Here is a 112,882-nt window from a genome sequence, read left to right on the forward strand (position 1 = left end):
CCCCCGCCGGCCGCGCGCGATCCCAGATGTCCCAGGCCGCGCGGCTGCGCTTTTCCGCATCCCGCTGCCGCTCCATGTCGGGCGACGCGGCGGTGCGGGGCCGGCGGGCCCAGGGGGCGGAAGCCTTCGCGGCATCGAGGTCGTTCGACAAACCGCATTCGGCGGCGCAGCGCGCCACGGCCTCGGGGAAGGTGCAGCCATCGTGCCGCATGACGAAGCCGACGACGTCACCATGCGCGCCGCAGCCAAAGCAGTGGAAGTTCCGCCGCGCCGGGTGCACCGCGAACGACGGCGACTTTTCCTGGTGGAACGGGCAGAGGCCCGACAGCCACTGGCCGCGACGCTTCAGCGCGACGTGGCGCGAGACGACCTGTTCGATCGGCAGCGCGTGGCGGATCTCCTCGAGGAAGGCTTCCGGCACGCGGCCCGCCTTGGTGCCCGACGCGTTCACCGCAGCGCGTCCTTCAGGACGGCGACCGCCTCAGGCCCGAGCTCCGCGTCGTTCAGCGCGAGCGCGGCGCGGATCGCGGCCTCGAGGCGCTCAGCGCGCGAGAGGATGACCAGGACAGGCGGGCGCTCGATCGCGTCTACCCGCATGATCGCATCCGACAGCGCGGTGCGGGCCGGGTTGTTCGTCGCTTCGTGCTGCGCTTGGCGCAGGGCAAACAGCGCGGCGCGATGCCCGTAGCGCCACCCCTCGACGGCGCGGTCCGCGTCGGTCTCGGCGGCGGACTGCGCAACGGCCGCACTCATGATGCGAGCCCGCGAAGGACACCGCCGGCCACCACGGCGAGGCAGGCAATGGCAGTGAGGAGAATCGCTTGCCCCTCGGTCATACGCGGCGCGCGCCTTCGATCGGCGTCGGCCATTCCTTCACCTGACGCTGGGCTTCGGCCTTCGCGTCCTCGACGTCGGCGAAAGTGGCCCGCCCGACGAGCTGCGGCTCGATATCGCCGGGCAGCATGTCGACTATCCAGGCCCACTGGCCGCGGTAGGGAACGACGCGGACGATGCCCTGCTGTTCCTCGCCGCAGAAGGCGCGCCAGCCATGGGCGTCGGGGCGCCAGGCGAGTGTCATGCCCGACGCTCCGGCGGCTGGTACTCCACGCGCCAGGTCGGGTGCGCGTTCACATCGTGCGCTGCGCCGTCGAATCGCACGCGCAGATAGTGCTGGTGGCTGGTGTGCTGGATCAGGACACCGGGCCTGCCATCCACCTTCACCCGCATTCCCACCTGCGCCGGCACCCCATAGGCGCGGCGGATGTATTCGTAGCTCATGCCCGCCCCGCCGCCGGCATATCCAACAGCGCCGACTTCTCGCGCGCGATGGTCCTGGCGATGGACAGCGAGCTGCCCGTCAGGCACGCCATGAATGCCAGCGCGCGCTGCGGATCCGGCACATGCACGGCGACGATGGAGATGGCCGCCTCCGTCAGGATCAGCACCTGTTCCGCCGGCGTCAGCGCGCGGTGCTTCAGCACGGCGAAGACGTGGTCGGCAATGTCGGACAGGCGGGAGGCATCCTCCGGCGTGTCGCCAATCGCGCCGAGTTCCGGCGGCACCGGTACCATCATGATCTTCCCCCCCCTTCCCGCTCTGCCTGCCGTCACTCGGTTTCGTTGGCGGTGACCAGCACGCCGAGCGCGGCTTCGACCGCGGCGGCGAGCTCGGCGAGTTCCGTGATGATCGCGGCGCGCTCGGCAGCGGTGACGCGCCCATCCTCCGTCGCGCGGGCATAGGCGGCGCCGACGTCCGACGCGCCGGCCAGCACCTGCGCCACGCTGCGGCCCATGCGCCCCTGCGCCGCGACCAGGGAGACGAGGCGGTGCCCCTGCAGGCGGGCGAGTTCCGCCGTGACGCGCGGGGTGCCGCCGACGCGCTCGAGATCCGCGATGACGTCGATCGGTGCGAGCGTCGTATCGAACTGCCGGTCATAGGCGCGGGCGATGTGGGCGCCGCTCACGCGCGTGGCGCTGGCGGCCGCGGCCAGGTCGCCGACGTCCTGGACCAGCAGGCGCGTCGCGGTTTTCAGCGCGGCGATGTCGACAGGCTGCATCATCCGCATGCGGCGGACCTCCGGCGTGACGGGTTCACGGTGCGGTGAAGAACGGGGGCCGGCAGGGTGCCGGCAGAGATGATCACGCCCACGCGACCGCTTCCCTCACCGCGCGCAGATGCGCGATGCTTGTCCCGTTGTTGGGGAGGGGTGGATGGACAATACGGTTGGCTTCGGCCGCCTGATCGGCTGGATCTGCATCGTCTGCGGTGCGGCGAGCATCGCCATCGGCTTCCTGGCCGGCGGCGATCCGAACTATGCCGAGATCGCCCGGTGCGAAGCCGAACGGGCGCTCGGCCGCCGCCTTGCCCCGTGCGACGCACCGCCGAACCGGCTGGTCCTGCTCGCAGCAGGTACGAGCGCCGTCGGATCTGGCATGGCGTTCCTGCTGCTTTCCGGGATCCTGGCAACCCTGGTCGGCATCCGCGCGAACCAGGAGACCGCCGGCCGCAACCAGCAGGTCGAGCGGCGGGCACCGGCCGACGGCGCCGTCGCTGCCAGCACCCCGACGTCGCCGCAACGCTACGCGCACCCGTCGGCGGGCCAGATCGAAGTCCCGGCCTACCTTGCCCGCAGCCTGCCGGATCAGCACGGGTTCACGCTCGGCACCCGGATGTTCGTCGAGATGCAGCAAGCGGCGGCTCGCGGCCTCGAGTTGACCGAGACCCAGGCCAAGGCGCGAGCGGAGGAGTGGCTCAAGGCGAACGGGCACTAGGCCACCTTCGCGGCGGGCGGCCCATCGCTGAGCGCCGCCAACAGCTTGGATGGCTCCACGCCGAGGATATCGGCGAGCGGCAGCACCGCCGACACCGGAACGGCCTGCTTTCGGGCCAGCCACTTACTCACCGTCGCCTCGGATACGCCGAGGCGTGCGGCGATGTCCGCCTGACGGATGCCTTTGTCCCGAAGCTGCTGACGAAAGCCGTTCATGCGCGCAGACTTAACGCTACCGAAAGTTTCGGGTCAAGCAACTCTTTCGGCTGCCTGCATTCCAAGTTCGTTGCACCCGTCGCATCCCTTGCGCATGGCAGATAAGTCACTCAGTGCTGAGGAAATCGAGCGCAACCACCGGTTCGCCGCGCCTCTGCGCGCGTGGATGAAACGCTCGAAGCACAACCAGAAGTATATTGCGGAACAATTAAATGTCTCGGAACCTACCGTGTCCAAGTGGTTATCCGGGAAACAAACAATGTCTGTGCCTACGTTTATGGCGATTGCCGGGCTACTGGGAGCGCGGCCGGAGGAGGCACTGGGAGGCCCGGAATATCGCGAGAGAGCGGCGCGCTATCAAAAGTTGAGCGAGATCGTTGCGCGACTTAGCGACGAACAACTGAAGGCTCTGGAGAACATCGCCGACCAGTTGGCGCCAGCGAGAACGGACGAAATCTAGCGCGGGTTTCCGCATACGAAATTTCGGTTGACTAAAGAATTTCGGCTGCGGCAATTTGCCCCCGTCACGCGACGGAGGCGATGCGCATGCCGGACATCCCCGCCCATTCCGCCGGCCCGTTCGATGGCCGCGGCCTGGGCTATTCAGCACCCGCCGGGTCACCGCCCGGGCCCCCGACCATCGCCGAGCTCTTCGCCCGCATCGAAGACCTGCCGATGGGTCTCTCGGGTCTCGCGCGCAGCCTGCTGAACGCCCCCGGCCTCACCACCGACCACCTGCTGATCTGGGCTGAAGCCGCCGACAATGGCGTCGAGGAACTGCGACTGCTGTTCCCGACGGGGTCGTTCGAAGGGGAGAAGTGGACGGCCTTCGCCGCCATCCTCCGCGATGCCGCCCCGCGCTTTCCGCACCCGCCCCGCCTGCCCGCCTCGGCGCGCGAGCGGGACGATGCGATGCGCGTGTGCGCCGCCGCGGCCGGCCTCGCCACCGCGGCGGGAGTGCCCGGCCGATGACCCGCCACCCGCATGCCATGTCGCGCCCGGCGCGGACCTGGCTCGCCTGGACGCAGGACATCGTCGGCGCCGCCTGCCTGATCGCGATCTTCGGCGTGCTGCTGTTCGCCGGCGTCGCGGTGTGCGGCGCATGAACCGGCCCCCCATACCGTGGCTCGAGCTCTGCGTCGCCGGCCTCGCGCTCTGGGTGCTGATCATCGCCGGCGTCCAGCAACTCGTCCTCGTCCTGCAGATCATGGAGATCTGGCCGTGAACGCCGTGACCATCACCGCCGCAGGCCTGCGCGCGGCCCTCGCCGGACTGCGCGACCGCGCGGCCGATCCCGGCCGCGAGCAGCCTGCGGATTACCTCACCGGGGGGATCGACCTGCTGGTCGCCTTGCTGCCGGAGGAGGACGCGGCGGCGCGGGCGCCCGTCACGCCGGTGTCGCTCGCCGAGCAGGTGCGCGCCGCGTTCGAAGCCGGCGTCGCCGGCGACACGCCTTCGGCCAACGATCTGCGGGACGCGGTGCGCTTCGTTGACGATCACGAGGCATGCCGCATGTGCGGCGTGGTCTATCACCACACCTGCATCCAGAGCTGCAACAGCGGCGAGCCGATCTGCGACCGCTGCCGGCCGGAGCTGATCGCGGAGACGGCGGCGGCCGAGGCGCAGTTTCAGGCTGCCTGCGCCGCGGCCGCGGCCCCGGCAGCCGTGGAAGCGCCGGCGCCGGCGTTCGCGCCCGAACGCTGGGCGCTGCCGACGGGCGACCTCGCCTATGCCACCCTCGATCAGCTGCTGCCGGATGCTGCGCTGCTGACGCCGTACCAGGTGCACGACATCATCGCGCCGGCAGTGCGTTGGGCGCTGCTGATCCCCGTCTGCGACGACATCGAGGATGAAGGCATCACCCTCAGTGGCGAGGCCGAATGGCGGACCTTCGCCACGGAGGCCGACGCGCGCGGCTTCGCGACCGGCCTGCACCTGGCGCCCCCCGACGCCGACGCGCATGTCGAGGCGCCATCCAATCCCCTGCCTTCGGCCGACACTACCGCGGAGCCGACTGCCTCCCTGGCATCCGCACCGGCCGAGGAGGCGCCGCCGACCCCTGAATCGGCGGCGCCTTCGCCCCCTCCGTCCGCGGCCACGGCGGAGGGGGCAACCCCTGTTGCGGCCGAGCCCGACAATGCCCCCCCGGTGACGCCCCCCGCGGCGGAGCTCCTGCCGAAGTCGCTCGCTGACGCGGCGGCGCGGTCAGCCCCCGCCGCTAGCAGTTCCGCCACCGATGAGCGCCTGTCACTGCTGCGGACACTTTGGGTGGATCCGTCCTGCAGCGTGTCGGAGATCTTCCGTCGCTGGAACGCGCTGCCGGGCAAGCCGCTGGTCACCAGCAATGCGCTCTACGGCCACGCCAAGAAGCTCGGCCTTTCGACGCAGCGCCCGGTGACGATGCCCACGCGATCGACCGATGCGCCGGCCGTCGCGCCGCCGCAGGCCGAACCGCGCATGAAGCAGGCCTGGCGCAAGCCGGAGACGCCGCTGCCCGCACCGAATGCGGCCGAGGCATCGCGCAGCTTCGATCCGAAGTCGCTGGACCCCGAGGACAACGGGCTGAAGGAATCGCGCGAGGTAACCACGGCGCGGGGTCTGCTCGGCGAGGGTTACGACGAATCCTACGTCGCTCGCCTCTCGCGCCTGTCGATCGACCAGGTGCGCAAGATCGCAGCGTCTCTGAAGGCCGCAACGGAGGCGGCGCAGGCCAGCCCCCCTTTCGCCGCGGCCGCAGGCGGCGAGGACACGGCGGCATGATCGCGCGCTTCGCCAGCATCGCGCCGCATGCGGACCGCAGCGCCGCCGCGCTGCCGAGCGGTCACCCCGCGATCGCCGGGGCGCGGACCGTGTTCCCCTCGACCGTCGTCGCGCCTGCGAAGTCGCCGCGCGTGCTGGTGTCCGGGCACAACAGCGCGAAGATCGGGAGGCGGGTGCTGAAGGGCCCGTGGCGCGGCCTGCCGATCTTCACGCTGACGCTGGAGGAGCGCGCGACCTGCCCCACCAGCTGCGGCCTGTGGCGCGAATGCTATGGCAACGCCATGCCCTTCGCGCGGCGGCATGCCCACGGGCCGGCGCTGGTGCAGCGCCTGGAGCGCGAGATCGTCGCGCATCTACGCGCCTCGCCAGATGGAATCGTGGTGCGGCTGCATGTGCTCGGCGACTTCTGGAGCGCCGGCTATGTCGCGGCCTGGGCACGCTGGATGGACGCGATGCCGGCGCTGCGGGCTTTCGGCTACACCGCATGGCGGCGCGACAGCGAGATCGGTCGTGCGATCGCGGCGTTGAATGCCGCGCACCCCACGCGCTGGCGCATCCGCTTCAGCGGTGACGGCACCGGCGACCACGCGCTGGCGGCAACAACGATCTGGCGCCAGCCGGAGGATGCATGGGTGCCCGAGGGCCTGGTCTGCCCGGCCCAGACGCACCGCACCGCTGCCTGCGCGACCTGCGGACTGTGCTGGCATCCGGCGATGGACGCGACGCGCATCGTCTTCATCGGGCACGGCATGCGCGGGCGCGGGCGGCCGCCCCGTCCTCACCGGGCCGTGGCGCCCACCACCATTGATCAGCAGGGAGCATCGGCATGACCCCCGACGATCCGGAGAAGACTTGGGTGCCGGCGGACTGGGTCGACGAGATCACACCGCCACCCCGCGCGACGCCTGACGCATGGATCGTTCTGGCGGCCGATGGCGCGCCGATGCTCGCCGGCTGCCACGACGGCCCGCTGGGTGATCGGACGCCCGAGGGAGGCGAAGACACGACGTCGTTCGGCAACCCGCGCCTCCTCCGCGATGGTGACGTCGTGGTTTTCATGTTCACCCGGAACTGGGGCACGGCGGTGCTCACGGTGAACCAGGACGGCACCTGGTCCGTTGATCGCGAGATGCCGCCCGAGGCGACGTCGGTGTGGATCCCGGGCGACCACGAGACAGTCGACGGGGACGTCGCTGCACTCGTCGAGAACTGCTCCCTGCAGCACGAAATCGGCGACCACGAGATCGAATACTTCGAGTGGTCGGATGGCGATCCCTTCGTCTTCGACGCGGCCAATCGTCGCTTCGTCGCGCAGCAGCCCGGCACGCCGTGAAGACGCTCGCCAAGGCGAAGGCGAAGGCCAAGCCCGCGAAGAAGCCGCCGGCGAAGAAGCCTGCCGCGAAGCGCCGCGCTGCGGCCCCGAAGGCGTCGAACCCCGCCCCGCTCAAGGCGTCGCAACCCCGCAAGAAAGGCCCGCCCCCGGTGAACGCCACCCTTCCCGCCGCCGCGCTGCTCATGCTCGCGCTCGACGAGCTCGGCATGAACGGCCCGTACCAGCAGCGCCGCACCCCCGCCGCCGCCGCGGAAGACGCCGGCCTGATCGAGAGCATCCGCGTCATGGGCGTGCTGCAGCCCATCCTGGTCCGCTGGGATGGGGAGGCGCGGCTGCACCAGGTGGTGGACGGGCATCGCCGCGTCACCGCCGCGCGCGCCGTCGGACTCGGCACCATCCGCGCCATCGCGGTGGAATCGGATGAGCGCACCAGCCTCGCCGCCGGCGTCGCCGCCAACCTCCAGCGCGCCGCGCTGGCGCCGGTCGACCAGTGGCGCGCGCTGGTGCACCTGCAGGAGAAGGGCTGGACGCTCGACGGCGCCGCCCTCGCCCTCGGCACGCCGCTGCGTCTCGCAAAGCAGCTCGACAAGCTCGGTCGGCTGCACCCCGACATGCTCGCCGCGATCGAACAGAGCGAGATGCCGAAGGAGGAGGAGCTGGCCGTCATCGCGGCCGCGCCCATCGAGGTCCAGGAAGCGGCGCTGAAGGACCCCGACCACTGGAGCCAGGTCAGCAAGACGAAGCGCGTGCCCCGCTGGCATGCCATGCAGGCTGCCTGCCGGGTCGATCGCATCCCGCAGTCCCGCGCGCTGTTCGACGCCGAGGCCAGCGGCCTGGTGTGGGAGGAGGATCTGTTCGCGCAGCCTGGCGCGAAGGACGCGATCACCACCCGCGACGTCAAGGGCTTCCTCGAGCACCAGCTGGAGGCGCTGCGCGCGCGGGCGCTTCGGGCGAAGAAGCTGCACATGGCGGAGTGGGATAACCGCACCGGCGGCCCGCGCCTGCCTGCCGGCTGGACCCGCACCTTCGAGCAGAAGGCCGTCGGCGCCGAGCGCTATGCGGCGGTGATCCCGATGGGCCCGCGCGCGGGCGAGATCCTGGAGATCTACGCCCTGCCGCCGGCGCAGAAGGTCGGGGCGGCCCCAAAGTCCGATGCGGGGGAAAACTCGTCCACCCCGGAGCCCAGGCCGGAGCTGGCATCCGGCGGTGCAGTGGACGAATCCGGTGACGAGGGCCAGGAACTAGCCCACCCCGGAGAGGACGAACCAGCGCCCTTCGAAGCAGCGCCGGCGGCGCCCCCGAAGGGTCGCGGCCCGCTGACCGAGAAGGGCCGCATCCTGGTCGCGGGGGCGAAGACCACGGCTATCCGCTGCGCTCTGCGCGACCGGCGGGACAACGCCATGGGCGAGATCCTGATGACGCTGGTGCTGGCGATCGCGGGCGACAACGTCACGGTGCACGGCGACCCGGCGACCAAGTACCGCCGCACGGATTTCCGCGACCTGGTGGCGCGCCTGGTGCAGGAGGACGGCACGCCGCAGCCGCTGGCCCTCAGCGAGATCATGATGATCGCGTCCGAGGCCGCCGCGCGCATGATCGTCTGCGCCCCGACCGGCGCCTACGGCAACACCAGCGGCGCGGCTGCGGAGTGGATCGGCATCGCGATCGCGGCGCATCGCGACATGCCGCGGCTCGACACGGAGGAAATCCTGGCGACCGCCAATGGCGACACGCTGCGCGACGCGGCACGCGCCGCCGGCATGCCAGTCGGCGGCAGCAGCAAGGCGCTGCGCGAGCGCCTGGTCGGGAATGTCGAGGGCCTGGCGCTGCCGGGCAGCGCCTTCGCCGCGCAGCGCCTTGCGGAATGGGCTGCGACGGAGAGTGGGTTCGCCTGCTGCCGGGACTGCGAGGAGCCGGAGGACTGCAAGGCGGCGGAGAAGTGCTGGGCCGGGAGCGAGGCGGCGACATGACGACGAAGCCCCTGTCAGAGGAGCAGCGCCGGCAGATATCCGCCGCCCAGAAGGCGCGGTGGCAGGACCCCGAGTATCGGGCAAGGATCAACGCGGCGCGCAATGCTGCGATACACAAGCCCGGCGTTCAGAAGAAGCGGCGGGAGGGCCAGAAGCGCTGGCTCAGCGATCCGGCAGTGCGGGAATTGCTGTCACGCAAGAGCCGCGCGACCTGCGGCACGCCGGAGGCACGCGAAGCCGCCCGCCAGCGGGGCAAGAAAAGGTGGGCGGCGATGACCGCCGCGGAAAAGGCCGTGACGGGAGAGCGGTCCCGGAAGCGGTGGGCTTCGCTGACGGACGCCGAGAAGGCCGTGACGAGAGAGCGGTCCCGGAAGCGGTGGGCTTCGCTGACGGACGCCGAGAAGGCAGCACACATCGAACGATGGCGGCAATCCTTTCGCATCCGGGCCGCCATCCGCGCCCCGATTCACGGCCCCGACGCTGGTTTCGTCATCGTCAGGCGCAAGCGGATTATCGTGCCGGAGTGGGTCAAGAAGGCCGGCCTGGCCGACGACTTTGCCGATGTCACAGCGACGGACGGCGAGGAGGCGGCGGCAGCGTGGTGTCGGTACCTCAAGCGCGAAGCCGAGCGGATCGCAGCATGACACCCATGTTCGCCGTCCTGATCGTCCTCGGTATCGCCGGTGCGCTCTGGATCATCGCGCGCGCCGTCGGCGACTTCCTCGCCGAGCTCGCGCGCTGGCTCGATCGGAGGGATGACCCCCGTGGGCGCTGACACCCTGATCGAATGGGCTGACCACACCTTCAACCCGTGGATCGGCTGCACGAAGGTCTCGCCGGCCTGTGACAACTGCTATGCGGAGACGCTGGCGACAGCGCGGCTCGGCGTGCAGTGGGGGCCGCATGCCGAGCGCCGCCGTACGGCGGAGAGCACCTGGCGCCGGCCCCTCGCGTGGAATCGCAAGGCGCAGCGGGAAGGCCGGCGGTATCGCGTCTTCTGCGCCAGCCTTGCTGATGTGTTTGACAACACGGTGTCGATCGCATGGACGGTCGAATTGCTCGACGTCATCCGCACCACTCAACACCTCGACTGGTTACTGCTGACGAAACGGCCGCAGTTGATCCGTCGTCGCTTCGAGGTGGCGCTCAAGCGCCTCAGCGAAGGCACCGAGCGAGGCGATCTGATCGAGTGGCTCGCCGGTTGGCTGCACGGCCGCGCGCCCGAGAACGTGTGGCTCGGCACGACGGTGGAGAATCAGGCGGAGGCCGATCGGCGCATCCCGCATCTGCTGTCCCTGCCGGCGGTGCAGCGGTTCCTGTCGTGCGAGCCGCTGCTGGGGCCTGTCGATCTGACTGCGCTTCCGAGCCATCTATGCAATGAGGAGAGGCCGCTGCTGCGGCTCGACGCCCTGCGCGGGCAGCACCGGTGCGGCCCGTTGGTAGCAGCAGACTGGAGCCGGATTCACTGGGTCATCGCCGGCGGCGAGAGCGGTCCGAAGGCGCGGCCATCGCACCCCGACTGGTTCCGCAGCCTGCGCGACCAGTGCCAGGCCGCCGGCGTGCCGTTCTTCTTCAAGCAGTGGGGGGAATACCACGGCGCCCGGCCGGTCTACCCCGGCGAGGATCCAACCTGGTCTAAGATCGCCGCAGAGCGCGAGTTTGGTCCGGGCACCGACCCTGAAGCCGTAGACCTCGACGAAGTCGGCGGCATCGAGGACTTCATGCGGGACTTCCCGCAGCTCGGCGTGATGTATCGCGACGGGCACTTCTATGACGGGCAGGAATGGCAACCGCACGTCCGCGCCGGATGCTGGTGGGTGGAGCGCGTCGGCAAGAAGGCCGCCGGCGCAACCCTCGACGGCCGCGAGTGGCGGGAGGTGCCGAGTGGCTGACCTCCCCATCTCCGAGCAGGAGTGGGACGCCATCGGGAATCGCGCCGACACGGCGGCCCGGAAGGCCCTCACCCAGCTGGCGCTGAAGGCCGTCAGGAAGCACGGGTCGAACGAACCCATCGCGCTCGTCGCATGTGGCGGGGCCCGTGCGGTGGGCGAGCTTGGGCGGATCGGCGTGCTTCCCGAACGGATGCACCTGGTCGAGGAAATGCTGGTCGCGTACCTGCGCGGCGCCGTCCGCGGCCTCGACCATCCGGTTCATGAGGACGGCCGCCCCCGGGATGGCGAGGTCGGTCATGCCTGACCTGTCAGTGCAAGACGCCCCGCGCCTCCGGCACATGAAGGCAAATATCGTCCCAGCTCAGCCTCGGCGCATGCTGGCTGCCGACCAGAACGCCGTCCGTGCTCAGCCAGTGTCCGATGTAGGCGATGACGGATGGGTGGCGGCAGATCACGTCGCGGCCGCGCTGCCACCGCTCCGCAATTCCATCGGTCTCCACGTAGCCGTACCGCTCCCCGTCGCAGATCTGGAACAGCCGCCCATCCGGGCCGACCGGCAGCACTTCGATGAAGGCTGGCATGGTGCGCCTCCGTTCTTCTTGTCGGCGCACTTTACAGTTGCGTGTGCTCACAGGGCCACAACTTGTCGCGAGGCTCGGCTATGAACGGCGGCCCACACCGCATCCAGCGCCGCCGCGAGAAAGGCTGGCGCATGCCGGCCGGCGCCGTATACGTCGGCCGCCCCAGCGCGTGGGGCAACCCGTGGAAGGCCGAACTGGTCGACGGCGTCGGCTGGTGCTGCACCGACACGCGCACCAGCACCATCGAGCCGGCCCGCACCGCCGCCGAGGCGCACTCCATGGCCGTCGCGCACTACCGCGCATGGCTGGCCCAGCACCCCGACCTGACGGCCGCGGCCATCCGGGCCGACCTCCGCGGCAAGCCGCTCTGCTGCTGGTGCCCGGAACACCTGCCCTGCCACGCCGACCTTCTGATCACGATCGCCAATGCCGAGGCCCCCGATGCCTGACCGTCCCCTCACAGATCGATTCCTGGCTCTGGCCGAGGTGAAGCAAAAGGTCGGCCTCGGTCACAGCAACATCTATCGCATGATGGCAGACGGCCGCTTTCCCGCCGCCCGCCGCGTCGGGGAGAAGGCTGTGCGCTGGCTGGAATCGGAGCTCGACGCTTGGATGCAGGCCTGCCCAAAGGCGGGTATTGAAGTGGGTATCGAGGGCGAAGACCCGATCTCTGATCACATAAAATCAACGCACTAGCCCGAAATAGGGCCTCCTACTCGGGGAGCCAGAGGCCACTCTTAGCGTGTTGTGTTCGCGGCATTTGTAGGCGTGGGGCTTGCGCCCCCGTCTTCGCTTTCCCGCCGAACAAGAAGTTCCGCCGGCGCTCGCCCGCACCAGACGCAATCATGTGATCGGCCGAACCTTTGCCGGCGTCCCTGGTTTCCTCAGGATGGCACATCCAACCAGATCGTCGCGGCATCTATGGCTCGTCGTCCTCCTCCTGCTGCCGCTGACGGCGGCTGCGTGTAGCGTACAATCCGGTGCGGTTAACCTCCCCCGAGAGGCGTACAATAATTCAAACGGCGGATCGTGACCCCATCGCGGCGCCGCTGTCCCGTGCGCCGAGGGCCAGCGCCTTGGTAGATCCTCCTTTTCCCCAGCATCGCACACAACTTGATACGCTGGACTCGGCCTCGTTCGCGACGCCGGACCGCCTGCAGATTGCGGAGTGATTCTTCCTCGGAGAACCATGCCCTCGCGTGTTTCTCCGATCCCACGCCCGGAGCGTCGGGTTGCGTGCCAACCGCTTCACACCGCCGGGGCGCTGGCCGAATCCTCCCTGCCGCCCTAAGGTCCGGCCCGTGTCGTACCCGTCCAAGCACCTGCTCGCCATCGAGGGGCTCGAGCCGCCGCACATCGCGGATCTGCTCGACCTCGCCGAATCCTATGCCCTGCTCAACCGCAGCGGGAAGACCCAGCGCGACCTGCTCAAGGGTCGCACGCTGATCAACCTGTTCTTCGAGGATTCGACCCGCACCCGCACCAGTTTCGAGCTGGCGGGCAAGCGCCTGGGCGCCGACGTGATCAACATGTCCGTCAGCACCTCCTCGGTGAACAAGGGGGAGACGCTGCTCGACACCGCCTCCACCCTCAACGCCATGCAATGCGACCTTCTGGTGATCCGCCACGCGCAATCGGGCGCGCCGGCGCTGCTGTCTCAGAAGGTCGATGCCGCGGTGATCAATGCCGGCGACGGCACGCATGAACACCCGACCCAGGCGCTGCTCGACGCCCTGACCATCCGCCGCCACAAGGGTCGGCTGGAGGGGCTGGTCGTCGCCATCTGCGGCGACATCACCCATTCCCGCGTCGCGCGGTCGAACATCCACCTGCTGACCACGATGGGCAGCCGCGTGCGCATCGTCGGTCCGCCCACCCTGATCCCGGCCGATGCGGCGCGGCTTGGCGTCGAGGTCTTCACCGACATGAAGGCCGGCCTGGCCGGCGCCGACGTCGTGATGATGCTGCGCCTGCAGCGCGAACGCATGGTCGGCGGGCTGGTCCCCTCGGCCCGCGAGTTCTTCCGCTTCTACGGCCTGGATGCCGACAAGCTCGCCGTCGCCAAGCCGGATTCGATCGTCATGCACCCCGGCCCGATGAATCGCGGCGTCGAGATCGACAGCGCCATCGCCGACCACCCGACCCGCAGCGTGATCGGCGAGCAGGTTGAGATGGGTGTGGCCTGCCGAATGGCGGTGCTCGACATCCTGGCGCGGCGGCTGCCGCGGAACAGGTGAAGGCGCCGCGCCGCGCGACGCCGGGCGACGCCGCCGCGCTGCGCGACCTGGTGCTTGCGGCATATACGCCCTGGGTCGCCATCATCGGCCGCCAACCAGGCCCGATGACCGACGATTACACCGCCCGGATCGCCGCCGGCGAGGCATGGGTTGTCGATGGCGCCGGCGGCCTGCTCGGCGCCATCATCCTTGAGGACACCCCGGACGGACTGCTGATCGACAACGTCGCCGTGGCGCCGGAAGCACAAGGCATCGGCCTCGGCCGCACGCTCATGGCCCTCGCTGAAGCCGAGGCCCGCCGCCGCGGCCACGCGCGCCTCTGGCTCTATACTCATGAGAAGATGACGAGCAACGTCATCCTCTACAACAGGCTCGGCTACGTCGAGACGCACCGCGCCGAGCAGTCCGGCTTCGCGCGCGTCTTCATGGCGAAGGCGCTCGACGCGCCGGAGTGACATCCGCCGCAACATCTCCCGACGCGCCGCGTTCTTCCCTGCAGGCGTCAGGGGAGAAAGCCATTGCCCGCCGGTTCGGCAACGAAACTGCATGACCTGCGGACCGGCGTTCCTATCTGGCTGCCCGATGGCGACCGCAGCGGCCTGGGCGCGATGCCGCGCGAAAGTCTCACCGCCGATGTCGTCATCATCGGAGGCGGCATCTCCGGCGCGTTGCTGGCCGACGCAGCCCTGAACGCCGGCCGGCAGGTCGTGGCCATCGACCGTCGCGGCTTCGGCCTCGGCTCGACCGCAGCCAGCACGGCGCTGCTGCAGTTCGAGCTCGACATGCCGCTGATCCAGCTCACTGAGCGCGTCGGCGCCGAACGTGCCGCGCGCGCCTGGTGGCGTTCCGCCGCCGCACTCGACGTATTGCGGGGGCGCATCGCCGATCTCGGCCTACGCTGCGGCTTTCGCGAGCGCCATACGGCCTACCTCCCCGGGAACATCCTCGACACCGCCGGGCTGAAGGAGGAGGCCGCGGCACGGTCGCGCATCGGCCTACGCTCGCGCTACGTCACGGGCGATGAGCTACGCGACCTGACAGGCATCGAGCGTCGCGGCGCGATCTGGTCAGCCGGCGCGGCGGAACTCGACCCCGTGAAGCTGACGCGCGGCCTGTGGCGCTCGGCACGCGAGCGCGGCGCCGTGCTGCTTTCCCCCGCCGATGTGCAGGACATCTCGCCGACGCAGCGCTCGGTCACGCTCACCCTCCACGGTGGCATCGAGATCAGGGCCCATTCCGCCGCGCTCGCCACCGGCTATGAGTTGCCGAGGATGCTGAAGCCGCGCGGCTATCGCGTGATATCGACCTGGGCGATGGCGACGTGGCCGCAGAGGCGCCGGCTCTGGCCCACCCATTGCCTGATCTGGGAAGCGGCCGATCCCTACCTCTACCTGCGCACCACGCTCGACCATCGCATCCTCATCGGTGGCGAGGACGAGGATTTTGTCGACGAGGACAGCCGCGACGCGCTGATCCCCCGCAAGATCGAGACGCTGCGCCGCAAGCTCGGCCGCCTGTTGCCGGAGGTCGATGACCGCGCCGATTTCGCCTGGACCGGCTGCTTCGGCGCGAGTGCGACCAGCCTGCCAGCCATCGGGCCGGTGCTGGGAGCGCCGCGTTGCTTCGCGGTCCTCGGCTATGGCGGCAACGGCACGACCTTCAGCGTCATCGCCGCGCAGATGTTCCAGCGCTGGCTGCTCGGCCTGTCAGACCCCGACAGGGACATCTTCGGCCTCGACTGATCACAGCCGCTCGGCCGGGATGATGGAGATGGAGCCGTTCGCCTCCAGCACCGCGAGGCCGATATCCTCCATTCGCAGGATGCCCTGGCGCTCGCGGGCAGCCTGGAGCACGTCGGCCGCGTCGATCCGTGCGCGCCGGAGCTGGTCGGGCAGCGGCGTGCCGCGCATCACGATGATGGTCGGCTGGCCTTCCAGCAGACGCTCCAGCCGGCCGGCTTTCCGCTTCAGCAAGGACAGGGCGACGTCGATCGACAGCAGCGTCGCGACCGCCAGCACGGCCGTCGTCAGTGAGTTGTCATTGCCGATCAGGGCGGGCTGCGCGGCCTCACCGATCACCAGCAGCAGCACGAGATCGAAGGTGGTGGTCTGTTGCAGCGACCGCCGTCCGGTGATGCGGAACAGGATCAGCAGCGCGACGTAGAGCGCGATGGCCTTGAAGACGGTTTCCATCGTCAGGGCAGGACCAGGGTACGGAAGCTTGCCGCTGCGCCGCCGGCCGCGACGCTCACGTCGGCGATGCCCGGCCGCTGCGGCTGGACGGTCAGCACGGCCACGCTGCTGTCCTGCAGATGCAGCGTCAGCGCCTGGCCGCGGCGTGCCTGCCCGTCCGGGGCCGGCTCGATGTTCAGCACCTCCAGCCAGGGCAGCGCGTCGGAGGTCAGCGTCACCTGCCGCGCGCCGGGCGGCAGGGTGATCGTCCATCGCGTCGCGCTGTCCTGCCGGGTGACGGCGTCGTGGCTGACCCGCAGCGCCCCGTCAGGCGAAGCGCTCTCACCCCGACTGAACGGCCCGTCCCCCAGCGCGCCGGCCGCCCCCGCCAACACCAGCCCGCCCATCAGGGCCCAGCCGATACGCTGCATGGTCCAGATCCGCCGCTGGAAGGCCGGATCCTCGCCGACCAGATGACGGAATTCGTCGAGGCTGGATTGCGGTGGCACGGCGATTTCCCCCCGGAGCGGCCGAATGCGGCGATCTCGGCCACATGGAACGCGGCGCGGTGTGGCGGGTTGCCCGGCGGGCCATGGCGGGACTCGCCGGGCGGTCTATAACTCGCCCCCGATGCGCGACCTTCTGATCACCAATGCCCGACTGATCGACCCTGCAACCGGCCTCGACGGGCCGGGCGCGCTGCTGGTGCGGGGCGGCGCGATCGCCGATCTCGGCGCCGGCCTGACCGCATCGGAGGATGCCGAGACGCTCGATGCCGGCGGCGCCTGCCTGGCGCCGGGGCTCGTCGACCTGCGCGCCAATCTCGGCGAGCCTGGCGCGGAGCATCGGGAGACCATCGCATCGGCCGCCGCGGCCGCTGCGGCGGGCGGCATCACCACGCTATGCGTCCTGCCGGATACCGATCCGGCGCTGGACGACCCGGCGCTGTTGTCCTTCGTGATCCGGCGCGGCGAGGTGACGGGCTCGGTCTCCCTGTTGCCTTACGGCGCCGCGACGGTGGGCTGCGCGGGCAAGGAACTGGCGGAGCTGGGCCTGTTGCGGGAGGCCGGCGCGATAGCCTTCACCGACGGTGCGCGCGCGATCGGCAATGCGCGGACGATGCGCCTCGCCTTGTCCTACGCCCGGGCCTTCGGTGCCTTCGTGGTTCAGCATCCGGAGGAGCCGACGCTGGCCACCGGCGGCGCGGCAACGGAGGGCGAACTCGCGACCCGGCTTGGTCTACCGGGCATCCCGTCGGCGGCGGAGGCGATGATGGTCGCGCGCGACATCGCCCTGGCGCGCATCACCGGCGGGCATGTGCATTTCGCCCATGTGTCGACGGCTGCGGCGCTGGAACTGATCCGCGCGGCGAAGGTCGAAGGGCTGCGCGTCACGGCCGATACGGCGCCACCCTATTTCGACCTGAACGAGACGGCGATCGGCGATTACCGGACCTATGCGAAGCTGTCGCCGCCGCTGCGGACGGAGGCGGACCGGCAGGCCGTGGTGGCGGCGCTGACGGACGGCACCATTGATGCCGTGGCCTCCGACCACCAGCCGCGCGACGCGGATGACAAGCGCCTGCCCTTCGCCCAGGCCGAGGCCGGCGGGGCGGGTCTGGCCACGCTGCTCGGCGTGACGCTGGCGCGGGTGCATGGCGAGGACCTGACGATGCTGACCGCGATCGGGCTGCTGACGCACCGACCGGCGGTGCTGCTGGGGCTCGACTGCGGGAGGCTCGCGAAGGGCGCGCCGGCCGACCTGGTGCTGTTCCACCCCGACCGGGGCTGGAAGGTCGAGGCCGGGAAACTGCCCGGCAAGGCGCAGAACTCGCCCTTCGACGGGCGAGGGCTGGAAGGTCGCGTGCTGGGCACCTGGAAGGCCGGGCGGCGGGTGTTTGGGGCATGATCACCGACCCGTCGATCGGCTTCGCTGTCGCGCTGGTGGTCGGGTATCTGATTGGGTCGGTGCCCTTCGGGCTGATCCTGACCCGCGCCGCCGGCCTCGGTGACATTCGCGCCATCGGGTCGGGCAATATCGGCGCGACCAATGTGCTGCGGACGGGCAACAAGGGCATTGCTGCCGCGACGCTGCTGCTGGATGGCGCGAAGGGCGCCGTCGCCGTGCTGCTGCTGCGGTGGCTGGCGCCGGACCAGGACCTCGCGAGCGGCACCGCCGCGGTGCTCGGCCACCTGTTCCCGGTCTGGCTGGGGTTCCGCGGCGGCAAGGGCGTTGCCACGGCCCTCGGTGTGTATCTCGCCGCCATGTGGATGGTGGGCGTGGCCTGCTGCGCCATCTGGCTGGTGGTCGCGAAGGTGGCGAAGAGGTCCTCCGCCGCATCCTTGACCGCCTGTGCGGCAGCGCCGGTGCTGGCGTTGCTGCTGTATGGGGCGGAGTACGGGCTGCTTGCCCTGCTGGTCGGCGCGCTGGTGTTCTGGAAGCACGAAGGGAACATCCGGCGGCTTCTGGCGGGGACGGAGCCGCGGATCGGCGAGAAATAAAAGGTACTTTACGACTTTAGGCCTTTATTCCGCGGACCGGTTTCGGACAAATTCCCCGATTGAGGGGTTCGTTTTGGGACCCACGGCGCGGGGGAGCCCCGGCGGATCCCGGCTGCATCGAACTCGGACCCAGCGTGGCTAACGACACGGCTCTGCTCACCGGCAAGGGGTCGCCCGACCACACCTGTGGTCCGGAATGCTTACGGGAGGCAGCAGGGCCGACGCGCAACGGTGGCGCGGGCCATAAAAATGATCGACAGGTGGAAAGAGCGGGAAATAGGAACATATAGAGAACTTTGACGCCGCGCAAGATGCGGGAGAATTTCTATCCTTGGTTGATGAACCGGCCGTCCTGGCGTTTCATCCGCGCCCCTACCCCCGGCATCCTGCGTGCGAACCCTGTTCAAGCTGATCCGCTTCCTTCTCTCCCACCCGCTGGCCGGCCGGCGGCCCGGGCGCACGGCGCTGCGGGTTCTGGGCTGGCAACTGGGCAGTCGGCTGACCGGCATGCCCGCCGTCCTGCCCTTCGTGCCGCCGACTCGACTGCTGGTGCGACCCGGCCTTTCCTCGGCCACTTCCTGCCTCTATGTCGGGCTTACCGACCTCGCCGAGATGGGGTTCACGCTTCATCTGCTACGGCCAGGCGACATGATGGGCGATGTGGGCGCGAATGTCGGCGTCTATACGGTTCTCGCGGCGGGTGTGGCGCAGGCGGATGTCGTTGCGGTCGAGCCCGCCATCGCGACGCTGCCGGCGCTGCATGACAACATCCGGCTGAACGATCTCGCCGATCGGGTGCGCGTGGTTTCGACGGCGCTGGGCGAAGCGGCGGCTGAGCGGCGCGTCTCGACGGGACGCGGCACGACGAACCGGGTGCTGGTCGAGGGCGATGCCGACGATGCGGCGCCGGTGGTCCTCGCCACGGTGGATGAGGTCTTCGCAAACCGGGTGCCGCTGCTGCTGAAGATCGATACGGAAGGCTACGAGCACCGCATTCTGCTCGGCGCGCGCCGCTTGCTGGCGGATGCGGGTCTGCGCGCGATCATCGTCGAGACGGCCGGGCATCTCGGGCGGTATGGCGATGCCATCGAGGCGCTGGACGGACTGTTGCGCGGGTCAGGGTTCAGGCCGTTCGACTATGATCCGGCGAAGCGCGCCCTGACGGAGCGCGCGTCGTGGGGGGCGCCGAACACGATCTATCTGCGCGACCGGGGGTTCATCCAGGATCGCTTGGCGGCGGCGCCAGCGTTTGCGGTGCTGGGGGAGCAGTTCTGAGAAGCAGGGCCGCGTGTATCGGGTCGGCCGTTGCTACGTGTCTTTGCCAGAGCAGTGGCTCTTGTCGGCATGAGCAGCATGAATGTCTCGCATCCCGATGCGCCTGACGCGTCTGTCGATGGGCAGGCCCGGACAGGTCGCTACGACCGCCGAGGCAAGCATGGAGGCGCGTTGAGCCATGACGGTCCGGAACGGCCGCGCGCGCCGGACCTGCTGCTCGAAGGGGCCGCTCGCCTCCTGGCGCGGTCATGCATGATGGCCGGTTCGACGGGTCGCGGCAGTCGGTGCGGTCGTCACGGCGTGAGAGCCGGCGCGCTTATACTCGACAGGCGCGCCCCTGGATCGCCAATAAGTTGAATATCGTTCTAGGGTGCTGCCATGCTTCCAAACATCGCACCAAGTCCCGGCGGGCTCCGGGGTGACACGGTTATCCTGGCGGGCCTGGGGGCCCATGGCAGATGCCCGCATCCGACATGGGAGTCGGCTCGGGGGCGGCGCCCCCGATGCTGCCCGTGACCCTCGCCCGTCTTCGCCTTGCCCGCACCGACGGTATCGGCCCCCTCACCTTCCGCCGCCTGCTCGCCCGGCATCCATCGCCCCAGGCGGCGATCGACGCCGTGCCGGGCCTCAACCCGCGCTGGCAGCTCCCGTCGGAAACCGAGGCGAAGCGGGAAATGGCAGCGCTGGCGAAGCTGGGCGGCCGGTTCGTCTTCCTGGACGACCCGCATTACCCGCCGCTGCTGGCGCTGCTGCCCGATGCGCCGCCGGTGCTGGCGGTGATGGGCGATGCGTCGCTGCTGGCCGCGCCGGCGGTGGCGGTGGTGGGCGCGCGGAATGCGTCTTCCGCCGGGCGGCGCATCGCGGAGGAGCTGGCGGAAGCGCTGGCGGGCAAGGGGCTGACCATCGTCTCCGGCCTTGCCCGCGGCATCGATACGGCAGCGCATGAGGGCGCGTTGCGGGCGGGGGGGACGGTCGCGGTGCTGCCGGGTGGGATCGACGTCGCCTATCCGCCGGAGAATGCCAAGCTGCTCGCGCGGATTGCCGAGCGCGGGGCGGTCGTGGCGGAAAGTCCGCTCGGCACGGCGCCGCAGAACCGGCATTTCCCGCGGCGTAACCGGATCGTCTCCGGCCTGTCGCTGGGGATCGTGGTGGTCGAAGCGGCGCATCGGTCCGGCACGCTGATCACCGCACGGCTTGGGCTGGAGCATGGGCGGGAGGTGTTCGCCGTGCCGGGCAGCCCGCTGGACCCGCGATGCCGGGGGTCGAACGACCTGATCCGGCAGGGCGCGCATCTGGTCGAGACGGCCGAGGATGTGCTGGACCACCTGCCGGAACAGCCGCGACAGGGACCGTTGTTCGACCCGGCGCGGATGACGGACGGACCGGCCGAAGGCGGGGAGGACGAGCCGGACGGGCTGGGGCCGCCGCCGGAAGGTACCGCACAGATCCTTGATTTAATTGGTATGTCACCGGTATCGGTTGACGAGGTGCTGCGGCGCTGCCACCTGACGCCCCCGGAACTCCAGGCGATCCTGACGGAGCTGGAGCTCGACGGCCGGGTGGAACTACTTCCCGGCCACCGCGTCATGCGTAGTCCGAACGGGTGAATCCGACCGAATGTCCGATGTCGTTGTGGTGGAATCGCCGGCCAAGGCCAAGACGATCGAGAAGTATCTCGGCCGTGACTTCACGGTGCTGGCGTCCTTCGGCCATGTCCGCGATCTGGAGGAGAAGGACGGCGCGGTCCTGCCCGACCAGGATTTCGCGATGGTGTGGGGCAAGGATGGGCGCGGCGAAGCGCAGGTCGGCAAGATCGCGCAGGCGCTGAAGGGGGCGAAGCGGCTGTTCCTCGCCACCGACCCGGATCGCGAGGGCGAGGCGATCTCCTGGCATGTGAAGGACATGCTGGGGCAGCGCGGGGCGCTGAAGGGCAAGGATGTCCAGCGCATCACCTTCAACGAGATCACCAAGCGCGCCGTGCAGCATGCGGTGGCGCATCCGCGGCAGCTCGATGTCCCGCTGATCGATGCGTATCTGGCGCGGCGCGCGCTGGACTACCTGGTGGGCTACACGCTGTCGCCGCTGCTGTGGCGGAAGCTGCCGGGGTCGCGCTCGGCTGGGCGTGTGCAGTCGGTCGCATTGCGGCTGATCTGCGAGCGCGAGGCGGAGATCGAGGTCTTCAAGCCGCGCGAATACTGGTCGATCGAGGCGAAGTTCCAGACGCCGGCGGGCGCGCCCTTCACGGCTAGGATGACGCATCTGGACGGGCGGAAGCTGGACCAGTTCGACCTCGGCGAGGCAGGCAGCGCGAACCGGGCGAAGGCCGCGGCGGAGGCCGCGACCTATGCCGTCGCGTCGGTCGAGAAGAAGCGGACGAAGCGCAACCCGCCGCCGCCCTTCATGACGTCCACGTTGCAGATGGAGGCCAGCCGCAAGCTCGGCATGGGCGCGCAGCAGGCGATGCGCACGGCCCAGCAGCTCTACGAGGCCGGGCACATCACCTATATGCGGACCGACGGCGTGACCATGGCCCGCGAGGCGATCGCCGCCATCCGCGACCATGTGAAGGACGCTTTCGGCCCCGACTACATGCCGGTCACGCCGCGCGAGTATCAGTCCAAGGCGAAGAATGCGCAGGAAGCGCATGAGGCGATCCGCCCGACCGATGTGACCCGCACGCCCGAGGCGATGAGCCGCGAGCTGGATGGCGCGCAGATGCGGCTCTACGAGCTGATCTGGAAGCGGGCGGTGGCGTCGCAGATGTCCTCGGCGGAGCTGGACCAGACGGCGGTCGATATCGCGTCCGCGGATGGGAAGATCCGGTTCCGCGCGACCGGGTCCGTCGTCGCCTTCGACGGCTTCCTGAAGCTGTATCGCGAGGATGAGGATGATCGCGCGGCGGATGCGCGCGCGGGCATCGCGACCGCGGCGGCATCGGCCGAGGACGACGACAGCCGCATCCTGCCGCCGATGGCGGAGCGCGATCCGCTGAAGCTCGGCGGCATCACCGCCAGCCAGCACTTCACCCAGCCGCCGCCACGGTATTCCGAGGCCTCGCTGGTGAAGCGGCTGGAGGAGCTGGGGATCGGGCGGCCGTCCACCTACGCGTCGATCCTGCAGCGGCTGCAGGACCTGAAGTATGTGACGCTCGAGAAGCGGCGCTTCGTGGCGCAGGATCTCGGGCGGATGGTGACGACCTTCCTGGTCCGCTTCTTTGAGAAGTATGTCGATACGGGCTTCACCTCGGCGATGGAGGAAAGGCTCGACGAGATCTCCGCCGGCCAGGTGGATTGGCGCGCGGTGATGCGGGCGTTCTGGAGCGAGTTCTCGGCGGCGGTCGAGGCGACGCGCGACCTCAAGATCCGCGACGTGATCGATGCGCTGGACGAAGATCTCGGCCCGCACATGTTCCCTGCGCGGACGGATGGGACCGATCCGCGCGTGTGCCCGACCTGCGGGAATGGGCGGCTGGGGCTGCGGCTGGGGCGGACGGGGGCGTTCATCGGCTGCTCGAACTATCCGGAATGCCGCTACACCCGGCCCTTCGGCGTCGATTCCGGTGAGGGCGAGGGTGCGGCGCCGGCCGAGCAAGAGCTCGGCACCGATCCGGTGACGGGCGAGACCGTGTCGATGAAGCGCGGGCCGTATGGGTTCTATATCCAGCTCGGCGAGCCGGGGACGGATGCGAAGGGCAAGCCGACCAAGCCGAAGCGGACGAGCCTGCCGAACGGGGTGTCGCCGGATTCCGTGACGCTGGACCAGGCGCTGGGGCTGCTGTCCCTGCCGCGCATCGTGGGTCATGACCCCGAGACGGGGGAGGAGATCACGGCGGGGCTCGGGCGCTTCGGGCCGTACGTGCGCTGCGGGTCGGTGTTCAAGTCGCTCGACAAGGATGACGACGTGCTGACCGTCGGCATGAACCGGGCGCTGACGCTGCTGGCGGATGCCAGGTCCCGCGTGCGGGAACTCGGCGTGCATCCGAAGGACAAGGAGCCGGTGCTGGTGCGCAAGGGGCGGTTCGGCCCCTATGCGCAGCACGGCAAGACGGTCGCGAACCTGCCGCGTGATGTCGCGATGGAGGACATGACGCTCGAGGACGCGATCGCGCTGCTCGAGGAGAAGGGCAAGGCGCTGAAGCCGCGCGGGGCGGCGGGGCGGAAGGCCTCGGCCAAGGCGCCGAAGGCGGATGGCGCAGTGGCGAAGCGCGCCAAGGCGCCGGCCAAAGCGAAGGCTCCCGCCAAGGCGGCGGCGAAGAAGGCACCGGCGGCGAAGAAGCCCGCGGCGAAGGCCAAGACGCCGGCTGCGAAGGCCGCGCCGCGCGCCGGCAAGACCGCCCGCTGATGGTCCGGCGCGGGCCGCCCCCCAAGGGCCACAAGGCGCGCGCCCGGACGGGTAAGACGGTCGGCGGCGGGAAGGTGTCGCCGCAGAAGTCGATCGGGCATCGCCGGGTGCCGTCGCATGGCACGCCGCGCGATGAGGACGATGCCGGAGCGCGGCCGCTGGCTAAGGCTGAGCGCGTCGTGCCCGAGATGGCCGGCGAGGCTGGCAAGGCGACAGCGCGCCCACCGCGTGCCGCCAGGACCAAGGCCGCCGGGTCGCGCAGCGGAAGCCGTATCAAGGGGGTGCCCCGCCAGGATGCGCCCGAGCAAGAGGGTGCGACACGGCGTACGCCGGGCAGGACGCGCGCCGCGGCCACTAAGCGTGGCGCGGACGCGGCGCCCGCGCGTGACGTCGATGCTGCGCCGCTGCGTGACGCCGGCCGGGAACGCGCGACCGGTCGCGCGCCGCGTGATCGCCATGACGATGCCGGCCCATCGTCGCGCCCGGGCCGCGACCGGGACGCACGGCAAAACATGACCGGCGTTGGTTGCGCGTCGCGTGCGCGGCATGACGACGCGGATGCGCAGGACACGCCGCCGCGGACCCGCGCGACGCGGCACGGTGCCGATGCGGATGACGGGCGACCGGATTACCGCGCCGGCCGGGATCGTGTCGCGCCGGCTGGCCCGCAATCCAGCGCGCGCCGCCGCGCCGCCGCACGGCCGGACGAGCCCCCGCCCCTGCCCTCCAAGACTGCGCTGCGGCAGTTCCTCGCCGAGGCCGGCGGGCGCGTCACCAAATCCACCATCGCGCGCGCCTTCGGCCTGACCTCCGACCAGCGCCAGTCGCTGCGGATGCTGATGCGGGAGATCGCGGAGGAAGGCGGGTCCACCCAGGCCGGCAAGCGCGGCATCGTCCACCCGTCCCGGCTGCCCGAGATGGCGCCGGTCGAGATCACCGGCACCGACCCGGATGGCGACCCCATCGCGCGACCCGTGCAATGGCAGGGTGAGGGCCGCCCGCCGATCATCTACATGCGCCCCGAACCCAAGGGGCAGCCGGCGCTGACGGCGGGGGAGCGCGTGCTCGCGCGCCTGAAGCCGATCGGGCCGGGCAAGTATGAGGGCCGCACCTTCAAGCGCATTGGCGGCGGGGCGCCGGCGCGTATCCTCGGCGTGTTCGAGGAAGGGCGGATCATCCCGACCGACCGGCGGCAGAAGGGTATCTGGCAGGTCGATCCGGCGGACGCCGCCGGCGCGAAGCAGGGCGAGATCGTGCTGGCGGAACCCCTGCCCTCCACACGGCATTTCGGGCCGCGGCCGGCGCGGATCACGGAAGTGCTGGGGGTGATGGGCGAACCGCGCTCGGTCTCGCTGGTCTGCATCCACGCGCATGGCATTCCGGACGTGTTCCCGGCGGAGGCCGTGCAGCAGGCGGAGAAGGCGCACGGCGTCACGGCGCGCGGCCGCACCGATTTGCGCGACGTTCCACTGGTGACGATCGACGGCGAAGACGCGCGCGATTTCGACGACGCCGTTTTCGCGGAACCCGATGGCAGCGGCTGGCGGGTGCTGGTCGCGATCGCCGACGTCGCGCACTACGTGACCACCGCCTCGGCGCTCGACCGCGAGGCCTGGGCACGCGGCAACTCGGTCTATTTCCCCGACCGCGTCGTGCCGATGCTGCCGGAGGCGCTGTCCAACGGCTGGTGCAGCCTGCGCCCGAACGAGGAGCGGGGCTGCCTGTTCGTCGAGATGCGCTTCGATGCGGAAGGGCGGAAGCAGTCGCATCAGTTCGGACGCGGCATCATGCGGTCGGCGGCGCGGCTGACCTATGAGCAGGTCCAGGAGGCCGCCGATGCGGGCAGCGATCCGGCGTCGCTCGCGCCGGGCCATGTCGGGCGGCTGTACGGCGCCTTTCGCGCGCTGCTCGCTGCGCGGGAGAAGCGCGGCACGCTCGACCTCGACGTGCCGGAGCGGCGCGTGATGCTGGATGCCAAGGGCAACGTTCAGGCGGTGGTGCCGCGCGCGCGGCTCGACGCGCACCGGCTGATCGAGGAATTCATGGTCGCGGCCAATGTCTGCGCGGCGGAGGAGCTGGAACGCCTGGTCCAGCCCTGCATGTACCGCGTGCACGACCGCCCCTCCGACCAGAAGATGGAAGGGCTGCGGCAGTTCCTCGACACTTTCGGCATCACCCTGCCGCAATCCGACCGGCTGCATCCGCGCGACTTCGCGCGCGTGCTGGAGAAGGTGCGCGGCACGCCGGAGGAACGACTGGTCAACGAGGCGGTGCTGCGCGGGCAATCACAGGCGGCCTATTCGCCCGACAACCTCGGTCATTTCGGCCTCGCGCTGCCGCGCTACGCGCATTTCACCTCGCCGATCCGCCGCTATGCCGATCTGCTCGTGCATCGGGCGCTCATCCGCGGCCTCAAGCTCGGCAAGGATGGGTTGACGGAGGATGAGGCTGCTCGCTTTCCCGATACCGCCGAACACATCACGAGCACCGAGCGGCGCGCCGCGGCGGCGGAACGCGATGCCGTCGACCGCTATCTCGCGGCTTTCATGGCACAGCGCGTGGGAGAGTCGTTCGAGGCGCGCATTTCCGGAGTGACTCGCTTCGGCCTCTTCGTCACGTTGGAAGAGAACGGGGCGAGCGGAATCGTCCCGCTCGGTTCTCTGCCGGACGACCGATGGGATTTGGACGAGGCCACGCAATCGCTTGCTGGTCGCAGGACACGACTGATCTTCCGGCTGGGCGACGCCGTCGAAGCCCGCTTGGCGGAGGCGACGCCGCGGACCGGCGGCATGGTGTTCCATCTCATGCAGGGATTGCCGTCGCGTGGCCGCGGGCGTCCCGCGCCCAAGGGCAAGCAGCGCGGCCGTCGCCGCTGACCTCGCGGCGCCACGCCTTCCTGGTCCTGCTGGTGCTGGTGATGCTGCCGTGCCTCGGCGCGGCGCAGGAAGTCTCGCGCACCGGCGCCTATCCGCGGGAGGAAATGCGCCTCGTGCTCGGCGCCGGCTTCGCGGCCATCCTCGAACGGCATCTGGAATCCGCGACGCCGGCCGATCTGCTGGTCTGGTCGCTCGCCGGCATGACCAGCATCGACAGCGCGCTCTCGGTCCAGCGCACCGGCCGTAATGTCCGCCTGTTGCAAGGCGAGCGGCTGCTGCTGTCGCGCAGCCTGCCCGAACGCGCCGAGGGCGAGAGCTTCGCGACCGCCGGCGGCGCAGCGGCTGATCGGCTGACGCTGTTCCAGCAAGCGGGCTGGAACGCCTCGGCGGCGATCCGCGCGGCGGGCGCCTCGGCCCTGATCCGCCACAGCTTCGAGGCGATCTTCAGCCATTTCGACCCGTTCAGCCGCTACATCACGCCGGAGGAAGCGCAGGCGGCGCGCGAACGGCGCACCGGCGAGGCTGGGCTTGGCCTGCGCCTCGCCCCCGGACGCGGCGCCGGCACCGTGGTCGTCGCCGTCGCCGCCGGCAGCCCCGCCGCCGAAGCAGGCCTGCATGTCGGCGACCGCGTCCTCTCCATCGACGGCACGAGGCTGCGCCCGCGCGATGCCGCCGGCGCGGCTGGACTGCTGGAAGGGCCGGCCGGGACCAACGTCCTCCTGCTGATCGAACGCAACCGCCGGCGGCAGGAACTGACGCTGCGCCGAGTGCTGCCCCATGGCAGCCCGGTGACGGCGGAGCGCGTGGACGACGTGCTGATGATCCGCATCCCCGCCTTCTCCGCGCAGACGGAGCGCCAGGTGGCCGCCGCGCTGCTCGCCGCCTTCAGCCAGGGGGCGCCCAAGGCGGTGGTGCTGGACCTGCGTGGCAATCGCGGCGGGTTGCTGTCCCAGGCGGCGGCGGTGGCCGACATCTTTCTCGGCCCCGGCGAGGCGTTCCGCACCGCCGGCCGGCATGCCGAGGCCAGCCGCATCTATGTGACTGCCGGCGGGGACCTTGCGCAGGGCGTGCCGCTGGTCGTGGTCGTGGATGGGCGCACCGCCTCCTCCGCCGAGATCGTCGCCGCAGCCCTCTCGGACCGCGGCCGCGCGGCCGTGATCGGCACCAGCACGACCGGCAAGGGGCTGGTGCAGCTCGTCGTGCCGCTGCCCGATGGCGGGGAGCTGCTGATGAGCTGGTCGCGGCTGATCATGCCGGCAGGCTGGCCATTGCAGGATATCGGCGTGCTGCCGGGCCTGTGCACCACCGGCGGGCCGGCCGCGGCGGCGCGGGCGCTGACCGCCTTGCGCGCCGGCAGCCGGCCGATGGGCGCCGCCCAGGCGCAGCAAGGGGCGATGCGGCATCCGGTGCCGGCCGTGGCGGCCGAGGCGCTGCGCGCGGCATGCCCGCCAGCCGAGGTGCCCAACGAGGACCTGCCGGTAGCGCGGGGCCTCGCGCTGGACACGGCGGCGGCCGGGGCGGCGATGGCGCAGTGAGGCGTGATCGGCCGCGGCGCTACTCGAGAAACCCGATCCAGCGGCCTGCCAGGATGGCGCCCAGCCACACCGCCAGCGAGACCAGGGCCGAGACCCTGACCGAGGGGGCGATGGGTCCGCCGTCCGTCGCCCTGGCCCAGGCCGGGTTGAACCGGAGGATCGCCACGTTGATGAGGCCGAGCCCAAGAAGCGCCAGCTTCGTCAGGAAGGCCGGATTCGCCAGATAGGTTGCCGGCCGCGTGCTGAACAGCAGCGCGCCCGTGACCACGGCGCCCCCCAGCCCGGCCGCCGCGACGCGAATGAGCGCAGGCGCAAGCGCCGCGGCCGATTGGCGGCTGAACAGGCCCAGCAATCGCAGATCCAGCGTCGCGATCGCGCCCAGCAGCAGCGCGATCGAGATGATGTGCAGCGCGTTGACGAGCGGATAGATGACCGCCGAGTCGCGCAGAAGGGCGGCAACCGGGGAAGCCGCGATCGCGTCGAGCAACGGCTGCCGTGCTCAGCTGCGGATGCGTTCGGGGTAGATGTCGTAGGTCCGGCCGCGGACCGTGAGACGCACCGCCTTCAGGCGCTTCTCGCCCTGCTCCCGCGAGCGGTTTCCGAGCGCGACCACGGCATCGCCCGCCGCGGCGGAGGCCGCCGTGAAGCCGGCGCGCTGCGTCTGGCGCGGATTGCCGAGCTCGACGAGCCACTGCCCGTCGGCGGCGTCGACACGCAGGGTCGGGTGCGGCTGGCCGATATAGACCTCGCGGATCGTGCCACGGAGTTCCGTCTGCTCGCCCTCGGCCCACGACCATCCGTGGTGCGCCGTGGCGGCCGAGGCACCGAAGACGGTGCCCGCCATGCCCAGCGTCGCGCGTCGGCCCATGATCATTCCCGGCATCGTGGCCTCCTTGCGGCCAGTGGATCCGATAGAGATTGGGCGCGCGGAGCCGGTTGTCGATGGCCGCGGTCGTTGCGAGGGGGCACAAATCATTCCCCCGCGCAGGTCCTGCTTGACGCCGCCGCCCTGGTCGCTAGGTTGCGCGCTCTCGCGCCCGGGGCCCCGTCGCCCGCGGGCCATGGAGTTGTGTCATGGCTAAGTCGAACACCATCCTGATCCGTCTCGTGAGCAGCGCCGACACGGGCTACTTCTACGTCACGAAGAAGAACACCCGGACGATGACCTCCAAGATGGAGAAGAAGAAGTACGATCCGGTGGCGCGGAAGCACGTCGTCTTCCGCGAAGCCAAGATCAAGTGATCCGCGGGCGGGGAATCCCCGCCCTGGCATTGCCGGCAATCTGACGGGCGCGCCCCTCCGGGCGGCGCCCGTTTGTCGTTGCGTGGCTAAGCATATCCATGGACGGGTGCAACCGCCCAGAGCAGGCGATTCTAGTCCGCCTGCGCGGCCCAGTCCTCGGCGGTCGCGGTGACCACGCGGTTGCGGCCGGTTTCCTTGGCCCGGTACAGCGCCTTGTCCGCAACGGCGATCAGGCTATCCGCGGCCGCCTGGCCGCGCGCGACAGCGAGGCCGAGGCTGATCGTCACCGGTACAGGACGCGTGCCGACGGTCACCGGGAAGTCGGCGACGGCGGCGCGCAGCCGCTCGGCGACGACCGCGGCCTCCTCGTCGCCGGCCGCCGCCATGACGGCCAGGAATTCCTCTCCGCCGTATCGGGCGAGCACGTCGACGGCCCGCAGGTGCTCGCGCAGCCGCGCGGCGACCTCCTTCAGCGCAACGTCGCCGGCGGCATGGCCGAGCTGGTCGTTGAGCTGCTTGAAGCGGTCCACGTCGATCAGCAGCACCGTCGCGGTCGCGCCGGTTCGGAGCAGCGATTCGAGGTGCCGCTGCACATAGCGTCGGTTGCGCAGCCCGGTCAGCGAATCGGTGACGGCCAGTTCCAGCGAGCGGTCCAGGCTCTCGCGCAGCAGATCCTGGTAGCGTCGGCGACGGAGCTGGTTGCGCACCCGCGCGCGGAGCTCGGGCGCATCGATGGGGCGCATGACGTGGTCCGACGCGCCGAGGTCGAAGGCACGCAGCACCGCATGGCGCTGGTCCTCGCTGGCCAGCAGCACGAGCGGCAGGTCGCGCATCTCGCTGCTGGCGCGCAGGCGGGAGGCGAGGCGCAGCGCATCCCCGCTCGGCAGCGGCAGGCAGAGCAGCACGAGGTCGTGCGCAGCCTGCTCGAGCCGCGCCCAGGCCGTCACCTCATCCGGCACGTGCTCGACCGTCATGCCGTCGGCGGCGAGTGCCTCGACCACGGCGCGGACTTCCGCGGGCTGGCCGCCGGCGAGCAGCAGATGCGCGCCGGTGAAGTCTTCCGCGGGCGGGCCGGGCGGCTCGAATCCCAGATCGCGCGCCGTCTCGGCCCGCACGCGCCAGGCGTCCAATACCTGCTTCATGCGCAGCAGCGCGCGCAGACGGGCGAACAGCAGGGCCGTGTCGACAGGCTTCGAGATGAAGTCGTCGGCGCCGGCTTCGAGGCCGCGCACGCGCTCGGACTGCTCGGTCAGTGCGGTGACCATCAGCACCGGGATATGCGCGGTCGCCGGCTGCGACTTCAGCCGGCGGCAGACCTCGTAGCCGTCCATGCCGGGCATCATGACGTCGAGCAGGACGACATCGGGCGTCCAGGCGGAGGTCAGCGCCAGCGCCTCCGGGCCAGAGGCGGCGAGCGCCACCTCGAAATACTCCGCCCGCAGCTTCGCCTCGAGAAGGCGGAGATTTGCGGGGATATCGTCCACAACCAGTACGCGCGCGGTCACGCTAAATTCCCCTGTGCCGTGCCATCCAACCGTAACTGGCCAGCTTCTGCAACGAGACCTATCAGGGCTTGGGTGACAAGCCCTTGAATCGTCACGTTGCAGTCATGGAGAAGCGCATGTCGGGGATCACCGCCGGCGACCGTCAGTCCGGGGCGCAGGAGGGCGGCTTCGGCCTGTTCCTTCGTCGCTGGGCCGCCAATCCGCTGCAGATGGGCTCGGTCGTGCCGTCCTCACGCGCGCTCGGGCGGCGCATCGCCGCGCTGGTGGAGCGCAGCGGGGACGAGGTGGTGGTGGAACTCGGCGCCGGTACCGGGGCCGTCACGCGGGCCCTGCTGGATGGCGGCGTGCCGCCGGACCGGCTGGTGGTGGTCGAGATCGTGCCGGACATGGCGCGCCACCTGGCCCGCACCCTGCCCGGCGTGACGGTGATCGAGGGCGACGCCTTCGCGCTGTCCGATGCGCTGCCCGAAGCGATGCATGGGCGGGTCGGCACGGCGATCTGCGGCATCCCGCTGGTGCTGCTGCCGACCGAGCAGCAGCGCCGCTTCGTGGACGCGGTGGAGGCGGTGGCACCGGGGCGCGGCTTCCTGCTGTACAGCTACTGCATCACCTCGCCCCTGCCCTACCGCACGCTCGGCCTGTCGGCGAAGCGCGAGGCCTGGACGCCGCTGAACGTCCCGCCGGCCAGCGTGTGGCGCTACCGGCCCGCCGGTTGAGCGTCGCTTCCCCTTCCCGGCCGCCGGTGCGGCCGGGCGGGTCTGCGTCACGCGCTGGTCAACGTGACCTCCCGCCCGTCCTTGTGGCGCAGATGGGCGATCAGCCGCGACTGCGGGCTGTGGCGGATCTTCACCGCCTCGGTCAGCCCGCGCGCGTTCAGCGCGGCGTGCAGCGCCTGGGTGTCGGGGTGTTCCGCGTCGAGCGAGACGAGCCGCCAGCCGGAATCCTTGATGCGCTTCGCCGCGCGCTCGCCATCCCACTGGATCAGCGGCGGGATCAGGTTGTCCATGTCCTGGCGCTGCGGCGGGAAGGCCATGCGCCAGGTGAGATCGCCACGCGCCATGGCCCGGATCTGCCCGGTATGGGATGGGCCGAGCCGCGCGACCATGGGCTCCAGCGCGGGGGTGGAGGCGACGTAGGCGATCAGCCGCGGCTCCGCTTCGAGCATGTTCCGCAGCGACGGGTCGTCGAGGTCGAAGGGTCGCGCATGGCCCGGTTCCGGCTGCCCCGGGTCGGGGGCGATGATCTCGATGTAGCAGGCGGCGCCAAGGCCGAGCAGCATGTTGTGCGTGCCCACCCCAGGATGCGTGCCACCCTTCACGGGCTTCACGCCGAGGGTTTCCTCGAGGTAGCGGGCACCGTCCTCGAGGGTCAGCGCTCCGATGACGATGTGGTCGATCTCGGCCATGCGAATCCTGGACGTTGTTGGCCCGGGTGCACGCACCCGGGCTGGGTCTTGCCGGACATGATGCCACCGTCCGGCGTCGGTCTTCGTGCCGGCGCAGTCCGCTCGCATGCTGGGCAAGGCCGACGTTGCGCCGCCCTGCGCCGCGAATCCAGGGAAAGGTGCTGACGCCGGCAGCGCGGCTTGCCGCTTGCTGCCGCAGGGCGGACCGCGAGAGTACATATGCCGCTACCAGGGAGCCCAGCCGATGGACCATGCCGTACCACGGCCGAAGATCGCCGAGACCGTCATTCATCCGAGCGTGAGGCTGCGGGAGAGTTCGGTCGGCGCACGCTGCGAATTGCTGGAGCGTTGCGCGGTCGAGTATTCGACGATCGGCGATGCCTCATATCTCGGGCATGACTGCCAGGTGGCGGATGCGACGATCGGGAAGTACTGCGCCATCGCGGCGAATGTGCGCATCGGGCCGCCGAACCACCCGATGGCCCGGCCCTCGCTGCACCGCTTCACCTATTGCCCGGAATACTACGATGCGACGAAGCGGCGCGACGCGGCGTTCTTCGCGGCGCGGCGCGCGGCGCGGACGACCATCGGCAACGACGTATGGATCGGACACGGCGTGACGGTGCTGGCGGGCGTGACGGTCGGGGATGGCGCGGTGCTGGCGGCCGGCGCGGTGGTCGCGAAGGACGTGGCACCCTACGCGATCGTCGGCGGCGTGCCGGCGCGGCGAATCCGTGACCGGTTTCCACCGGAGCTCGCCGCCCGGCTTCAGCGCATCGCCTGGTGGGACTGGCCGTTCGAGGTGGTGATGGAACGGCTCGCGGATTTCCAGTCGGACGACGTGGGCGCGTTCTGCGATCGGTGGGGCTGACCGGCACCACCGGAAGCAGCCGGCAAGGACCGGCTGCCTCCTTGTCCCGCTGCTATTGCCGTTTGGCACCATCGGTGCGCGCCCGCTCGGCGGCGCGCGCCGCTACCTGTTGCCCGATGCGCTCGCCCGCCGTCACGTCGCTCCAGTAGTGAACGCCGGCCGCGATGCGCGCCTGGCCTGCCTGGCGGGCCAGGGCCTCCAGGATTGCCGCGTCGGCCGGAAAGAACCCTGCCAGCGTCTGCGTCGCGGCGACCGAGAAGCAGGAATGCGCCGAGGGGTAGCTCGGGTGATTGGGCACCGTGAACAGCGGCCGGAACGCCGGGTCGAGCTGGTGCGGCCGGATGGTCCAGTAGGTGTATTTCGCATCCCAGCAGGCAACGCCCGCATCGTGCATCGCGGCCTGGACCAGCGCGTAGGTGCGCGCGGCCCGCGGGGCATTTCGCGCCTGCCCGGATTCGAACAGCAGCCGCCCGATATGCGCGCCCCAATAGTCGAAGTTGCGCTGCCCGCCCGCCCCGTATTCCCAGAAGAAGGCGTCGCCGCTGGTCTTCGGTGTGCGGACGAAGGCGCGAAGGTCCGTCATCTCGGCGGCCCGTTCCGCCGAGTCATGGGCGGCGGGCGGCGGTGGTCGGATTTCGCTCGGCGAGGCGAGCAGCCATGTTGTCCAGGTGGCGGCCTGCGGCGCGATCGGATTGGTGCCGCTCCATAGCCCCGGCCCTGTCGGGACGGTGCCCGTCCAGGCCTGCGCCGACCCGTCCCGTGCCGCACGCTCGAGCGCTACCGCCGCGACGCTGCGGCCGAGGGCCACGCCCGCCGCCACGTCGCTCGGGTAGGCGGCGCCCGCGAGCAGGCGCAGGCGGCTGGCTTCGGCGGCGAGTGCTTCGAACTCCCCCTGGCGGCGGGGAAAGATGGTGCCGAGGATGGCGGCCGCGACCGTACCCGCCACGGCATGCTCATCCGGATAGGAGGGCGTCGCAGCGGCGCCGTTCGCCATCGGGCCGGCGCGGTTGTGGGCATACTTGCTGTCCCAGGCGGCGATCATGCCGTCGGCCAGCGCGGTGTGCAGCACGGCGAGGTGCCGCATGGCGAAGTTGGCACGGAGATCGGCCGCCAGCAGCGCCTCGATGGCGATCTGGTTCCAGCGATACGATGGCGCGGCTGCATTCCACCACGCCATGCGCGCCAGGGCCGCAGCATCGGCGTCCATCGACATGGCCCGCAATTGCTCGGCTTCAGCGCGCGTCGCGTCGGCGCCGGGCGGCGGGGGCAGGCGGAACTGATCGCCGGAGGCCAGCACCCAGGTTCGCCAGGTGCCGACGGAACTGTCGACGGGCTGCGCTGCCGCCGGCGATGCGCCGATACCGAGAAGGATGCATGAGCCGGCCAGGACCGCCGAACGCGCTCGGCGGCGGAGAGGTTGCTTCAGCATGAGCTTCTTCCCACTTCGAGACCGCCGCACGGTGCGGGCGGGCTGAGTGGATGCTGCGCGGCGCCCCGGACCCGTCGCTATCCGCCTTTGGCCAGTGGTATCCGATTGCGGCCGGATTCCGGTTCTGCCCCCGGCACCGCCGTGGCAATCTGGCCCCCATTTGGTTCGCCGTTTGCGAGGTGCCGGATGGCCACGCGAGAACAGGACGGACACGACACGGGCCCGCTGCCGGGCACCATTCTGCGCGCCATCGCGCATATGCGCGCGGACCTGTCCCGGGCGACCAGCGGGGCTGAGCTGGCCCGGACTGCCGGCCTGCCGCAGCGCACCTTGCGGGCGCATTTCCGGCGGTTCCTTGGCACGTCGCCGCTGTCATGGCTGCAACAGGCGCGGCTGGCAGCAGTGCGGGAGGCACTGCTGGCGGCCCGGCCAGGCGACAATGTGACCGAGGCTGCGGCACGCCACGGCATCACGCATCTCGCCCGGTTCTCCGCGCAGTACCGGCGCCGCTTCGGCGAATTGCCGTCGGCGACGCTGGAGCGCGGGCGGGCGGCACGTGCCCGTGCCTGCGTGACCCTTCCCGCCGCCCCCCGGCACAGACCGCCGGTCCTGGTGCAGCCGATCGCCTGCGCGGCCGGTCGCACGCGGCATGAAGACTGCGACTTCGCCGAAAGCCTGGCCGAGCAACTGACGACGGAGATCGGCCGCATGCGTTCCGGCCCGGTGCGCCGGCTGCATGCGGGCGAGCGGCCCGATGCCGCAGCGGGCCTGTCCTGCTACGCCCTGACAGGACGGCTGGTCCGATCGGGCGAGCGGTTGCGGGTGGTGCTGCGGCTGTCCGACACGGCGGAGCGCATCCACCTGTGGGGCGACGCCTTCGATGGCACCGCCGGGCATGCCCTGGCCCTGCAGGATGACATCCTGGCCATCGCCGTGACCGCGATCCATCGACGGATCGAGGATGCGGAGACGGAGCGGGCATGGCGGCAGCCGCCGGACTGCGTCACGGCCCATGATCTCGTCATGCGCGCCGTCACGCTGATTCGCGCCGGCGACCCCGACAGCAACGAAGGCGCGCTGGACCTGGCGCTGCGGGCGGCGACGCTCGATCCGACGGATGCGGCGGCCGCGGCGCTCATCGGTGCGTGCCATGCACGGCGCGTCGGCCTCGGATTCTCCTGCGACTGGGCGGGGGACCGCGGCTCAGCGCTGCACTTCGATACCCGCGCCGCCATGCTTGATCCCTCCGAGCCGCTGTCGCTCGTTGCGCGCAGCATCATCGCATCGCAGATGAACGACCGCGCCGGTGCGGAGGCGATGACGGCCCGGGCGCTGGCGATCAGCCCTGGCCTGGCCTGGGCCTGGGAACGCAGCGGCTATGTCCATGTCCTCTCGGGCAATGCCGTGCTGGGGGTGGAACACCTCCGCCGCGCGATGGCGCTGAGCGGTCCGCGGGCGCCCGTGATGACGTGCCTCAACGGAATCGCGCAGGCACGGCTATGGGAAGGACGGCCGGAGGAGGCGGCCAGCCTCTCGCTGCAGGTCCTGGCGCTGAATCCGCGCGACACGTCGGCGCGCCGCGTGCTGCCGCCCTGCTACGCGCTGATGGGGCTGGATATGCAGGCGCGCCGTGCCATCGATCACCTTCGGGCCACGACGCCAGAGATCAATCAGCGCTGGTTTGCGAGGAGCAACCCCGCGCTCGCCTGGTCGGACGTTCGCGCGGCTTTCATGGCGCGCATGCAGGACCGGTTGGTCGGGCTGGGCATGCCGCGCTGAACCGACGGTCAGGCGAGCACGTCCCGCGCGATGCTCGTCCATTCGTCCGGGAGGCTCGTCGCCGGCGGGGCCCGTCCCGCCCTGCGGTACCAGTACGCTGCATTCGAGAGGTCGCCTTCCTTGCGGTGCAGATAGGCGTGGACCCAGGCGCTGTCGGCGTCCTCTCCGGCCTGCGCGGCCTCATGCGCGCGATTCCAGTCGCCCTTGGCATCCCACCAGAGGGCTTCGAGAGGCTTTGGCAGCGGCGTGGGCGGGGCTGGCTGCGTCACGCTGCCGCGAAACTCATCCAAGGTCATCGCACCATTTCCCTTCGATCAGCCGCAGCGGCGCAGACGCTGCGGCCCCGACAGAAAAGGGAGGGGGATTCGGGGGAGGTCTCCTCCCCCGACCTTCCTTCTCAGGCGTTCCCCGCCAGGTAGTCCATCGCCGCCTGCACGCCGCCTGCCTTGTGCGGCACGCCGGCCGTGCGCAGCCCCATCTCGACCCCGCCGAGCGTACCGATCAGCGACAGATCCCCGAAATCCCCGAGATGCCCGATGCGGAAGACGCGGTCGTTGAGCTGCCCCAGCCCGTTGCCGAGCGACATGTTGAACTTGTCGAGGATCGTCGCGCGGAGGGCGTTCGCCGAATGGCCTTCGGGCAGCCGCACGGCGGTGAGGCTGGACGAATAGTGGCGCGGCTCGGCGCATTGCGTCTCGAAGCCCCAATGGCGCACGGCGCGGCGGGTGGCTTCCGCGTGGCGGTCATGGCGGGCGAAGACGTTGTCGAGGCCTTCTTCCATCAGCATGTCGACGGCGGCGTCGAGGCCGTAGAGCAGGTTGGTGGCGGGCGTGTAGGGGAAGTAGCCCGTGGCGTTGGCCGCGAGCATCGGCTTCCAGTCCCAGAAGGAGCGCGGCAGCTTCGCGGTCTCGGACGCCTTCAGCGCCTTCTCGCTGATCGCGTTGAAGGACAGGCCGGGCGGCAGCATCAGGCCCTTCTGCGAGCCGGCGACGGTGACGTCGACGCCCCATTCGTCGTGGCGGTAGTCGATGGAACCGAGGGAGGAGATGGTGTCGACCAGCAGCAGCGCGGGGTGGCCGGCGGCGTCAATGGCGCGGCGGACCTCATCGATGCGGGAGGTGGCGCCGGTGCTCGTCTCGTTGTGCACGACGCAGACGGCCTTGATGGCGTGGGCCTTGTCCTCGCGGAGGCGAGCCTCGATCTGCGCGACGTCGGCGCCGCGGCGCCAGTCGGTCTTGACCAGGTCGGTGACGATGCCGAGGCGGCCGGACATCTCCTGCCACAGATGCGCGAACCAGCCGGTCTCGCACATCAGCACGCGATCGCCGGGGGACAGCGTGTTGGTGAGCGCGGCTTCCCAGGCGCCGGTGCCGGAGGCCGGGTAGATCACGACATGCGACTGCGTCTTGAAGACGTGGCGGACCTTTTCCAGCAACTGCTTGCCGAGCCGGCCGAAATCCGGGCCGCGATGGTCCATGGTGGGGTTGTCCATGGCGCGCAGCACGCGGTCCGGCACGTTGGTCGGGCCGGGAATCTGCAGGAAATGGCGGCCGGCGCCGGGCTTGGTCTGGACATAGGCCATGGGGCGTCTCCTTCTCTCGGCGCCTTTCATGCGCCAGGTGCGGCGGGTCGCCAAATGAGTTCGGCTTGTCCCGGCGATGAGGATTATGGATTCGGCGGGTCCGCGCGGCGGGGCTAGGGTCGCGCCGGACTGACGGAGGGGACATCATGCCGAGGGCGATCATGCTCCGCGAGCACGGCGGGCCGCAGGTGCTGCGGGCGGAGACGATCGAGGTCGGCGCCCCTGGCGCAGGCGAGTTGCTGGTCCGGCAGACCGCGATCGGGGTGAATTTCCACGATTGCTATGTTCGATCCGGGCTGTATCGCACGCTGCCCCTGCCGGGCATTCCGGGCATCGAGGGCGCGGGCGTCGTCGAGGCGGTCGGGGCCGGGGTGACGGGGTTCGCGCCGGGCGATCGCGTCGGCTACGTGACCGGGCGCTACGGCGGGTATGCCTCCCATCGCCTGCTGCCGGCGGCGGTCGCGCTGAAGCTGCCGGAAGGGATGAGCGAGGCGCTGGCGGCAAGCGTGCTGCTCAAGGGCCTCACGGTGGACATGCTGATCCGGCGCGTGCATCGCGTCGAGGCCGGGCAGACCATCTTGGTGCATGCGGCGGCGGGTGGCGTCGGGCGGCTGCTGTGCCAGTGGGCGTCCGCCCTCGGCGCGACGGTGATCGGCACGGTCGGGTCGGCCGCGAAGGCCGCCATCGCGCGGGAGGCCGGCTGCGCGCATGTGGTACTGTATCGCGACCAGGATTTCGTCGCCGAGGTGCAGCGCATCACCGGCGGGCGCGGCGTCGATGCGGCGTATGATTCGGTCGGGCGCGATACCTTCGACGGATCGCTCGACTGCCTCGCGCGCTGCGGGCATCTGGTGAATTTCGGGCAGGCGTCGGGGCCGGTGCCGGCCTTCGAGGTGCAGCGGCTGGCGGCGAAGTCGAACAGCGTGACGCGGCCGATCGTGTTCCATTACCTCGCCGAGCGCCCGGCGCTGGAAGCGATGGCGGCGTCCTTGTTCGATGCGCTGTCCTCCGGCGTGCTGCGGGCGCAGCCGGGCGCGTCGCTGCCGATGGATGACGCGGCGCGGGCGCATGAATTGCTGGAATCGCGGCAGGCCGATGCGCCACTGATCCTGCTGCCGTAGGAACGAGCTTCGATGAATGTGACCACACGCCCCACCCTTGGCGACAGCCGACTGGCCGACCGGCTGCGGCGCGAGACGCGCGCTGAGGTGCTGTTCGGCGCGGCGGATCGCGGGCGCTATGCGACCGATGCCAGCATCTACCAGATCGAGCCCTATGGCGTGATCGTGCCGCGCTCCATCGAGGACGTGCAGGCGGCGATGGCGCTGTGCCGGGAGGAAGGCATCCCGGTGCTGCCGCGCGGCGGCGGGACCAGCCAATGCGGCCAGACGGTGAACCGCGCGCTGGTGATGGATTGCACGAAGTATCTGCGTGGCGTGGTGGAGGTGGATGCGGATGCGCGCATGGCGCGGGTGCAGCCGGGGATCACGCTCGGCGCGCTGAACGATGCGCTGAAGAAGCATGGGCTGTTCTTCCCGGTCGATCCGTCCACTTGGCAGCGCTGCACCATCGGCGGCATGGCGGCGAACAATTCCTGCGGGTCGAAGTCCATCCGGTATGGCCTGATGGCGGACAACGTGACGGCGATCGACGCGCTGCTGGCGGATGGGTCGCGCTTCACCTTCGGGGATCTGCCGGACAATCTCGGTGGTGGCGTGCCGGCGCCGATGGCGGATCTGATCCAGCGGCTGCGCGCGCTCGGTGCGCGGGAGGCGGAGGAGATCGCCGCACGCTTCCCGCATCAGCTACGCCGTGTCGGCGGCTACAACATCGAGGCGCTGACGCCGGCCGCGCGGATGGAAGGGCGCGGGAACTTGGCGCGGCTGCTCGTCGGGTCGGAGGGGACGCTGGCGTTCTCCGCGGCGCTCGATCTCAGGCTGTGGCCGATCAAGCCTCGGAAGATGCTCGGCATCTGCCAGTTCCCGACGTTCCGCGCGGCGATGGCGGCGTCGCAGCACCTCGTCACGCTGAATCCCGAGGCGGTGGAACTGGTGGACCGGACGATGATCGACCTCGGCCGGTCGATCCCGATCTACCGCGCGACCATCGACAAGATGGTGAAGGGGGAACCGGACTCCCTGCTGATCGTCGAGTTCCATGGCGACGAGGATGCGCCGCTGCTGCGCGACCTGGATCGGCTCGAGGAGATGATGGGCGACCTCGGCTATCCGGATGCGGTGGTGCGCGCGACGGATGCGGGCTTCCAGGCGGCGATCGCGGAGGTGCGCGAGGCGGGCCTCAACATCATGATGTCGATGAAGGGGGACGGGAAGCCGGTGTCCTTCATCGAGGATTGCGCGGTCGGGTTGGAAGACCTGGCCGACTATACCGAGCGGCTGAACGACGTGTTCGCGAAGCACGGCACGAAGGGCACCTGGTATGCCCATGCCTCCGTGGGCTGCCTGCATGTCCGCCCCGTGCTGAACATGAAGGATGGCGAGGACGTCGCGAAGATGCGCGCGATCGCCGAGGAATGCTTCTCCCTGGTGCGCGAGTACAAGGGCAGCCATTCCGGCGAGCATGGCGACGGCATCGTGCGGTCGGAATTCAACGAGCCGATGTTCGGATCCCGCATCGCCCGCGCCTTCGAGGAGGTGAAGGACAGCTTCGACCCCAATGCGCTGCTGAATCCCGGCCGCGTGGTGCGCGCGCCGAAGATGGATGACCGCACGCTGTTCCGCTACGCGCCGGGCTACGAGGCCGATGCGGCAATCACGCCGGTGCTCGACTGGTCGGAGTATCCGGGGCCGCTCGGCGGGCTGCTGAGCGCCGTCGAGATGTGCAACAACAACGGCACATGCCGGAAGTTCGACGCCAACGTCATGTGCCCGTCCTATCGCGCGACGCGGGATGAGCAGCATCTGACGCGCGGGCGGGCGAACACGCTGCGCCTGGCGCTGACGCGACAGATCCCGGGCGCGCTGGCGTCGGATGAGGTCGCGGAGGCGGTGAAGCTCTGCGTGTCCTGCAAGGGCTGCAAGCGCGAATGCCCGACCGGCGTCGACATGGCGCGGATGAAGATCGAGGTGCTGGCGGCGCGGGCGAAGACGCACGGCGTGGCACTGCGGGAACGGATGATCGCGACGATGCCGCGCTGGGCGCGCTGGGCGTCACTGTTCCCGCCGGTGGTGAATGCGCGGAACTGGATCCCAGGTCTGGCGCGGCTGACGGAGGGCTTTACGGGCATCGCGGCGGAACGGTCCCTGCCCCGCATCGTGTGGTCGTCCTTCCACGATGACGAGCTGCGCGCGCCGGATGGGCGGGATGGCGAGGTCATCCTGCTGCCCGATGCCTTCAACCGGTATTTCGAGCCGGAGAATCTGCGCGCGGCGGTGACGGTGCTGCGTGCAGCGGGCTATGACCCGGCAATCGCGCGGCCGGCGCGGGGCAATCGGCCTCTGGATGAGGGACGGACGCTGCTCGCCGCGGGCATGGTGGAGGAAGCGCGGGCGGAGGCGCGGCGGACGCTGGAGGCGCTGTCGACGTACGCATCGCCGGTCGTCGGCATCGAGCCCTCCTCGCTGACGACGTTGCGGGACGAGTTCCTGGCGCTGCTGCCGGGGGATGAAGCGCGCGCGCTCGCGGCGCGGGCCTTCCTGCTCAGCGAGTTCCTGGAACGCGAAAAGGCGGTGCTTCCACTGAAGCCGCTGGCCGGCGAGGCGCATATCCATGGCCATTGTCACCAGAAGGCGTTCGGCGCCTTTCCGCCCGCCGTCGCGCTGCTGAAGCGCATCCCGGGCCTTGCCGTGACGCCCATCGCGTCATCCTGTTGCGGCATGGCGGGCGCCTTCGGCTACCAGTCGGAGACGATCGCTACCTCGAAGGCGATGGCCGAGCTGTCGCTGCTGCCGGCGGTGCGTGCGGCATCTCCCGCAAGCTTCATCGTGGCCGACGGTACCTCCTGTCGCCATCAGATCGCCGATCTGGCAGGGAGGGAGGCGCTGCACTCCGTCCGGCTGCTGGAAAGGGCCCTTGCGTGACGACACCGCTCGACGTTCTCGCCTTCTGGTTCTCCGACGGGCCTGACACCTATCGCGACGCATGGTTCAAACGGGACGACGCCTTCGACACCGAGATCCGGGACCGCTTCAGCGTCCTGGCGGCGTCCGCGCGGACCGATGCGCTGGCGTCCTGGCGTGACCAGGCGGCGGGCGTGCTGGCGCTCAGCCTGCTGCTCGACCAGTTTCCGCGCAATATCCATCGCGGCAGCGCCGAGGCCTTCGCGGGCGACGCGCTGATGCGCGACATTGCGCGGGATGCCGTGCTGACGCGACGGATCGACGTCGGTCTGACGCCGGTCCAACGAATGTTCCTCTACCTGCCCTTCGAGCACTCCGAGGCGATGGCGGATCAGGACCTGTCGGTCACGCTGTTCGAGGGACTTCGGGACGATCCGCGCATGGCAGCCGCCGGCGGGGCTATCGACTATGCGTGGCGGCACCGGGTGGTGATTCAGCGCTTTGGGCGGTTCCCGCATCGGAATGCCGCGCTGGGCCGAGCGAGTACGGCGGCGGAGCGAACCTGGCTCGACGCCGGCGGAGGCTTCTGACCCTGCCGGGTATGTTGCCGCGGCGCCACATATGCCGCATTCGGCGGCACAGTATGACAGCTATGCTGCGATATTTGTTGCAACGCACAAAATCCGAGCCTATCTCTCCGGCATAACAATCCTTCGGGTCACGAAGGCGTTCGGGAAGGACAGCACCCCCCAACACGGCCCCTACAGGAGGGTTCCGATGTCGCGTCTGTCCCGACGCCTGTTCGTCGCCGCGGGCCTCGCCGCCCCGGCCCTGATCACCGCCCGCAGCGTCCGCGCTTCGACCGAGGTCGATGTCGAGCTGGTCCTGGCGGTCGATGTGTCCCGCTCCGTCGACACCGAGGAGATGGAGATGCAGATGCGCGGCTATGCCGAGGCCTTCCGCGATCCGCGCCTGGCCGAAGGCATCGCCGGCGGGCCGCTCGGCGCCATCGCCGTCACGCTGTTCGTGTGGTCGGACTGGAACATCCAGCACACGCTGGTTCCCTGGATGCGGCTCGACGGCCCGGCAAGCTGCGAGGGCTTCGCCCGCGCACTCGATGGCGCGTCGCGCGAGACCTACCTCTACACCTCCATCTCCGGCGCAATGGATTATGCCGCGAAGCAGTTCGGCCAGCGCTTCGAGGGGCTGCGGCGCGTGATCGACATTTCCGGCGACGGGGTGAACAACTCCGGCCGGCCGCTCGCGCCCGCCCGGACCGAGACGCTGGAGCAGGGGGTCGTCATCAACGGGTTGGCCGTGCTCGACCGCACGCCGCAGCCGAGCGCGCTGCTCGCCGGCCTGCCGCCGGTCGATGAATACTACCGCGATGAAGTGATCGGCGGCCCCGGCGCCTTCCTGATGGTGGCGGAGGGCTACGAATCCTTTGCCGGCGCGGTGCGGCGCAAGATCATCCGGGAGATCGCCGCGGTCCCCGCGCCGGGCCCGCTGGTGGAACGGGAATTCGCCTGACGCGCCATCCGGCGCGTTTCGTCTAGTCCTGCTGCCGAAGCATGACGGGCTCTGCCACGACAGGAACCGGTTCAACGGCAGGTCGGGCAATACCCGCGACAGCATCGTCCGGCTGATCCGGGTCTAGGACGCGCCGCAGGCCCCGCTTGCGCCGCGCCGGGAAGGCGCCATACCGGCACGGATGATCCAGAGAATCACCACCGGCGATCCCGCCGGCGCGATGCTCGACGCCGCGCTGGCGCGGGCCTTCGACGCTCTGCGGGCCGGCGTCGCGGACCACCGGAGCACCTTTCGCACGCCGGTGCTCGCGACCATCGGGATGGGCGGTGCCCCGGCGCTGAGGACAGTCGTGCTGCGCGGCTTCGACCCGGCCGCCCGGTGCCTGCACATCCATACCGATCGTCGCAGCCCCAAATTCGCGCAGCTCGCCGCCGATGGACGCGCTGCCCTGCATGGCTACGATCCACAGAGCCGGTTGCAGCTTTGCCTGCATGGCCATGCGGTGCTGCATGTCGGCGATGCCGCAGCCGATGCGGCCTGGACCGCGAGCCGGGAGACCAGCCGCATGACCTATGCGGGCACGCACCCGCCCGGCACGCCGCTGCGCGCGCCGCCCGTGGCGCCGACGGATGCCGCGGCGGGCCGCGCGCAGTTTGGGCTCGTGTCCTTCACCTTCGATGCATTGGATTGGCTGATGCTGGACCCCGCAGGGAACCGCCGCGCATGCTTCGCCTGGGCGGCCGACGGCACGCTGACCGCGACCTGGATTGCACCATGAGCGAACCCGCCATCCGCGAGGCCATCCTCGCCACGACCACGGCCGCCGGGCCGGCGCGCAGCGTCTCCACCGAGGATGTCGCGCGCTCGATGGCCACGGAGAACTGGCAATCCCTGCTGACCCGCATCCGGCGTGAGGCGACGCTGCTGGCGCAGGAAGGTCGCATCGACATCCTGCGCAAGGGCAAGCCCGTCGATCCCGGCACCGACATTCGTGGCGTGATCCGCCTGCGCATCCACCCCTGACACAGCACGACGACACCGACGACCGGCCGCGCCGCGGCCGAAGGAGAATTCCGCATGCGACGGCTCGGCCCCTTCCTGCGCGACGCCTGGGCGCTCGCCCGCCCTTATTGGTCCAGCGAGGACCGATGGAAGGCGCGCGGGCTGCTCGCCGTGGTGGTCGCGCTGAATCTCTCGCTGGTGGGCATGACCGTGCTGCTCACCTACTGGCAGCGGGCCTTCTACAACGCGCTGGAAGCCAAGGACCAGGAAGCCTTCGTCGCGCTGCTGTTCACCTGGCACCGCACGGAGGATGAGGTTTTCCTGCCCTCCTTCGCCCTCGTCGCCGCGGCCTACATCCTGATCGCGGTGTATCAGCTCTATCTGCGGCAGGCGCTGCAGATCCGCTGGCGGCGCTGGCTGACCGAGGTGTACCTGGCCCAGTGGCTGGAGCAGCGCGCCTATTACCGGATGGCGCTGACCGACCCCGAGACCGACAACCCCGACCAGCGCATCGCCGAGGATGCGCGGCTGTTCGTCGACTACACGCTGACGCTCGGGCTGGGGCTGATGAACTCGGTCGTCACGCTGTTCTCCTTCATCATCGTGTTGTGGTCACTGTCGGGGCCGCTGGTGGTCCTCGGTATCGACATCCCCGGCTATATGGTCTGGGTCGCGCTGATCTATGCCGCACTCGGCACCTGGCTCGCGCATCTGATCGGCCGGCCGCTGATCGCGCTGAACTTTACCCAGCAGAAGGTCGAGGCGGATTTCCGCTACGCGCTCGTGCGCTTCCGCGAGAATGTCGAGGGCATCGCGCTGCATGGCGGCGAGGCCGATGAGAAGCGCGGCCTGACCCAGCGCTTCCGCGCGCTGATGGAGAATTGGTGGGGCATCATGACCGCCACCAAGCGGCTGACCTTCTTCACAGCAGGCTACACCCAGGTGGCGATCGTCTTCCCGATCGTCGTCGCGGCGCCGGGTTACTTCGCGGGGCGCTTCCCGCTCGGCGGGCTGATCCAGACATCGAGCGCCTTCGGCCAGGTGCAGGGGGCGCTGTCCTGGTTCGTCGACAATTATCGCGAGCTGACGGAATGGCGCGCGACGGTCGAACGGCTGACCGGATTCAGCCGCGCCGTCGCCGCGGCGCATCGCGCCGAGGGTGGCCCCACGACGGCGGCCGGCAGCACCGCGAGCCTCAGCATCCGCGACGTCACGCTCGGCCTGCCGGATGGGCGCCTGCTGATCGAGCACGGGAATGCCGAGGTGGCGCCGGGGGAATCCGTGGTGATCACCGGCGCCTCGGGCTCGGGGAAGTCGACGCTGTTCCGTGCCATCGCCGACATCTGGCCCTTCGGGTCCGGGCGGATCGAGTTGCCCACGACGGGGCGCGTGCTGTTCCTGCCGCAACGGCCCTACATTCCGCTCGGCAGCCTGAAGCGCGCCGTCTGCTACCCCGAGAACGAGGCGGACTTCAGTGACGAGGCCGTGGTCGAGGCGTTGGAGGCGGCGGAGCTCGGCCATGTCGTGCCTCGGCTCCATGAAGCCGATGCCTGGGACCGCCGGCTATCTGGTGGCGAGCAGCAGCGGCTCGCCCTCGCACGCGCGCTGCTGCTGAAGCCGGACTGGCTGTTCCTCGACGAGGCCACGGCGAGCCTGGATCCCGGCGCGGAGGAGCGGCTTTATGCGCGGCTGAAGGAGAGGCTGCCGGGGACGGCGCTGGTGTCCATCGCGCACCGGCCCGCGGTCGCGCAGTTCCATGACCGCGGCCTGCGCGTGGCGGAACGGTCGCTGCGGCCCGCCTGACTGGTCGGAGAGGGGCGAGGCCCCTCTCCGGAAGCCCCTCAGTCCACCGTGGCGCCCGATGCGCGGACGACCTCAGCCCAGCGCGCGACGTCCGCCGCCATGGTCTGGCGGAACTGTTCCGGCGTGTTGGGCGGCGCGGGCGGGGTGATCGCCTGGTTCTGCACCAGCCACTCACGGAAGTCGGGCGCGGAGATGATGCGGTTCACCTCGGTGTTCATGCGGTTCACGATCGCCGCCGGCAGGTTCGCCGGGCCGAACAGCCCGTACCAGGTCGAGGTGTCCATCGGCGGCAGGCCGCAGGCCTCCGCGACGGTGGGCACATCCGGCAAGGCCGGCAGGCGCTCGCGCGACATCACGACGATCGGCCGCACCTGGCCCTGGCGGATCGGCCCCATCGAGGCACCGGACTGGTTGAAGAACAGGTCGGTGTCGCCGGTGAGCAGCGCCGTCATCGCCCCCGGCTGGCCGCGATAGGGCACATGCAGCAGATCCAGCCGCGCGGCCGTGGCGAAGGCGGCGCCGGCCAGGTGCGTCGAGGCGCCGTTGCCGGTGGAGCCGTAGGACACGGCCTGTGGCCGCGCCCGCGCCGCCGTCAGCACATCCTGGCAGGTGCGGAGGTTGGGGCGCTTCTCGGGGCTGACGATCAGCACGTTCGGCACGTCGCCGAGCAGCACGATGGGCGTGAAGTCGCGGATCACGTCGAAAGGCAGGCGCCGGTACAGCGCGGCGTTGATCGCATGCGTTCCCGCCGTGCCGAGCAGGAAGGTGTAGCCATCGGCCGCCTGCCGCGCGACGTATTCGGAGCCGATGTTGCCGCCGGCACCGGAGCGGTTGTCCACCACCACGGGCACGCCGAGAGCGCGCGTCAGCGGCTCGGCGAGACGGCGGGCATAAATGTCTGTGCCGGCACCGTTCGGGAAGCCGCCCATGATGGTGATCGGCCGGTTCGGCCAGGGAGCGTCCTGGGCCAGAACGGGTGCCGCGGTGGCGGCGGCGAGTGCCGCGGCAAGCAGGGTGCGACGGATCATGGTCCGGTTCTCCTCAAGGGCTGAAAGCGGGGGTGGGCCGGCCGGGCACGAGTGGTAGCCTAGACGGCCATGAACCCTCCCCTTCCCGCTACCAGCCTCGCCCGGATCGCGCGCGGCGCAAAGCCCGTCCAGGGCATCCCACTCGGCATCATCATGCTGGAAACGCGCTTTCCGCGAATCCCCGGCGATATCGGCAACGGCATGACCTGGCCCTTCTCGGTGCTGTATCGCGTGGTGCCCGGCGCGACGCCCGAACGGGTGGTGCTGCAGGGCGCGCGCGGGCTTCTGCCCGACTTCATCGCCGCGGCGCAGGAACTGGTGGCGATGGGGGCGGAGGCCATCACTACCTCCTGCGGGTTCCTCTGCATCTTCCAGAAGGAGATCGCGGCAGCGGTGGGCGTGCCAGTCGCGACCTCATCCCTGCTGCAAGTGCCCTGGGTGGAAGCGCTGCTGCCGCCGGGACAGCGGGTCGGCGTCATTACTGTCAGCCCGGCCTCGCTGACGCCGGCGCACTACATTGCCGCCGGCATGGCGGCGGACACGCCGGTGATGGGCGTCGAGAACGGGCGGGAGCTGTTCCGCGTGCTGGTACGGCAGGACAAGCCTGAGCTGGATGTCGCGGCTGCCGAGCAGGACATTCTCGATGCCGGGCGCGCGCTGGTGGCGGCGCATCCCGAGGTCGGCGCGATCGTGCTGGAATGCACGAACATGCCCCCGTACGCCGCGGCGCTGCAGGCGGCGCTGGGACTGCCGGTGCATGACGTGGTGTCGCTCGCCCACTACCTGCACGCCGGGCTGCGGCCACGGCGGTACGGCTGAGGCACTGACGGCGGTCTTCGGCCCGTCCGCTGCCAGATCGGCAGCGCCGGACGGCTTGGGCGCGTGCGCGCCGGTGCGATGCACCGGGCCGAACGCGAGCGGGCTTAGCCCTGGAACAGGCTGAGCAGCGACTGCGGGGCCTGGTTGGCGATGGACAGCGATTGCGTGCCGAGTTGCTGGCGGATCTGCAATGCCTGCAGGCGCGCCGATTCCTTGGCGAGGTCAGCATCGATCAGCGCGCCGAGCCCGCCGTCCAGCGCGTCGAGCTTATCGCGGTTGTAGGCGATCTGCGCGTCGATGTAGCGGGAGTCCGAGCCGTACTGGTTCAGCGCGTTGGCGATGACGGTATTGATGTTGCCCCAGTCACCGCCTGCCGCGAGGGCGGCCTGCGCCGTTGCCGCGTCCGTCGGCGCGGCGGCGACGATCAGGGTGCCGGCACCGTCCACCGCGGTGAGCGCGTAGGTCGTGCCGGACTCGTTGCGGGTCGTGGTGATGTCGCCGCCGCCGTTGCCGGCATTCGTGTCGAGCAAGGTGCGGCCGTTGTAGGTGGCGTCGGCGATGAAGTTGGTGATCTGCGTGCGCAGCGCCTCGTACTGCGCCTCGTACTGCGCCCGCTGGTCGGTATTCAGTGTGTCGTCGGCGAGGCGCACCAGCGTCTCGCGCACCTTCAGCATCGTCTCCGAGACCTTGTTGAGGCCCGACAGCGCCGTGTCGAGAATGCCTTTGACGCCGCCGAGCTGTTCATTGGCGGCGGTGAGGCCGGCGACGTCCGCGCGCACTGACTGCGCGACGGCAAATGCCGCGCCGTCATCCTTCGCGTCGGAAACGCGATAGCCCGTCGAGACGCGCTTCTGAGTGGTGTTCAGCGCTTCATTGGTACGGTTCAGCGACTGCAGCGCGACCATGGCGCCGACATTGGTGTTCACCGAGTTCAAGCTCATCGGGATCTTCCCTTCACCAAAGACGGGATATTCCCGCCGCGCCCTGACTGTGGCGCGCAGAGGTGAACAGAAGGCTAAGGCGCGGCGGATTCTTGAGATCGCATGAAAAAGGCCCCGCGCCTTGCGGCGACGGGGCCTTCCCGCGAACGGCCGCCCTTGGCGATCGCCGCAGCTCAGTCCTTCATGTTCACGGCCTGGCGGCCGCGCTGACCGTCACGGACCTCGAGATTGACCTTCTCGCCCTGCTGCACGTCCTGCTTGCCGGCGCGCTGGAGGACCGAGGAATGCAGGAACACGTCCTGGCCGCCATCGTCCGGGGTCACGAAGCCGAAGCCACGCACCTGGTCGAACCACTTCACCGTGCCGTTGACGTCGTAGGTCGGCCCGCCTTCGTCGCGGCCACCGAAATCGCGGCGGGGCGGACGGTCGCCGAAGGCGCGCGGCGCACGATCGCCGAAGCCACCGCCACCACCGCCGAAGTCACGACGCGGCGGACGGTCGCCGAAGCCACCACCACCGAAGCCGCCGCCGCCACCGAAGTCGCGACGCGGCGGACGGTCGCCGAAGCCGCCACCACCGCCGCCGAAGTCACGGCGCGGCGGGCGATCACCGAAGCCACCGCCACCACCGAAGTCGCGGCGCGGCGGACGATCGCCGAAGCCGCCACCGCCGAAATCGCGACGCGGCGGGCGCGCACCGGCCCCGCCGCCTTCGCCGCGCTTCAGCTCGACGATGCGGGTGACGAGACGGCGGCCCTGTCGGTCCGTTCCGATCTCGCAGACCAGCTTGTCACCAGTGTCCGGCGGCTCGATCCCGGCCTCGGTCAGGGCCGAGGCGTGGAAGAAGACGTCAGTGCCGTCCGGGCCAAGGACGAAGCCGAAGCCCTTGCGGCTGTTGTACCATTTCACCTCGGCCTCGATCGGGCCGGTGCCACCCTGGTTGTCGAATTCAGACACGTTCCTGCAGGTCCACAACATCAGGCACCCCTGCGGGATGCAGAGGCGCTACGAATCAGGATGGCACCGACTCAGGCCGAAAGCGAGTGAAATCCGAACCGGCACGTTACGCGAATCGGCGGGGATCGAAGGCTTCGATCGGAATCTCGGCGGGCCGGCCGGCAAGCAGATCCGCCACGATCCGCCCTGTCCGCGCGCCGGCCACCAGCCCCGTATGGCCATGGCCGAAGGCATGGATCACGTCCGGCGTCGCGCTGGACAGGCCAAGGCAGGGCATGCCGTCCGGCATCGACGGCCGATGACCCATCCAGACCTTCACCCGTTCAGTCGGCAGGTCGCGGGGCAGCCCGGGGAAGCAACTGACGAGGTGGTTGCGGAGGATCTCGGCGCGCTTCCAGTTCGGCGCGGCGGCAAGGCCGGCGATCTCGACCTGCCCCGCGCAGCGCAGGCCGTTCGCCGTGCGCATCACCGACATCTTGCCATCCGACGGCATCAGCCCGTGGCGCGGCGAGACTTCCGGGTCGACGATCTCGGCGTGGTAGCCGCGCTCGGTCTCCAGCGGGACGCGGTTGCCCGCCGCCGCGGCAAGCGGCTTCGCATGGGCGCCGGCGGCGATGACCGCCGCATCGGCCGGGATGTCGCCCTGGTCGGTACGCACGGCGCGCAGCCGGCCGCCGGCGATGTCGAAGCCTGTGGCGGCCGCGCGTCGCAGTTCCGCCCCCTGGCCCACGGCATGGGCGACGAGGGCCGCCGTGTAGGCGCCCGGATCGGTGCAGTGACCGCCTTCCTCGACCAGCACGCCGAAGGTGTAGCGGCGGTCGAGGTCGGGTTCGCGCTGGCGCAGCATGTCGGCGTCGAGCTCGATCCAGCGCACGCCGACGCGGTGGCGGATCTCCCAGGCCATGGCCTCGGCCGCAAAGGCTGTGCGGTCGGGGTAGATGTAGATCAGGCCGCGGCGCTCGATGAGGTGGCTGACGCCCGCTTCCTCCGCCAGGCGGTGATGCAGCGCCGGTGCATCGACCACCAGCGGACGCAGCGCACGGGCGGCGCGCTCCACCCGGTCCCAGGTCCAGCCGGCGCGCAGGTAGCGGAGCAGCCAGGGGGCGACGGCGGGGAAGTAGGACCAGCGGATGGCCAGCGGGCCGAGCGGATCCATCAGGAACTTCGGCACCTTCTTCCACAGGCCAGGGAAGGCCGGGGGGATCACCGACATCGGGCTCAGCCAGCAGCCGTTGCCGTACGAAGCAGCCTGCTCGCCGCCCGGATCGGCCGGGTCGATGATGGTTACGCGGTGGCCGCGGCGGATCGCCTCGACGGCCGAACAGGCGCCGACGATGCCGGCTCCGATGATCGCAACGTGTCGTGTCATGCCGCCCGTGTCTTGCCGATGCTCGTCGACGGGCCGGACTGCACCGGTTTGCCCGCCAGGTAGTCGTCCAGGAAGAACAGCCGGTCCTGGCCCCAGATCCAAAGATCGCCACAGAAGAAGGTCGGCGCGCCGAACACGCCGCGCTTCAGCGCGTCTTGGCTGTTGCGGTCCCACTCGGCATCGACCGAGGAACTGGACTCCTCGCGCAGGAGGGCTTCGCCGGGCAGGCCTTCCTCCTCGGCGATGGCGACGCGGCTGCGCGGGTCGGCGATGTCGCGGTCCTCCACCCAAAGGGCGCGCAGGATGGCGTGGGACAGGCCCATCGCATCGAGCCCGCGTGCCTGCGCGGCCATCACCATGCGCCCGGCATTCGTCTGGTCGGTCGGCGGGTAGTGCCTCGGCTTGAGCTTCAGCGGGATGCCGAGATGGCGGGACCAGCGGTCGAGTTCCAGCGCGTGGTAGTCCTGCCGCGGCTCGGGCCTGGTGCGCAGCGGGATGCCGCCTGTCTGCTTGACGACCAGGCGGAAATCATAGGGGCGCAGCGTCAGCGTCGCGCCGTGCCGCTTCAGGATCTGCGTCAGCTGCGGCCCAGCGAGGTACATCCAGGGGCTGGAGAGTGTGTAGAAGCACTCGACGGTCTGGCCCATGACGGTCACCCCTTCTGTGTGCGGCCGGGATCGCTGCCGGCAAGCAGCGAGACATGCGCCGAGACGACGCGCCAGCCATGGTCGGGCAAGCGCGCCATGATCTTGGTCTCGCGCCCGACCAGCCCGGTGTCTGTCCGCTCGTACTCCAGATGCGTGCAGGCGACGTCCCGGCCGAAGCTGGTGATGTGGACCTTGCGCACGGCGCGCGGCGCATAGGACTTCACCGTCGCACGGAAGGCGCGGATGGCGTCGATGCCATACAGGATCTCGGTGACGCCGAACCGCACCGTGCGCGGGTCCGGCCAGAAGGAGGCGTCGAGCACATCCGTGTCGTTGGCGGCGATCGCGGCTTCATAGCGGTCGAAGACCGCGCGGGCCTCGGCGATCACCTCCGGATTGTCGATCTCCATATGCGTGGCTCCCCCAGGCTGCCGACAACCATGCCGTGCGGCGGAGGGATTGACGAGAGGCACGGGCCGGCCGCCGAAGATGCACCCTGCGGAGCGCGGTCGCGGGGCGGTATGCGTGATGCTGTCTCGTCCGTCTTATTTTCGGCTCAAAGCTGCCATAATGGCATAGCTAATCGCTTTACTCACCCCTTGCCATGCATAAAATTCCTGATAATCGATTAATTGAGATGATAATCGCGTCTTGACGCGCATCATCCTTTTCCAACCGGCCTGCTCCGGCCGCCCAAAGCAGGGATAATGCCAGTGACGAATCCCCCTACCGCCGGCCGTCGTACGATGCGCGCCATTCCCGCCTTCGCCGCGCTGCTCGTCCTCGCGGGGTGCGGGACGTATCACCAGCGCGCGGACAGCACGGCGCTGAATGGCGAGGCGACGCCGGCCGCCTGGACCGGCTCCATCACCATCGCTTCCTCCCCCGCCGGCGCCGCCTGCACGGTGACGCGCGATGGCGCGCAGGTCGCGCAGATCACCGCACCGGCGCCGGTCACGCTTGCGCGCGGCAACACGCCCGCCGAGGTTCGCTGCACGGCGCCGGGCCATCTCGCCACGACCACGGCGCTTCGCCCGCTCCGCGACTTCGCCGTGAAGCTTAACCAAGCGACCGGACCGGTGGGTGCGCAGCTGCACGCCGAGGACGTTCGTACCGGCCGCGTTCGCCGCTTCTTCGACGTGACGGTTACGCTGCCGCCCGCGACCTTCGCGACCGCCGCCGAACGCGACACTTGGTTTGCCGCGCGTGCCGAGGCGATCCGCGCCGCCTGGGCGGTGCAGATCGGCCGTGCCGAGCGGTCCCAGGATGCGATGATCGACAGCGCGGCGACGCTGCGCGGCTACATGGACGCCGACCTCGCAACGCTGGAGCAGCAGAAGGCTGCCACGACGATCGCCCGCCCGGCGCGTCGCCGCTAAAACCCGTCCGGAGAGGGGCCGAGGCCCCTCTCCTTTCGCCTCAGCCGGCGGCGGCTACGGCGCGCTTCGCCATGACGGTGACGAGGTGCGCGCGATATTCCGCGCTGCCGTGAATGTCGCCGTTCAGGTCCGTGGCGTCCTGCTTGATGCCCCCGACCGCTTCCGCCGACCAGTTGGCGCCGAGCGCCGCTTCCATCTCGCCTTGCCGGAACACGCAGGGGGCCGCGCCATTCACCGCGACGCGCACCTCGCCGCCGGTCTTCGCCACGAAGACCCCCGCCATGACGTAGCGCGACGCCGGATTGCGCATCTTCGCGTAGCCCGCCTTCTCCGGCACCGGGAAGGAGATGGCGATGACGAGTTCATCCGGTTCCAGCGCCGTGGTGAACATGCCCTGGAAGAACTCGTCGGCCGTGATGCGGCGCTTCGAGGTGATGACCGTGGCGTTCAGCGCAACGACCGCCGCCGGATAGTCCGCCGCCGGGTCGTTGTTCGAGATGGAGCCGCCCATCGTGCCCCGGTTGCGCACCTGGGTGTCCCCGATATGCGCGGCCATGTCGGCCAGCGCCGGGATCGCAGCCTTCACCTCGGCACTGCCGGCGACGTCGTCATGGCGGCTCAGCGCGCCGATGACGATGGCGTTGCCCTCGCGCCTGATGCCCTTCATCTCCGCGATGCCGGAAAGGTCCACCACGGCGGTCGGACGGTTCAGCCGGTGCTTCAGCGCCGGGATCAGCGTCTGGCCGCCCGAGATCGCCTTGGCGTCCGGATCGGCCAGCAGCTTCACGGCATCGGCGACGGAAGCGGGCTTGTGATACTGGAAATCATACATCGTCGAAGGTCCCCTACTCCGCCGCCATGGCGCGGCCGCCATTGATGATGCCCCAGATCTTGGCCGGGGTCGCCGGCATGTCCAGGGTCCGAACCTTGAAGTCGCGCAGCGCATCGACCACCGCGTTGATGACGGCGGGCGGCGAGCCGATCGCCCCGACCTCCCCGCAGCCCTTCACACCGAGCGGATTGTGCGTGCAGAGCGTGGTGTGCGTCGCGACGGATACCGGCGCGAGGTCGTCCGCGCGCGGCATGGTGTAGTCCATCATCGATCCCGACAGCAGCTGGCCATCGGCGTCATAGACGCAGGTCTCAAGCAGTGCCTGACCGATGCCCTGGGCGATGCCGCCCTGGACCTGCCCTTCCACGATCATCGGGTTGATGACGCGGCCGACATCGTCGACGGCCGTGAAGTTCACCATGCTGACCTTGCCCGTCTCCGGATCGATCTCGACCTCGGCGATGTGGCATCCGCCGGGATAGGTGAAGTTCTTGGGGTCGTAGAAGGCGGTCTCTTCCAGGCCGGGCTCGATCTCGTCGATCGGGTAGTTGTGCGGGACGTAGGCGGCGACCGAGATATCCACCAGCGCCTTGGTCTTGTCGGTGCCGGCGACGCGGAAGGTGCCGCGTTCGAACTCGATGTCGTCGACGCTCGCTTCCATCAGATGGGCGGCGATGCGCTTGCCCTTGGCGATGACCTTGTCCATCGCCTTCATCATGGCCGAACCGCCGACAGCCAGCGACCGCGAGCCATAGGTGCCCATGCCGAAGGGCACCTTGGCCGTGTCGCCATGGACGATGTCCACCTGCGCGACCGGGACGCCGAGCTTGTCGGCGACGAGCTGCGCGAAGGTCGTCTCATGCCCCTGCCCGTGGCTGTGCGCGCCGGTGAGTACCGTCACGCTTCCGGTCGGGTGCACGCGGATGGTGCCGACCTCATAGAGCCCGGCGCGCGCGCCGAGCGAGCCGACCACCGCGGACGGTGCGATGCCGCAGGCTTCGAGATAGGTGGAGCAGCCGATGCCGCGCAGCTTGCCGCGCTTCGCGGCCTCGGCGCGCCGTGATTCGAAGCCGGCCCAATCGGCGGCGGCCAGCGCCTGGTCCAGCGTCGCCTGGTAGTTGCCGGAATCGTACTGGAGCGCGACCGGCGTCTGGTAGGGGAACTGGTCGGGCTGAATGAAGTTCCGCCGGCGCAGCTCGACACGGTCGATGCCCGATTCCAGCGCGGCGACATCCATCAGCCGCTCCAGCAGGAAGGTCGCCTCCGGGCGACCGGCGCCGCGATACGCATCCACCGGCACGGTGTTGGTGAAGACGGCCTTCACCTCGGCATAGATGACCGGCGTGATGTAGGTGCCGGCCAGCAGCGTCGCGTAGAGGTAGGTCGGCACGCAGGGCGCGAAGGTCGAGAGATATGCGCCCATATTGGCGTAGGTGTGCACCTTCAGGCCGAGGATGGTGCCGTTTGCGTCGAGCGCGAGGTCGGCCTTCGACACATGGTCCCGCCCATGCGCGTCCGACATGAAGGATTCGGTACGGTCCGCCGTCCACTTCACCGGCCGGCCGAGCTTGCCGGCCGACCACGTGACGATCGCTTCCTCGGCGTAGTGGTAGATCTTCGAGCCGAAGCCGCCGCCGACATCGGGTGCCACGACGCGGAGCTTCGATTCCGGGATGTGCAGGACGTTCGCACCCATCAGCAGCCGGATGACATGCGGGTTCTGGCTGGTGGTGTGCAGCGTGTAGTCGCCGGTCGTCGGGTCGTACTCGCCGAGTGCCGCACGCGGTTCCATCGCATTTGGGATCAGGCGGTTGTTCACCAGATCCAGCGAGACGATCTTGTGCGCCTTGGCGAAGGCGGCATCGAGCACCGTCTTGTCGCCGATGTGCCAGTCATAGCAGAGGTTGCCGGCGACGCCGCCATGGACTTCCGGTGCGCCGGGCTTCAGCGCGGCTTCCAAGGTCGCGGCCGCGGGCAGCACGTCGTAATCCACGACGATCGCCTCGGCGGCATCGCGCGCCTGGTCGCGAGTGGCAGCGATGGCGACGGCGACCGGGTCCCCGACGTGGCGCACCTTGTCATGCGCGATGACGGCATGCGGTGGCTCGGCCATCGGCGAGCCGTCCTTGTTGTGGATCTGCCAGCCGCAGGGCAACCCGCCGAGATTGTCCTTCGCCATGTCGGCGCCGGTGAACACGGTGACCACGCCGGGCATCCCCGTGGTCGCTGCGACATCCACGGACCGGATGCGCGCATGGGCGTGCGGGCTGCGCAGGATCCAGGCGTGAAGCTGGCCCTGCCGGTTGAAATCCGCGGTGTAGGCGCCGCGGCCGCGAAGGAAGCGGAAATCCTCCTTCCGCCGCACGCTGGCGCCGATGCCCTCGAACGGAACCACGTCGTTCATGTCCGATCCCCTCCCCGGGGTTCCTGATCGGCCCGGGGGTTGGCCCCCGTGGCCGGATTTCTGCATGGATGGGCGCGCGCGGGGCGCGCCGGGCTACTCGGCGGCGCGCGCGATCTCGGCCCGCTTGCCGTGCATGACCTCGGCGGCGGCGGCGATGGCCTTGACGATGTTGTGGTAGCCCGTACAGCGGCAGAGATTGCCTTCGAGGCCCTCGCGGATCTGCTGCTCGGTCAGCCCGTCGGGGTGCTTCTTCACCAGGTCGATCGCCGACATGACCATGCCGGGGGTGCAGAAGCCGCACTGCAAGGCGTGGTACTCGCGGAAGGCTTCCTGCATCGGGTGCAGCGTGCCGTCGGCGGCAGCGAGGCCCTCGATCGTCGTGACGTTCGACCCGTTCGCCATGACCGCGAGCGTCGTGCAGGCCTTCACGCTCTCCCCGTCGATATGCACGACGCAGGCGCCGCACTGGCTGGTGTCGCAGCCGACATGCGTGCCGGTGAGGCGGAGTGTCTCCCGCAGGAGTTCCACGAGGAGGGTGCGGCCCTCCACCTCCGCCGTGTGGGTCTGGCCGTTCACGGTCAGCGTGACCTGCGGCATCTGGTGTCTCCCTGAGGCATGCGATGGATGGCCGGGCATAGGCGGCCCGGCCGTCTCACCGCAAGCCTCGCGCTCCGGAGCCCGTGACGTCAAGCATCGGGCGCTGAAAAGCGCGGTAATCCGCGGGTTGCGAATGACTCGCAACGGCTGCGCGGCCCTGCCGAGCCGGTGCTGCGGCACCGGTCCGGCGGGCGTCGCGTCAGTGCGCGATCACCGCCGCGCCGCGCGCACCGGCCAGCGGGTTCTGCGCATCCGGCAGATCATGCAGGTGGCAGGCGGCGAAATGCCCGTCCTCGGTCTGGCGCAGTTCCGGCTCATCCTTCCTGCACCGGTCGAAGGCGTAGGGGCAACGGGTGTGGAAGCGGCAGCCCGGCGGCGGGCGGATCGGGGATGGCACGTCGCCCTTGAGGATGATGCGTTCGCGCGCCGCGCCCGGTTCGGGCACCGGTACCGCGGAGAGCAGCGCCTCGGTGTAAGGGTGCTTCGGCGCGGCGAACAGGCTGCGCTTCGGCGCCACTTCCACGATCTTGCCGAGGTACATGACCGCGACGCGGTGCGTCATATGCTCGACGATCGCGAGGTCGTGGCTGATGAACAGCATCGCGAGGCCGAGTTCCTTCTGCAGGTCCTGCAGCAGGTTCACGATCTGCGCCTTCACCGATACGTCGAGGGCGGAGACCGCCTCGTCGCAGATGATCAGGTCGGGTTCGCCCGCGAGCGCGCGCGCGATGCAGATGCGCTGGCGCTGTCCGCCGGAGAATTCATGCGGCCAGCGGTTCACCGCGTCGCGCGGCAGGCGCACGCGGTCCATCAGCTCGGCGATGCGCCGGTCGAGATCGGTCCCGTCCTTCGCGAGGCCGAAATTGCGGATCGGCTCGGCCAGGATGTCGCGGACGCGCATGCGCGGATTGAGGCTGCTGAACGGGTCCTGGAAGACCACCTGCATGCGGCGACGCATCGGACGAAGCGAGCCATAGGCCATGTCGTCGATGCGCTGCCCGTCCAGCACCACCTGCCCCGCGGTGATGTCGAACAGCTTCAGGATCGCCTTGCCGACGGTGGACTTGCCGCAGCCGGACTCGCCGACCAGCGACAGCGTCTCCCCCTTCTGGATCGAGAAGGACACGCCATCCACCGCATAGACATGCCCGGTCGTGCCGCCGAAGAAGCCGCCGCGGATCGGAAAGTGCTTCTTGAGGTCGTTGACCTCGAGGATCGGGGTGCTCATGCGGCGACGGCTTCCTTGGGCGCGTAGTGGCAGGCGGCGACGTGGCCGTCGTCCTTCTCCTCCAGCGCCGGGGCGACGGCCCGGCACAGGTCGGTCGTGTAGGGGCAGCGGCTGGCGAAGACGCAGCCATCGAGCTTGCGCTTGAGGCTCGGCACCAGGCCCGGGATCTCCTGCAGCCGCGTCTCGTCGCCGGTGAGCGATGAGCCGAGCTTCGGCATCGAGCCGAGCAGCCCCTGCGTGTAGGGGTGGCGCGGGGTGCGGAACAGCTTGCCGACCGAGGCTTCCTCGACCTTGCGGCCGGCATACATGACGATGACGCGCTCCGCGACTTCGGCCACCACGCCGAGATCGTGGGTGATGATGACGATGGCGGCACCGACGGTGCGCTTCAGGTCGCGCATCAGGTCGAGAATCTGCGCCTGGATCGTCACGTCGAGCGCGGTCGTCGGCTCATCCGCGATCAGCAGCTTCGGATTGCAGGCGAGCGCGATGGCGATCATCACGCGCTGTCTCATGCCGCCCGAAAGCTGGTGAGGATATTCCTTCACCCGCCGCTGCGGCTCTGGGATTCCGACGAGCTTCAGCATCTCGACTGCGCGGGCCTCGGCCTGGGCGGCGGACATGCCCTGGTGCAGGCGCAGCGTCTCGCCGATCTGCTTGCCCACGGTCAGCACCGGGTTCAGCGAGGTCATCGGCTCCTGGAAGATCATGCTGATCTCGTTGCCGCGGATCGAGCGCATCTCCTTGTCCGACAGCTTCAGCAGGTCGCGCCCGTTGAAGCGGATGGAACCGGCGATCTTGCCCGGCGGCTCGGGGATCAGCCGCAGGATGGACATCGCGGTGACGGACTTGCCGCAGCCGGATTCACCGACGATCGCGACCGTCTCCCCCGCATTCACGTGGAAGGTCACGCCGTCGACGGCGCGGTTCACGCCGTCCTGGGCCCGGAAATGGGTCTGAAGGTTCTCGACTTCGAGCAATGCCATGCGGGTCAGAGCCTTTTCGCCATGCGCGGGTCGAGCGCGTCGCGCAGGCCGTCACCCAGCAGGTTCACGGCGAGCACGGTGATGGAGAGGAAGAGCGCGGGGAAGAAGACGATGTATGGCTTCACCTGCCACAGCGCCCTGCCCTCCGCCATGATGTTCCCCCAGGAGGGGATGATCGGCGGCGTCCCGGCGCCGATGAAGGATAGGATCGATTCCACGATCATCGCTGAGGCGCAGACATAGGTCGCCTGCACCGTCATCGGCGCAATGGTGTTGGGCAGGATGTGCCGCCAGATGATGATCGGGGTGCGCGTGCCGGCGGCGACTGCGGCATCGACATAGGGCTGTTCGCGCAGCGACAGCACGACGCCGCGCACCAGTCGCGAGACGCGCGGAATCTCGGCGACGGTGATCGCCAGGATGACGTTGCCGACCGAACCCCGCGTCAGCGCCATCAGCGCAATGGCGAGCAGGATGGACGGGATCGACATCAGCCCGTCCATGATGCGCATGATGATGCCGTCGGCCCAGCGCACGAAGCCCGAGACGACACCGATGGCAAGGCCGACGATCGAGGCGCAGATCGCGACCGCGAAGCCGACGAAGAGGGAGACGCGCGCACCGTAGATGACGCGCGAATAGACGTCGCGCCCCAGCATGTCGGTGCCGAACCAATACTGCGCCGAGGGTTCGCGCGTGCGCCGCGCCGGGGCGAGCGCCGTCGGGTCGGTGGTGCCGAGATACGGCGCGAAGATCGCCATCAGCACCATCAGCAGCAGGATGGTGCCGCCGACGGCGATGGTGGGGTTGCGATACATGAAGCCCCAGAAGCCCTTACGAGCCTTCACCGGGGGCATGATGTCCGGCATCGGCGCGGCAGCCGCGACCTTCGTCGGATCGATGGCAGGAGCGGACATCAGTAACGGATCCTCGGATCGAACAGGGTGTAGAGGAGGTCGATCGCCAGATTGACCAGCACGTAGACGAAGGAGAACAGCAGCACGACGCCCTGGATGACGGGGTAATCACGCCGCAGGATGGCATCGACGGTCAGGCGGCCGAGGCCCGGAATCGCGAAGACGCTTTCGGTGACCACCGCGCCGCCGATCAGCAGCGCAATGCCGATGCCGATGACGGTGACGATCGGCACCGCCGCGTTCTTCAGCGCATGGAGGAACAGGATCGAGCGCTGCCCTGCGCCCTTGGCGCGCGCGGTGCGGATGTAGTCCTGCTGCAGCACTTCCAGCATCGTCGCGCGCGTGATGCGCGCGATCAGCGCGATATAGACCGACCCGAGTGCCACCGCGGGCAGGATCAGGTTCTGGATCCATGGCCCGAAGCCGTTGCTGAAGGGGGTGTAGCCCTGCACCGGCAACCAATCGAGTTCGAGCGCGAAGATGTAAGCGAGCAGGTAGCCCACGACGAAGACCGGCACCGAGAAGCTCAGCACGGCGAAGCTCATCACCGCATTGTCGATCCAGGTACCGGCCTTCCAGGCCGCCACCACGCCCATCGGCACCGCGATCGTCACCGCGAGCAGCAGCGTCACGACCATCAGCGACAACGTCGGTTCGATGCGTTGCTGGATCATCAGCGACACCGGCAGGTTGGTGAAGATCGACACGCCGAGGTCGCCGCGCAGGATGCGGAACACCCACTCCCCGAAGCGCACGAGGTACGGCCGGTCGAGGCCGAGCGACTGGCGTATCCGCTCGACATCCTCGGGCGTTGCCTGGTCACCCGCGATCACCGCCGCCGGATCGCCCGGCGCGATATAGAGCAGCGAGAAGACGAAGAGCGCAACGATGGCCATCACCGGAATGGTGGCCAGCACGCGCCTGACGATATAAGCGAACATGATCGCGGGTATCCGTTCAGTGACTCAGGACTTGGACACGCCCCAGGCGAAGGGAATCGGCCCCTTCACGATGCCGGAGACGTTCCGGCGCCATGCCTGGTAGCCGAGGAAGAAGCCGGTCGGGCAATAGACCACGTTCTCGACCGCGGCGCGGTTGAGCCGGCCGATCGCCTCCCGTTCCTGCTCGAGATTCGTCGCGGCTAGCCAGTTCGGCACCTCGGCCTCGACCGACGGCACGTTCGGCCAGCCGAACCAGGCGCCGTCGCCGTTGGCGCGCACGGCGTTGTAGATCATCGGGTTGGTGGCGTCCGCGCCGGCGTGCCAGGTGTGGAACATCGACCATCCGCCCTGGTTGGGCGGATTCTTCATCGCGCGGCGCTGGCCGACCGTGCCCCAATCCGTCGCGACGAAATCGACGTTCATGCCAAGCCGCTTCAGCAGATCGGCCGTCACGTCGCCCTGCGCCTTGGTGATCGGCTGGTCCTGAGCGACGACGCAGATCACCGGCTCGTTGTTGTAGCCGGATTCGCGCAGCATCTGCCGGCCACGCTCCAGGTTCGCGGCCTTCATCATCGCGCCGCCTTCCTCGGAGTAGAGCGGCGTGCCGGGAGTGAAGAAGCCGCCCATCACCTTCCACAAATCGGCATCGTCGCCGACGAGGGCGCGCATATAGTCTTCCTGGCTCAGCGCCGTCATCACCGCCTGGCGCACCTTCAGATTGTTGAAGGGCGGGTGCAGGTGGTTCATGCGGAAGGAACCGATATTGCCCAGCGGATCGGCGATATCGACAGCGATGTTGCGGTTGCGGCGCAGGATGGGAACAAGGTCGGTGATCGGATTCTCCCACCAGTCGACCTCGCCGTTCTGCAGCGCGGCCGAGGCCGTCGCCGGATCGGGCATCACCACCCATTCCACGCGGTCGATCAGCGCACGCTTGCCGCCGGCGAGCCAGCTCGCCGGCTCGCTACGCGGCACGTACTGATCGAACTTCGCGAAGACCGCCCTCGCACCCGGCACCCACTCATTGCGCACGAAGCGGAACGGGCCTGAGCCGACATACTCGCTGATCTGGCTGAACGGGTCGGTCTTGGCGATCCGTTCCGGCATGATGAACGCCATCGGCGTCGCATTCTTGCCAAGCGCCATCTTCATCTTGGTGAAAGGCTGCTTCAGCCGCCAGCGGAAGGTGCGGTCGTCGACCGCGACCAGTTCCTCGTTCAAGGTCCGCAGCAACTGACCCATCGGGTCGCGCGGCATCCAGCGCGTCAGGGAGGCGACGACATCGACCGAGCGCACGGGCTCGCCGTCGTGGAACTTCAGCCCCTCACGCAGCCTGAACGTCCAGGTCTTGCCGTCCTGCGAGACCTCCTCGCCTTCGACCATCTGGCGCTGGGGTTCGAGCTTGTCGTCGAAGCCGTACAGCGTGTCCCACACCATGACCGAGGCGTTCCGGACGACATACTGCGTGGTCCAGATGGGGTCGAAATTCGCGAGATTCGCCTGCGGCACGAAGCGCAGGGTGCGGGCGGCAGCACCCTGGGACAGGGCGGGGGCGGCGACGCCCCCTGCCATGCCGAAGGCAGCGGCACCCGCCCCGGCCTTGAGGAACGTTCTGCGGTCCATTCACCGTCTCCCTGTTTTGCCGTCCGGTCAGGAGCCTCACCTGCCCGGTTGTCGGTCACATTGCATCATTCGCAGGCGCGCCACCAGGGTTGCCGCGGACCCGAAGGCCCCCGGCCGCCGTGGCCACGCCCCTGTGATGACAATGCTGAGCACGGCCCGTGCCAACCGGCCCGCCACCCCCGCAGATGGGTGGCGGGCCGAGCCGGTCACGACTTACCGATGTTCCAGAAGACGGTCGCCGGCGCGCGGAACACGCCGGTCACGTTCCGCCGCCAGGCCGAGGGCTGCCAGTAGTAGCCGAGCGGCACGTAGTACATCGCCTGCATCGCCTCGCGGTTCAGCGCCTCGGCGATGCGGCGGCCCTCGGCGAGGTCGCCGCCCTTCTCGACCCATTCGGCGCGCAGGCGTTCCACCTCCGGCACGTCCGGCCAGCCGAACCAGGCATTCGGCCCGTTGGCGCGCAGGAACAGGTGGAAGACCGGCAGCGTCAGCGACTGGCCGGAGGAGGTGGTGTGGATGATGCTCCAGCCGCCGCGGTCGACCGGCTCCTTGCTCGCGCGGCGCTGGATCAGCGTGCCCCAGTCGGCCGAGATGAGTTCGAGGTTCATCCCGAGCCGGCGGATGATGTCCGCCGTCATCAGCGACAGCGCGTTGATCTGCGGATAGTCGCCCGGCGCGATCAGCACCACCTTCTCGCCACTGTAGCCGGCGGCAGCGAGCGCCTGCTTCGCGCGCTCAATGTTGTGCATCTTCAGCAGATCACTGCCGACTTCGTTTGCAAGTGGCGTGTCGCAGGTGAAGACGCCCTCGCACACGCCCCAGCCGGCCGGATCGTCGCCCGCGACGGCGCGCAGGTAGTCGCGCTGGTCCACCGCCATCGCGACCGCCCGGCGGATCGCGGGGTTGTTGAAGGGCGGCTGCAGCGTGTTGAAGCGGCAGATGCCGTAGGTGCCTTCCTGAAGGCGCTGTTCGACCACCACGCCGCGGTTGCGGCGGAGCATCGGCAGCAGGTCGTGTAGCGGGTACTCCCAGTAGTCCTGCTCACCCTGCGCGATAGCGCTGGCGCTGGTCGCCGGATCGGTGATGATGGTCCATTCGATGCGGTCGATCTTCGGCACACGGCCGCCGGCGAGGCCATCGACGGCTTCCTGCCGCGGCACGTAGCGCTCGTTCTTCTCCCATACCGCGCGCTGGCCGGGGTTCCATTCGTCGCGGACGAACTTGAACGGACCGGAACCGATCGTCTCGCGGATCTGCTGGAACGCGTCGGTCTGCGCGATGCGCTCGGGCATGATGAAGCAGGGGAACTGCGTCTGGCCAAGCGCGAGCAGGATCAGCGGCGTCGGCCGGTGCAGGCGGAAGCGGAACTTCCGGTCGTCCATCGCCTCGACCGCCGCGACATTCGGCCACAGCACCTGCATGAAGGGATCGCGCCGGCGCCAACGGTCGATGGAGGCGACGCAATCCTTCGCCAGCACGCGCTCGCCATCGTGGAAGGCGAGCCCTTCGCGCAGGGTGAAGACCCAGGTCAGCCCATCCTGGGACACGTCCCAGCCTTCGACCATCTGCGGCTTGATCTCGCCCTGCGCGTCCTGCGCGCAGAGCTGGTCGTAGATCATGAAGGCGTTGTTCCGGGTGACGACCGCCGTCGTCCAGACCGGATCGAGGCTGGTTAGGTTCGCCTGCGGGATGACGCGCAGCGTGCGCGCCACCGCACCCTGCGACAGCGCGGGCGCGGCAACGCCGGCCGTCGCGATGCCCGCGCCGGCGCCGAGGAAGGTCCTGCGTTCCATGGTTCTCAGCTCCGCCGGATGTTCCAGAACAGCGCCAGACCGGGCACGCGCCCGGTCAGGTTGCGCTTGATCGCCGTGATCGAGAGGTAAGCGCCCACGGGAACGTAGGGCAGCTCATCCATCGCGACCGTTTGCATCTCGCGTGCCAGCGCCTGCTCGGCCGCGAGGTCCGGCGCGTCGAACCAGGCGTCGCGCAGTTCCTCGAGCCGCGGGATGGTCGGCCAGCCGAACCACGCGCTCGTGCCGTTGCCGCGCATCGGGTAGTGCGCCGCGGGATCGACGAAGTCGACCGAGGAGAAGGAGGTGAACAGCATCGACCAGCCGCCGCGGTCGAGCGGCTCACGCGAGGCGCGGCGCGTCACCGTGGTGCCCCAGTCCGTCAGCACGATGTCCGCGTTGAAGCCGAGCCGGCGGACCAGATCCGCACCCATCTGCGTCATCGCCGCGGGGGCCAGGATGTCGGTCGGGCCGATCAGGCGCATCGGCTGGTTGGTGTAGCCGGCCTCGCGCATCAGGGCCTTCGCGCGATCCAGGCTGCGCGGACCCATCAGCGGCGCAAGCCCGGCATCGTTCGCGAGCGGCGTACCGGGCGTGAACAGGCCGACGCCGGTGCGGAACAGCGATGCGTCGGTGCCGACCACCGCCTGCATGAATTCCTCCTGGTTGATCGCCGGGAGGATGGCCTGCCGCATCTTCTTGTCGGCGAAGGGCGGGTGCAGGTGGTTGAAGCGCAGGATACCGGTCAGCGGCAGCGGGTCGATCGCCTCGATCGAGATCTGCCGGTTGCGGCGGAGAAGCTGCTGGATCTCCGGCGGCGGCTGCTCGTACCAGTCGATCTCGCCGGTCTGCAGCGCGGCGGCGGCGGTCGCGGCATCGACGATGATGTGCCACTCGACGCGGTCCATGTAGGCGACCTTGGGGCCCGCCGTCAGGCTCGGCGTGCCGTTCGGCGTCGGCACGTAGTCGGCGAACTTCTCGTAGACGACGAGGCTGCCGGAGTTGAACTCATCCGCCTTGAACTTGAATGGGCCGGAGCCGATCGCCTCGCGCACCTGCTGGAAGGCGTCGGTCTCGGCAAGGCGCTGCGGCATGATGAAGGCCGGGCTGTTGGAAACCTGGCCCAGCGCCTTGAACAGCAGCGGGAACGGCCTCTTCAGCTTGAAGCGCACGCGGCGGTCGTCCACGACCTCGAGCGCATCGACCACGGTGGCGAGCTTCTGGCCGAACGGGTTGCGCTTCATCCAGCGGTTGATGGACGGCACCACGTCCTGCGCGCGCACCGGCTCGCCGTCGTGGAACTTCAGCCCCTGGCGCAGCGTGATGGTGACGACCTTGCCGCCGTCATCAAGCACATGGCCCTCGGCCATCTGCGGCTGCGGCGCGAAATTCGCGTCGAGGCCGTAGAGGCTGTCATAGATCATGTGACCGTGGTTGCGGGTGATGTTCGCGGTCGTCCAGATCGGGTCCAGGCTGGTGAGGTTCGCCTGCGGTACCATCTTCAACAGGCGGTTCTGCGCCGGCTGCGCAGTCGCGAATCGCGGCAGTGCGGCGGCGGCCCCCGCGGCGGCGGAGGTCCTCAGCAGGTCACGACGGTTCATTTCTTCGGCTCCCAGCCCGTTTTAGTCAGCGCGCATCTGACCAGCCCCGTGCCGGATCAGCAACCCGCGCCTCAACCCTTGTTGACGTTCCAGAACACCGGCAGGCCCTTCAGCATGCCGGAGATGCCGCGGCGATAGGCAGTCGCCTGGAAATACTGCCCGAGCGGCAGGTACGGCGCCTCACGCATCGCTTCCGCCTGGATCTGCCGGGCCACCGCCTGCTGGGCGGCAAGGTCCGGCGCGTCGAACCACTGGCCGCGCAGTTCCTCCATGCGCGGCATGGTGGGCCAGCCGAACCAGGCATCCGCGCCTGTGCCGCGCAGCGCCTGGTTGCTCGCCGGGCTCAGCATGTCGATGCCGTTCCAGGTGGTGAAGAACATGCTCCAGCCGCCCTCGGCCGGCGCGGCGCGGTTGGCGCGGCGGCGCATCAGTTCCGCCCAGGGGCCAGTGACGAGCTCGACCTCAAGGCCGACGCGGCGCAGCGTGTCCGCCCCCGTCGAGGCCAGGGCCGCGAGGGTGGGGAAATCCGTTGCCGCGAGCAGCACCACCTTCTCCCCGCCATAGCCGGCCTCGGCGATCTCGCGCTTCACCTTGTCGATGTCGCGCGCGGCTGTCAGGGCCTCGAGGGCCTCGTCGCTCGCGAAGGGCGTGTCGGGCGGGAAGATGCCGACATCGTCGCGCCAGAGGCTGCGATCCTCGCCGATCACGGCCGCCATGAACCCGCCCTGGTCGATGGCGCCGAGCAGCGCGCGGCGGATCGGCGCGCGGTCGAAGGGCGGGTGCAGGTGGTTGAAGCGGGCAATGCCCATCAGCCCTGTCGGGTCGGGAACCTCGAGCACGATGTTGCGGTCGCGGCGCAGCGCCGCTTGCAGCGTGCCGGCCGGGTTCTCCCACCAGTCGACATCGCCGGCGACCAGCGCGTCCGATGCCGCCGCGGCATCCGGCCTGACATGCCATTCGATGCGGTCCATGTGGGCGCGCTTGGGCCCGGCGGTCCAGCTCGGCACGCCATCCGCGCGCGGCACGTAGTCGGCGAAACGCTCATAGACGAGACGGCGCCCGGCCTCACGCTCATCCGGCAGGTAGCGGAACGGGCCGCTGCCGATGATCTCGGTGACCGCACGGCTCGGATCGGTCGCCGCGAGGCGCTCCGGCATGATGAAGCAGACCGGCGCGGCGGGCTTCGCCAGGGCGTGGAACAGCAGGGGAAACGGCTTCGACAGGCGCAGCACGAGAGTGCGGTCGTCAGTCGCCGTCATCTCCTCGATGCGCGGCAGCAGCACCTGGCCGAGCGGATCGCGCGCCGCCCAGCGGCGGATGGAGGCCGCGCAGTCGGCCGCGCGCACCGGCTCGCCATCGTGGAACTTCAGGCCTTCCCGCAGCCGGATCGAGACACGCCGGCCATCCGCGTCGACGGTGTGGCCTTCGGCCATCTGCGGCTCGGGCGCATAGTCCTGATTGAAGCCGTACAGCGTGTCCCACACCGCGTAGCCATGGGTTCGCGTTGCCGTCGCCGTCGTGACGATCGGGTCGAGCACCGTCGGCTCCGCCTGCGGCACGAACTTCAGGACGCGGGGCGCGGCGGCTGTCCCCTGCCCCAGTGCGGGGCGCCGCGGCATCGCGCCGAGCAGGGCTGCCCCCGTGCCGGCAATCAGGTGACGTCGCTGCATCCGTACCTCTCGACTGGCGAGGCGGCGTTCTGGGCGCATCGCCGCCCGCGGCGCAAGGGGCCGCGGCACCGGCTCGTGCCACGGCATGAATCTCCGGCCATGACCGGCGGCGGTCAGCCGCGGCGGATGTTCCAGAACAGCGGCGGCTGGCCCTTCAGCATGCCGGTCAGGTTCCGGCGATAGGCGGTCGGCTGGTAGTACATGCCGACCGGCACATAGGGCACCTGGTCGAAGGCGATGCGCTGCATCTCGGCCGTCGCGGCCTTGGCGGCGGCCTCGTCCGGCGCATCGAACCAGGCGTTGCGCTGGGCCTCGATCGCCGGGATGGTCGGCCAGCCGGGCCAAGCGGCGTCGCCATGGCCGCGGATCGAAGCATGGCTCGCCGGGTTCCAGTGGTCTACGCCCGACCAGAAGGTGAAGAAGCCGGACCAGCCGCCCTGTTCCAGCGGGTTCTTGCTGGCGCGGCGCTGCACCACCGTGCCCCAGTCGGCGCTGACCAGATCGACGTCGAAGCCCATCCGGCGGAACAGGTCCGCGCCGACCAGCGTCGCCGCGTTGATTGAGGCGAGGTCGGTCGCGTTCATCAGCACCATCTTCGCGCCCATCGCGCCGGCCGCCTGCAATTCGGCGCGCGCGGCGTCGATCGACTTCTTCAGCCGGTCGAGCCCCCCGGTCGAGGCGGAGGGCGAGGTCGGCGCGAAGAAGCCGATCTGGTCCCGCTTCAGCGACTGGTAGCCCGGGACGGTGGCATCCCCGATCACCGCCGTCATGAAGTCCATCTGGTCGATGGCTGTGATCACGGCACGCCGCACCGCAGGATTGTCGAACGGCTTGGTCAGGTGGTTCGGGCGGAAGATGCCGATCAGGCCAGTGCCGTTGATGACATCGACCGCGACGTTGCGGTTGCGTGCGACAAGCGGGAACAGGTCGGCCGTCGGCTGTTCCCACCAGTCGATCTCGCCCGATTGCAGCGCGGCAGCGGCCGTCGAGGCATCGGGGATGATGCGCCATTCGACGCGGTCGAAATGCGCGACCTTCGGCCCGGCGGTCATCGAGGGTGTCCCGTTCGGCACGGGGACGTAGTCCGCGTTGCGGGCGTAGACGACGGTCGAGCCCGGCACCCATTCGTTCTGCACGAAGCGGAACGGGCCCGAGCCGACCGCCTCGCTCAGATTCGTGAAGGGATCAACATTCGCCAGCCGCTCCGGCATGATGAACAGGCAGGACGTCGTGACCTTCGAAAAGGCCTCGAGCATCTTCGTGAAGGGCCGGTTCAGCTTGATGGTGAAGACCCGGTCGCTGTCCTCGGTCATGTCGGCGACGCGCGCCAGCAATTCCTGCCCGAAGGCGTCGCGCCGGCCCCAGCGCCTGATGGAAGCGATGCAGTCGCGCCCGCGCACCGGCGTGCCGTCATGGAACTTCAGCCCCTCGCGCAGCGTGAAGCGCCACAGCAGGCCGTCATTCTCGACCACATGGCCCTGCGCCATCTGCGGCACGGGCTCGAAGCGTTCGTTCATGCCGTAGAGCTGGTCGAACACCAGGAAGGCGTGGTCGCGGGCGACGAAGGCCGTGTTGGTGAAGGGGTCGATGTTCGGCAGGTTCGCGTGCGGGACGTATTTCAGCACGCGCTGCGCGGCCGGCTGGGCGATGGCGAAACGCGGCAGCGAGGCGGCGGTCATGCCGGCCGCGGCGCCGGCCAGCAGGTCGCGTCGAAACATCCGGATGATCTCCAGTTCGGTGAAGCCCGCCGCGAGCCTAGAGCAGATGGGGGCGCTGTGGAATTACCGGATCGTCGCCGGAAGGACCTTGCGGAGCGCATTCCCTGCGCTTGCCGATCGGTAAGCCGCTGGGCAAACCCTGCCCGCCGCCGTAAACCGCCGACATGGTGGAAATCCCCATCCTCGGGCCGGTGCTGGCGCGCTCACTCGGCCCCGCACGGGCTGCGGTGGCGCAGGAATTCCTGCGCTTCGGCGTGGTCGGGACCATCGGCTTCGTGGTCGATACCGCGGTGCTCTATGGCATGGTGGCGCTGGGGGCCGGGCTTTATCTCGGCCGCGCCGTCTCCTACGTCGCCGCGGCGACGGCGACCTGGGGCCTGAACCGCATCTGGACATTCCGTGGGCGCGGCAGCGGGCCGGTGCACCGGCAATGGGCGCTGTTCGTGGCGGTGAACCTGATAGGCTTCACCCTGAACTACGGGACCTACGCGCTGCTGGTCGCGACCATGCCCGTTGTCGCAGCCAATCCGATCCTGGGCGTCGCGGCCGGGTCGATCGCCGGCATGTTCACCAACTTCGTGCTGTCGCGCCGCCTGGTGTTTCGCGGCTAGGTCGGACGGCGGGGATCGCCTCAGCCCGATCGCATCATCCCCAGCAGCGTGACGAAGAAGGCCCCGAAGGCCAATTGCAATCCCAGCACCATGCAGGTCACCGAGGCGATCGCCAGCCGCATCGTGCCCATGCCGACCAGCGTCCCGAAGTGTTGCGACCCCCACATGGCCACTGACACGACACCCAGCGCGAGCCCGATCAGAACCAGCAGCCCGGCGACGATCAGCGCCGGCTCCAGCCCGAAACGATCGAGCAGCGCGGCCAGGCGCCTGCTCTCCGGCACCACGCCCTGCTGGGCGCCATGGATGCGCGCGAAGGCCCAGAACTGCACCGCCTGGAAGCCCATGATCATCGCCCCGGCGCCGTACAGCATCGTGTGCACATCGATGGTGACGCTGCCGAGCCGCACTGGCCCGGGCAGCAGAAGCAGCATCGCGACCAGCCCGGTCAGGAACAGCGCCGCACCCGGATAGAGGAACAGCCAGCGCGGGCAGAACACCAGCAGGAAGCGCAGGTGACGCCAGCCATCCCGCCAGGACCGCAGGTGCGGCGGGCGGGACCGCCCGTCGGGCGAGAGCGTCGTCGGCACCTCGGTGATGCGGAGCCCCTGGATCGTGGCCTTCACGACCATCTCGGAGGCGAACTCCATGCCCGGTGCCCGCAGGTCGAGCGCCCGGATCGCGTCGCGGTTGAAGCCGCGCAAGCCGCAATGGAAGTCCCGGACCGGCGCGTCGAAGAACAGCCGCCCGATCGTCGAGAGCACCGGATTGCCGAGATAGCGGTGCAGCGGCGGCATGGCGCCGGGCCGGATGCCCCCGCGGAAGCGGTTCCCCATAACCAGGTCGCATCCGTCCCGCAGTTCGGCGACGAAGGGTTCGAGGGTCGCGAAGTCATAGGAATCGTCGCTGTCGCCCATGATGACGAAGCGCCCGCGCGCCGCCGCGATGCCGGCGATCAGTGCCGCGCCATAGCCGCGCATCGCGACCGGCACGACCCGCGCCCCGAGCCTTTCGGCAATCGCCTGGCTGCCATCCGTGCTGCCGTTGTCGGCGATCAGCACCTCCCCGACGACGCCGCTGCGCGCTAGATAGCTCATCGCTTTGCCGATGCAGGCGCCGATCGTCTCGGCCTCGTTCAGACAAGGCATGAGGATGGTCAGTTCGACGGCGGCAGCGGAGTCCAGGCCCAGGGCACCCTGCGCTTTGGTCAGTTCCATGGGTCGCTCCCCCCTGCCCCTGCGCCAATCCTTATCAGAACCGCCGCGTTAGCCGGCAACGGAATATGATACGTTTTCGATATGTCCACATCGCCTGTCATGCATTCAAGCGCTTTTTTCCGGCGGCCGTCTGCATTAGGGAAGCCTTCGCTGCACGATGACAAACGATATGTCGATGCATGGCACCGCCCACCGGGCCGCTGCCGTGCCACCAGGCCCGGGGCGTTCCGGGCCGCACCGACAGGCAAAGGCGATGCATAATGGCCGTTGATACGAGGGGCCTGCTGGGCGAGAGCAGGCCCGCCGAGACGCCGCTTGCGCGCGCTGTCGCGGCGTGCCGCGCGCAGTTCGTCGCCGTGGGCGTGTTCTCGGGCGTGGTCAACGGCCTGCAACTGACCGTCTCGCTGTACATGATGCAGGTGTTCGACCGCGTGCTGTCCACGCGCAACCTGAACACGCTGCTCTACCTCACATTGATCGCCATTGCCGCGGTCGGGCTGCTGGCGCTGCTCGAGGCCGCGCGGTCGCGCATCATGCAGCGCGTCGGCGCCTGGGTGGAGGAGAGCGTCGCCCCCGAGGGCTTCGCCCGCGCGGTGGAAAGCCAGTTGCGCGGACGGCCCTACCGGATGGAGGCGCTTCGCGACCTCGGCGTCTGCCGCGGCTTCATCGGCTCGGCGGGGGCGCTCGCCCTCTATGACGTGCCCTGGGTGCCGATCTACCTGCTGGTCATCTTCATCCTGCATCCGCTGCTCGGGCTCGTCGCGCTGATCGGGGCCGTGCTGCTGTTCGGCCTGACTATCCTCAATGAATTCGCGACCTCGAAGTTGCTGCGGGATGCCAATACGGCCGCGATGGTGTCGCAGCGGCGGGCGGATTCGATCGTCCGCAATGCCGAGGTGATCGACAGCATGGGCATGCTGCCGGCCGTCATGGCGCGCTGGCGGATCGGCGTCGCCGAGATGTCTGTGCCGATGAACCGGGCGATGGACCGTGCGGCGCCGCTGCTGGCGATGACCAAGTTCTTCCGCCTCGCCGTGCAGATCGCGATCCTCGGCATCGGCGCTTATCTGGTGCTGGGGCAGGAACTGACGGCGGGTGCGTCGATCGCGGCCTCGATCATCATGGGCCGCGCCCTCGCCCCGGTGGAACAGCTCATCGGCGGCTGGAAGCAACTGGTGCAGGCGCGCCAGTGCTGGAAGCGGCTGCAGGCCTTCCTCGTGCAGCCCCGTCTGCGCCCGCCGGGCCTCGCTTTGCCGGAACCGACAGGCCGGCTGGCGGTCGAGCGCGTCACCTACGGCTTTCCCGGCACCAACGTCGCCGTGGTGAAGGGCGTGGCCTTCGCCCTGGAAGCCGGGGAGAGCCTCGCGGTGATCGGCCCGTCCGCGGCCGGCAAGACGACGCTGATCCGGCTGCTGACCGGCACGCTGCAGCCGCTTTCGGGTGCCGTGCGGCTCGACGGCGCGGATGTCTACACCTGGCAGCGCGAGGATTTCGGCCGCCATGTCGGCTACATGCCGCAGGATGTCGAACTGTTCGACGGCACCATCCTCGATAACATCGCCCGCATGGCCGAAGCGCCGGTCGAGGCGGTGTACGAGGCCGCGAAGCTCGCCGGGGCGCATGAGATGATCCTGCGCCTGCCGAAGGGCTACGAAACCGCGATCGGCGACGGCGGCCAGCATCTGTCGGGTGGCCAGCGCCAGCAGGTGGGCCTCGCCCGCGCCATGTTCGGCAACCCGAAGTTCATCGTGCTCGACGAGCCGAACTCCAACCTCGACGGCGATTCCGAGGCTGCGCTGCTGCGCGCCCTGCACGAATTGCGGCGGCGCGGCGTGACGGTGGTCCTCGTCTCCCACCGCCCCGTGCTGGTGCAGGGGGTGGAGAAGGTCCTCCTGATGCGCGACGGCGCCGTCGAGATGTTCGGCCCACGCGCCGAGGTGCTGAAGACAATCATGAAGCCAGCCCAGCCCACCCCCATCCCCGCGCCGGCCGGGCGCCCCCAAGGCAGGGAGGCACAGGCATGAGCGAACCCGCCCCGGCCCTGCCGCCGCCCGCCGCCAACCAGGAGCACCAGGTGGTGCCGCATCGCGAGCGGCTGCCATCGGTCAACCTTGCGCCCCCCGCGGCGCCGCCGGTCGCGGCGCGGCCCCGCACCCGCGGCACGACGCTGTTCGGCATCGCCGCCATCGTGATCTTCTTCGGCAGCTTCGCCGCCTGGTCGGCCCTCGCCCCGCTGTCGGAGGCCGCGATCGCGCCCGGCATGATCAAGGTCGAGGGCACGCGGCGCACCATCCAACACCTGGAAGGCGGGATCGTGCGCGAGATCATGGTGCGGGACGGCGACCGCGTCCGCGCCGGGCAGGTATTGATCCGCCTGGACGATATCCGCGCCGGGTCCGATCTCGAGACGCTGCGCAGCCAGCGCTGGGCGCTGTTGGCGCAGGATGCGCGCCTGGCGGCCGAGCTCGACGACAGCACCAGCATCCGGTTCCCCACCGCCCTGCGCAATGCGAACGAGCCGCGCGCGGAAGACGCCATGCTGGGCCAGACGGCGGTGTTCGAGGCGCGCCGCGCCGCCCTGACCAGCCAGGTCGCGGTGCAGGAGGCACGGATCGGCCAGCAGGAAGCCGTGACTGCCGGCGCCACGGGCCAGCTTCGCGCGCAGCGCCAGCAGCTCGAGCTGATCCGCCAGGAGGAAGCGATGACCCGCACCCTGGTCCAGCAGGGGCTCCAGCGCCTGCCGACACTGCTCGCCCTGCAGCGCTCCGCCGCCGCGCTGGAAGGCCAGGGGGAGGATCTGCGCGGCCAGCTCGAACGCGCCGCGCAGACGATGACCGAGGCGCGCAGCACCATCGCGAGCATCGTCGGCCAACGCCGGGAGGAAGCCGCGGGAGAACAGCGCGAGATCCGCGTTCGGCTCGCGGAAGTCGAGGAGAAGCTGCGCGCCGCCCAGGACGTCGCGGTGCGGCGGGACATCGTCGCGCCCGAGGACGGCACCGTGCTGAACCTGCGCCTGTTCACCGTGGGCGCCGTGGTGCGGCCGGGCGACCCGGTGATGGACCTGGTGCCCACCCAGGACCGGCTGATCGCCGAGGTGAACATCCAGCCGAACGATATCGACGTCGTCCATGTCGGGTTGCAGGCTGAGGTCCGGCTGCCGGCCTTCAAGCAGCGGCTGGTGCCGTATCTTCACGGACATGTCACCTTCGTCGCGCAGGACGTGACAACGGACGAACGCACGCGGCAGACCTATTATCGGGCGCATATCCTGATCGATCAGGAGCAACTCGCCCGCACGGAAGGGGTACAGCTGGTGCCGGGCATGCCGGTCGAGGCGATGATCCAGATCGGCGAGCGTTCCTTCCTGCGCTATATCACCCAGCCGGTTCGCGATAGCTTCACCCGCGCCTTCCGCGAGCAGTAGATAGAAGGGATTCCCAAAGCATGGCTGAACTCCGCCCCACCATCTTCGCCGACGGCGTGGTCGAGGCCCAGGTGGCCCATGGCGTTGCCCGCGTGACCCTCGCCGTGACCGGTTCCGACGGCAAGGCGCAGCCCTGCGCGACGCTGTGCGTGCCGGTGACGCAACTGCCCGCCATGGTGAACGGCATGGGCAACCTGCTGAAGCAGATCGAGGACAAGGTTCGCGCCCAGGTGGCCCAACAGGCGACGAACGCCGCGGCAGCGGCCACCGGCGCGGCGCCGGCGGCCGAGAGCGCGCCCCCGTCGGGCGCCTTCCGCTTCGATAGCTGAGCACGTGTCGGGAGGGGCGATGCCCCTCCCGCTCACTGGTCGAGCGACTTCGTCTTCCGGTCCGCCCAGGCCTTGCCGGCGTCGCCGCCCCAGAGCAGCCAGGCGATGAAGCCGGCCGAGGGGTCGGTGTCCGAATCCCATCGATGGGTCTTCGTCTGCTTGTCGACGGCATGGCGCGCGAAGAAGCTGTGCATCGACTTCACGTCCTTTGCCGCAAGCTCCTGCCTGTCGATCAGTTGCTGCGCGCGCCGGACGCCCACCTCCGTGCCGCCGCGGCCGAATTTTTCCCGCAGGCGCAGGCCGCGCCGCGCGGCTGAGGCCATCTGCATGGTCGGGCGGAAGATCTCCTCGGGCATCGCGGTCACTCCCGCGTCAGCGCCGGGGGCTTGTGGGCGGCGCGGCCGCCCTCCTCCGTTTCCACGATAAATTGCGGATCCTCGTCCGAGGCGGCGATGGTGTGGCCCTTGATCCGGGTCCGCTCGGTGACCTTCGCCACGACCTTGCCATGGGCCTCGCCGCCGTGGCTTTTCCACCGGACGTGGTCGCCGCGCTTCAGTGCCTTCGCCATGGTGCTCGCTCCTCTGCCGGTCACGGATCAACGCGGCAGCGAGGCGGCCGTTCCGTCCTGAGGACGTCGCTCCTGCCGACGTGACGGCGGCAATGGGTCAGCGATCGCCGTAGCCCTGCGGATGCGCTTCCCGCCACTGCCAGGCGGTGCGGACGATGTCCTCCAGGCTGCCGAGGTGCGGCGCCCAGCCGGTCTCGGCCCGCAGCCGGTCGGAGGCCGCGACCAGCACGGCGGGATCGCCGGCGCGGCGCGGGCCGATGCTGTGCGGCACCGGCCGGCCGCCGACGCGCTCGACGGCCGCGATGACCTCCTTCACCGAGGCGCCTTTGCCGCTGCCGATGTTGTAGCGGCAGGAGCCATGCGTCTCGAGCCGCGCGAGCGCGGCGAGATGCGCCGCCGCCAGGTCCGTGACATGGACGTAGTCCCGGATGCAGGTGCCGTCGGGCGTCGCATAGTCATCCCCGAAGACCGTCAGCGCCGGGCGCCGGCCGAGCGCGGCGTCGATGGCGAGCGGCACGAGATGCGTCTCGGGGTCGTGATCCTCCCCCGCCCGGCCCTGCGGGTCCGAACCGGCCGCGTTGAAGTAGCGCAGCGCCGCGTAGCGCAGCCCATGGAGGCGGGCCGCCCATTCCAGCCCTTCCTCGACCATGCGCTTGCTGTCGCCATAGGGGTTGGATGGCGCGATGCGGCAATCCTCGTCGATCGGCACGCGGTCCGGATCGCCGAACAACGCGGCGGTCGAGGACAGGACAAAGCGCTGGCATCCCGCCTTGATCGCGGCCTCGGCGAGGCGCAGCGAATGGCCGACATTCTCGGCGATGTAGTGCAGCGGGTCGCGCATCGAGGCGCCCACGATCGACAGCGCGGCGAAATGCAGCACGGCGTCGAAGCGCCAGGTCGCGAAGACCTCCGCGACGCGCTTCGCGTCGGCGAGCTCGGCCTCCACCAGCGTCGCCGCCTCGGGCACCGCGGCGCGATGGCCCTGCGAGAGGTTGTCGAGCACGACGACCTCATCCCCGCGATCGAGCAGGGCGAGCACGACGTGGCTGCCGACGAAGCCGGCGCCGCCGGTGACGAGGTAACGGGCCAAGGCAATCCTCCGGCGCGCGGTCACGGAATGGTGGGCGTTTTCGCCCGATCACGATCTGCTTTAGCAATCGGGCATGGGCAAGGCACTTCTCGGATTCCTGGCGGCGCTGCTGGCACAGGGCGCCGCCATGGCGCAGGACATCTCGCGGGCCGAAAGCTGGGGAGCGGTGGCGACCCCCTCCCCCGGGCCGGTGCGCGTCATCGGCAGCACCGGCCTCGGCTGCATCGCCGGCGCGGTCGAGCTGCCGAACCAGGGGCCGGGCTGGCAATCGGTGCGTATCTCCCGCAACCGCCACTGGGGGCATCCCGCCATGGTGGGTTGGGTCCAGGCCTTTGCCGGCCGGGCACGCGCCGAGGGCTTCCCGGACCTGTGGATCGGGGACCTGTCCCAGCCGCGGGGCGGGCCGATGACCTTCGGCCACGCCAGCCACCAGGCCGGCATCGACGCCGACATCTGGCTGGACGTGAACCCCAAGCCCCTGCTGCCCGCGGCGCAGCGCGAACGCATCCCGGAAGTCTCGCTGGTGCTGCCGGGTGGATCGGCGGTGGACCCGGCCCGGTTCACCGACCGGCATGTCGCGCTGATCCGGCTGGCGGCGCAGATGCCGGGGCTGGACCGGCTGCTGGTGAATGCGGCGATCAAGCAGGAACTCTGCCGGCGCCATCGCGGCGAGCCCTGGCTTCGCCGCGTGCGCCCCTGGCGCGGGCATGACGCCCATATGCACATCCGCCTGCCCTGCCCAGCGGACCAGCCGGAATGCCGCGGCATCGCCCCGCCGCCACCGGGCGATGGGTGCGACGCGACGCTCGCCTGGTGGTTCACGGAGGAAGCGCGACGGCCACCGCCCCGGCGGGTCGGGCCACGGCCGGTGATGCCCGTGGCCTGCGCCGGGGTCCTGACGGCGCGGTAGCGGCAGCCCCGGCGGCAGTCGCCGGCCGGCGCGGGCGATCTATGGCTTCAGCCGGTATCCGGTGCGGAACATCCACCACAGCACCCCGAGACACAGCGCCATGAAGCCCGTCATGAAGGCGAGGCTCGCGACCAGGCTGACATCCCCAACCCCGTGAAAGCTCCAGCGGAATCCGCTGACCAGGTAGACCACGGGATTGAACAGGCTGATGGTCCGCCACGGTTCCGACAGCATGTCGATCGAGTAGAACGCACCGCCCAGGAAGGTCAGCGGCGTCACAACCAGGGACGGCACGATGGCGAGCTGCTCGAAGCTCCGCGCCCAGATGCCGATGATGAAGCCGAACAGGCTGAAGGCGACGGAGGTGATGACGAGGAAGGCCACCATCCAGACCGGATGGAGGATCTCGACCCGCACGAAGAAGGTCGCGGTCAGCAGGATGATGAGGCCGATGCCGATGGATTTGGTCGCGGCCGCCCCGACATAGGCGAGCACGGCTTCGAAAGCCGAGAGCGGCGCGGAGAGAAGCTCGAACAGCGTGCCGGTGAATTTCGGGAAGTAGATGGCGATGGAGGCGTTCGAGATGCTCTGCGTGAGGATGGTCAGCATCATCAGGCCGGGCACGATGAAGGCGCCGTAGTCGACGCCGCCGAGCTGCTGCATGTGCGACCCGATGGCCGCGCCGAACACGATGAAGTACAGCGCCGTCGTGATCACCGGCGTGATGATGCTCTGCCAGATGGTGCGGAACGCCCGCTGCATCTCGGTGCGGTAGATGGCCCAGATGCCGTGGTAGTTGATGCCGGTCATCGCGCGGGCTCCAGCAGGCTGATGAAGATCTCCTCGAGCGAGCTTCGCTCGGTGTCGAGATCCTTGAAGTCGATGCCGAGTTCGCCGAGCCGCTTCAGCAGCCCCGGCACGCCGGTGCCCTCGGCATTGGCGTCGAAGGTATAGAGCAGCTGCTGCCCATCGGCCTGAAGCTCGAGCGGCCAGCCGGCGAGCTCGGGCGGGATCGCCGCCATCGGATGCTGCAGCACGAGCGTAAGGCGGCGCTTGCCCAGCTTCTCCATCAGCGTCGTCATGTCCTCGACCAGGAGAATGCGCCCCTTTTCGATGACGCCGACGCGGTCGGCCATGTCCTCGGCTTCCTCGATGTAGTGCGTGGTCAGGACGATGGTGACACCCTTGTCGCGCAGCCGGCGGACCAGCGCCCACATGTCGCGGCGGAGGTTCACGTCGACGCCGGCCGTGGGTTCATCGAGGAACAGCAGTTCGGGCTCGTGGCTCAAGGCCTTTGCGATCATCACGCGCCGCTTCATACCGCCCGACAGCTCGATGACCTTGCTGTTGCGCTTCTCCCACAGCGACAGATCGCGCAGGATCTGCTCGAGATAGGCGGGATCGGGCGAGCGACCGAACAGGCCGCGGCTGAAAACGACCGTGTTCCAGACGGTCGAGAAGATATCCAGCGCGATCTCCTGCGGCACCAGGCCGATGATGGAGCGCGCCGCGCGGAAATCCGTCACAACATCGTGGCCGCCGACGAGAACCTTGCCCGACGTCATCGTGACGGTGCCGCAGATGATGCTGATGAGGGTCGTCTTGCCGGCGCCGTTCGGACCGAGCAGCGCGAAGATCTCGCCCCGACGGACCTCCAGATCGACGCCGCCGAGGGCCGTCAGACCGGAATCGTAGTGTTTCTCGAGACCGGCAACAGACAGTATGGGTGGCATTGCCTCGACTCTCATGACCATCCGGCAGGCATACCAGCGGACAGCCATTGATGCAGCAGCACGACAGGTCCTTGTGAGAGGCGCGGCGTTCACCGGCCCCGGCGCGCTGACACGGAACCGCAATCAAAACGTCATACGTCCGACGTCGAGAGCAGCTACGCAACGGCCCCGCCGACCGCTTGGAGCCGTCCCCTATGCGCTGCCTTGCCCTCCTCGCCCTGGCCCTCGCGAGCCTGCTGCCCGCGGCCGCCGAGGCGCAGCAGCGCACCCGCCTGATGGTCTACACTGCGCTAGAAAACGAGCAGCTCCAGCCCTTCAAGCAGGCGGCCGAGGCCGCGCTGCGGGACATCGAGATCGCCTGGGTGCGCGACAGCACCGGCGTCATCACCGCCCGGCTGATCGCCGAGCGCGCCAATCCGCGTGCCGATGTGGTCTGGGGTCTGTCCGTCTTCTCCATCCTGCAGATGGAGGGACTCGAGATGCTCGAGCCCTACACGCCGGTCGGCGCCGACGCGCTGCGGCCTTCCATGCGGTCCGACCGCAACCCGATGACCTGGACGGGGATGGACGCCTTCGTCTCGGCCATCTGCTTCAACACGGCGGTGGCGCAGCAGCGCAACCTGCCGCGGCCGAGCACCTGGGAAGACCTGCTGAACCCGGCCTTCCGTGGCCAGATCGCGATGCCGAACCCGAATTCCTCGGGCACCGGCTTCCTGACCCTGGCGGGCTGGATCAGCCGCCGCGGGGAGGCCGGCGCCTGGGACTTCATGACGCGTCTGCACGACAACATCCAGCAGTACACGCATTCCGGCTCCTCGCCCTGCAACAACGCGGCGCGCGGCGAGTTCGGCGTCGGCATCTCGCTCGACATGCGCGCCGTGACGCTGCGCAACCAGGGCGCGCCGATCGAGATCATCGTGCCGACCGACGGCGTCGGCTTCGACCTCGAGGCCACGGCGATCATGCGCGGCACCCGCAACCTCGCCGCGGCCCGGCGCCTCGCCGATTTCGCGGTGTCGCGCCCGGCGATGGAGGTCTATGGCCGCTACTATGCGCTGCTCGCCCTGCCGGGCGTCGAACCCACGGTGCGCGGCTACCCGGCGGCCTTCGCCGAGCGGCTCGTGGACGCCGATTTCCGCGCCATCGCGCAGGAACGGGACCGGCTGCTGCGCGACTGGGCGGCGCGGTTCGACGGCAAGTCGGCGCCGCGGAACTGACGCGACCGGCATGGGCGCCTCCGCATCCGACGCGGCCGTGACGGAAGGCGCGCCGACGCGCGCCGCCTATCTGGAAGTCCGCGACGCCGGCAAGCAGTTCGGCAGCTTCGTCGCACTGCAGCGGGTGAACCTGGCCGTGCAGGCAGGGGAGTTCGTCACCTTCCTCGGGCCTTCCGGCTGCGGGAAGACGACGCTGCTGCGCGGTATCGCGGGGCTCGATCCCCCGACAACGGGGCGCATCCTCCAGGGCGGCCGGGACATCACCCACCTGCCGCCTTCCGACCGCGACTTCGGCATCGTGTTCCAGTCCTATGCGCTGTTCCCGAACCTGACGGTCGCGCAGAACATCGCCTACGGCCTGCGCGGACCGGCCTGGCCGAAGGCGCGGGTGAAGGAACGGGTGAACGAGATGCTGGGCCTCGTCGGCCTAGCCGAGCACGCGCCGAAATATCCGGCGCAGCTTTCGGGAGGGCAGCAGCAGCGCGTCGCCCTCGCCCGCGCTCTGGCGACGGAGCCTGGATTACTGCTGCTGGACGAGCCGCTCTCGGCACTGGACGCCGTCGTGCGGCTGCATCTGCGGCAGGAGATCCGGTCGCTCCAGCAGCGCCTCGGCGTCACGACGATCATGGTCACGCATGACCAGGAGGAGGCGATGAGTGTCTCCGACCGCATCGTGGTGATGAGCCGCGGCAGGATCGAGCAGATCGGCAGCCCCGCCGAGATCTATACGCAGCCCGCCACACCCTTCGTTGCGAGCTTCGTCGGCCATTCCAGCCGCATCGAGGCCGTGGTCGATACCCCGCCGGGCACCGTCGTCGCGCAGGGCGTGCGGCTGCCGGCGACCGGTGCGCGGCTGATGCTCTACGGCGCGCGGGTGGTCTGCTTCATCCGGCCGGAGCATGTCCGGCTGCATCCCCACGATGCCGCGCCGGCGGGGGCGCTGATGGCGACCGTCACGGGGCTGGAGTTCCTCGGGCCGGTGGTGCGGTTGTCGCTGGAAGCCGGGCCGCTGCGGCTGCTCGCCTCCATCCCGCCGGCGGATCTCGCCGCGCTCGGCTCGCTGGCCGACGGCAAGGTGGCCGTGACGCTGCCGCCCGAGCATCTGCTGGTCTTCCCGGATGATGTCTGACGCGGCCCTGTCCCGGCCCCGCCTCTCCCTCGACCAGGCGTTGATGCGCGGCGGGCTGTGGCTCGCCGCGGGCTTCCTGGCGATCTTCCTGGTGCTGCCGCTCGGTGCCCTGCTGATGCGCGCGTTCGAGACGCCGCAGGGTGGCTTCGCGGGCCTCGCGAACCTCGCCGCCTATGTCACCACGCCGGCTCTGCTCGTCGCGGCGTGGAACAGCGTGTGGACGGCGGCGCTGACCGCGCTGATCGTCGTGCCGCTCGCCTTCGCCTTCGCCTATGCGCTGACGCGATCCTGCATGCCGACGAAGCCGCTGTTCCGCGCAGTGATGATGCTGCCGCTGCTGGCCCCTTCCCTGCTGCCGGCGCTCGCCCTGATCTACCTGTTCGGCAACCAGGGCATGCTGCGCGGGCTACTGATGGGCAACAGCATCTACGGGCCGATCGGCATCGTCGTCGCGCAGGTCTTCCACTGCTTTCCCTCGGCGGCGCTGATCCTCTCGGTCGCGCTGTCCACCGCCGATGCGCGGCTGTACGAGGCGGCGGCGGCGCTGAAGGCATCCCGCGCGCGCATCTTCCGGACGGTGACGCTGCCTGGCGCGCGCTATGGCCTCGTCTCCGCCTTCGTCGTCGTCTTCACCCTGGTCGTCACGGATTTCGGCATTCCGAAAGTGATCGGCGGCCAATTCCCGGTGCTCGCCACCGATGTCTACAAGCAGGTCGTCGGGCTGCAGAACTTCAACATGGGTGCGGTGGTCGGGCTGGTGCTGCTGCTGCCTGCAGTGATCGCCTATGCGCTCGACCGCTGGGCGACGCGGCAGCGCGCGGCGACGCTGTCCGGCCGCGCCGTGCCGCTGCGCCCCGCGCCGCGGCGCGCGCGGGACCTGCCGCTGCTCGCGCTCTGCCTGGTCGTCGCGGCGCTGCTGGTCGGCATCGTCGGCGTGGCTGTCTGGGGTTCGCTGATCCGCTTCTGGCCGTACAATCTATCGCTCACGCTCGACAACTACGACTTCACGCGCTTCGACGCGGCGGGGTGGAGCACGGTGTGGCTGTCGGTACGGATGGCGGCGCTGGTTGCGATGATCGGCAGCGTCATCGTCTTCACCATCGCCTATGTGCTGGAACGCGGGCGGCAGGACGGCGCGTTGCCGGGGATGGTTCGCTTCGCGGCATCAGTGCCGCTCGCTGTCCCGGGGCTGGTGCTCGGGCTCGCCTATGTCATGTTCTTCAACCACCCGGCCAATCCGCTCGGCTTCCTCTACGGGACGCTGGCGATCCTGGTGCTGAATTCGCTCGTCCACTTCTACACGGTCTGCCATCTGACGGCGGTGACGGCGATCCGTCAGCTCGACCCGGAATTCGAGGCGGTGGGTGCCTCCATGCGCGTGCCGGTCTGGGTGACCTTCTGGCGCGTGACGGTGCCGATCTGCCTGCCGGCGATCCTGGAGATCGCGGTGTACCTGTTCGTCAGCGCCATGACGACGGTCAGCGCGGTGATCTTCCTCTACGGCCCCGACACCAAGCCTGCGTCGATCGCCGTGGTGCATATGGACGAGGCCGGGCAGGCCAGCGCGGCAGCGGCAATGGCCGTGGTGATCCTGGGGGTCACGACGGCGGCGAAGCTGGGGCAACTGGCCGTCGGCGCGGTGGTGGGCAGGGTGACGCAGGCGTGGCGGCGGTAAGGCCGGGAGGGGCGCCGCCCCTCCCGGACCCACCCCGCCAAAGGCCGAAGGGCCTTTGGAAACCAATACTTGGCGCCGGGCAACAAGGGTGGAGAACAGTGCCGAGGCCCGCTTTCGTGCGCGAAACGCGCCTGGAGGGGCAGCAGGCCTGCAGTGCCCGGTGCCAACAGATTGCGGTCCAGGATGCCCAGCATCCTGGCGGGGTGGTTCGGAGGCTCATACCCTCTTTTACCGAACTCACCTTGGCCCGGCGTGTTGAGGCCCGGCGACGTACGGCTCCGATTCCGGGTGACGTGTTCCGGTTGGTCCGCCCAGATGCTGAAGACCACTCCTGTGGGACCAAGCCGTGCAAACAATCCGAGCCGGCGCGACGGCGCAACGCTATCCAACGTATCGCCAAGGACTGGGTGGTGCGGTTCAACATGAAGGAACTCATCCCGCGCCGACATCGGGTGGGGTGTATATCTGCACGCTCGACCGTGTCACTCTGATCGGCACACGGCTGCTTCCACATCTCAAGGCCATCTTGTCGTGAAGCAGTTGGTGGATTCGCCCACGAGGAGCCCGACCGCACCGTGACCTTTGCCGAAGGCGCGCTCGACCTCCCGCCGCTCGCACGCTTTGCAGTTCTCTTGCTCGGTATCATGGCGGTGCGGTGGGCATGCCCACGCCTGCGGCTGCCGGATTGCGTCGGATACATCCTCATCGGCGTCATCGTGGGACCGCATCTTCTGGGCATCGTACCGCGCCACGCAGACGTCGCCGGTTTCTTTGCCGAGCTCGGCAAGCTGCTGCTGATGTTCTTCGTTGGCCTGGAAATCGACCTCAAGCAATTCGCGCTGGCCAAGCGGCGAGCGTTCGCCTTCGGCCTCGCGACCTTCGCCATACCGATGGCCGCCGGTACCGCGGTGGGCCTCGCTTTCGGCTACCAGTTGGTCGCTGCCCTGCTGATCGGTTCGCTGATCGCCTCGCACACGCTGATCGCCTTCCCGATGGTCGTCGCAGCCGGGCTGGCGGCGCGGGCATCGGTGGTCGTGGCTGTTGGCGCAACAGTGCTCACCGACATGCTGGCCCTGTTGGTGCTGGCCGGCTGCCTGGCAACGCACCGCACCGCACCGGCTTCGCGCCCGCCGCGCTGCTCATCCAGATCGCCGAACTTGTTGTCTTTGCGGCGATCCTGCTCGGTGTGGTCGGGCCGCTGGCGCGACGCGTCGCCGCCGCGCTGGGCAACAGCGAGCAGGCCGGCTTCACGCTCCTGCTGGTCATTGTCAGCGTCGCGGCCATCGCGGCGGAAGCCATTCAACTCGAGGGCATCATCGGCGCTTTCCTGGCCGGGATCGCGGTGAACCATGCGGTGAGGTCGTCGAATGCCAAGGTAAAGCTTGAATTCCTTGGCAACAGCATCTTCATCCCCGCCTTTTTCATCGTGACGGGGTTCCTCATCGATCTGCGAATGCTCGGCCAGTCGCTGACCACGGACCTGCCGCTTGTTCTATCCATCGTCGGCACGCTGGTCGTGGGGAAATGGGCGGCGGCCGAACTGTCGGGCCGCGGATTCGGCTTCGGCGCCACCGATCGCCTGTTGATGACGTCGCTGACATTGCCTCAGGTGGCAGCGACGCTCGCGGCTGCGCTGGTGGGATACGAAGCCGTGAACGCGGCCGGCGAGCAACTACTTGATGGCAGGATGCTGAATGCGGTGCTGGTGCTTGTCGTTGTCACCGCGGTGCTTGGGCCGGTACTGACACAGCGGGCGCTCACTCGCCTGCGCGGCCGGGCCAACCCGGATAGTCCGGAGCACTCGCCGCCCGTTACCCTGACGACACGGGCGTGACGTAGGCTCAGCCGGACTTCAGCTGTTGGCCACTGACCTTCTGCGCTGATGCTTCGGATCAATGCACCCACAATCGGCGCTTGACCCACCGGACGGGATCGCGAAGCAGTGCGGCCAGCCACGTCGTCTGTCCGGTCTCGATCCGCGCCCATCCTTCCATGCCGGGTCGGAACTCCGTGACATCGCTTTCCGTGATCCGCGCGACCACGCGGAAGACGTTGCGACCATCCACCACCTCGGCCATGGGCCGGATGCGCTCGACCACGGCTCCCCGGACACGGCCGGGTTCCGCTGCCATCGCGAAGCGGACCGGCTGGCCCTCGCGCAGCGCAGCGCTGTCCTCGTCCAGCACCAGCACTTCCGCGCGCAACGGCCCGGGCAGGGCGATCTCGAACAGCACCTGCCCGCGCGACAGTGCCTGGCCCAGGCTGCGGCGAAGATCACCCGCAATGATCAGACCGTCCGCGGGCGCGCGGATGTCCGCCAGGCGCAGCCGGTGTTCCAGCAGCGCCACCTGCGCCTCACTGCGTCGCGCCGCGAGCAGCGCGATCTGTTCCTGCGCCGGCTGTCCGCCCGCGCGTGCGACCGCGGCGTCACGCAAATCGTTCGCCGCCCGGGCGCGCGCCGCCGCCAGTTCCAGTTCCACGTCGCGCGTGCCGAGCCGGGCGAGCGATGTCCCGCCCTGACGGACGGTATCGCCGGGCTGCACCGCCGAAGCCTCCAGGATGCCATCGAAAGGTGCGGTGACCGCCTGCGCGTGGTCCGGCCGCAGGACGACCGGCGCCTCGACCACGGCGGCGCGCGGCAGCACAGCGAGCACCGCGATCACTGCCGCCAAGCCGGCGACGAAGGCCCAGCGCCGCGACAGTCCGCGTCGCGATTCGGGCACGGCGGCCACGGCCCCCAGCAGCGTGGCCACCGGTCGCAGGCGCACGCTCAGGTCATCGTGGACGGCCGTACCGGGCGCGAAGGCAACCACGATGACCGCGCTACCCGATGGCGACGGGACGGTCAGCAGCGCGTGCCGTCCCGCCTGCTCCGCGACGGCGCGTTCGGCGGGGCTGGTGGGCTCCTCGGCAAGGTGCGGCACACCGCGATCGGCCGCCTCCTGTGCCAGGGACAGCAGCTGGCGCGGCAGCGGCGCGGCGGGCTCCATCTGCGGCTGGTCGGACAAGCCGAGCAGCCGCGCGCGCGGAAACACGATCGCGACGCGCTCGGCGCCCGGGATGCCGGCGGATTGGAGCAAGGCAGCCGCGTCATGCAGCCCGGCGGCGCGATCCGGCGCCGTCAGCAATGCTTCGGCCACGGCCGCGGCCAACGCCTGCGGCGCGCGTGCCTGGAACGCAGCCTCGACGGCGCCGGCCTCGGCGACGGCGCCGAGGAAGGCCAGGCGCTCCCGTGTGAGCGCGAGGTCCATCGGCAGCGCGGAGACGACTTCCAACACCAGCACCGAGTGCCGGCGCGCAGCGCCCGGCGGATCGGCGGGGCCGGTCGCCACCGCAAACACCCAGCGCCCGTGAACACCGGATGGCGCGGCGGCAATGCCGCGTCCGCTCGCCGCATCCTGCGCCAGCGCGGCCCAGCTCGCAGGCGCCGCCCCCCCATTCGCCGGCGCCAGAGCCTCCCAGACACCGGAGGTCGGCGCCAGCACGGCGCCCGCCTCGGCCATCGTCATCTCACGCCCAAGTTCTAGCAGGGCCTGCTCCCAGCCGGGATCGCGCCGCAGCAGCCGAAGCTGCGCCAGACGCTCGATCAGAGGGTCGGTCGGGCGTTGGGCCGGCGCGTTCACGGTGCCACCAGCCGCAGGTCGAACCCGGCCTCCAGCCCCGCCGGGATGGCACCGTCCGCATTATCGATGATGAACACGGCGCGGAACCGGCCGGACGCCGCGTCCATAACGGGGTCCATGTGACGCAATCGCGCCGGCACGGCACGGGACACGGGGTCGGACAGCATCAGTTGGTAGCTTTGGCCCAGACGCAATGCCGTCCAAGCCTGGGCGGGCACGTACAGCACCGCCTCGATCACCGCGAGATCGGCGACGGTTACCGGCCGGTCGGTGCGGGTCAGCGTGGCACCGGGAACGGTGTCCACGCGCGTCACCACCCCGTCGAAAGGCGCGCGGATGACCGTCTGCGCCTGCTGCGCCAGCTCGAGTTCCAGCCGTTGCCGTTCGATGCGACGGCGTTCCTGCGCCGTCTCGGTCGCCGCGCGGGTCATCTCGACGCGCGCCCGAGCCTGACGGAGTTCCCAGTCCGTCGCGACGCCGCGGCCGGCGGCCTGTTGGGTGCGGCCGAGAACGACCTGCGCTTCCTCGAACTGGACCTGGGCCTGGCGCAGCTCGCCCTCGGCCTCCGCCGAGGCGCGTGCCAGCCCGATGCGCGCCGCCTGCACCTGGTCGTCCAGGCGCAGCAGGACATCGCCACTCGTCACGCGCTGCCCCTCGACCACCAGCACTTCCAGCACGACGCCGTCGCTCTGCGGGCCGAGGGCGGCGAGGCGCTGGGGCCGTGTCGGGCCGCGGATCAGGCTCTCATCCTCCTCCGCGCTCAAGCGCAGCGGTGCCAGGGCAAACGGCAAGGCGACGAGCGATCGGCGGTCGACGGGCGACATCGGTGGCACTCTACACTGCCAGCCGGCGCTGCAACGCCTGCCGGATGCGGCGCCAGGACTGGTCCAGCAGGGAGGCGGGCGGCAGGGCGATCCGTGCTTCGACCCGCGCGCCATGCCGCCAGGCGACGGAGGCCTCGGGCGCGACGCGCAGTTCAAACACCCGCTCGACCGGCCTCGCGGCGCCTTGGTCATCCGTGCGCGCCGGGATGCTGCCGCCATTGGCCAAAGCGAGGGCCGGCGATGGCAGGCTGTCGCGCGCCTCGATGGCCGGCCAGAGCGGTCGACCTTCGGTCTCGACAGCGCTGCCGCCCCGCAGGCGCAGCGCCATACGCACATCGTTGGTCGCAGCCAGGGCGGCGAGCACGGCGGGCCCGTCCCATTGGTCCAGCACCAGCCGGACCTCCGCGGGCGCCTCGGACAGCAGCACGCCGAGCGGCCGCGCATCGTCGCGCCGCACCCATGCCCCCTTGAGGCTCTCCGCTCGCAGAGGTTCCCAGAGGGTACCGGGCGGCGCCGTCACCTCCCACTGCTCCCGTTCTGACTGAAGGCCGGCGATCTGGTTGGCCACCGCACGCTGGCGTTCGAGGGTCGAATCTACATGCTCGGTGCCGGTTGCGCGGGCGCGACGGCCCTCGATCGCGATGGCGGCTGCCTCGGCACGGAGCTGCGTCATCATTCGGTCGGTTTCGGGGTTCTGCAGGCGCAGCACGGGTGTGTCACCGGCCGGCCCGGGCTGGGCGACGGCGAGAAGCTGCCCATCGGTGCGCGGATATACGAAGGACAGGCCGGGGCGGATCACCACGCCCTCGACGACCACATGGTTGGGCAGCGGCAGCAGCGCGACGGCAGTGATGATGCCGGCAACCGCGGCGGCGAACACCGTGGCGCGGGCCGGTGCCCGGCCGAAGGCGCCCGGTGCGGCTCGCGCCAGGCGCAACAGCGGCAGCGCCAGGAACAGCAGCGCGACCACCGAGGCCACACCACCCGCGAGCAGCCAGTGATGCCCGCCCGCCAGCCAGAAGATCGAGAGATAGATGGTCCAGCGATAGACCCAGGACCCCGCCGCATAGAGCCCGAGTGGCACATCCGCCGCCGCCGGCCAGCTGGCCATGCCGAAGGGTCCGAAAACCAGCCGGCCGAACGCCGCCTGCGCCCGCGCCATCAGGTTCGGGATGCCGAGCAGGTCCGACAGCACATAGTAGCCATCGAGCCGCGCCAGCGGGTTCAGGTTGAACAGCAGCGAGGAGACGGAGCAGATCACCACCAGGTCGAACATCCGCTCCCGCAGTGCCCCTGGCCCGAGCGCGGCCCAGGCGAGCGCGGCGAGGGCTGCAATCAGCAGGTCCGTCGCCACCCCAGCGAGGCCGACCGCCGCGCGCCGCCACGGGCTCCGCAGGAACCACGCCGAGGACGCGTCCACATAGGGCGCCGGCAGCAGGAACATGAACGACACGCCCCAGGGATGCGCGCCGACCGTCAGCCCTTCCGCCGCCGCCATGCGGTCCGCGGCGACAGCGTGGCCTGCCTCATGCAGCAGCTTGGCGCCGATGAAGAGCAGATAGCCTATGATGAGGTCGCCGACGCCGAGATCGCCATAGCGGGCGACATGCGCGGCGAGTTCGGGGCCCCTGCCCGCCCAGGCGATGGCTGCTCCGACGATCAGGGCAAGCAGAACTAGCGCACCGGCCGGGGTGTAGAGCCAGCCGAGCAGCGGTCGGAACACCGGCATCACGACGCCCATGTCGCCGATACGACATCGCGTGAAGGCCAACCCGGCAACGGCCTTGATCGCGGCATTGCCCTGGCGCTGCGGCGGCCGCGCCCCGGGCACAACGATCAGCCCCGCCGCCATCATGCCACCGATGCCGCGCAGCAGGCCGTCCCGGTCCTCGCCGTTCGCGGCGCGACCGATCGCCTCCTCCACCGTGGTCCGGCCATCGAACGAGGCGACGATCAAATAGAGTTGGGGCGAGGCCCGGAAATACCGGCCGGTCGTAGGGTTGTGGAATACCCAGAGCGGCCGTCGTCCACTGTCGATCCGCCGCGCTGCAATGCCGGCGGCCAGCCGCGGGCGGACGCCGAGCAGCGCCGCGGCCGGATCCGGCGCGATCAGAACAGGAAGTCCACCCGCCGGCCGCCGCCCTCGCAGCGACCGGTGCCGCCACCGTCCAGGCCGCGTGGTGGGTTCAGCAGCCGGAAGCGGCAGCCCATCACCGACACGCCGCTGGTGTCCGCGATGTTGCCAACGAGGTCGGTGCCACCGCCGACCAGCGGCTGCCCCGTCGCCATGATCGGCACGACGACCGGCTGCTGTTCCGTCGCCAGAAGCCCCGTCAGCACGGTGCCGTCGGCGGCGACGAGTTCCATCTGCGTGCCGCCCTGCACCGGCGTTGCCGCGGCCGGCACGGTGCGGGGGCTGTCGGTCAGCCCCCGCGTCTCGGCACCTGAAAGGCGGGTCGATTCAGGTGCGCAGCCGGCCACCAGCGTGGCGGCGAGGACAATGAGTCGCGGGGTCATCGCACGGCTCCCGTGCTGGAGGTTGGCCTGGGCGGGGCGGGATTGGTGTCGCGCCGGAAGACGAAGGCGGGGCCGCGCGCCGCATCCTCGATCCGTCGCATCTCGAGGTTCTGCACCTGGGTGAAGGTGCCCTGCACGCGTTGCAGCGCAAGGAAGGCAATGGTGAAGGTCACTTCGGCCGCCGCGAAACGCTCCTCGGCGTCGGTCAGGCGCTCCTGTGCCGAAAGCAGGCGCTCGAGGGCATTGGCGGCGCCCTCCCCGGTGCCGGCCACGCCCTGCTGCCAGCGATCCGTCTCGACCGAGAGATCGCGGCCGGCGGCGCGTACTGCGCCCGCCCGCGCCGCCATCTCGCGATAGGCGACGTTGTATTCGTTCAGCGTCACCTCGGCCTCGGCAATGATGGTGGCGAGCGTGGCGCGGCCCTGGTTCTCGATCTGCCGCGTCTCCAGCCGGCGGCGGTCGGCGCGCGCGCGCAGATCGTCGGTGCCGAGCGGGATCTCGATCCGCAACCCAAAGAAGCCGCCGGGCTGATCGGTGTTGCGGCGCGTGTCCTGCCAGGCCTGGCCCCATTGCCAGGTGTCGGCGGCCCGACCGCCATAGTTCCCTTCCAGGATCACGTCGAAGCGCGGCAGCGCCTCGATCTGTCCCTGACCCTCGCGCAGCACGGCGGCGCGGTGCTGGAGGAAGACCTGCTGCACCTCCGGCCGCAGCGCGACGGCGCGCTCCAGCACCGTTTGCAGCGGGATCGGCTCATAAGCGACGAGGGTCGCGTCGATCGGCAGCATGGTGCCGGCATCTGCGCCCTCGAAGCGCGGGTCGTTCACCAGGCCACGGATGCGGGCCTCGGCGTTGCGGATCGCGGCCTCGCTACGCAGCAGGTCGGCCTCCCGCAAGGCCAGCGCCGATCGCGAGCGGCTGGCCAGCAACGGGTCGGCGCCCAGCTCTGCCCGACCCTCGATCTGGCCTACGAGGCCGCGGATCGTGCCCACGGCGCGCTGGCGTTGCAGATGGACGGCGCGGGCCAGATACAGCCCCCAATAGGCACGCGAGATGTCGAGCAGGTGGCTTTCCGTCTGCCGCCGGAATTCGGCTTCCGCGACCCGCGCATCGAGCCGCGCGACCTCATGCAGGCTGCGCGTGTAGGCGACGCCGGAATCGCGCAGCAGCGGCTGCACGACGCTGATGAAAGTGCGCCCGCGGCTCTGGTTGTTGGGCGCGTAGTCGGTCGAGTTGGAGGACACGTTCCAGAAGCGCTGGCCGATGGTGATTTCGCCACCGGTGATGGTGCGCTGCCGGATGCCGAGTTCGGCGGCCTGCTCGCGCTGGATCAACCGCTGGGACCCGTTGGTGTTGGCCGGGTTGCGGGTCGGATCGTTGATTGTCTCGGCACGACCCTCGCCATAGGCGCGGGGCACGTAGCGGCCGGCGACCTCGGCTTCCAGCGTTTCGCGAATGGCGGGCAGGTCGCCAAATACGCGGATCTGGGCGGAGTTGATGATGGCGCTGTCATAGAGGTAGGCGAGGCTGAGGCGCAGCGGCCGGCCGGATTGCGGGCCGTCCGCGGTAGCGACGCGCTGCACCCACCAGCGATCCGTGGTGCGCATGGCCTGCAATTCAGCCCGCGTTGGCGTTGCCATCGGCGCGGGACGGCGATTGATGCGGGCCATTTCTGCACTGATCTGGTCACGGTAGCGCGCCGTGATCTGGTCCACGTTCATGATGGCATTGTTGGTTCGATCGTTGATCCAGCCCTGCGCGAAAGCCGGCGCCGTCGTGGCAAGAAGCAGTGCGGCGCCGGCGATGTGGTGGGGCATTCGGTCCATTCCTGCCATGCGTGATCAGCGACCGACCACGCTTGCGGCTGCAGTGGCGGCGGCGAAGTCGAGGGCGAAGCGGTTCCAGGCCAGGCTGTTCGGCGCCGTCAGTTGTGGCGCGCCAATGGCCGCAGCGGCGGCAACGGCGCCTTGACTGCTCTGCGCGCCAACAAAGACGCCGCCGGCCTGGACCACGCCGCCGAAGGTCAGATGCAGCCGATCCATGCCGCTGCGCGTGTCGAAGGCGGCGGGGGCTTCACCGGCTATGACGGTGAAGGGCGCGGTGTTGGCGCTCGGCGTGCTGGAATAGCTCGCTAGGGCCGGCAGGGAGGACGCCCCCGCCGGTTGGGAGGTGCGGCCCGCGAGCGTGGCGAGGCCGGAAAGCGACGGGTCCTCCGCGCGCGCCCCGGGGCCGCTCGGCACGGGGTTGGCGATCCAATTGCCGCCGGTATCCGCCATCACGCCGACGATGGTGATCTGCTCACCGAAGGCGTTGATCAGGCCAAGCGTGACCGACGCGCCCGGTGCGGCCGTGCCGCTCAGCACCGTTGGGGCGGGAATGGTGTTGCGGGCGATGCGGCGGAACGCGTCCTCAAAATCTGCGAACAGCGAACCCTCGGATGGCGGCGGCGAGCTGGAGACGATCTGCACCTGTGCGGAATCCTGACCGGAGTCCGGCCGCAGGAAGCCGGCCGGCACCACGCCGGGCGCCGAGGTGCTGCTGAAGGTCGAGGTGTTCGGCGCGATGCCGTCCGGCACCGGCACGCCGACTGCGCGCGCCTGGAAGGTGATGGTCAGCACCTGACCCGGCATGAGCAGCGGCAGGCTGACGACGATGGTCGAATCGCCCGCGCCATTGCCGATGATGACGGTGCCGGCGGACGTCACCACGCTGCCCGCGACGAGCTTCAGCGAGGCATCCGACAGCGGGTCCTGCACCACGACCTCATAGGCCGGGGCGGTTGAGTTCGGCGCGTGCGACAGGATGAGGGCGTAGGTGATCGGCTCGCCGAGGCTCACCGTCGTCGGGGTCACCTGCTTGTCGATCGTGAGCACGGCGGCGACCGCCTCGGCGCTCGCCGTGTCGCTGGCCGTCAGCCTGCCGCCCGGCACGGTGGGGTCGGCGGGCGCGGTCACGTCGGCCACGGCGCCGTTCGTCAGCACGGTGCCGGCCGGCGGCGTGGCGTTCAGCCGGGCGACGATCTCCACAACGATCTGGTCGCCGGCGATGTTGTCGCCGCTGTTCACCACAATGCCGAAGTCGAAGACGACGCGACCATCCGTGATGGTGATGACCGGCGCACCTGCCGCTATGCCAGCGCCGAGGCCGACGAGGCGCGCTGATTCCGCGATCAGCCCCGGCGGCAGCGTGTCGGTGATGACGAGGCGCTGGGTGCCCTCCGACAGCGTGGCCGTGATGTGGAAGGTCACAGTCTCGCCGGCGGCGACATCCGGCAGGGTGGGGTCGAAATAGGCGGTTCCGGTCTCGGGCAGCGACGTCGCGACGATGTCCTTGGTCAACCCGAGGACGAACTCCGCCCTCACCGAGGCCTCCGCGTCGTCGCCGAAATTTCGCGCGGCGAGGTTCGGCGCCGACGCATAGTCGAGCGTGGCGACGTTCGGCACGATCTGTCCCGGCTGAATCGCATCCGCGAAGGCAGCCCGATACGTGATGATGATCGGCGCCGCGTCGGGCAGCATCACCGGCACTTCAACGCGGATCATGTTGCCGAAGATGGTTGCCGTGCCGGCGGAACTCGTCAGGCTGCCCGGCACGACGACGAGGAAGGGCGAGAGTGCGTCCTCGATCAAGAGGTCGTAGGCCGGCGCGTCGGTGCCGGCGGCGGGCGACACCGTGAGCGTATAGGTGAACACGTCACCCGCATCGCCCGTGACATGATCCACGGTCTTGTCGAGCAGGAAGCGCGGTACGACGATCTCCGCGGCCGCGCTGGCATCGAGGGTGATCGTGCCGCCCGGCGCACCCGGATTGCTGGGCGAGAAATCGATCGCCTGAGCGGCGTTGATCACCTGTCGCCCGTTCACGTTGAGAGGGACGTCGATCACGACCGCCGAGATGCGGATGACGATCTGGTCCCCGGCATTCGTGACGTTGTCGCCGGAGTTGACGATGGTGCCGAAATCGAAGGTGATGGTCTGGCCGGCGACGGGATCGCCGGCGAAGATCGCCGATGGCGTCAACGTGCCGCCGGCCCCCGCGCTGATCCCCGCCCCGGTCGAAACAACGAAGGCCGTGAACGGCGCCGCGAGCAGGCCGCCCGGCACGCGATCGGTCACGAGGAGGTTCTGCGTGCCCTCGGACAGCGTGACGACGAGTTCGTAGGTGACGACCTCGCCGATCTCGAGATCCGGCAGGGTGGGATCGAAGCGATCGCTGCCCGTCTGCGGCAGGGATGTCGCGACGATCTCCTTCGTCAGCGTCGGGTTGAACACCACCGTCAGGTCCGGCGCGGATGCCTGCCCGGCATCGGGCCTGCCGCCGGTGCCCGGTTTGCTGTCCCAGCCGAGTTGCGCGGTGTTGCCGATCACCTGGCCCTGCTCGACCGCATCCGTGAAACGGACGACATAGGTCAGTGTGATGGGCGCATCCGCGACCAGCAGGCGCGGGACGGTCAGGCGGATCTGATTGCCAAGAATCTCGGCGGTGCCGACGCTCGCCGTCACCGACACCGGCACGAAGCGCGCATCGAGCGTGTCCGTCAGCAGCAGGTCGTAGGCGGCTGCGGTCGAGGTCGCGTCATGCGTGATCGTGACCGTATAGGTGAACAGGTCGCCCGCATCGCCGCTGGTGACATCCACCTGCTTCACGATGTCCAGCACCGGCTCAACCAGTTCGGCGGGCGCCGTCACCTGGAGCGTGCCGTCCCGCCCGCCGATGGTGAAGGTCGCACCGCCATCGTTGATGATGGTGTCGCCTGCCGAGATGCCGGAAGCGTCGATCACCTGTGCGTCGATCTCGATGGTGATCTGGTCCTCAGCCCCCACCGTATCGCCGGAGCCGTTGACCACGGTGCCGAAGGCAAGCGCGATCGACTGCCCATTGATGGTGATGAGCGGAGCGCCGGCCGTGAGGCCACTGCCGACGGACACCAGCCGCGCGGCGAGCGGCTGCAGCGACGCCGGCAACAGGTCGGCGAGAACCAGGTTCTCGGTCGTACCCTGTGGCAGGGTGATGGTCAGGCGGTAGGTGAGCGTCTCGCCGATCGCGAGGTCCGGTAGAACCGGATTGAACTGGCCGGTGCCGGTATCGGGGTTGGACGTCGCCACGATCTGCTTGACCAGTGACGGCGCACCGGGCGTCTGCGTGCTGTCCTGCCCGCCATCGGGGCGGCCGCCTGCGCCCGCATTGCTGTCGAAGGTATCGGTCACGGTGTTGGTCAGCGTCACGCCACCGGGCGCATCGGCGGCGACCCGCGCGGTGAAGGTAACCGTCACGGTTTGGCCGAGCGCGAGCACCGGGACCTCGACCCGCACGACGCTGTCTCCCGCGCCGTTGCCGAGAACGATGGTACCGAGATTGGTCGTCACGCTGCCGGCGACGAGGTCGAGGTACGGATCGGCCAGCAGGTCCTGCAACACGACGTCATAGGCAGCGGAGGTCGATCCCGGCTGATGCGTCAGCGTGACCGTGTAGAGGATGGTCTCGCCCGCCGCGACGAAGCCGGGCGGCGCTGTCTTGTCGATGACGAGTTCGGGCTCAACGATCTCGGCCGAGGTCGCGGCGTCGTCGGTCAGGGTGCCGCCAGGGCGCTGTGGATCGTCCGGCGCGGTGACGACGGCCTGCGCCGCATTGGTCATTACCGTACCAGCTTGGTTGCCGGCAATGTCGAGCACGCGCGCGACGACCGTGATCGTCACGGTGCCGTCCCCGCCGATGTTGTTCCCGGTGTTCACCACAGTGCCGAAATCGAACAGGATACCCTGTCCGGTGCCGGTGTTAGCGATCGAGGCGAGTGATCCGGGCAACCCAGCACCGACGCCGGTCACCGCCGCCGAAAGCAATTCGAGACCGGCGGGCAAGGTGTCGCTGACCACCAGCGTCTGCGTGCCTTCGGCCAGCGTCGCGACGATCTGATAGGTGACCGTCTCGCCCACGGCGAGGTCCGTGAGTGCCGGATCGAACTGCGACATACCGGTCTCCGGCAGGGATGTCGCAATGATGGCTTTGCTGAGATCGAGGGTGAAGACGCCGGTGACATCCTGCGCCGAGGCCTGGCCGCTGCCGGGAATACCGCCGGTGCCAGCGCTGCTGTCAAAGTCGAGCGTCGCCGTGTTGCCGACGACCTGTCCCGGCTGGACGGTATCGCGGAAGGCCACGACGTAAGTCACCACCACCGGCGCGTCGGTCGTCAGGAAGCTCGGCAAGGTCACTCGGATCACGTTGCCGCTGATGGTCGCAGTGCCGGCGCTGCTGCTGACCGAAACAGGCACGAAGACCGCATCGAGCACGTCCTCGACCACCAGATCATAGGCGGCGCTGCTGGAACCCGCCGCGTGCTGGACGGTGACGGTATAGGTGAAGCGGTCACCGGCATCGCCCGTCAGTTGGTCGACGGATTTGACGATGGTCACCTCGGGAGCAACGATCTCGGCCGAGGTGCTGTCCGTCGCTGTCTGTGTCCCGCCGGGCGCGGCCGGATTGTCCGGCGAAGCGATCGTCACCTGGGCGGCGTTGGTGAGTACGGTGCCGGCGGCGATCGGTGACGCGTCGCGGACGCGCGCAACGACCTCGATCGTCACCGTGCCGTCCGCAGTGTTGTTGTTGCCGGTGTTCACCACCGTGCCGAAGTCAAAGCGGAGCTGCTGTCCCGTTCCGCTGTTCGCAATGCCGGTCAGGCCCGGCGGCAGCCCTGCGCCGACGGCCGTGACGGCTGCGGAAACCAGTTCAAGCTCACCCGGCAGCAGGTCCTCGATCAGCAGCGTCTGCGTGCCTTCAGACAGCGTGGCGACGATGCGATACGTCACTGACTCGCCCTGGGCGAGGTCCGTCAGCGTCGGGTCGAACTGCCCGGTGCCCGTTTCGGGCAGCGAGGTCGCGACGATCTGCTTGTCGATGGCGACCGGCATGGCGACCGTGACGATCGCCGACGCCTGGTCGGTCAGGGTCTCGGTGGTCGGCCCGCCACCGGGAGCGGTCGCACCCAAATAGACAGCTGTGTTGGTGATGACCTGTCCCGGCTGAACCGTATCCGCCAGCCGCACGCTGTATGTGATGGTGACCGCGGATTCGTCAATGCCGGCCGTGGTCGGGTCATCCGCCGGCAGCAGCGCCGCGCCGTTCAGGGTGAGAGTCACGGTATTGCCCGACTCACCGACCGTGCCGCGCGATGCGGTGGCGCTGCCGGCGACGAGCACATAGCCCGCCGGCAGCGTGTCAGCGACCGTGAGGTCGTACAGCGGCGCCGTCGCGTTCGTCGTCTGCATCAGGGTGACGGTGAAGGTGACGAGGTCCCCCGCATCGCCGGTCGTGATGGACGCCGTCTTGGTGATGGTCACCTCGGGCGCGACGACCTCCACATCCGTTGACGCCGCGAAGCTGCGAGTGTCGGTGGTGAAGGTGGCTTGGTTGGTGAGGACATCGCCCGCAACGTTGACGCCGGGCAGCACCCGGGCAACGACGCGCATGACGATCACCCCGTCATCGGCGATGTTGTTGCCGGTGTTCACGACGCCCGCGCCGAAGTCGAACGTCACCTGCCCGCCGGACAGCACGGGTATGGCACCCACGCCGATTGAGGTGTTCGAGATGCCGCTGCCGATCGACACGACGGAGCCTGACACGAAGTCGAGCCCTGCCGGCAGCGCATCCGCGACCAGCACCTTCTGCGTACCCTCGCCGAGCGTCAGCCGGATCTCGTAGGTCACCGTCTCGCCGATCGCGAGGTCAGGCAGGGAGGGGTCGAAGTAGGCGGACGTCGTCTCGGGCAGCGAGGTGTCCACGACGGTCTTCTCGATCGCCTCGGCCAGCACCACGGTGACGGTCGCGGTATCGGTCGCGCTGTCGGGCCTTGCCTCGGGGAAGCCGAGCGGGGCGCTCTGCCAGGTCAGCGATGCCGTGTTGGTCAGGACATCGTCGTGCCGGACAGAATCCGTGAGCCGTGCCTGGTAGGTGACGGTCAGCACGCCATCCGCCAAGGCCAGCGCCTCGGAAAGCTGGCTGAGCGCGACCTCAACGCGCATGTCGCCGACGCCGTTGCCAACTCGGATGCTGAACGTGCCGAGGGAATTCGCGAGCGTTGCGGTCACGCTGCCTGCAACAAGCTGGAGCCCCGGCGCCAGCGTATCCGTCAGGACAAGGTTGTAGCCGTCCGAGGTCGAGAGTTGATCGTGGGTGATCGTGACCGTGTAGGTCACGATGTCGCCCGCGTCCCCGGTGGCGATGTCCGCCGCCTTGTCGATCGTCAGTTCGGGCGAGACGATCTCGACGCTGGCGCTTGCGGTCAGCAGCCCGTTCGGATCGGCGGCGCGCGTGTATTCGAGCAGCGCGCTGTTGGTAAGCTGGTCACCCGGTGCGTTCGACGGCCGGTTCACGACCCGGCCTTCCACTTCGAACACCAGAATGTCCGCGGACGTCACCGCATTGTCGGCAAGATTGGTGACGAAGCCGAGATTCCAGATGATGGTGTCAAGCAGCCCGTCGCCGTTGGTGTCCGACACGACGCCGACATCGCCGATGCTCGGCCCACCCGGCCCGAAGCGCAGATTGGCGCCGATCGAGACGATGCGGCTGCTGATCCATTCCATGTCGCCCGCGATGGGGTTCGCACCCATCGCGATCGGGAGGATATCCGTCAACACAAGATTGGTCGTCACCTCGGGCATCGCGACGGAGATGAGGTAGGTGACGGTCTCACCCACCGCGACGTCTTCGGTCAAGCGAGCGAGTTCGAGAATGCGCGTCGAGGCGATGTCGGTTCCGGAGATCGCCTTCGTGAGAACAGGTCGGGAGACGATGAAGTTCTCGCTGTCCTGGACGGGGCCGTAGTCGCGCTGATAGATCGTGCCCGGATCGCCCGGATGGCTGTCGAAGATCACCGACGCCGTATTCACCAGGATCTGGTCGGGCCTCACGGTGTTGGCGACGATGGTCGAGTAGGCGAAGCTGACGGCACCCCCTTCATAGGTCATCACTGGAACGGTGACGACGATCTGCCGGGTCAAGACGTTGTACGCCAGCGTCGCACCCGGCAGCGTCGCACCGATGAAGGTGAGGCTCGACGGATCGATCTCCATGCCCTCGGGGACCGTATCCGTCAGCACCACGTCGTAGGCGGGACCATCCTGGAAGCTCGGCACACGCGCGACGACGGTATAGTCGATCCTGTCGCCACCATCGCCGCCGACGGCGCTGGCGGTCTTGTCGATCGCCATGTTCGGCTCGACGATATCGACCTGTGCCGTGTCGCTGACCGACGTGATCACGCCACCCGTGTCGAAGGTCACGGTCGATGTATTGATCGGCGCGTTGCCGACCCGATTCGACGGGTCGTCGCGCACCCGGGCGGTCACGGTGAACTCCAGCTGGTCCCTGGCGTCGAAAATGCCGTCTGCGGCGTTCGTGGCTGTCCCGACAGACCATTCGACCCCGTCCGCGATGCCGTCGCCATTGCGATCAACCGGGGTGAGAGCACCTGGGTTGCTGATAGTGATGTTCGATCCGGTGCGCACGAGTTGGGCGTCGAGAAATTCGAACAACCCATCCGTCGCCGCGCCGAAGGGCAGCGGCAGGTAGTCCGCGAAGGTCACGAACTGCGTGACGGCCTCGGGCAGCGTCACGACGATCCGATAGGTGACGACCTCTCCGATCGCGAGATCCGGGCGCGAAGAGTCGAACCGGTCGCTGCCCGTCTCGGGCAGGCTCGTATCCGCGGCTACAACCGTTTTCGCGATGCCGGGGCCTGGCACCTGCACTGTCGCGGTCGCGGACTGGGTGAACTCCCGCTCCACCCCCAACGGGTTCGTGCCGGGAAAGCTGTCGGCCCGGCCGGACGCCGTATTGGGCAGGATGCTGCCGGCCAGCACCGTTGGCGAGACCAGCGCCTGATAGGTGATGACCACGGTCTCGCCTGGCATGATCACCGGCGCGGTGACGGTGATGACGCCACCCGCCTCGCTGATCGTGGCGCCGCCGGCGGGGCCGGTGACGATGAATGCGCTACCGGAGACCAGCGTGAGGAGGCCGGGCAGCAAGGGGTCGGTCAGGATCGCGTCGAAGACAGGGCCAGCCGTATTCGACGCGATGGGCGCGTAGGTGACCGTGTAGGTGACGATGTCGTTGCCCTGGACGAAGTCGCGATCGGCGTCTTTCGTCAGGATGAAGGCGGGCCCGACAATCTCGGCCGTCGCCGTATCGGTGATCGTGACGACCTGGCCGGAGGCGGTGAACATCAGCGCAGCGGTGTTGACGAGATCGACGCCCGGCGCGTTGCCGGGCACGTCCGCCGCCACCGCGGTGACGCGCAGGACGATGCGGTCGCCACTGCTCACCACATTGTCCGGCACGTTGATCACGTCATCGGCGAAGGTGAAGCGAATGACATTGCCAATCACGTCGATCGTCGGCGGGCCCAGCGCCCCGATCACGGCGCCGGAACCATCAGCCGCGAACAGGTTCGACCCGATCGACACCAGTTGCGCAGTGACATAGTCGAGCCGGCCCGGTGAAACCGGTAGCCGGTCTTCGACGATGAATCCCTGGAGCCGTCCTTCCTGCAACGTCACCGTCAGGTCGAAGGTGATGGTCTCCCCGATGTTGAGATCGGGGAAGGCCGGATTATCCGCCGACGACCCGGTCTGCGGCAGCGAGGTATCGACGATCTGCTTGTCCATCGTCGGATCGCTGATCAGGGTCTCCGCTGTGTCGGTCGTCTGCTCGGTCGTGGTCGGCACCCGGTCCACACCGCCCTCGACGGCAGCGTAGTTCTCGACCTCGGCGAGGTTGGAGTGCACCGACCGCGCCTCGACGAGATCCGTGACAAGCAGATCGTAAGTGATGACGACGATGTTCGCCCCTCCCGTCGGGGCATAGGAGGCGAGCGCCCCACGCCCCACGGGATCGATCAGTTCCACGATCGCACCCGTCGCCGTCGGCGTCAGGATGTAGGCCAGCGCATTGCCGGCGCCGTCCGTGACCTGAAGATTCAGCCCCAGCGGAGGAATGACGTAGCCGTCCGGATGGTCGTCTCCCATCCTGATGTCGAAGGCGCCATTGATGCCACGGCCGCGATTCTCGATGACGACAGCGAAGGTCACGAGGTCACCGGCATCGACATTGCCGAGATTGCTGTCGATCGGGGTGGCCGCGAGGTTCGTACTGTCGATCGTGCCGATGAAGCGCACGCCGGCCGAGCCCGGCGCGTTGAAGACTACCGGCGCGACGGCACCGGGGCTGAAGATGCCGGCGGGATTGTCAGTCGCAACAATGCCCTTGGTGATGCGCAGTTCGGGTTCCGTCAGCGTCACCGTCGTGATTGCCGCGCTCTCGGCGATCACGGTACCCGTCGGCGTCAGTTCCACACCCTGCACGGTGTTCGTCATGAGCAAACCGTCGCCGAACGGCGCGTCGATCACGCGCACCGTGAACAGCAGGTCGGCGGAGGTCGCCAATGTGCTGCCGGGATACAGGTCCAGGAACTCGACCGCGAAGCTGTTGTTGGCAGCGTCGATCGTCACAAGTGGCGCTTGGGACAGCACGGCCAGGAAGGCGGCCGCGTCCGGTCCCCATTGAATCACGTTCTCGGCGGGGGGCGTAGCGCCCGGCGTGCCGGCGATCGTCGTGCCGAGCCCGGCCACCGTGAAGATCGGCAGCGGCAGGTAGTCGGTCAGGATCAGGTCATCGGCGAGCGACTGCGGCAGGTCGTACTTGATGCGGTAGGTGACAAGATCACCGGCACCGATCTCAACGGCGGCACCCGGCACGACCAGCGTGCCGTTGATCGCATAGACCACCTTCGTGATGGAGCCGGTGGTGATCGTCCCGCCGCTCTGGCTGGTGTCGTCGGGGATGTTGCCAGTGGGCGTGCCGCCGTCAACCACCTCCGCGCCCACACTCACGCTGTTCGAGATGCTGTCGCCCTGCACGACCGGCTGACCCGTGCCCAGGAAGGTCGAGCCGATGACGGCTTCGTAGCTGATGCGAAGCACCGTCGCGGAGCCCGCGAACTCGCCCCCTGTCAGCAGGGCGTCCATGGCGCCATTCGCCAGAAGCTGGTCCGAGACCAGGAAGCGGAAGGTTGTGACGCCCGTCATCGGATCGCGGGTCACCACGATGTTGGGGGCGGTGAAGTTGCCCGATCCGGCCGTCGATCCGCCCTCGAAGACCAACAGCGTCGCAGAGCCATCCACATAGGACTGCCCATCCGACATCAGGTCGGTCAGCGTCAGCCCCTGGAACTGGAAGTAGTCCGAGATTTGGACATCGATCGTGTAGCGCAGCGTATCGCCCGGCCCCAAGCCCGGCGCTCCCGCATCGACCTCGATCACCTGTGTCTTCTGCGTCGCGATGCTGCGGGCGATGACCGTGGCCTCGGGGCCTGGCTCATCGATGGTGATGGTCTGCTGTGCGTCGCGCGTATCGATCGGCGTCCAGTCGACCGTCGCCGTCACGTTGTTCTCGAGGGTTCGCGGCGCGCCGGTTGCCGGATCGAGCACCGGTGTCCCCGGATCGCCCGGCGCCATGGTCTCGCCGATGTAGAAGGTGATCGTCAGCGTGCCATCGACGCCGGCGACACCGACATAGCTGCCGTTCAGCGTCGCCGTCACCGTATGCGCGATCGGATCGTAGCTGGCGGTCCCGGGCAGCCCGGACAGGACGGGCGCGCCGACGACGACCAGGCCGTCCGGCAGCAGGTCGGTAAAGGTCGCGTTGGTCAGCGTCTGGCCCGCCGCGATGTCCAGGCTGACGGTGAAGCTCCGCGGGAAGTTCGGGCCGGTTGTCGTCTCGCCTTCCGGCCCATTGTAGACCTTGTCGAACGTCAGCAGCTTCGGCGTAACGGTGCCGGATGCGGTGGCTCCGAGCACCGGCGCATCGGTTGTCGGATTGTCCGTCGCGTCGCGGCCCAGTGCGAACCCGCCGACGGCTGAAACCGGAAGCGGCGTGTCGACGTCCGCGAGATTCGAAACCTGCACCGTGACATCGATGGCTGCAGCGGGCTGCGAGGGTACAAACGACCCGAAGGGCAGCCGCATGACGACGAGCTGGTCGCCCGCTGACGCCCCGTAATCCGCCGCATTCACGACGCGCAGATTGCCCGAAGCATCCTTGGCGAAGGGGTGGGTCGCCTGACCGTTTGCGTCGAATTCGAGCACCGTCGACTGGACCGATTGACCCAGATACGTAGCACCCACGAAGGTGACGCCATCATTCTCATTGGGCGACGTGCTGCCCACGCCTGCGCCATCGGCTCCGTTCTGCGGCAGCACCAGGTCGACATATGGCGCGTAGCCGACATCGCTGCCGCCGCTACCGTCGGGCTGGTTCTGGAAGGTGACGGTAAGATGGGCTTGCTCGCCGACCAACGGCGTGGGGTCGCTGCTGATCGTCGTGACCGGCTGCGCAGCCAGAAGAACGCGTTCCTCGAGCACATCAAAATGTGAATCTCGTGGTGCCATCCTGGCTATCTCGATCAGCCCCATGAGCCGAACCATTTCCAGCGCGGATCAAGACATAACAGGACGAAGCATGTACTCGCAACGGTTGTGCTGAAAGCGCCGCGAATCACCATCCGTCCCTTCATCACTGTGGCATGAAAGGCACGCGCAGGAAGCCGCTATGGGATGGACCTCTTCGCGAGTTCGGTGCTGGACCCGTCTTGCGCGGCCTCCAGAAGCGTATTCAAGCCAAGACCCCAGGACGAGATCGCCTTCAGGAACGGGAGCAAGGGTATGTCGAGGAGCTTTACCCGGTCGGGGGTGAAGATGTAGAGCGCCCCGGACATCGGCGCCGGGGCGCCAGGGACGAACACGAGAAGGCGTCCATCGGCAAACTCGTCCATCACCAGCGCTGGGCACTCGCCATCCTCAATCTTCGCGAGCGCCGGCCGCACGGCACGACCGCCCATCGGCGCTTCGCTGGCGAAGGCCTTCACCAGGCGATAGCCGGGCACCCGCTCGAACAGCATCGCTTCCAGCACACGGCGGGCGCGACGCCCGGTGGCCGATTGCACGACCAGCCCGATCAGGAGGCACAGCAGCACCAGCATAACCACCGCGACGATTGCCGGGTGGACATAGGTGCCGGCGAGAGGATCCGCGGCCTCCTGCAGCCGGTGAACGATGCCCAGGACGAGCAGCGCGATGGCACCGATCGGCAGAACCACCATCGCTCCATCAATGAACGCGCGTCGTAAGTTCTTCATGACGGGAACACCTGCGACCAGTCATCCCTCATCGAGAGCACGTGCCAACCGCGGCGCGCCGCATCGTTCAAACCGCGATCCAGCCGACCGACATTCGACTGCCGGTCATAGGCATACTCGCGCTCCGCATCGTCATGGTGGACGATCATGCCCAACCGCCGCCCTGACCCTTCGGTGATGTACTGCAACATCTCGTAGTCGCCGTCCGAGTTGCCGAAGGCAGCCTGCGGCAGCGTACCGAGGAAGCGCGAGATGCCGACCGGCTTGCCCGGCCCGTCATCATTCAGGTCGAGCTCGGGCAGGCGTACCAGGCGACCGTTCTCGAAGCGCATCTGCAGCGTCGTGCCGACCACATTTGCCGGCGGGATGCCGTAGGTGCGTCCCGTCCATGGCCGCATGAACTCGACCGTGCCGCCCGAGCAGATGCAGGTACGGAAACCGCGCGCGCGGAACAGCGACAGCACTTCCAGCATCGGTTGGTACACCAGCTGGGTATAGGGTCGGTCGAAGCGCGGGTGTCGGGCCTGCCTCAACCAGTCCTCGACCAGCACGTGGAACTCGTCAGGTGACATGCCGGCGTGGGTGACGCGGATGATCTCCAGCATCCCGCGCGTGCCCGCGCGCGCGATGCCGTCACGGTCGCCAGCCAGCACGCTGCGGAACGGCTCCTGCGCTTGCCATTCGGGGTGTTGCGGCGCGAGGGCCCGCACACGATCCAGTGCAAAGACGACCTGGGTGTAGAGAGGCTGTTCGACCCACAGCGTGCCGTCATTGTCGAATATCGCGAGCCGCTCGGCCTGCGGCACGAATGCCGGGCTGCCTTCTGTCGTTGTCGCTGCCAGAAAGTCGAGGATGGCGGTCCGTCGCGGTGAATCGCGCCAGGATGGCAAGGGATCGGTGCCGGTCTGCGACAGCGCCGCGCGCGTCGACAATGCTGCGAGCAGCAAGCCGCCGAGGCTGCGACGTGCCAGGGCGAATGCGTCATTCATGGCGTGTCTGCCTTCGTTCTCATCGAAGCCTCGGGGGTGCGCCGAAGCGTAGGGCGGGATTGAGCGGCGGCAAGTCCCGGCTGGCATCGGCGATGCGCCGGGTGTGGCGGGCATGTTCGACCCGGCGCGCCGCGCGCAGCAGCGCGGCACCCTGCCAGTCGGGCGCCTCCCCGGTGGAGAGGAAATGCCGCTCCAGCCCTGCCGCCTCACGCGCCAGGTCCGGCACGTCAGCGCGCGCGGCCAGCGCCGCGATCGTCTGTTCGCCGCCTCGCTGGTGGTGGCTGTCGGCCCACCGGTACAGCGCCCGCAGCGCCCCCCGCGCATCGCCACGGCCGCAGGCGCGGGCCAGGTCGCGCAGAGGCGATGCCACGCGATGCGTCAGCCGCCACCACAAGCCGAACGTGCCGGCAACCAGGAACGCCAGGAGGAGCATGCCGGCGGCAATGCGGCGCCAGGCGAGCACGGGATGGACGGGCGCGCCGTCCGTAGCCGTTGCGGGCACGACATCGAGATGCATCGGATCCACCGCGACTTGGCGCGTGCGGCCACTGCGCGGATCGAACCAACTGACCGCGAAGCCCGGCAACACCAGCGGACCGGGCCGCTGCGGCACGAAGGCGGCCCGTTCGCTGCGCAGGGCGTGGAGCACGCCACGGTCGCTGCGGTCCTGCAGCACGGGCGGGTCGGGATAGACCCGCACCCCTTCCGGCTGACCCCAGATCGCCGGCGGCAGCAGCATCGAGCCGGTGTCGTCGGCTTCCATGCGCAAGGTCCGAACGACCGCTTGGCCGACCTGTATCTGCGTCACGCTGCCCTCGGTCGCGGCCGCCATGCGAAAGGACGGCGCGACGATGAGCCGCCGCACATCCGGGACGTTCGGCGGTATGCGCACCTCGAGCGGTGCCGGGTTCGCGGTCGCCTCGGCCTCCACCGGCTGTCCATCCGGGCCGCCGACGCGAACCGCCATAGACAGCGGCGCGAGCACGAGGCTGCCGGTCTCGGCGGGAAAGATCGAGTAGCTACGCTCGATGGCGGCGTAGCTCTGGCCGTCGATGCGCTCGGTTCCGGGAACCGTCTGCACCTCTGGCAACGCGATGATGCGGCCCTGCGCGGCGGTGAGGTCGGGCCATGGCGGCGGCTCGACGAAGCGCACCGGCGTCATCGCCGTGACCGTCACGATGACGCGTTGCCCGACCCAGACCGGACCCGGCGGCGACACCGAGACGCGGAGCAGGAGCGGCGCTTGCTGCCGTGGCTGCGCCGCGGGTGGTGTCGGGGCCGCTTCCGTGCCCGTCCGGGTCGGGCCAGCGTCCTGCATCCAAGGCGGAGCGGGCGTCCGGTCCTGCGCATCGGCTGGCGCGGCAAGCAGCAGGCCGACGAGGATGAGACGACGCCTCATTGGCCCGCGGCCTGGCGCGCGAAGCGCTGGCGCAGGAAATCCGCGGGCGTGCCGCCGACGCGGCGCATCCACATGGATTGGATGTCCGCATCCGACAGGCCGCCCTGTTCCGCCCCCTGCTGGTGTTCCTGCTGCTGCGGGTTCGGCGGGCGTGGCTGGTCCTGGACGATCTGGTCGGGGTCCGGCGGCCGCTCATCCGGGTCGTTGGTCTGGTTTGCCTCCCGCTGCGCCTCCGCCGCCTGCTGCTGGAGCTGAAATGCTGCCGCGACAGCGCGGTTATCGGTCGCCTCGGCAAAACCGGGGCGAAGCTGCAGGGCACGGTCATAGGCCGGGATGGCGTCGTTCCAGCCCTGTGGGCGCATCATCAGCGCATTGCCGCGGTCGTAGGCCGCCTCGGCGGTGCCTGCCTGGGCAAAGGCATTGGCCGCACCCTCGTAGTCGCCGGCCGCATAGAGCGCGGCACCGCGCCGTACCGGGTCGGTGAACAGGGCGGCGGCGCGCGCCGGTTCGCCGCGGTTCATCAGCAGTTGCGCGCGCTGGTCCGACGTCAGCCACAACCGCCAGAACCAGCCAAGGTCGCCCTCCCCCGCCGCCATCGCAGGACGGCCGCCGAGCGCCAGCATCACCAGAACGACCGCGAGGAAACCACGCCGCGCGAACAGCCCCGCCACAGGCACCAGCAGCAGCGCCACCCATGGTCCCGCATCGCGCCAGCGCATCGCCGGGTCGTCGGTCGGCGCGAGCGCGAAATGCCGCTGCGCGCGCGCGACGATGGCATTCACGTCGGCCGCATCCGGCGTGGGCTCCACGACCCCCGCGCCCGGCGCGCCATCGAAGGGGCCATCGCCCGTGGCCAGGACCAGCACGCCATGGCGGCTGCCCTGCGCCGCCTGGCGGAAGGCGGCAGCCTCGGTGGCCGGTATGCCGGGGGTTACGAAAACGACAGTGCCCGCGCCTGGCTCGTCGGCCAGCATGGCGAAGGCGGAATTCCGCGCCTCGGCCGCCGCGCTCCCGTCGCGCGGCATCACCTGGGGCGACAACGCATCGAGATAGCTCTCGATCAGCCCCGGATCGTCGGTGGGCGGCAAGGCGGGATGGGCGCTGCCAGCATAGGCGATGAGCCCGGTTCGCGCGCCCGCCCGCGCGGCCACGAGGTCGCGTATCTTGCGCTTGCCGGCCGCCAGCGCCGGTTCGCCCGCCCGTGACAGATCCAGCGCCACAACCATCGGCGCGCGGTCGGTGACGAAAGGATTGGGCTCGCGCCGCCAGCTCGGCCCTGCGAGCGCGATCGCGAGCAGGGGGAACAGGATGGCCGCGACCACCGCCGGACGCAGTCGCGCGCGCGTTCCATCCGCGATCAGCAGAGCGTCCAGTAGATGGGGCGCAACCACGCCGCGCCAGCCGCCGGCATCGCGCTGCCGCGCGCGTTCCAGCATCAACGCCGCCGGCGCCGCCAGCACCAGCAGCAGCCACCAGGGCCGCAGGAAATGGAAGGCGGCGAGCGCGTCGGTCATGACGCCCGCCGACGCAGAGCGCGCAGATCGGGCAGCAGCAGAAGCAGGACGGCGATGACCGCGAAGCCGCCAAGCGGCCACATGAATATCGGCGTGCGTGGTCGCCAGGACTGCGTCGGCGCCTCGCTCGCCTCCATCGCGTCGATACGCCGGTAGATCGCGGCGAGCGCGGCGGGGTCTGCCGCATGGAAATGCGCGCCGCCCGCTGCCTTGGCGATGGCCTCGAGCGCCGGGATATCAAGTGCCGCTTCCCCTGTCGCCGCGGGGTCGCCGAGCGAGATCGTGTAGATCTTCACGCCGAGCCTCGCCGCGATCTCGGCGGCGCGCTGCGGCGGCACGCGGCTGCCGGTGTCGTTGCCATCGGTCAGCAGGATCATCAGCCGGCCCTGCACCTGCCCGCGCTCGAAGGTCCGGGCCGCGAGGCCGATGGCATCGCCGATCATCGTCTGCGGCCCAGCCATGCGCGGCGTCGTCTCGTCCAGCAACGACAGCAGCACACGGTGATCATGGGTGAAGGGGGCCAGCACGAAGGCCGCCGTGCCGAAGACGATCAGACCCAGCCGATCATCCTTGCGGCGGGCAATGAAGTCCTTGAGCACGGTGCGGGCGGCATCGAGACGGCTGACCATCGCCCCGCCCGGTTCCGCCATGTCCTGCGTTTCCATCGAGCCCGACAGGTCGAGCGCCAGCAGCACGTCCCGCCCGCCGATCTGCCGCGTGACGGGCGGTTCGATCCGCACCGGCGCGGCTGCCGCCAAGACCAGCAGCAACCATGCCAGCGCGCCCAACAGGAGGCGCCAGGGGCTGGGTCGCGGCGCTTCCGGCGGCGGCGCGCCGTTGCCGGCGAGCCGCGTCAGGAACGGCATGCGCAGCGCGACGCTGCGTTCCCGGTAGGCCGGCAACAGGTACCGCAGGAACAGCGGCAGGGGCAGCAGCAACAGCGCCCAGGCGTGGTCAAGCGCGAGGGTCATGGAACCGGATCCAACGCGCAGCCGCGTCGCGCGCGCCGTCGGGGGGCGTCGCGTAGGCCATGCGCGCGATGCCTTCGGCCATCGCGGCGTCCAGGCGCGCGCGGGGCGCCGTGCGACGCAGGAACGCGGCCCAGTCGCTGCCTGCCAGCGCCGCGACGTCAGCGCGCGGCCAGGCGGCGAGCGCGGTGCGCTTGAGCAGCGCGGCCACTTCGGCAGGCGCTTCCGCCGCCCGCCATTCGCGCAGCGCCTGTCGGCGATAGGCATTCCGTCGCCAGTGCCGCCAACAACGCCAGCACAGCAACAGCGCCAACAGGCCGATCATCGCGAACAGCACGTACCACGCCGTCGTCCCCGGCCAGAACGACACCGGCGGCGGCAGGATGAGGCCGTGCATCGCCTCGCGCGATGGCGCCGCCGGGTTCATGGCCCGTTCCGCCGTGGCGCCGCCGCAGCGCCCAGCATCCGCCGCAACTGCGGCGCGGCCTGTTCCTCCGTACCGATCGGCAGCAGCGGCAGTTGCACCCGCAGCCCGGCGCGCTTCAGGTCCGTCACGCGTCGCTCGTGCTGCTCCGGCACCTTCGCGCCAAGGCCGCCCTGGCCAGGGTCCAGCACGCCGACGCGGCGGCCATCGGTCGCCACGCCACGCCACGGCGCGGCCGGCAGTGCGCGCTCCAGGGGATCGGACACCGCGATCGCCACCACGTCATTGTGGCGTGTCATCATGCCGAGCATTGCCTCGCTCTGCGCATGGGCCGCCTGCAGGTCGCTGACCAGCAGGATGAGCCAGTCATGGCCGACCATCGCCTGCGCCGCGCGAAGGGCGGCGTTCAGCGGGTCGGGCGAGAGCGGCCGCGGCGGGGCGGCAGCCAGCGCGGCAGCGCGCCGCGCGATCGCGCCGAGGATGCGCATCACTCCATCACGGCTGCGATGCGGCCGATGTTCCTCATGCCCGTCATCGCCGAACAGCACGGCGCCGATGCGGTCACCCGCCTGCAAGCCGCGCCAGGCCGCGAGCGCCGCGGATTGCGCGATCACCGCGGTCTTGGTCGCGTGCCGCGTACCGAAGAAGGTGGCGGAGGTCAGGTTGACCACCAGCAGCGTCGGGCGGTCCCGCTCCTCGGTGAAGACGCGCGTCTGGGTGCGGCCGGTGCGCGCGCTGGCGCGCCAGTCGATCATGCGGACATCGTCGCCGGGGCGATAGGCGCGGATCTCCTCGAACGCCAACCCGCGGCCACGGATGCGTGAGGCGCGACGCCCCGCCAGCAGGCTCGTCACCGGCTGGCTGTGCAGGAAGGAGAAACCGCGCGCCTCGTGCTGGAGGCGGATGAGGCTTTCCAGCGTCGGGACGATCCGCGCGTCCATCACGCCACGGCGGTCAGCGAGATCAATCGTTCGACCGCAGCATCGGCGGTGATGCGGTCGGCATTCGCCTCATAGGACAGGATCAGCCGGTGGCGCAGCACGTCGGGCGCGATGGCGCGGACGTCGTCCGGCGAGACGTGATCCTGCCCGGCGAGCCAGGCGTGGGCACGCGCCGCGCGGTCGATGGCGATGGAGGCGCGCGGGCTGGCGCCGACCTCGATCCAGGTGCCGAGATCCTTGTCGAGTGCCGCCGCATCGCGCGTGCCGCAGACCAGCGCGACGATATAGTCCTCGATCGCCTCGGCGACCGTGAGGCGCGACATTGCGGCGCGGGCGTCGAACACGGCCTGCTGCGGGATGGGCGCGGGCGCGTCGGGCGCGGCGCCGTGCTTCGCCTGTTCCTCACCGCGGACAAGGCGCAGGATCGCGCGTTCATCCGCTGCCGGCGGGTAGTCCACGGCGATCTTCATCAGGAAGCGATCGAGCTGCGCCTCCGGCAGGGGATAGGTGCCTTCCTGCTCGATCGGGTTCTGCGTCGCCATCACCAGGAACAGGTCGGGCAGTTTGTGCGTCGTGCCGGCAACGGTGACCTGGCGTTCCTCCATCGCTTCCAGCAGCGCGGATTGCACCTTGGCCGGCGCGCGATTGATCTCGTCCACCAGCACGATGTTGCCGAAGACCGGGCCCTGTTCGAAGCGGAACTCGCCGGTCTTCTGCTCGTAGATCTCGCTGCCCACGACGTCGGAGGGCAGCAGGTCAGGGGTGAACTGGATGCGCCGGAACCGCGCATCCAGATTCTTCGCCAGCGCCTTGACCGAGCGTGTCTTGGCGACGCCCGGCAGGCCCTCGACCAGCACGTTGCCGTCGGCCAGCAGGGCGATGAGCAGGCGCTCGATCACCCTGTCCTGGCCAATGATGGCCTGGCCCATGCGGGCGCGCAGCTCGGCGAAGGCTGCGCGTGGGTCGGCGACGGGCATCAGCCGCCGCCGGCGGCCGCCCCTTCCATCTGCCGCAGGATGCCATCCAGGTTGAAACTGTCCGGCCGCTGCCGTGGCGGGAACTCGCGGAAGGTCTCGAGGAACTGCCGCGCCATCGCCTGCGCAGGCACCAGCAGATAGACGCGGCTCATGAACCAGTCATTGTAGGTGTTGCTGCTCTCGTCCGCGCGCTCGTAGGGGTCCATGCGCAGGTCGAACAGCTTGGGCACGCGCAGATTGGTGAAGGGTTCACGCCACACGCCGAAGCCGACGCCACGGTTTTCCATAAAGACGACCTTCCAGCGTTCGTAGCGCATCGCCACCATCTGGCCGTCATCGTTGAAGTAGTAGAATTCCTTGCGCGGCCCTTCCTGCGTCTGGCCGGTGATCAGCGGCAGCTGGTTGTAGCCGTCGAGATGCACCTTGTAGGTGCGCCCGCCCACCGCGAAGCCCTGCAGCAGCTTCTGCTTGATGTCCGTATCGCCCGCGGCGGCCACCAGCGTGGGGAACCAGTCGAGATTGGACACGACCTGGTTGGACA

104 protein-coding genes and 1 pseudogene (1 of these 105 cut by a window edge) are annotated in these 112,882 nt (G+C 69.4%); 49 read left to right on the top strand and 56 right to left on the bottom strand.

Going from position 1 to position 112,882, the window contains the following annotated elements; all coding sequences use genetic code 11:
• The 6 genes from GXW78_RS07655 to GXW78_RS07680 form a co-directional block, all read right to left on the bottom strand.
• A partial coding sequence (locus GXW78_RS07655; RefSeq protein ID WP_338147705.1) for a CHC2 zinc finger domain-containing protein occupies window positions 1-451 on the bottom strand: 451 nt, incomplete at its 3' end.
• Window positions 448-753, bottom strand: a complete 306-nt coding sequence (locus GXW78_RS07660) for a hypothetical protein (RefSeq protein WP_211867563.1) — start codon at window positions 751-753, stop codon at window positions 448-450. The genes GXW78_RS07660 and GXW78_RS07655, both read right to left, overlap by 4 nt.
• 79 nt (window positions 754-832) lie before the next feature.
• Window positions 833-1,078 carry a hypothetical protein gene (locus tag GXW78_RS07665; RefSeq protein WP_211867565.1) on the bottom strand — a complete coding sequence of 82 codons (246 nt, stop codon included), beginning with the start codon at window positions 1,076-1,078 and terminating at the stop codon, window positions 833-835.
• Window positions 1,075-1,278 (bottom strand): hypothetical protein, encoded by a 204-nt coding sequence (locus tag GXW78_RS07670; protein WP_211867567.1) that lies wholly within the window; start codon window positions 1,276-1,278, stop codon window positions 1,075-1,077. Before GXW78_RS07670 ends, GXW78_RS07665 begins: the two co-directional genes overlap by 4 nt.
• Window positions 1,275-1,574, bottom strand: coding sequence for a hypothetical protein (locus tag GXW78_RS07675; RefSeq protein ID WP_211867569.1), 300 nt, complete (start codon window positions 1,572-1,574; stop codon window positions 1,275-1,277). Before GXW78_RS07675 ends, GXW78_RS07670 begins: the two co-directional genes overlap by 4 nt.
• Window positions 1,575-1,606: 32 nt before the next feature.
• Complete coding sequence (locus GXW78_RS07680) at window positions 1,607-2,059, bottom strand: hypothetical protein (protein ID WP_211867571.1); 453 nt, start codon at window positions 2,057-2,059, stop codon at window positions 1,607-1,609.
• Window positions 2,060-2,210: 151 nt separating this feature from the next.
• Here GXW78_RS07680 and GXW78_RS07685 point away from each other — a divergent pair, with 151 nt between their 5' ends.
• Window positions 2,211-2,771, top strand: a complete 561-nt coding sequence (locus GXW78_RS07685; protein WP_211867573.1) for a hypothetical protein — start codon at window positions 2,211-2,213, stop codon at window positions 2,769-2,771.
• Here GXW78_RS07685 and GXW78_RS07690 read toward each other — a convergent pair.
• Entirely contained in the window at window positions 2,768-2,986 is a 219-nt protein-coding gene (locus GXW78_RS07690) for a helix-turn-helix domain-containing protein (protein WP_211867575.1), read from the bottom strand. The two genes, GXW78_RS07685 and GXW78_RS07690, sit on opposite strands and share 4 nt — an antisense overlap.
• Window positions 2,987-3,080: 94 nt before the next feature.
• Between GXW78_RS07690 and GXW78_RS07695 the strand changes: the two genes are divergently transcribed.
• From GXW78_RS07695 to GXW78_RS07740, 12 genes are all read left to right on the top strand, one after another.
• Entirely contained in the window at window positions 3,081-3,446 is a 366-nt protein-coding gene (locus tag GXW78_RS07695; RefSeq protein WP_211867577.1) for a helix-turn-helix transcriptional regulator, read from the top strand.
• A gap of 86 nt (window positions 3,447-3,532) precedes the next feature.
• Window positions 3,533-3,958 carry a hypothetical protein gene (locus GXW78_RS07700; protein WP_211867579.1) on the top strand — a complete coding sequence of 142 codons (426 nt, stop codon included), beginning with the start codon at window positions 3,533-3,535 and terminating at the stop codon, window positions 3,956-3,958.
• Complete coding sequence (locus GXW78_RS07705; protein WP_211867581.1) at window positions 3,955-4,092, top strand: hypothetical protein; 138 nt, start codon at window positions 3,955-3,957, stop codon at window positions 4,090-4,092. Before GXW78_RS07700 ends, GXW78_RS07705 begins: the two co-directional genes overlap by 4 nt.
• The gene (locus GXW78_RS28240) at window positions 4,089-4,211 is read left to right on the top strand and encodes a hypothetical protein (RefSeq protein ID WP_272876806.1); all 123 of its coding nucleotides are present in this window, start codon (window positions 4,089-4,091) and stop codon (window positions 4,209-4,211) included. Before GXW78_RS07705 ends, GXW78_RS28240 begins: the two co-directional genes overlap by 4 nt.
• Window positions 4,208-5,746, top strand: coding sequence for a hypothetical protein (locus tag GXW78_RS07710; protein WP_211867583.1), 1,539 nt, complete (start codon window positions 4,208-4,210; stop codon window positions 5,744-5,746). Before GXW78_RS28240 ends, GXW78_RS07710 begins: the two co-directional genes overlap by 4 nt.
• The gene (locus GXW78_RS07715; RefSeq protein ID WP_211867585.1) at window positions 5,743-6,576 is read left to right on the top strand and encodes a GP88 family protein; all 834 of its coding nucleotides are present in this window, start codon (window positions 5,743-5,745) and stop codon (window positions 6,574-6,576) included. The genes GXW78_RS07710 and GXW78_RS07715 overlap by 4 nt, the downstream gene beginning before the upstream one ends.
• Window positions 6,573-7,079 (top strand): hypothetical protein, encoded by a 507-nt coding sequence (locus GXW78_RS07720; protein WP_211867587.1) that lies wholly within the window; start codon window positions 6,573-6,575, stop codon window positions 7,077-7,079. Before GXW78_RS07715 ends, GXW78_RS07720 begins: the two co-directional genes overlap by 4 nt.
• Window positions 7,076-9,049 (top strand): ParB/RepB/Spo0J family partition protein, encoded by a 1,974-nt coding sequence (locus GXW78_RS07725; RefSeq protein WP_211867589.1) that lies wholly within the window; start codon window positions 7,076-7,078, stop codon window positions 9,047-9,049. Before GXW78_RS07720 ends, GXW78_RS07725 begins: the two co-directional genes overlap by 4 nt.
• A complete protein-coding gene (locus GXW78_RS07730; RefSeq protein ID WP_211867590.1) occupies window positions 9,046-9,693 on the top strand; it encodes a hypothetical protein in 648 nt (215 codons plus the stop codon). The genes GXW78_RS07725 and GXW78_RS07730 overlap by 4 nt, the downstream gene beginning before the upstream one ends.
• A complete protein-coding gene (locus tag GXW78_RS28245; protein WP_272876807.1) occupies window positions 9,690-9,824 on the top strand; it encodes a hypothetical protein in 135 nt (44 codons plus the stop codon). The genes GXW78_RS07730 and GXW78_RS28245 overlap by 4 nt, the downstream gene beginning before the upstream one ends.
• Window positions 9,805-10,941 (top strand): phage Gp37/Gp68 family protein, encoded by a 1,137-nt coding sequence (locus GXW78_RS07735; protein ID WP_246521962.1) that lies wholly within the window; start codon window positions 9,805-9,807, stop codon window positions 10,939-10,941. Before GXW78_RS28245 ends, GXW78_RS07735 begins: the two co-directional genes overlap by 20 nt.
• On the top strand, window positions 10,934-11,245 hold the full coding sequence (locus tag GXW78_RS07740; protein ID WP_211867591.1) for a hypothetical protein: 312 nt from the start codon (window positions 10,934-10,936) through the stop codon (window positions 11,243-11,245). Before GXW78_RS07735 ends, GXW78_RS07740 begins: the two co-directional genes overlap by 8 nt.
• A gap of 4 nt (window positions 11,246-11,249) precedes the next feature.
• Here GXW78_RS07740 and GXW78_RS07745 read toward each other — a convergent pair whose 3' ends face one another.
• Window positions 11,250-11,522, bottom strand: a complete 273-nt coding sequence (locus GXW78_RS07745; RefSeq protein ID WP_211867592.1) for a hypothetical protein — start codon at window positions 11,520-11,522, stop codon at window positions 11,250-11,252.
• 80 nt (window positions 11,523-11,602) lie between these two features.
• Between GXW78_RS07745 and GXW78_RS07750 the strand changes: the two genes are divergently transcribed.
• The 5 genes from GXW78_RS07750 (at window position 11,603) to GXW78_RS07770 (ending at window position 15,501) form a co-directional block, all read left to right on the top strand.
• The gene (locus tag GXW78_RS07750) at window positions 11,603-11,971 is read left to right on the top strand and encodes a DUF4326 domain-containing protein (protein ID WP_211867593.1); all 369 of its coding nucleotides are present in this window, start codon (window positions 11,603-11,605) and stop codon (window positions 11,969-11,971) included.
• Window positions 11,964-12,218, top strand: coding sequence for a helix-turn-helix transcriptional regulator (locus tag GXW78_RS07755; protein WP_211867594.1), 255 nt, complete (start codon window positions 11,964-11,966; stop codon window positions 12,216-12,218). The genes GXW78_RS07750 and GXW78_RS07755 overlap by 8 nt, the downstream gene beginning before the upstream one ends.
• 605 nt (window positions 12,219-12,823) lie before the next feature.
• A complete protein-coding gene (locus tag GXW78_RS07760) occupies window positions 12,824-13,759 on the top strand; it encodes an aspartate carbamoyltransferase catalytic subunit (RefSeq protein ID WP_211867595.1) in 936 nt (311 codons plus the stop codon).
• Window positions 13,756-14,214: a GNAT family N-acetyltransferase gene (locus GXW78_RS07765; protein ID WP_211867597.1), complete on the top strand. Its 459-nt coding sequence runs from the start codon at window positions 13,756-13,758 to the stop codon at window positions 14,212-14,214. Before GXW78_RS07760 ends, GXW78_RS07765 begins: the two co-directional genes overlap by 4 nt.
• Before the next feature lie 63 nt (window positions 14,215-14,277).
• A complete protein-coding gene (locus GXW78_RS07770) occupies window positions 14,278-15,501 on the top strand; it encodes an NAD(P)/FAD-dependent oxidoreductase (RefSeq protein WP_211867599.1) in 1,224 nt (407 codons plus the stop codon).
• Here the strand turns inward: GXW78_RS07770 and GXW78_RS07775 are convergent, their stop codons facing one another.
• Window positions 15,502-15,951, bottom strand: a complete 450-nt coding sequence (locus tag GXW78_RS07775) for a DUF421 domain-containing protein (protein ID WP_211867601.1) — start codon at window positions 15,949-15,951, stop codon at window positions 15,502-15,504.
• A gap of 2 nt (window positions 15,952-15,953) precedes the next feature.
• The gene (locus tag GXW78_RS07780) at window positions 15,954-16,439 is read right to left on the bottom strand and encodes a hypothetical protein (RefSeq protein WP_211867603.1); all 486 of its coding nucleotides are present in this window, start codon (window positions 16,437-16,439) and stop codon (window positions 15,954-15,956) included.
• A gap of 121 nt (window positions 16,440-16,560) precedes the next feature.
• On the opposite strand from GXW78_RS07780, the gene GXW78_RS07785 reads away from it, so the two are divergent.
• From GXW78_RS07785 to GXW78_RS07815, 7 genes are all read left to right on the top strand, one after another.
• Window positions 16,561-17,838: a dihydroorotase gene (locus GXW78_RS07785; protein ID WP_211867605.1), complete on the top strand. Its 1,278-nt coding sequence runs from the start codon at window positions 16,561-16,563 to the stop codon at window positions 17,836-17,838.
• Window positions 17,835-18,431 (top strand): glycerol-3-phosphate 1-O-acyltransferase PlsY, encoded by a 597-nt coding sequence (plsY, locus tag GXW78_RS07790; RefSeq protein WP_211867607.1) that lies wholly within the window; start codon window positions 17,835-17,837, stop codon window positions 18,429-18,431. Before GXW78_RS07785 ends, plsY begins: the two co-directional genes overlap by 4 nt.
• Window positions 18,432-18,821: 390 nt before the next feature.
• Entirely contained in the window at window positions 18,822-19,706 is an 885-nt protein-coding gene (locus GXW78_RS07795; RefSeq protein ID WP_211867609.1) for an FkbM family methyltransferase, read from the top strand.
• 503 nt (window positions 19,707-20,209) lie between these two features.
• The gene (gene dprA / locus GXW78_RS07800; RefSeq protein WP_211867611.1) at window positions 20,210-21,313 is read left to right on the top strand and encodes a DNA-processing protein DprA; all 1,104 of its coding nucleotides are present in this window, start codon (window positions 20,210-20,212) and stop codon (window positions 21,311-21,313) included.
• Between the two features lie 10 nt (window positions 21,314-21,323).
• Window positions 21,324-24,047, top strand: a complete 2,724-nt coding sequence (gene topA, locus GXW78_RS07805) for a type I DNA topoisomerase (RefSeq protein ID WP_211867613.1) — start codon at window positions 21,324-21,326, stop codon at window positions 24,045-24,047.
• Window positions 24,047-26,923: a ribonuclease R gene (rnr, locus tag GXW78_RS07810; protein ID WP_246521963.1), complete on the top strand. Its 2,877-nt coding sequence runs from the start codon at window positions 24,047-24,049 to the stop codon at window positions 26,921-26,923. Before topA ends, rnr begins: the two co-directional genes overlap by 1 nt.
• 41 nt (window positions 26,924-26,964) lie before the next feature.
• Window positions 26,965-28,458 (top strand): S41 family peptidase, encoded by a 1,494-nt coding sequence (locus GXW78_RS07815; protein WP_246521976.1) that lies wholly within the window; start codon window positions 26,965-26,967, stop codon window positions 28,456-28,458.
• Between the two features lie 19 nt (window positions 28,459-28,477).
• Here GXW78_RS07815 and GXW78_RS07820 read toward each other — a convergent pair whose 3' ends face one another.
• Window positions 28,478-28,945: a DUF6644 family protein gene (locus GXW78_RS07820; protein WP_211867617.1), complete on the bottom strand. Its 468-nt coding sequence runs from the start codon at window positions 28,943-28,945 to the stop codon at window positions 28,478-28,480.
• Window positions 28,946-28,957: 12 nt separating this feature from the next.
• Window positions 28,958-29,341: a DUF6152 family protein gene (locus GXW78_RS07825; protein ID WP_211867619.1), complete on the bottom strand. Its 384-nt coding sequence runs from the start codon at window positions 29,339-29,341 to the stop codon at window positions 28,958-28,960.
• A gap of 191 nt (window positions 29,342-29,532) precedes the next feature.
• On the opposite strand from GXW78_RS07825, the gene rpmG reads away from it, so the two are divergent.
• Window positions 29,533-29,700 carry a 50S ribosomal protein L33 gene (gene rpmG, locus GXW78_RS07830; protein ID WP_168041378.1) on the top strand — a complete coding sequence of 56 codons (168 nt, stop codon included), beginning with the start codon at window positions 29,533-29,535 and terminating at the stop codon, window positions 29,698-29,700.
• Window positions 29,701-29,831: 131 nt separating this feature from the next.
• Here rpmG and GXW78_RS07835 read toward each other — a convergent pair whose 3' ends face one another.
• Window positions 29,832-31,205: a PleD family two-component system response regulator gene (locus GXW78_RS07835; protein WP_211867621.1), complete on the bottom strand. Its 1,374-nt coding sequence runs from the start codon at window positions 31,203-31,205 to the stop codon at window positions 29,832-29,834.
• 104 nt (window positions 31,206-31,309) lie between these two features.
• Here GXW78_RS07835 and GXW78_RS07840 point away from each other — a divergent pair, with 104 nt between their 5' ends.
• The gene (locus GXW78_RS07840) at window positions 31,310-31,921 is read left to right on the top strand and encodes a class I SAM-dependent methyltransferase (protein ID WP_246521964.1); all 612 of its coding nucleotides are present in this window, start codon (window positions 31,310-31,312) and stop codon (window positions 31,919-31,921) included.
• 47 nt (window positions 31,922-31,968) lie between these two features.
• Here the strand turns inward: GXW78_RS07840 and GXW78_RS07845 are convergent, their stop codons facing one another.
• On the bottom strand, window positions 31,969-32,610 hold the full coding sequence (locus tag GXW78_RS07845; protein WP_211867623.1) for a VOC family protein: 642 nt from the start codon (window positions 32,608-32,610) through the stop codon (window positions 31,969-31,971).
• A 244-nt stretch (window positions 32,611-32,854) separates the two neighbouring features.
• Here GXW78_RS07845 and GXW78_RS07850 point away from each other — a divergent pair, with 244 nt between their 5' ends.
• Window positions 32,855-33,481 carry a DapH/DapD/GlmU-related protein gene (locus tag GXW78_RS07850; protein ID WP_211867624.1) on the top strand — a complete coding sequence of 209 codons (627 nt, stop codon included), beginning with the start codon at window positions 32,855-32,857 and terminating at the stop codon, window positions 33,479-33,481.
• A 52-nt stretch (window positions 33,482-33,533) separates the two neighbouring features.
• Here GXW78_RS07850 and GXW78_RS07855 read toward each other — a convergent pair whose 3' ends face one another.
• Window positions 33,534-34,910 (bottom strand): phosphatase PAP2 family protein, encoded by a 1,377-nt coding sequence (locus tag GXW78_RS07855; RefSeq protein ID WP_211867625.1) that lies wholly within the window; start codon window positions 34,908-34,910, stop codon window positions 33,534-33,536.
• A 186-nt stretch (window positions 34,911-35,096) separates the two neighbouring features.
• Between GXW78_RS07855 and GXW78_RS07860 the strand changes: the two genes are divergently transcribed.
• Entirely contained in the window at window positions 35,097-36,689 is a 1,593-nt protein-coding gene (locus GXW78_RS07860) for a helix-turn-helix domain-containing protein (RefSeq protein WP_211867626.1), read from the top strand.
• Window positions 36,690-36,697: 8 nt separating this feature from the next.
• Here the strand turns inward: GXW78_RS07860 and GXW78_RS07865 are convergent, their stop codons facing one another.
• Together GXW78_RS07865 and GXW78_RS07870 are read right to left on the bottom strand one after the other, a co-directional pair.
• Window positions 36,698-36,985: a hypothetical protein gene (locus GXW78_RS07865; RefSeq protein WP_211867627.1), complete on the bottom strand. Its 288-nt coding sequence runs from the start codon at window positions 36,983-36,985 to the stop codon at window positions 36,698-36,700.
• Window positions 36,986-37,086: 101 nt separating this feature from the next.
• A complete protein-coding gene (locus GXW78_RS07870; RefSeq protein WP_211867628.1) occupies window positions 37,087-38,271 on the bottom strand; it encodes a pyridoxal-phosphate-dependent aminotransferase family protein in 1,185 nt (394 codons plus the stop codon).
• 146 nt (window positions 38,272-38,417) lie between these two features.
• Between GXW78_RS07870 and GXW78_RS07875 the strand changes: the two genes are divergently transcribed.
• The 7 genes from GXW78_RS07875 to GXW78_RS07905 all read left to right on the top strand — a co-directional run bounded on the left by GXW78_RS07875 (window position 38,418) and on the right by GXW78_RS07905 (window position 46,625).
• A complete protein-coding gene (locus tag GXW78_RS07875) occupies window positions 38,418-39,392 on the top strand; it encodes a quinone oxidoreductase family protein (RefSeq protein ID WP_211867629.1) in 975 nt (324 codons plus the stop codon).
• A gap of 12 nt (window positions 39,393-39,404) precedes the next feature.
• Complete coding sequence (locus tag GXW78_RS07880) at window positions 39,405-42,311, top strand: FAD-binding and (Fe-S)-binding domain-containing protein (RefSeq protein ID WP_211867631.1); 2,907 nt, start codon at window positions 39,405-39,407, stop codon at window positions 42,309-42,311.
• Window positions 42,308-42,880, top strand: coding sequence for a DUF924 family protein (locus GXW78_RS07885; RefSeq protein WP_211867633.1), 573 nt, complete (start codon window positions 42,308-42,310; stop codon window positions 42,878-42,880). Before GXW78_RS07880 ends, GXW78_RS07885 begins: the two co-directional genes overlap by 4 nt.
• Window positions 42,881-43,067: 187 nt before the next feature.
• The gene (locus GXW78_RS07890; protein ID WP_211867635.1) at window positions 43,068-43,820 is read left to right on the top strand and encodes a DUF1194 domain-containing protein; all 753 of its coding nucleotides are present in this window, start codon (window positions 43,068-43,070) and stop codon (window positions 43,818-43,820) included.
• Window positions 43,821-44,001: 181 nt separating this feature from the next.
• Window positions 44,002-44,598 (top strand): pyridoxamine 5'-phosphate oxidase family protein, encoded by a 597-nt coding sequence (locus GXW78_RS07895; RefSeq protein WP_211867637.1) that lies wholly within the window; start codon window positions 44,002-44,004, stop codon window positions 44,596-44,598.
• Complete coding sequence (locus GXW78_RS07900) at window positions 44,595-44,843, top strand: DUF3253 domain-containing protein (protein ID WP_211867639.1); 249 nt, start codon at window positions 44,595-44,597, stop codon at window positions 44,841-44,843. Before GXW78_RS07895 ends, GXW78_RS07900 begins: the two co-directional genes overlap by 4 nt.
• Before the next feature lie 54 nt (window positions 44,844-44,897).
• Window positions 44,898-46,625, top strand: a complete 1,728-nt coding sequence (locus tag GXW78_RS07905) for an ABC transporter ATP-binding protein/permease (protein WP_211867641.1) — start codon at window positions 44,898-44,900, stop codon at window positions 46,623-46,625.
• Window positions 46,626-46,663: 38 nt separating this feature from the next.
• On the opposite strand, the gene GXW78_RS07910 is transcribed toward GXW78_RS07905, so the two are convergent.
• Window positions 46,664-47,653, bottom strand: coding sequence for a Bug family tripartite tricarboxylate transporter substrate binding protein (locus GXW78_RS07910; RefSeq protein ID WP_211867643.1), 990 nt, complete (start codon window positions 47,651-47,653; stop codon window positions 46,664-46,666).
• A 69-nt stretch (window positions 47,654-47,722) separates the two neighbouring features.
• Here GXW78_RS07910 and GXW78_RS07915 point away from each other — a divergent pair, with 69 nt between their 5' ends.
• Window positions 47,723-48,472 carry an aspartate/glutamate racemase family protein gene (locus GXW78_RS07915; RefSeq protein WP_211867646.1) on the top strand — a complete coding sequence of 250 codons (750 nt, stop codon included), beginning with the start codon at window positions 47,723-47,725 and terminating at the stop codon, window positions 48,470-48,472.
• Window positions 48,473-48,576: 104 nt separating this feature from the next.
• On the opposite strand, the gene GXW78_RS07920 is transcribed toward GXW78_RS07915, so the two are convergent.
• Window positions 48,577-49,377 (bottom strand): flagellin, encoded by an 801-nt coding sequence (locus GXW78_RS07920; protein ID WP_246521965.1) that lies wholly within the window; start codon window positions 49,375-49,377, stop codon window positions 48,577-48,579.
• Between GXW78_RS07920 and GXW78_RS07925 the strand changes: the two genes are divergently transcribed.
• Complete coding sequence (locus GXW78_RS07925) at window positions 49,376-49,519, top strand: hypothetical protein (protein WP_211867927.1); 144 nt, start codon at window positions 49,376-49,378, stop codon at window positions 49,517-49,519. The genes GXW78_RS07920 and GXW78_RS07925 overlap by 2 nt on opposite strands.
• A gap of 67 nt (window positions 49,520-49,586) precedes the next feature.
• Here the strand turns inward: GXW78_RS07925 and GXW78_RS07930 are convergent, their stop codons facing one another.
• From GXW78_RS07930 to GXW78_RS07945, 4 genes are all read right to left on the bottom strand, one after another.
• Window positions 49,587-50,369 carry a cold-shock protein gene (locus GXW78_RS07930; RefSeq protein ID WP_211867650.1) on the bottom strand — a complete coding sequence of 261 codons (783 nt, stop codon included), beginning with the start codon at window positions 50,367-50,369 and terminating at the stop codon, window positions 49,587-49,589.
• 106 nt (window positions 50,370-50,475) lie between these two features.
• On the bottom strand, window positions 50,476-51,738 hold the full coding sequence (locus GXW78_RS07935; protein ID WP_211867652.1) for an NAD(P)/FAD-dependent oxidoreductase: 1,263 nt from the start codon (window positions 51,736-51,738) through the stop codon (window positions 50,476-50,478).
• Entirely contained in the window at window positions 51,735-52,385 is a 651-nt protein-coding gene (locus tag GXW78_RS07940) for a 2-hydroxychromene-2-carboxylate isomerase (RefSeq protein ID WP_211867654.1), read from the bottom strand. The genes GXW78_RS07935 and GXW78_RS07940 overlap by 4 nt, the downstream gene beginning before the upstream one ends.
• 5 nt (window positions 52,386-52,390) lie before the next feature.
• Window positions 52,391-52,795, bottom strand: a complete 405-nt coding sequence (locus tag GXW78_RS07945; protein WP_211867656.1) for an AtzH-like domain-containing protein — start codon at window positions 52,793-52,795, stop codon at window positions 52,391-52,393.
• A gap of 303 nt (window positions 52,796-53,098) precedes the next feature.
• Here GXW78_RS07945 and GXW78_RS07950 point away from each other — a divergent pair, with 303 nt between their 5' ends.
• Window positions 53,099-53,764 (top strand): hypothetical protein, encoded by a 666-nt coding sequence (locus GXW78_RS07950; RefSeq protein WP_211867658.1) that lies wholly within the window; start codon window positions 53,099-53,101, stop codon window positions 53,762-53,764.
• Between the two features lie 40 nt (window positions 53,765-53,804).
• Here the strand turns inward: GXW78_RS07950 and GXW78_RS07955 are convergent, their stop codons facing one another.
• The 12 genes from GXW78_RS07955 to GXW78_RS08010 all read right to left on the bottom strand — a co-directional run bounded on the left by GXW78_RS07955 (window position 53,805) and on the right by GXW78_RS08010 (window position 70,071).
• A complete protein-coding gene (locus tag GXW78_RS07955) occupies window positions 53,805-54,596 on the bottom strand; it encodes an FAD binding domain-containing protein (RefSeq protein WP_211867659.1) in 792 nt (263 codons plus the stop codon).
• 13 nt (window positions 54,597-54,609) lie between these two features.
• On the bottom strand, window positions 54,610-57,000 hold the full coding sequence (locus GXW78_RS07960; protein ID WP_211867660.1) for a xanthine dehydrogenase family protein molybdopterin-binding subunit: 2,391 nt from the start codon (window positions 56,998-57,000) through the stop codon (window positions 54,610-54,612).
• 93 nt (window positions 57,001-57,093) lie between these two features.
• A complete protein-coding gene (locus GXW78_RS07965) occupies window positions 57,094-57,597 on the bottom strand; it encodes a (2Fe-2S)-binding protein (protein ID WP_211867661.1) in 504 nt (167 codons plus the stop codon).
• A gap of 199 nt (window positions 57,598-57,796) precedes the next feature.
• Window positions 57,797-58,825 (bottom strand): ABC transporter ATP-binding protein, encoded by a 1,029-nt coding sequence (locus GXW78_RS07970; RefSeq protein WP_211867662.1) that lies wholly within the window; start codon window positions 58,823-58,825, stop codon window positions 57,797-57,799.
• Window positions 58,822-59,811 carry an ABC transporter ATP-binding protein gene (locus GXW78_RS07975; RefSeq protein WP_211867663.1) on the bottom strand — a complete coding sequence of 330 codons (990 nt, stop codon included), beginning with the start codon at window positions 59,809-59,811 and terminating at the stop codon, window positions 58,822-58,824. The genes GXW78_RS07970 and GXW78_RS07975 overlap by 4 nt, the downstream gene beginning before the upstream one ends.
• Before the next feature lie 5 nt (window positions 59,812-59,816).
• Window positions 59,817-60,728 (bottom strand): ABC transporter permease, encoded by a 912-nt coding sequence (locus GXW78_RS07980; RefSeq protein WP_211867664.1) that lies wholly within the window; start codon window positions 60,726-60,728, stop codon window positions 59,817-59,819.
• The gene (locus GXW78_RS07985) at window positions 60,728-61,669 is read right to left on the bottom strand and encodes an ABC transporter permease (RefSeq protein WP_211867666.1); all 942 of its coding nucleotides are present in this window, start codon (window positions 61,667-61,669) and stop codon (window positions 60,728-60,730) included. Before GXW78_RS07985 ends, GXW78_RS07980 begins: the two co-directional genes overlap by 1 nt.
• A 24-nt stretch (window positions 61,670-61,693) precedes the next feature.
• Window positions 61,694-63,292: an ABC transporter substrate-binding protein gene (locus GXW78_RS07990; protein WP_211867668.1), complete on the bottom strand. Its 1,599-nt coding sequence runs from the start codon at window positions 63,290-63,292 to the stop codon at window positions 61,694-61,696.
• Between the two features lie 206 nt (window positions 63,293-63,498).
• Window positions 63,499-65,085, bottom strand: a complete 1,587-nt coding sequence (locus GXW78_RS07995; protein WP_211867670.1) for an ABC transporter substrate-binding protein — start codon at window positions 65,083-65,085, stop codon at window positions 63,499-63,501.
• Window positions 65,086-65,090: 5 nt separating this feature from the next.
• Entirely contained in the window at window positions 65,091-66,683 is a 1,593-nt protein-coding gene (locus tag GXW78_RS08000) for an ABC transporter substrate-binding protein (RefSeq protein ID WP_211867672.1), read from the bottom strand.
• A 71-nt stretch (window positions 66,684-66,754) separates the two neighbouring features.
• Window positions 66,755-68,353 (bottom strand): ABC transporter substrate-binding protein, encoded by a 1,599-nt coding sequence (locus GXW78_RS08005; protein ID WP_211867674.1) that lies wholly within the window; start codon window positions 68,351-68,353, stop codon window positions 66,755-66,757.
• A 113-nt stretch (window positions 68,354-68,466) separates the two neighbouring features.
• The gene (locus tag GXW78_RS08010; protein WP_211867676.1) at window positions 68,467-70,071 is read right to left on the bottom strand and encodes an ABC transporter substrate-binding protein; all 1,605 of its coding nucleotides are present in this window, start codon (window positions 70,069-70,071) and stop codon (window positions 68,467-68,469) included.
• Window positions 70,072-70,235: 164 nt separating this feature from the next.
• On the opposite strand from GXW78_RS08010, the gene GXW78_RS08015 reads away from it, so the two are divergent.
• Complete coding sequence (locus GXW78_RS08015; protein ID WP_211867678.1) at window positions 70,236-70,682, top strand: GtrA family protein; 447 nt, start codon at window positions 70,236-70,238, stop codon at window positions 70,680-70,682.
• Between the two features lie 20 nt (window positions 70,683-70,702).
• Here GXW78_RS08015 and GXW78_RS08020 read toward each other — a convergent pair whose 3' ends face one another.
• A complete protein-coding gene (locus GXW78_RS08020) occupies window positions 70,703-71,899 on the bottom strand; it encodes a glycosyltransferase family 2 protein (protein ID WP_211867680.1) in 1,197 nt (398 codons plus the stop codon).
• Window positions 71,900-72,159: 260 nt separating this feature from the next.
• Here GXW78_RS08020 and GXW78_RS08025 point away from each other — a divergent pair, with 260 nt between their 5' ends.
• The 3 genes from GXW78_RS08025 to GXW78_RS08035 are packed head-to-tail and all read left to right on the top strand — an operon-like array spanning window position 72,160 to window position 75,652.
• Complete coding sequence (locus GXW78_RS08025) at window positions 72,160-73,923, top strand: type I secretion system permease/ATPase (protein ID WP_211867682.1); 1,764 nt, start codon at window positions 72,160-72,162, stop codon at window positions 73,921-73,923.
• A complete protein-coding gene (locus GXW78_RS08030; protein ID WP_211867684.1) occupies window positions 73,920-75,323 on the top strand; it encodes an HlyD family type I secretion periplasmic adaptor subunit in 1,404 nt (467 codons plus the stop codon). Before GXW78_RS08025 ends, GXW78_RS08030 begins: the two co-directional genes overlap by 4 nt.
• 20 nt (window positions 75,324-75,343) lie before the next feature.
• Window positions 75,344-75,652 carry a hypothetical protein gene (locus tag GXW78_RS08035; protein WP_211867686.1) on the top strand — a complete coding sequence of 103 codons (309 nt, stop codon included), beginning with the start codon at window positions 75,344-75,346 and terminating at the stop codon, window positions 75,650-75,652.
• Between the two features lie 32 nt (window positions 75,653-75,684).
• On the opposite strand, the gene GXW78_RS08040 is transcribed toward GXW78_RS08035, so the two are convergent.
• The 3 genes from GXW78_RS08040 to galE all read right to left on the bottom strand — a co-directional run bounded on the left by GXW78_RS08040 (window position 75,685) and on the right by galE (window position 77,310).
• Window positions 75,685-76,008 carry a hypothetical protein gene (locus GXW78_RS08040; RefSeq protein ID WP_211867688.1) on the bottom strand — a complete coding sequence of 108 codons (324 nt, stop codon included), beginning with the start codon at window positions 76,006-76,008 and terminating at the stop codon, window positions 75,685-75,687.
• Between the two features lie 5 nt (window positions 76,009-76,013).
• Window positions 76,014-76,220: a hypervirulence associated TUDOR domain-containing protein gene (locus GXW78_RS08045; protein WP_211867690.1), complete on the bottom strand. Its 207-nt coding sequence runs from the start codon at window positions 76,218-76,220 to the stop codon at window positions 76,014-76,016.
• Window positions 76,221-76,317: 97 nt separating this feature from the next.
• Window positions 76,318-77,310: a UDP-glucose 4-epimerase GalE gene (galE, locus tag GXW78_RS08050; RefSeq protein ID WP_211867692.1), complete on the bottom strand. Its 993-nt coding sequence runs from the start codon at window positions 77,308-77,310 to the stop codon at window positions 76,318-76,320.
• A gap of 73 nt (window positions 77,311-77,383) precedes the next feature.
• Between galE and mepA the strand changes: the two genes are divergently transcribed.
• Complete coding sequence (gene mepA, locus GXW78_RS08055) at window positions 77,384-78,220, top strand: penicillin-insensitive murein endopeptidase (RefSeq protein WP_211867694.1); 837 nt, start codon at window positions 77,384-77,386, stop codon at window positions 78,218-78,220.
• A gap of 39 nt (window positions 78,221-78,259) precedes the next feature.
• Here mepA and GXW78_RS08060 read toward each other — a convergent pair whose 3' ends face one another.
• Window positions 78,260-79,030 carry an ABC transporter permease gene (locus tag GXW78_RS08060; RefSeq protein ID WP_211867696.1) on the bottom strand — a complete coding sequence of 257 codons (771 nt, stop codon included), beginning with the start codon at window positions 79,028-79,030 and terminating at the stop codon, window positions 78,260-78,262.
• Window positions 79,027-79,953 carry an ABC transporter ATP-binding protein gene (locus tag GXW78_RS08065; protein ID WP_211867697.1) on the bottom strand — a complete coding sequence of 309 codons (927 nt, stop codon included), beginning with the start codon at window positions 79,951-79,953 and terminating at the stop codon, window positions 79,027-79,029. The genes GXW78_RS08060 and GXW78_RS08065 overlap by 4 nt, the downstream gene beginning before the upstream one ends.
• A 194-nt stretch (window positions 79,954-80,147) precedes the next feature.
• Between GXW78_RS08065 and GXW78_RS08070 the strand changes: the two genes are divergently transcribed.
• From GXW78_RS08070 to GXW78_RS28255, 5 genes and pseudogenes are all read left to right on the top strand, one after another.
• Entirely contained in the window at window positions 80,148-81,170 is a 1,023-nt protein-coding gene (locus GXW78_RS08070) for a putative 2-aminoethylphosphonate ABC transporter substrate-binding protein (protein ID WP_211867699.1), read from the top strand.
• Between the two features lie 10 nt (window positions 81,171-81,180).
• Window positions 81,181-82,299 (top strand): ABC transporter ATP-binding protein, encoded by a 1,119-nt coding sequence (locus GXW78_RS08075; RefSeq protein WP_211867701.1) that lies wholly within the window; start codon window positions 81,181-81,183, stop codon window positions 82,297-82,299.
• On the top strand, window positions 82,289-83,974 hold the full coding sequence (locus GXW78_RS08080) for a putative 2-aminoethylphosphonate ABC transporter permease subunit (RefSeq protein ID WP_211867703.1): 1,686 nt from the start codon (window positions 82,289-82,291) through the stop codon (window positions 83,972-83,974). The genes GXW78_RS08075 and GXW78_RS08080 overlap by 11 nt, the downstream gene beginning before the upstream one ends.
• A gap of 644 nt (window positions 83,975-84,618) precedes the next feature.
• Window positions 84,619-85,068: pseudogene (locus tag GXW78_RS28250) on the top strand (cation:proton antiporter); the annotation flags it as partial.
• An 83-nt stretch (window positions 85,069-85,151) separates the two neighbouring features.
• Entirely contained in the window at window positions 85,152-85,808 is a 657-nt protein-coding gene (locus GXW78_RS28255) for a cation:proton antiporter domain-containing protein (RefSeq protein WP_408904172.1), read from the top strand.
• A 58-nt stretch (window positions 85,809-85,866) separates the two neighbouring features.
• Here GXW78_RS28255 and GXW78_RS28445 read toward each other — a convergent pair whose 3' ends face one another.
• The 15 genes from GXW78_RS28445 to GXW78_RS08165 form a co-directional block, all read right to left on the bottom strand.
• Window positions 85,867-87,597 (bottom strand): HlyD family efflux transporter periplasmic adaptor subunit, encoded by a 1,731-nt coding sequence (locus GXW78_RS28445; protein ID WP_211867707.1) that lies wholly within the window; start codon window positions 87,595-87,597, stop codon window positions 85,867-85,869.
• Complete coding sequence (locus GXW78_RS08100; RefSeq protein ID WP_211867708.1) at window positions 87,594-88,421, bottom strand: efflux RND transporter periplasmic adaptor subunit; 828 nt, start codon at window positions 88,419-88,421, stop codon at window positions 87,594-87,596. The genes GXW78_RS28445 and GXW78_RS08100 overlap by 4 nt, the downstream gene beginning before the upstream one ends.
• Window positions 88,422-88,431: 10 nt before the next feature.
• The gene (locus GXW78_RS08105; protein ID WP_211867709.1) at window positions 88,432-90,378 is read right to left on the bottom strand and encodes a hypothetical protein; all 1,947 of its coding nucleotides are present in this window, start codon (window positions 90,376-90,378) and stop codon (window positions 88,432-88,434) included.
• A 152-nt stretch (window positions 90,379-90,530) separates the two neighbouring features.
• Window positions 90,531-90,938, bottom strand: coding sequence for a hypothetical protein (locus GXW78_RS08110; protein ID WP_211867710.1), 408 nt, complete (start codon window positions 90,936-90,938; stop codon window positions 90,531-90,533).
• The gene (locus tag GXW78_RS08115; RefSeq protein WP_211867711.1) at window positions 90,935-92,752 is read right to left on the bottom strand and encodes a TolC family protein; all 1,818 of its coding nucleotides are present in this window, start codon (window positions 92,750-92,752) and stop codon (window positions 90,935-90,937) included. The genes GXW78_RS08110 and GXW78_RS08115 overlap by 4 nt, the downstream gene beginning before the upstream one ends.
• A gap of 24 nt (window positions 92,753-92,776) precedes the next feature.
• Window positions 92,777-104,356 carry an isopeptide-forming domain-containing fimbrial protein gene (locus tag GXW78_RS08120; RefSeq protein WP_211867712.1) on the bottom strand — a complete coding sequence of 3,860 codons (11,580 nt, stop codon included), beginning with the start codon at window positions 104,354-104,356 and terminating at the stop codon, window positions 92,777-92,779.
• 185 nt (window positions 104,357-104,541) lie between these two features.
• Window positions 104,542-105,090, bottom strand: a complete 549-nt coding sequence (locus GXW78_RS08125) for a DUF502 domain-containing protein (protein WP_211867713.1) — start codon at window positions 105,088-105,090, stop codon at window positions 104,542-104,544.
• Window positions 105,091-105,125: 35 nt separating this feature from the next.
• Complete coding sequence (locus tag GXW78_RS08130) at window positions 105,126-106,118, bottom strand: HAD family hydrolase (protein WP_211867715.1); 993 nt, start codon at window positions 106,116-106,118, stop codon at window positions 105,126-105,128.
• Between the two features lie 19 nt (window positions 106,119-106,137).
• Window positions 106,138-107,517 (bottom strand): BatD family protein, encoded by a 1,380-nt coding sequence (locus tag GXW78_RS08135; RefSeq protein WP_211867717.1) that lies wholly within the window; start codon window positions 107,515-107,517, stop codon window positions 106,138-106,140.
• On the bottom strand, window positions 107,514-109,031 hold the full coding sequence (locus tag GXW78_RS08140; RefSeq protein WP_211867719.1) for a VWA domain-containing protein: 1,518 nt from the start codon (window positions 109,029-109,031) through the stop codon (window positions 107,514-107,516). Before GXW78_RS08140 ends, GXW78_RS08135 begins: the two co-directional genes overlap by 4 nt.
• Window positions 109,028-110,002: a VWA domain-containing protein gene (locus tag GXW78_RS08145; RefSeq protein ID WP_211867721.1), complete on the bottom strand. Its 975-nt coding sequence runs from the start codon at window positions 110,000-110,002 to the stop codon at window positions 109,028-109,030. Before GXW78_RS08145 ends, GXW78_RS08140 begins: the two co-directional genes overlap by 4 nt.
• Window positions 109,986-110,426 (bottom strand): DUF4381 domain-containing protein, encoded by a 441-nt coding sequence (locus GXW78_RS08150; protein WP_211867723.1) that lies wholly within the window; start codon window positions 110,424-110,426, stop codon window positions 109,986-109,988. The genes GXW78_RS08145 and GXW78_RS08150 overlap by 17 nt, the downstream gene beginning before the upstream one ends.
• Window positions 110,423-111,364, bottom strand: a complete 942-nt coding sequence (locus GXW78_RS08155; RefSeq protein WP_246521980.1) for a DUF58 domain-containing protein — start codon at window positions 111,362-111,364, stop codon at window positions 110,423-110,425. Before GXW78_RS08155 ends, GXW78_RS08150 begins: the two co-directional genes overlap by 4 nt.
• Window positions 111,364-112,341 carry an AAA family ATPase gene (locus GXW78_RS08160; RefSeq protein WP_211867727.1) on the bottom strand — a complete coding sequence of 326 codons (978 nt, stop codon included), beginning with the start codon at window positions 112,339-112,341 and terminating at the stop codon, window positions 111,364-111,366. Before GXW78_RS08160 ends, GXW78_RS08155 begins: the two co-directional genes overlap by 1 nt.
• Window positions 112,341-112,882, bottom strand: the final stretch of a protein-coding gene (locus GXW78_RS08165) for an arylsulfatase (RefSeq protein WP_246521967.1). 1,102 nt of this gene lie beyond the right edge of the window; the window shows 542 of its 1,644 coding nt (coding positions 1,103-1,644); its start codon lies off the right edge, out of view; its stop codon occupies window positions 112,341-112,343. Before GXW78_RS08165 ends, GXW78_RS08160 begins: the two co-directional genes overlap by 1 nt.

This window comes from Neoroseomonas terrae (assembly GCF_018129025.1).
Lineage (GTDB): Bacteria > Pseudomonadota > Alphaproteobacteria > Acetobacterales > Acetobacteraceae > Neoroseomonas > Neoroseomonas terrae.

Bases quoted from the DNA above. Each gene is read 5' to 3' on its own strand.
- GXW78_RS28240 (WP_272876806.1), top strand. From the start codon at position 4,089: ATGAACCGGCCCCCCATACCGTGGCTCGAGCTCTGCGTCGCCGGCCTC.
- GXW78_RS28245 (WP_272876807.1), top strand. From the start codon at position 9,690: ATGACACCCATGTTCGCCGTCCTGATCGTCCTCGGTATCGCCGGTGCG.
- GXW78_RS07675 (WP_211867569.1), bottom strand. From the start codon at position 1,574: ATGATGGTACCGGTGCCGCCGGAACTCGGCGCGATTGGCGACACGCCG.
- GXW78_RS08065 (WP_211867697.1), bottom strand. From the start codon at position 79,953: ATGCCACCCATACTGTCTGTTGCCGGTCTCGAGAAACACTACGATTCC.
- GXW78_RS08045 (WP_211867690.1), bottom strand. From the start codon at position 76,220: ATGGCGAAGGCACTGAAGCGCGGCGACCACGTCCGGTGGAAAAGCCAC.
- GXW78_RS07965 (WP_211867661.1), bottom strand. From the start codon at position 57,597: ATGCCGCAGGTCACGCTGACCGTGAACGGCCAGACCCACACGGCGGAG.
- GXW78_RS07735 (WP_246521962.1), top strand. From the start codon at position 9,805: ATGACCCCCGTGGGCGCTGACACCCTGATCGAATGGGCTGACCACACC.
- GXW78_RS07745 (WP_211867592.1), bottom strand. From the start codon at position 11,522: ATGCCAGCCTTCATCGAAGTGCTGCCGGTCGGCCCGGATGGGCGGCTG.
- GXW78_RS07955 (WP_211867659.1), bottom strand. From the start codon at position 54,596: ATGTATGATTTCCAGTATCACAAGCCCGCTTCCGTCGCCGATGCCGTG.
- GXW78_RS08130 (WP_211867715.1), bottom strand. From the start codon at position 106,118: ATGAATGACGCATTCGCCCTGGCACGTCGCAGCCTCGGCGGCTTGCTG.
- GXW78_RS07720 (WP_211867587.1), top strand. From the start codon at position 6,573: ATGACCCCCGACGATCCGGAGAAGACTTGGGTGCCGGCGGACTGGGTC.
- GXW78_RS07750 (WP_211867593.1), top strand. From the start codon at position 11,603: ATGAACGGCGGCCCACACCGCATCCAGCGCCGCCGCGAGAAAGGCTGG.
- GXW78_RS07870 (WP_211867628.1), bottom strand. From the start codon at position 38,271: ATGGCCTATGTCCAGACCAAGCCCGGCGCCGGCCGCCATTTCCTGCAG.
- GXW78_RS08025 (WP_211867682.1), top strand. From the start codon at position 72,160: ATGGCCGTTGATACGAGGGGCCTGCTGGGCGAGAGCAGGCCCGCCGAG.
- GXW78_RS07730 (WP_211867590.1), top strand. From the start codon at position 9,046: ATGACGACGAAGCCCCTGTCAGAGGAGCAGCGCCGGCAGATATCCGCC.
- GXW78_RS07915 (WP_211867646.1), top strand. From the start codon at position 47,723: ATGAACCCTCCCCTTCCCGCTACCAGCCTCGCCCGGATCGCGCGCGGC.
- GXW78_RS07665 (WP_211867565.1), bottom strand. From the start codon at position 1,078: ATGACACTCGCCTGGCGCCCCGACGCCCATGGCTGGCGCGCCTTCTGC.
- GXW78_RS07715 (WP_211867585.1), top strand. From the start codon at position 5,743: ATGATCGCGCGCTTCGCCAGCATCGCGCCGCATGCGGACCGCAGCGCC.
- GXW78_RS07985 (WP_211867666.1), bottom strand. From the start codon at position 61,669: ATGTTCGCTTATATCGTCAGGCGCGTGCTGGCCACCATTCCGGTGATG.
- GXW78_RS07850 (WP_211867624.1), top strand. From the start codon at position 32,855: ATGGACCATGCCGTACCACGGCCGAAGATCGCCGAGACCGTCATTCAT.
- GXW78_RS07945 (WP_211867656.1), bottom strand. From the start codon at position 52,795: ATGGAGATCGACAATCCGGAGGTGATCGCCGAGGCCCGCGCGGTCTTC.
- GXW78_RS08035 (WP_211867686.1), top strand. From the start codon at position 75,344: ATGGCTGAACTCCGCCCCACCATCTTCGCCGACGGCGTGGTCGAGGCC.
- GXW78_RS07690 (WP_211867575.1), bottom strand. From the start codon at position 2,986: ATGAACGGCTTTCGTCAGCAGCTTCGGGACAAAGGCATCCGTCAGGCG.
- rpmG (WP_168041378.1), top strand. From the start codon at position 29,533: ATGGCTAAGTCGAACACCATCCTGATCCGTCTCGTGAGCAGCGCCGAC.
- GXW78_RS07925 (WP_211867927.1), top strand. From the start codon at position 49,376: ATGGCGCCGACATTGGTGTTCACCGAGTTCAAGCTCATCGGGATCTTC.
- GXW78_RS08135 (WP_211867717.1), bottom strand. From the start codon at position 107,517: ATGAGGCGTCGTCTCATCCTCGTCGGCCTGCTGCTTGCCGCGCCAGCC.
- GXW78_RS07975 (WP_211867663.1), bottom strand. From the start codon at position 59,811: ATGGCATTGCTCGAAGTCGAGAACCTTCAGACCCATTTCCGGGCCCAG.
- GXW78_RS07875 (WP_211867629.1), top strand. From the start codon at position 38,418: ATGCCGAGGGCGATCATGCTCCGCGAGCACGGCGGGCCGCAGGTGCTG.
- GXW78_RS08155 (WP_246521980.1), bottom strand. From the start codon at position 111,364: ATGGACGCGCGGATCGTCCCGACGCTGGAAAGCCTCATCCGCCTCCAG.
- GXW78_RS07775 (WP_211867601.1), bottom strand. From the start codon at position 15,951: ATGGAAACCGTCTTCAAGGCCATCGCGCTCTACGTCGCGCTGCTGATC.
- GXW78_RS07700 (WP_211867579.1), top strand. From the start codon at position 3,533: ATGCCGGACATCCCCGCCCATTCCGCCGGCCCGTTCGATGGCCGCGGC.
- GXW78_RS07860 (WP_211867626.1), top strand. From the start codon at position 35,097: ATGGCCACGCGAGAACAGGACGGACACGACACGGGCCCGCTGCCGGGC.
- GXW78_RS07940 (WP_211867654.1), bottom strand. From the start codon at position 52,385: ATGGGCCAGACCGTCGAGTGCTTCTACACACTCTCCAGCCCCTGGATG.
- GXW78_RS07895 (WP_211867637.1), top strand. From the start codon at position 44,002: ATGATCCAGAGAATCACCACCGGCGATCCCGCCGGCGCGATGCTCGAC.
- GXW78_RS08040 (WP_211867688.1), bottom strand. From the start codon at position 76,008: ATGCCCGAGGAGATCTTCCGCCCGACCATGCAGATGGCCTCAGCCGCG.
- GXW78_RS08075 (WP_211867701.1), top strand. From the start codon at position 81,181: ATGGGCGCCTCCGCATCCGACGCGGCCGTGACGGAAGGCGCGCCGACG.
- GXW78_RS07920 (WP_246521965.1), bottom strand. From the start codon at position 49,377: ATGGTCGCGCTGCAGTCGCTGAACCGTACCAATGAAGCGCTGAACACC.
- GXW78_RS07990 (WP_211867668.1), bottom strand. From the start codon at position 63,292: ATGGACCGCAGAACGTTCCTCAAGGCCGGGGCGGGTGCCGCTGCCTTC.
- GXW78_RS07785 (WP_211867605.1), top strand. From the start codon at position 16,561: ATGCGCGACCTTCTGATCACCAATGCCCGACTGATCGACCCTGCAACC.
- GXW78_RS07970 (WP_211867662.1), bottom strand. From the start codon at position 58,825: ATGAGCACCCCGATCCTCGAGGTCAACGACCTCAAGAAGCACTTTCCG.
- GXW78_RS07900 (WP_211867639.1), top strand. From the start codon at position 44,595: ATGAGCGAACCCGCCATCCGCGAGGCCATCCTCGCCACGACCACGGCC.
- GXW78_RS07980 (WP_211867664.1), bottom strand. From the start codon at position 60,728: ATGTCCGCTCCTGCCATCGATCCGACGAAGGTCGCGGCTGCCGCGCCG.
- GXW78_RS07755 (WP_211867594.1), top strand. From the start codon at position 11,964: ATGCCTGACCGTCCCCTCACAGATCGATTCCTGGCTCTGGCCGAGGTG.
- GXW78_RS07890 (WP_211867635.1), top strand. From the start codon at position 43,068: ATGTCGCGTCTGTCCCGACGCCTGTTCGTCGCCGCGGGCCTCGCCGCC.
- GXW78_RS07935 (WP_211867652.1), bottom strand. From the start codon at position 51,738: ATGACACGACACGTTGCGATCATCGGAGCCGGCATCGTCGGCGCCTGT.
- GXW78_RS08030 (WP_211867684.1), top strand. From the start codon at position 73,920: ATGAGCGAACCCGCCCCGGCCCTGCCGCCGCCCGCCGCCAACCAGGAG.
- GXW78_RS07855 (WP_211867625.1), bottom strand. From the start codon at position 34,910: ATGCTGAAGCAACCTCTCCGCCGCCGAGCGCGTTCGGCGGTCCTGGCC.
- GXW78_RS08000 (WP_211867672.1), bottom strand. From the start codon at position 66,683: ATGAACCGTCGTGACCTGCTGAGGACCTCCGCCGCCGCGGGGGCCGCC.
- GXW78_RS07910 (WP_211867643.1), bottom strand. From the start codon at position 47,653: ATGATCCGTCGCACCCTGCTTGCCGCGGCACTCGCCGCCGCCACCGCG.
- GXW78_RS08080 (WP_211867703.1), top strand. From the start codon at position 82,289: ATGATGTCTGACGCGGCCCTGTCCCGGCCCCGCCTCTCCCTCGACCAG.
- GXW78_RS07840 (WP_246521964.1), top strand. From the start codon at position 31,310: ATGGAGAAGCGCATGTCGGGGATCACCGCCGGCGACCGTCAGTCCGGG.
- mepA (WP_211867694.1), top strand. From the start codon at position 77,384: ATGGGCAAGGCACTTCTCGGATTCCTGGCGGCGCTGCTGGCACAGGGC.
- GXW78_RS08010 (WP_211867676.1), bottom strand. From the start codon at position 70,071: ATGTTTCGACGCGACCTGCTGGCCGGCGCCGCGGCCGGCATGACCGCC.
- GXW78_RS08145 (WP_211867721.1), bottom strand. From the start codon at position 110,002: ATGACCCTCGCGCTTGACCACGCCTGGGCGCTGTTGCTGCTGCCCCTG.
- GXW78_RS07680 (WP_211867571.1), bottom strand. From the start codon at position 2,059: ATGATGCAGCCTGTCGACATCGCCGCGCTGAAAACCGCGACGCGCCTG.
- GXW78_RS08070 (WP_211867699.1), top strand. From the start codon at position 80,148: ATGCGCTGCCTTGCCCTCCTCGCCCTGGCCCTCGCGAGCCTGCTGCCC.
- GXW78_RS08015 (WP_211867678.1), top strand. From the start codon at position 70,236: ATGGTGGAAATCCCCATCCTCGGGCCGGTGCTGGCGCGCTCACTCGGC.
- GXW78_RS08110 (WP_211867710.1), bottom strand. From the start codon at position 90,938: ATGACCCCGCGACTCATTGTCCTCGCCGCCACGCTGGTGGCCGGCTGC.
- dprA (WP_211867611.1), top strand. From the start codon at position 20,210: ATGCTGCCCGTGACCCTCGCCCGTCTTCGCCTTGCCCGCACCGACGGT.
- GXW78_RS08115 (WP_211867711.1), bottom strand. From the start codon at position 92,752: ATGCCCCACCACATCGCCGGCGCCGCACTGCTTCTTGCCACGACGGCG.
- GXW78_RS07660 (WP_211867563.1), bottom strand. From the start codon at position 753: ATGAGTGCGGCCGTTGCGCAGTCCGCCGCCGAGACCGACGCGGACCGC.
- plsY (WP_211867607.1), top strand. From the start codon at position 17,835: ATGATCACCGACCCGTCGATCGGCTTCGCTGTCGCGCTGGTGGTCGGG.
- GXW78_RS08150 (WP_211867723.1), bottom strand. From the start codon at position 110,426: ATGAACCCGGCGGCGCCATCGCGCGAGGCGATGCACGGCCTCATCCTG.
- GXW78_RS07845 (WP_211867623.1), bottom strand. From the start codon at position 32,610: ATGGCCGAGATCGACCACATCGTCATCGGAGCGCTGACCCTCGAGGAC.
- GXW78_RS07905 (WP_211867641.1), top strand. From the start codon at position 44,898: ATGCGACGGCTCGGCCCCTTCCTGCGCGACGCCTGGGCGCTCGCCCGC.
- GXW78_RS08005 (WP_211867674.1), bottom strand. From the start codon at position 68,353: ATGCAGCGACGTCACCTGATTGCCGGCACGGGGGCAGCCCTGCTCGGC.
- GXW78_RS08160 (WP_211867727.1), bottom strand. From the start codon at position 112,341: ATGCCCGTCGCCGACCCACGCGCAGCCTTCGCCGAGCTGCGCGCCCGC.
- GXW78_RS08020 (WP_211867680.1), bottom strand. From the start codon at position 71,899: ATGGAACTGACCAAAGCGCAGGGTGCCCTGGGCCTGGACTCCGCTGCC.
- GXW78_RS07865 (WP_211867627.1), bottom strand. From the start codon at position 36,985: ATGACCTTGGATGAGTTTCGCGGCAGCGTGACGCAGCCAGCCCCGCCC.
- GXW78_RS07670 (WP_211867567.1), bottom strand. From the start codon at position 1,278: ATGAGCTACGAATACATCCGCCGCGCCTATGGGGTGCCGGCGCAGGTG.
- GXW78_RS08060 (WP_211867696.1), bottom strand. From the start codon at position 79,030: ATGACCGGCATCAACTACCACGGCATCTGGGCCATCTACCGCACCGAG.
- GXW78_RS07685 (WP_211867573.1), top strand. From the start codon at position 2,211: ATGGACAATACGGTTGGCTTCGGCCGCCTGATCGGCTGGATCTGCATC.
- topA (WP_211867613.1), top strand. From the start codon at position 21,324: ATGTCCGATGTCGTTGTGGTGGAATCGCCGGCCAAGGCCAAGACGATC.
- GXW78_RS07705 (WP_211867581.1), top strand. From the start codon at position 3,955: ATGACCCGCCACCCGCATGCCATGTCGCGCCCGGCGCGGACCTGGCTC.
- GXW78_RS07880 (WP_211867631.1), top strand. From the start codon at position 39,405: ATGAATGTGACCACACGCCCCACCCTTGGCGACAGCCGACTGGCCGAC.
- GXW78_RS07695 (WP_211867577.1), top strand. From the start codon at position 3,081: ATGGCAGATAAGTCACTCAGTGCTGAGGAAATCGAGCGCAACCACCGG.
- GXW78_RS08140 (WP_211867719.1), bottom strand. From the start codon at position 109,031: ATGACCGACGCGCTCGCCGCCTTCCATTTCCTGCGGCCCTGGTGGCTG.
- GXW78_RS07995 (WP_211867670.1), bottom strand. From the start codon at position 65,085: ATGGAACGCAGGACCTTCCTCGGCGCCGGCGCGGGCATCGCGACGGCC.
- rnr (WP_246521963.1), top strand. From the start codon at position 24,047: ATGGTCCGGCGCGGGCCGCCCCCCAAGGGCCACAAGGCGCGCGCCCGG.
- GXW78_RS07960 (WP_211867660.1), bottom strand. From the start codon at position 57,000: ATGAACGACGTGGTTCCGTTCGAGGGCATCGGCGCCAGCGTGCGGCGG.
- GXW78_RS08100 (WP_211867708.1), bottom strand. From the start codon at position 88,421: ATGTCGCCCGTCGACCGCCGATCGCTCGTCGCCTTGCCGTTTGCCCTG.
- GXW78_RS07815 (WP_246521976.1), top strand. From the start codon at position 26,965: ATGCTGCCGTGCCTCGGCGCGGCGCAGGAAGTCTCGCGCACCGGCGCC.
- GXW78_RS07825 (WP_211867619.1), bottom strand. From the start codon at position 29,341: ATGCCGGGAATGATCATGGGCCGACGCGCGACGCTGGGCATGGCGGGC.